The organism is Arthrobacter sp. 05N425, assembly GCF_056397125.1.
In genome coordinates this window covers 455,987-571,329 of sequence record NZ_JBFTMU010000001.1, presented here as the reverse complement: position 1 = coordinate 571,329, position 115,343 = coordinate 455,987, and the positions used below count along the sequence as shown (strand labels likewise).

The 115,343-nt window shown below is 67.6% G+C and carries 97 protein-coding genes, 3 tRNA genes, 3 pseudogenes and 2 riboswitches (2 of these 105 running past the window's edge); of the genes and pseudogenes, 64 read left to right on the top strand and 39 right to left on the bottom strand.

From position 1 onward, the window contains the following. A protein-coding gene (gene valS / locus AC1DGE_RS02595; RefSeq protein WP_476916826.1) for a valine--tRNA ligase crosses the window boundary here: on the bottom strand, positions 1–477 show its 5' portion. It extends 2,142 nt beyond the left edge of the window; the window shows 477 of its 2,619 coding nt (coding positions 1–477); it begins with the start codon at positions 475–477; the stop codon falls past the left edge of the window. Between the two features lie 83 nt (positions 478–560). Here valS and AC1DGE_RS02590 point away from each other — a divergent pair, with 83 nt between their 5' ends. The 7 genes from AC1DGE_RS02590 to ndk all read left to right on the top strand — a co-directional run bounded on the left by AC1DGE_RS02590 (position 561) and on the right by ndk (position 8,900). Then, positions 561–929: a DUF488 domain-containing protein gene (locus tag AC1DGE_RS02590; RefSeq protein ID WP_476908707.1), complete on the top strand. Its 369-nt coding sequence runs from the start codon at positions 561–563 to the stop codon at positions 927–929. Positions 930–955: 26 nt separating this feature from the next. Then, a complete protein-coding gene (locus tag AC1DGE_RS02585) occupies positions 956–1,735 on the top strand; it encodes an SDR family oxidoreductase (RefSeq protein WP_441417567.1) in 780 nt (259 codons plus the stop codon). A 165-nt stretch (positions 1,736–1,900) separates the two neighbouring features. Beyond that, on the top strand, positions 1,901–2,980 hold the full coding sequence (locus tag AC1DGE_RS02580) for a glycerophosphodiester phosphodiesterase (protein ID WP_476916825.1): 1,080 nt from the start codon (positions 1,901–1,903) through the stop codon (positions 2,978–2,980). Between the two features lie 311 nt (positions 2,981–3,291). After that, a complete protein-coding gene (gene ileS / locus AC1DGE_RS02575; RefSeq protein WP_476908710.1) occupies positions 3,292–6,639 on the top strand; it encodes an isoleucine--tRNA ligase in 3,348 nt (1,115 codons plus the stop codon). Positions 6,640–6,642: 3 nt separating this feature from the next. Continuing rightward, positions 6,643–8,001, top strand: coding sequence for a bifunctional folylpolyglutamate synthase/dihydrofolate synthase (locus AC1DGE_RS02570; RefSeq protein WP_476892382.1), 1,359 nt, complete (start codon positions 6,643–6,645; stop codon positions 7,999–8,001). Positions 8,002–8,004: 3 nt separating this feature from the next. Next, positions 8,005–8,448 carry a DUF4233 domain-containing protein gene (locus tag AC1DGE_RS02565; RefSeq protein WP_441417571.1) on the top strand — a complete coding sequence of 148 codons (444 nt, stop codon included), beginning with the start codon at positions 8,005–8,007 and terminating at the stop codon, positions 8,446–8,448. Positions 8,449–8,486: 38 nt separating this feature from the next. Next, a complete protein-coding gene (gene ndk / locus AC1DGE_RS02560; RefSeq protein ID WP_441417572.1) occupies positions 8,487–8,900 on the top strand; it encodes a nucleoside-diphosphate kinase in 414 nt (137 codons plus the stop codon). Positions 8,901–8,992: 92 nt separating this feature from the next. Here ndk and AC1DGE_RS02555 read toward each other — a convergent pair whose 3' ends face one another. Continuing rightward, on the bottom strand, positions 8,993–9,664 hold the full coding sequence (locus AC1DGE_RS02555) for a vitamin K epoxide reductase family protein (RefSeq protein ID WP_441417573.1): 672 nt from the start codon (positions 9,662–9,664) through the stop codon (positions 8,993–8,995). Positions 9,665–10,138: 474 nt separating this feature from the next. Between AC1DGE_RS02555 and AC1DGE_RS02550 the strand changes: the two genes are divergently transcribed. From AC1DGE_RS02550 to AC1DGE_RS02470, 17 genes and pseudogenes are all read left to right on the top strand, one after another. Continuing rightward, positions 10,139–13,489: an Rne/Rng family ribonuclease gene (locus AC1DGE_RS02550; protein ID WP_476916824.1), complete on the top strand. Its 3,351-nt coding sequence runs from the start codon at positions 10,139–10,141 to the stop codon at positions 13,487–13,489. A 130-nt stretch (positions 13,490–13,619) separates the two neighbouring features. Continuing rightward, positions 13,620–13,717: riboswitch (TPP riboswitch) on the top strand. Positions 13,718–13,763: 46 nt separating this feature from the next. Further along, positions 13,764–15,316: pseudogene (locus AC1DGE_RS02545) on the top strand (bifunctional hydroxymethylpyrimidine kinase/phosphomethylpyrimidine kinase). Positions 15,317–15,683: 367 nt separating this feature from the next. Continuing rightward, positions 15,684–15,992: a 50S ribosomal protein L21 gene (rplU, locus tag AC1DGE_RS02540; protein ID WP_175321083.1), complete on the top strand. Its 309-nt coding sequence runs from the start codon at positions 15,684–15,686 to the stop codon at positions 15,990–15,992. 60 nt (positions 15,993–16,052) lie between these two features. Next, positions 16,053–16,316, top strand: a complete 264-nt coding sequence (gene rpmA / locus AC1DGE_RS02535) for a 50S ribosomal protein L27 (protein ID WP_009372867.1) — start codon at positions 16,053–16,055, stop codon at positions 16,314–16,316. A gap of 116 nt (positions 16,317–16,432) precedes the next feature. Then, entirely contained in the window at positions 16,433–18,022 is a 1,590-nt protein-coding gene (obgE, locus tag AC1DGE_RS02530) for a GTPase ObgE (protein WP_441417575.1), read from the top strand. Beyond that, positions 18,012–19,163 (top strand): glutamate 5-kinase, encoded by a 1,152-nt coding sequence (gene proB, locus AC1DGE_RS02525; protein WP_476908714.1) that lies wholly within the window; start codon positions 18,012–18,014, stop codon positions 19,161–19,163. The genes obgE and proB overlap by 11 nt, the downstream gene beginning before the upstream one ends. Positions 19,164–19,189: 26 nt before the next feature. Next, complete coding sequence (locus AC1DGE_RS02520; RefSeq protein WP_476908715.1) at positions 19,190–20,524, top strand: glutamate-5-semialdehyde dehydrogenase; 1,335 nt, start codon at positions 19,190–19,192, stop codon at positions 20,522–20,524. A gap of 91 nt (positions 20,525–20,615) precedes the next feature. Further along, positions 20,616–20,849 (top strand): hypothetical protein, encoded by a 234-nt coding sequence (locus AC1DGE_RS02515; protein WP_175320924.1) that lies wholly within the window; start codon positions 20,616–20,618, stop codon positions 20,847–20,849. A gap of 13 nt (positions 20,850–20,862) precedes the next feature. Next, positions 20,863–21,534 (top strand): nicotinate-nucleotide adenylyltransferase, encoded by a 672-nt coding sequence (gene nadD, locus AC1DGE_RS02510; protein WP_441417578.1) that lies wholly within the window; start codon positions 20,863–20,865, stop codon positions 21,532–21,534. A gap of 7 nt (positions 21,535–21,541) precedes the next feature. Next, on the top strand, positions 21,542–22,885 hold the full coding sequence (locus AC1DGE_RS02505; protein WP_476908716.1) for a hypothetical protein: 1,344 nt from the start codon (positions 21,542–21,544) through the stop codon (positions 22,883–22,885). Between the two features lie 125 nt (positions 22,886–23,010). Then, on the top strand, positions 23,011–23,412 hold the full coding sequence (rsfS, locus tag AC1DGE_RS02500) for a ribosome silencing factor (protein WP_441417580.1): 402 nt from the start codon (positions 23,011–23,013) through the stop codon (positions 23,410–23,412). Positions 23,413–23,530: 118 nt separating this feature from the next. Then, positions 23,531–23,603: transfer RNA gene (locus AC1DGE_RS02495), tRNA-Ala, on the top strand. 187 nt (positions 23,604–23,790) lie between these two features. Beyond that, a tRNA-Ala gene (locus AC1DGE_RS02490) sits at positions 23,791–23,863 on the top strand. 64 nt (positions 23,864–23,927) lie between these two features. Beyond that, the gene (locus AC1DGE_RS02485) at positions 23,928–24,290 is read left to right on the top strand and encodes a zinc ribbon domain-containing protein YjdM (RefSeq protein ID WP_441417581.1); all 363 of its coding nucleotides are present in this window, start codon (positions 23,928–23,930) and stop codon (positions 24,288–24,290) included. Between the two features lie 68 nt (positions 24,291–24,358). Further along, a complete protein-coding gene (locus tag AC1DGE_RS02480) occupies positions 24,359–25,447 on the top strand; it encodes an NAD(P)-binding domain-containing protein (protein ID WP_476916823.1) in 1,089 nt (362 codons plus the stop codon). 9 nt (positions 25,448–25,456) lie between these two features. Further along, positions 25,457–26,617, top strand: coding sequence for a class I SAM-dependent methyltransferase (locus tag AC1DGE_RS02475; RefSeq protein WP_441417583.1), 1,161 nt, complete (start codon positions 25,457–25,459; stop codon positions 26,615–26,617). Between the two features lie 187 nt (positions 26,618–26,804). Next, positions 26,805–28,007: an ROK family transcriptional regulator gene (locus AC1DGE_RS02470; protein ID WP_476916822.1), complete on the top strand. Its 1,203-nt coding sequence runs from the start codon at positions 26,805–26,807 to the stop codon at positions 28,005–28,007. Positions 28,008–28,044: 37 nt separating this feature from the next. Here AC1DGE_RS02470 and AC1DGE_RS02465 read toward each other — a convergent pair whose 3' ends face one another. Next, positions 28,045–28,242 carry a hypothetical protein gene (locus AC1DGE_RS02465; protein ID WP_249777074.1) on the bottom strand — a complete coding sequence of 66 codons (198 nt, stop codon included), beginning with the start codon at positions 28,240–28,242 and terminating at the stop codon, positions 28,045–28,047. Between the two features lie 459 nt (positions 28,243–28,701). On the opposite strand from AC1DGE_RS02465, the gene AC1DGE_RS02460 reads away from it, so the two are divergent. After that, entirely contained in the window at positions 28,702–29,676 is a 975-nt protein-coding gene (locus AC1DGE_RS02460; protein ID WP_476916821.1) for a methylenetetrahydrofolate reductase, read from the top strand. Positions 29,677–29,733: 57 nt separating this feature from the next. Then, positions 29,734–32,076, top strand: a complete 2,343-nt coding sequence (gene metE / locus AC1DGE_RS02455; protein ID WP_441417586.1) for a 5-methyltetrahydropteroyltriglutamate--homocysteine S-methyltransferase — start codon at positions 29,734–29,736, stop codon at positions 32,074–32,076. Positions 32,077–32,259: 183 nt separating this feature from the next. Here metE and AC1DGE_RS02450 read toward each other — a convergent pair whose 3' ends face one another. Beyond that, on the bottom strand, positions 32,260–32,766 hold the full coding sequence (locus tag AC1DGE_RS02450; protein WP_441417587.1) for a DUF2004 domain-containing protein: 507 nt from the start codon (positions 32,764–32,766) through the stop codon (positions 32,260–32,262). 99 nt (positions 32,767–32,865) lie between these two features. On the opposite strand from AC1DGE_RS02450, the gene AC1DGE_RS02445 reads away from it, so the two are divergent. Next, positions 32,866–34,299, top strand: a complete 1,434-nt coding sequence (locus AC1DGE_RS02445; protein ID WP_476908717.1) for an aldehyde dehydrogenase family protein — start codon at positions 32,866–32,868, stop codon at positions 34,297–34,299. A gap of 3 nt (positions 34,300–34,302) precedes the next feature. Here AC1DGE_RS02445 and AC1DGE_RS02440 read toward each other — a convergent pair whose 3' ends face one another. Further along, positions 34,303–35,223 carry a LysR family transcriptional regulator gene (locus tag AC1DGE_RS02440; RefSeq protein ID WP_441417589.1) on the bottom strand — a complete coding sequence of 307 codons (921 nt, stop codon included), beginning with the start codon at positions 35,221–35,223 and terminating at the stop codon, positions 34,303–34,305. Positions 35,224–35,395: 172 nt separating this feature from the next. On the opposite strand from AC1DGE_RS02440, the gene AC1DGE_RS02435 reads away from it, so the two are divergent. Genes AC1DGE_RS02435 through AC1DGE_RS02420 form a run of 4 tightly spaced genes read left to right on the top strand, consistent with a single transcriptional unit; the run spans position 35,396 to position 40,177 of the window. Beyond that, positions 35,396–36,766 (top strand): NAD(P)/FAD-dependent oxidoreductase, encoded by a 1,371-nt coding sequence (locus AC1DGE_RS02435; protein WP_476916820.1) that lies wholly within the window; start codon positions 35,396–35,398, stop codon positions 36,764–36,766. Then, a complete protein-coding gene (locus tag AC1DGE_RS02430; RefSeq protein ID WP_476908719.1) occupies positions 36,763–37,494 on the top strand; it encodes a DUF1365 domain-containing protein in 732 nt (243 codons plus the stop codon). The genes AC1DGE_RS02435 and AC1DGE_RS02430 overlap by 4 nt, the downstream gene beginning before the upstream one ends. Next, complete coding sequence (locus AC1DGE_RS02425) at positions 37,491–38,939, top strand: class I SAM-dependent methyltransferase (protein WP_476908720.1); 1,449 nt, start codon at positions 37,491–37,493, stop codon at positions 38,937–38,939. Before AC1DGE_RS02430 ends, AC1DGE_RS02425 begins: the two co-directional genes overlap by 4 nt. Continuing rightward, complete coding sequence (locus tag AC1DGE_RS02420; RefSeq protein ID WP_476908721.1) at positions 38,936–40,177, top strand: class I SAM-dependent methyltransferase; 1,242 nt, start codon at positions 38,936–38,938, stop codon at positions 40,175–40,177. The genes AC1DGE_RS02425 and AC1DGE_RS02420 overlap by 4 nt, the downstream gene beginning before the upstream one ends. Positions 40,178–40,196: 19 nt before the next feature. On the opposite strand, the gene AC1DGE_RS02415 is transcribed toward AC1DGE_RS02420, so the two are convergent. Continuing rightward, positions 40,197–41,285, bottom strand: coding sequence for a chitinase (locus tag AC1DGE_RS02415; protein ID WP_476908722.1), 1,089 nt, complete (start codon positions 41,283–41,285; stop codon positions 40,197–40,199). Between the two features lie 68 nt (positions 41,286–41,353). Then, a complete protein-coding gene (locus AC1DGE_RS02410; protein ID WP_441417595.1) occupies positions 41,354–43,690 on the bottom strand; it encodes a bifunctional polysaccharide deacetylase/glycosyltransferase family 2 protein in 2,337 nt (778 codons plus the stop codon). A gap of 430 nt (positions 43,691–44,120) precedes the next feature. Here AC1DGE_RS02410 and AC1DGE_RS02405 point away from each other — a divergent pair, with 430 nt between their 5' ends. The 8 genes from AC1DGE_RS02405 to AC1DGE_RS02370 all read left to right on the top strand — a co-directional run bounded on the left by AC1DGE_RS02405 (position 44,121) and on the right by AC1DGE_RS02370 (position 52,773). After that, the gene (locus tag AC1DGE_RS02405; protein WP_476892398.1) at positions 44,121–44,753 is read left to right on the top strand and encodes a hypothetical protein; all 633 of its coding nucleotides are present in this window, start codon (positions 44,121–44,123) and stop codon (positions 44,751–44,753) included. A gap of 243 nt (positions 44,754–44,996) precedes the next feature. After that, a complete protein-coding gene (locus AC1DGE_RS02400) occupies positions 44,997–45,896 on the top strand; it encodes a hypothetical protein (RefSeq protein WP_476916819.1) in 900 nt (299 codons plus the stop codon). Positions 45,897–46,324: 428 nt separating this feature from the next. Continuing rightward, complete coding sequence (locus AC1DGE_RS02395; protein ID WP_441417598.1) at positions 46,325–46,822, top strand: hypothetical protein; 498 nt, start codon at positions 46,325–46,327, stop codon at positions 46,820–46,822. A gap of 478 nt (positions 46,823–47,300) precedes the next feature. Next, positions 47,301–47,546 (top strand): glutaredoxin-like protein NrdH, encoded by a 246-nt coding sequence (nrdH, locus tag AC1DGE_RS02390; RefSeq protein WP_018773329.1) that lies wholly within the window; start codon positions 47,301–47,303, stop codon positions 47,544–47,546. 42 nt (positions 47,547–47,588) lie between these two features. After that, positions 47,589–48,083, top strand: coding sequence for a class Ib ribonucleoside-diphosphate reductase assembly flavoprotein NrdI (nrdI, locus tag AC1DGE_RS02385; protein ID WP_476916818.1), 495 nt, complete (start codon positions 47,589–47,591; stop codon positions 48,081–48,083). 80 nt (positions 48,084–48,163) lie between these two features. Next, complete coding sequence (gene nrdE, locus AC1DGE_RS02380) at positions 48,164–50,284, top strand: class 1b ribonucleoside-diphosphate reductase subunit alpha (RefSeq protein ID WP_441417869.1); 2,121 nt, start codon at positions 48,164–48,166, stop codon at positions 50,282–50,284. Positions 50,285–50,374: 90 nt separating this feature from the next. After that, positions 50,375–51,349 (top strand): class 1b ribonucleoside-diphosphate reductase subunit beta, encoded by a 975-nt coding sequence (nrdF, locus tag AC1DGE_RS02375; protein ID WP_018773326.1) that lies wholly within the window; start codon positions 50,375–50,377, stop codon positions 51,347–51,349. Positions 51,350–51,726: 377 nt separating this feature from the next. Then, positions 51,727–52,773, top strand: a complete 1,047-nt coding sequence (locus AC1DGE_RS02370; RefSeq protein ID WP_476916817.1) for an MsnO8 family LLM class oxidoreductase — start codon at positions 51,727–51,729, stop codon at positions 52,771–52,773. 92 nt (positions 52,774–52,865) lie between these two features. Here AC1DGE_RS02370 and AC1DGE_RS02365 read toward each other — a convergent pair whose 3' ends face one another. Together AC1DGE_RS02365 and AC1DGE_RS02360 are read right to left on the bottom strand one after the other, a co-directional pair. Continuing rightward, positions 52,866–53,090, bottom strand: a complete 225-nt coding sequence (locus AC1DGE_RS02365) for a hypothetical protein (protein ID WP_476916816.1) — start codon at positions 53,088–53,090, stop codon at positions 52,866–52,868. A 689-nt stretch (positions 53,091–53,779) separates the two neighbouring features. After that, on the bottom strand, positions 53,780–54,736 hold the full coding sequence (locus AC1DGE_RS02360) for an FUSC family protein (RefSeq protein ID WP_476916815.1): 957 nt from the start codon (positions 54,734–54,736) through the stop codon (positions 53,780–53,782). A gap of 221 nt (positions 54,737–54,957) precedes the next feature. On the opposite strand from AC1DGE_RS02360, the gene AC1DGE_RS02355 reads away from it, so the two are divergent. Next, positions 54,958–55,533 carry a MarR family winged helix-turn-helix transcriptional regulator gene (locus AC1DGE_RS02355; RefSeq protein ID WP_476908738.1) on the top strand — a complete coding sequence of 192 codons (576 nt, stop codon included), beginning with the start codon at positions 54,958–54,960 and terminating at the stop codon, positions 55,531–55,533. Between the two features lie 167 nt (positions 55,534–55,700). On the opposite strand, the gene AC1DGE_RS02350 is transcribed toward AC1DGE_RS02355, so the two are convergent. Next, positions 55,701–55,988, bottom strand: a complete 288-nt coding sequence (locus tag AC1DGE_RS02350; protein WP_476916892.1) for a rhodanese-like domain-containing protein — start codon at positions 55,986–55,988, stop codon at positions 55,701–55,703. 384 nt (positions 55,989–56,372) lie between these two features. Here AC1DGE_RS02350 and AC1DGE_RS02345 point away from each other — a divergent pair, with 384 nt between their 5' ends. Then, positions 56,373–57,395: an LLM class flavin-dependent oxidoreductase gene (locus tag AC1DGE_RS02345; RefSeq protein WP_476908740.1), complete on the top strand. Its 1,023-nt coding sequence runs from the start codon at positions 56,373–56,375 to the stop codon at positions 57,393–57,395. Here the strand turns inward: AC1DGE_RS02345 and AC1DGE_RS02340 are convergent. From AC1DGE_RS02340 to AC1DGE_RS02325, 4 genes are all read right to left on the bottom strand, one after another. Continuing rightward, entirely contained in the window at positions 57,346–58,521 is a 1,176-nt protein-coding gene (locus AC1DGE_RS02340) for a hypothetical protein (RefSeq protein WP_476908741.1), read from the bottom strand. The genes AC1DGE_RS02345 and AC1DGE_RS02340 overlap by 50 nt on opposite strands. 54 nt (positions 58,522–58,575) lie before the next feature. Further along, a complete protein-coding gene (gene selB, locus AC1DGE_RS02335; RefSeq protein WP_476908742.1) occupies positions 58,576–60,366 on the bottom strand; it encodes a selenocysteine-specific translation elongation factor in 1,791 nt (596 codons plus the stop codon). A 3-nt stretch (positions 60,367–60,369) separates the two neighbouring features. Then, complete coding sequence (gene selA, locus AC1DGE_RS02330) at positions 60,370–61,701, bottom strand: L-seryl-tRNA(Sec) selenium transferase (protein ID WP_476908743.1); 1,332 nt, start codon at positions 61,699–61,701, stop codon at positions 60,370–60,372. Positions 61,702–61,740: 39 nt separating this feature from the next. After that, positions 61,741–61,835 (bottom strand) — tRNA-Sec (locus AC1DGE_RS02325). 42 nt (positions 61,836–61,877) lie between these two features. Here AC1DGE_RS02325 and selD point away from each other — a divergent pair. Further along, complete coding sequence (gene selD, locus AC1DGE_RS02320; protein ID WP_441417623.1) at positions 61,878–62,903, top strand: selenide, water dikinase SelD; 1,026 nt, start codon at positions 61,878–61,880, stop codon at positions 62,901–62,903. 62 nt (positions 62,904–62,965) lie between these two features. Here selD and nrfD read toward each other — a convergent pair whose 3' ends face one another. From nrfD to fdh, 3 genes are read right to left on the bottom strand one after another with little or no spacing between them, the layout of a single operon-like run. Then, entirely contained in the window at positions 62,966–64,054 is a 1,089-nt protein-coding gene (gene nrfD, locus AC1DGE_RS02315) for an NrfD/PsrC family molybdoenzyme membrane anchor subunit (RefSeq protein WP_441417624.1), read from the bottom strand. Beyond that, positions 64,051–65,061, bottom strand: a complete 1,011-nt coding sequence (locus AC1DGE_RS02310; RefSeq protein WP_476908744.1) for a 4Fe-4S dicluster domain-containing protein — start codon at positions 65,059–65,061, stop codon at positions 64,051–64,053. Before AC1DGE_RS02310 ends, nrfD begins: the two co-directional genes overlap by 4 nt. Further along, entirely contained in the window at positions 65,062–68,376 is a 3,315-nt protein-coding gene (gene fdh / locus AC1DGE_RS02305) for a formate dehydrogenase (protein WP_441417626.1), read from the bottom strand. Between the two features lie 321 nt (positions 68,377–68,697). Between fdh and AC1DGE_RS02300 the strand changes: the two genes are divergently transcribed. Then, a complete protein-coding gene (locus tag AC1DGE_RS02300) occupies positions 68,698–69,459 on the top strand; it encodes a GAF and ANTAR domain-containing protein (protein ID WP_441417627.1) in 762 nt (253 codons plus the stop codon). Between the two features lie 756 nt (positions 69,460–70,215). On the opposite strand, the gene AC1DGE_RS02295 is transcribed toward AC1DGE_RS02300, so the two are convergent. Then, positions 70,216–71,289, bottom strand: coding sequence for a DNA polymerase IV (locus AC1DGE_RS02295; RefSeq protein WP_476916814.1), 1,074 nt, complete (start codon positions 71,287–71,289; stop codon positions 70,216–70,218). A gap of 138 nt (positions 71,290–71,427) precedes the next feature. Between AC1DGE_RS02295 and AC1DGE_RS02290 the strand changes: the two genes are divergently transcribed. Both AC1DGE_RS02290 and AC1DGE_RS02285 read left to right on the top strand, forming a co-directional pair. Beyond that, entirely contained in the window at positions 71,428–72,225 is a 798-nt protein-coding gene (locus AC1DGE_RS02290) for a dioxygenase family protein (protein ID WP_441417629.1), read from the top strand. A 183-nt stretch (positions 72,226–72,408) separates the two neighbouring features. Further along, on the top strand, positions 72,409–73,863 hold the full coding sequence (locus AC1DGE_RS02285) for an FAD-dependent monooxygenase (RefSeq protein ID WP_476916891.1): 1,455 nt from the start codon (positions 72,409–72,411) through the stop codon (positions 73,861–73,863). On the opposite strand, the gene AC1DGE_RS02280 is transcribed toward AC1DGE_RS02285, so the two are convergent. Further along, on the bottom strand, positions 73,864–74,451 hold the full coding sequence (locus tag AC1DGE_RS02280; protein WP_476908746.1) for a TMEM175 family protein: 588 nt from the start codon (positions 74,449–74,451) through the stop codon (positions 73,864–73,866). A gap of 78 nt (positions 74,452–74,529) precedes the next feature. After that, the gene (locus tag AC1DGE_RS02275) at positions 74,530–76,935 is read right to left on the bottom strand and encodes an alpha/beta fold hydrolase (RefSeq protein ID WP_476916813.1); all 2,406 of its coding nucleotides are present in this window, start codon (positions 76,933–76,935) and stop codon (positions 74,530–74,532) included. Positions 76,936–77,005: 70 nt separating this feature from the next. On the opposite strand from AC1DGE_RS02275, the gene AC1DGE_RS02270 reads away from it, so the two are divergent. Further along, positions 77,006–77,638 carry a TetR/AcrR family transcriptional regulator gene (locus AC1DGE_RS02270; RefSeq protein ID WP_441417632.1) on the top strand — a complete coding sequence of 211 codons (633 nt, stop codon included), beginning with the start codon at positions 77,006–77,008 and terminating at the stop codon, positions 77,636–77,638. A gap of 26 nt (positions 77,639–77,664) precedes the next feature. Continuing rightward, positions 77,665–78,522, top strand: a complete 858-nt coding sequence (locus tag AC1DGE_RS02265; protein ID WP_441417633.1) for a 3-hydroxyacyl-CoA dehydrogenase — start codon at positions 77,665–77,667, stop codon at positions 78,520–78,522. Between the two features lie 30 nt (positions 78,523–78,552). Here the strand turns inward: AC1DGE_RS02265 and AC1DGE_RS02260 are convergent, their stop codons facing one another. Both AC1DGE_RS02260 and AC1DGE_RS02255 read right to left on the bottom strand, forming a co-directional pair. Beyond that, positions 78,553–79,401 carry an SDR family oxidoreductase gene (locus AC1DGE_RS02260; protein ID WP_441417634.1) on the bottom strand — a complete coding sequence of 283 codons (849 nt, stop codon included), beginning with the start codon at positions 79,399–79,401 and terminating at the stop codon, positions 78,553–78,555. Positions 79,402–79,474: 73 nt separating this feature from the next. Beyond that, positions 79,475–81,622 carry a transglycosylase domain-containing protein gene (locus tag AC1DGE_RS02255; RefSeq protein ID WP_441417873.1) on the bottom strand — a complete coding sequence of 716 codons (2,148 nt, stop codon included), beginning with the start codon at positions 81,620–81,622 and terminating at the stop codon, positions 79,475–79,477. Between the two features lie 84 nt (positions 81,623–81,706). On the opposite strand from AC1DGE_RS02255, the pseudogene AC1DGE_RS02250 reads away from it, so the two are divergent. The 3 genes and pseudogenes from AC1DGE_RS02250 to AC1DGE_RS02240 form a co-directional block, all read left to right on the top strand. Then, positions 81,707–81,953, top strand: a pseudogene (locus AC1DGE_RS02250) (LLM class flavin-dependent oxidoreductase); the annotation flags it as partial. Between the two features lie 168 nt (positions 81,954–82,121). Next, positions 82,122–82,844, top strand: a complete 723-nt coding sequence (locus AC1DGE_RS02245) for a dienelactone hydrolase family protein (RefSeq protein ID WP_476892421.1) — start codon at positions 82,122–82,124, stop codon at positions 82,842–82,844. Then, positions 82,841–83,509, top strand: coding sequence for a hypothetical protein (locus AC1DGE_RS02240; protein WP_476916812.1), 669 nt, complete (start codon positions 82,841–82,843; stop codon positions 83,507–83,509). Before AC1DGE_RS02245 ends, AC1DGE_RS02240 begins: the two co-directional genes overlap by 4 nt. Here AC1DGE_RS02240 and AC1DGE_RS02235 read toward each other — a convergent pair. Both AC1DGE_RS02235 and AC1DGE_RS02230 read right to left on the bottom strand, forming a co-directional pair. Then, positions 83,495–84,928 (bottom strand): ATP-binding protein, encoded by a 1,434-nt coding sequence (locus tag AC1DGE_RS02235; RefSeq protein WP_476916811.1) that lies wholly within the window; start codon positions 84,926–84,928, stop codon positions 83,495–83,497. The two genes, AC1DGE_RS02240 and AC1DGE_RS02235, sit on opposite strands and share 15 nt — an antisense overlap. Before the next feature lie 52 nt (positions 84,929–84,980). After that, on the bottom strand, positions 84,981–86,393 hold the full coding sequence (locus AC1DGE_RS02230) for an aminotransferase-like domain-containing protein (protein ID WP_476916810.1): 1,413 nt from the start codon (positions 86,391–86,393) through the stop codon (positions 84,981–84,983). Between AC1DGE_RS02230 and AC1DGE_RS02225 the strand changes: the two genes are divergently transcribed. After that, positions 86,392–87,345, top strand: coding sequence for a DMT family transporter (locus tag AC1DGE_RS02225; RefSeq protein WP_476916809.1), 954 nt, complete (start codon positions 86,392–86,394; stop codon positions 87,343–87,345). The genes AC1DGE_RS02230 and AC1DGE_RS02225 overlap by 2 nt on opposite strands. 38 nt (positions 87,346–87,383) lie before the next feature. Beyond that, positions 87,384–88,028 carry an FMN-binding negative transcriptional regulator gene (locus AC1DGE_RS02220; RefSeq protein ID WP_476916808.1) on the top strand — a complete coding sequence of 215 codons (645 nt, stop codon included), beginning with the start codon at positions 87,384–87,386 and terminating at the stop codon, positions 88,026–88,028. Between the two features lie 27 nt (positions 88,029–88,055). Here AC1DGE_RS02220 and AC1DGE_RS02215 read toward each other — a convergent pair whose 3' ends face one another. Together AC1DGE_RS02215 and trxA are read right to left on the bottom strand one after the other, a co-directional pair. Further along, positions 88,056–89,087 carry a Gfo/Idh/MocA family protein gene (locus tag AC1DGE_RS02215; RefSeq protein WP_476916807.1) on the bottom strand — a complete coding sequence of 344 codons (1,032 nt, stop codon included), beginning with the start codon at positions 89,085–89,087 and terminating at the stop codon, positions 88,056–88,058. A gap of 285 nt (positions 89,088–89,372) precedes the next feature. Continuing rightward, complete coding sequence (gene trxA / locus AC1DGE_RS02210) at positions 89,373–89,738, bottom strand: thioredoxin (RefSeq protein WP_441417641.1); 366 nt, start codon at positions 89,736–89,738, stop codon at positions 89,373–89,375. A gap of 292 nt (positions 89,739–90,030) precedes the next feature. Between trxA and AC1DGE_RS02205 the strand changes: the two genes are divergently transcribed. The 4 genes and pseudogenes from AC1DGE_RS02205 to AC1DGE_RS02190 all read left to right on the top strand — a co-directional run. Beyond that, on the top strand, positions 90,031–90,333 hold the full coding sequence (locus AC1DGE_RS02205; RefSeq protein ID WP_476916806.1) for a rhodanese-like domain-containing protein: 303 nt from the start codon (positions 90,031–90,033) through the stop codon (positions 90,331–90,333). Between the two features lie 155 nt (positions 90,334–90,488). Further along, the gene (locus tag AC1DGE_RS02200; RefSeq protein ID WP_476916805.1) at positions 90,489–91,097 is read left to right on the top strand and encodes a rhodanese-like domain-containing protein; all 609 of its coding nucleotides are present in this window, start codon (positions 90,489–90,491) and stop codon (positions 91,095–91,097) included. Further along, positions 91,094–91,858, top strand: coding sequence for a sulfite exporter TauE/SafE family protein (locus AC1DGE_RS02195; protein ID WP_441417644.1), 765 nt, complete (start codon positions 91,094–91,096; stop codon positions 91,856–91,858). Before AC1DGE_RS02200 ends, AC1DGE_RS02195 begins: the two co-directional genes overlap by 4 nt. 128 nt (positions 91,859–91,986) lie before the next feature. Next, positions 91,987–92,331 (top strand): annotated as a pseudogene (locus AC1DGE_RS02190) (DUF7793 family protein); the annotation flags it as partial. Between the two features lie 60 nt (positions 92,332–92,391). On the opposite strand, the gene AC1DGE_RS02185 reads toward AC1DGE_RS02190, so the two are convergent. Both AC1DGE_RS02185 and AC1DGE_RS02180 read right to left on the bottom strand, forming a co-directional pair. Continuing rightward, positions 92,392–93,816 carry an MBL fold metallo-hydrolase gene (locus AC1DGE_RS02185; RefSeq protein ID WP_476916804.1) on the bottom strand — a complete coding sequence of 475 codons (1,425 nt, stop codon included), beginning with the start codon at positions 93,814–93,816 and terminating at the stop codon, positions 92,392–92,394. A gap of 134 nt (positions 93,817–93,950) precedes the next feature. Then, complete coding sequence (locus AC1DGE_RS02180; RefSeq protein WP_476916803.1) at positions 93,951–95,207, bottom strand: hypothetical protein; 1,257 nt, start codon at positions 95,205–95,207, stop codon at positions 93,951–93,953. A gap of 656 nt (positions 95,208–95,863) precedes the next feature. Between AC1DGE_RS02180 and AC1DGE_RS02175 the strand changes: the two genes are divergently transcribed. Then, positions 95,864–99,163 (top strand): Ig-like domain-containing protein, encoded by a 3,300-nt coding sequence (locus AC1DGE_RS02175; RefSeq protein ID WP_476916802.1) that lies wholly within the window; start codon positions 95,864–95,866, stop codon positions 99,161–99,163. 118 nt (positions 99,164–99,281) lie between these two features. Next, positions 99,282–99,893 carry a DNA alkylation repair protein gene (locus AC1DGE_RS02170; protein WP_476916801.1) on the top strand — a complete coding sequence of 204 codons (612 nt, stop codon included), beginning with the start codon at positions 99,282–99,284 and terminating at the stop codon, positions 99,891–99,893. A 2-nt stretch (positions 99,894–99,895) separates the two neighbouring features. Here AC1DGE_RS02170 and AC1DGE_RS02165 read toward each other — a convergent pair whose 3' ends face one another. Further along, positions 99,896–100,150 carry a hypothetical protein gene (locus tag AC1DGE_RS02165; protein WP_441417650.1) on the bottom strand — a complete coding sequence of 85 codons (255 nt, stop codon included), beginning with the start codon at positions 100,148–100,150 and terminating at the stop codon, positions 99,896–99,898. Positions 100,151–100,351: 201 nt separating this feature from the next. Further along, positions 100,352–100,517, top strand: a riboswitch (cyclic di-AMP (ydaO/yuaA leader). Positions 100,518–100,521: 4 nt separating this feature from the next. On the opposite strand from AC1DGE_RS02165, the gene AC1DGE_RS02160 reads away from it, so the two are divergent. Beyond that, positions 100,522–101,283, top strand: a complete 762-nt coding sequence (locus tag AC1DGE_RS02160) for a hypothetical protein (RefSeq protein ID WP_441417651.1) — start codon at positions 100,522–100,524, stop codon at positions 101,281–101,283. 95 nt (positions 101,284–101,378) lie between these two features. Here AC1DGE_RS02160 and AC1DGE_RS02155 read toward each other — a convergent pair whose 3' ends face one another. Then, a complete protein-coding gene (locus AC1DGE_RS02155; protein WP_476892434.1) occupies positions 101,379–101,936 on the bottom strand; it encodes a dihydrofolate reductase family protein in 558 nt (185 codons plus the stop codon). A 258-nt stretch (positions 101,937–102,194) separates the two neighbouring features. On the opposite strand from AC1DGE_RS02155, the gene AC1DGE_RS02150 reads away from it, so the two are divergent. Continuing rightward, positions 102,195–102,392 (top strand): helix-turn-helix transcriptional regulator, encoded by a 198-nt coding sequence (locus AC1DGE_RS02150; protein WP_349627135.1) that lies wholly within the window; start codon positions 102,195–102,197, stop codon positions 102,390–102,392. Further along, positions 102,392–103,585, top strand: coding sequence for a type II toxin-antitoxin system HipA family toxin (locus AC1DGE_RS02145; protein WP_476916800.1), 1,194 nt, complete (start codon positions 102,392–102,394; stop codon positions 103,583–103,585). Before AC1DGE_RS02150 ends, AC1DGE_RS02145 begins: the two co-directional genes overlap by 1 nt. 34 nt (positions 103,586–103,619) lie before the next feature. On the opposite strand, the gene AC1DGE_RS02140 is transcribed toward AC1DGE_RS02145, so the two are convergent. Both AC1DGE_RS02140 and AC1DGE_RS02135 read right to left on the bottom strand, forming a co-directional pair. Next, positions 103,620–103,997: a cupin domain-containing protein gene (locus AC1DGE_RS02140; RefSeq protein WP_441417654.1), complete on the bottom strand. Its 378-nt coding sequence runs from the start codon at positions 103,995–103,997 to the stop codon at positions 103,620–103,622. An 85-nt stretch (positions 103,998–104,082) separates the two neighbouring features. Then, a complete protein-coding gene (locus AC1DGE_RS02135) occupies positions 104,083–105,558 on the bottom strand; it encodes a DUF5129 domain-containing protein (protein WP_476892436.1) in 1,476 nt (491 codons plus the stop codon). A gap of 103 nt (positions 105,559–105,661) precedes the next feature. Here AC1DGE_RS02135 and AC1DGE_RS02130 point away from each other — a divergent pair, with 103 nt between their 5' ends. The 3 genes from AC1DGE_RS02130 (at position 105,662) to AC1DGE_RS02120 (ending at position 108,285) form a co-directional block, all read left to right on the top strand. Then, on the top strand, positions 105,662–106,222 hold the full coding sequence (locus tag AC1DGE_RS02130) for an LpqB family beta-propeller domain-containing protein (RefSeq protein ID WP_476916799.1): 561 nt from the start codon (positions 105,662–105,664) through the stop codon (positions 106,220–106,222). After that, complete coding sequence (locus AC1DGE_RS02125; protein WP_441417657.1) at positions 106,219–107,949, top strand: DUF5671 domain-containing protein; 1,731 nt, start codon at positions 106,219–106,221, stop codon at positions 107,947–107,949. The genes AC1DGE_RS02130 and AC1DGE_RS02125 overlap by 4 nt, the downstream gene beginning before the upstream one ends. 123 nt (positions 107,950–108,072) lie before the next feature. Further along, the gene (locus AC1DGE_RS02120; RefSeq protein ID WP_441417658.1) at positions 108,073–108,285 is read left to right on the top strand and encodes a YegP family protein; all 213 of its coding nucleotides are present in this window, start codon (positions 108,073–108,075) and stop codon (positions 108,283–108,285) included. 21 nt (positions 108,286–108,306) lie between these two features. On the opposite strand, the gene AC1DGE_RS02115 is transcribed toward AC1DGE_RS02120, so the two are convergent. From AC1DGE_RS02115 to AC1DGE_RS02085, 7 genes are all read right to left on the bottom strand, one after another. After that, entirely contained in the window at positions 108,307–109,977 is a 1,671-nt protein-coding gene (locus AC1DGE_RS02115; RefSeq protein WP_476916798.1) for a SulP family inorganic anion transporter, read from the bottom strand. 106 nt (positions 109,978–110,083) lie between these two features. Then, complete coding sequence (locus AC1DGE_RS02110; protein WP_441417874.1) at positions 110,084–110,926, bottom strand: esterase/lipase family protein; 843 nt, start codon at positions 110,924–110,926, stop codon at positions 110,084–110,086. A gap of 314 nt (positions 110,927–111,240) precedes the next feature. After that, the gene (locus tag AC1DGE_RS02105; RefSeq protein ID WP_476892437.1) at positions 111,241–112,389 is read right to left on the bottom strand and encodes a cation:proton antiporter; all 1,149 of its coding nucleotides are present in this window, start codon (positions 112,387–112,389) and stop codon (positions 111,241–111,243) included. 194 nt (positions 112,390–112,583) lie between these two features. Beyond that, on the bottom strand, positions 112,584–113,579 hold the full coding sequence (locus AC1DGE_RS02100) for a sensor histidine kinase (RefSeq protein ID WP_476892438.1): 996 nt from the start codon (positions 113,577–113,579) through the stop codon (positions 112,584–112,586). A 7-nt stretch (positions 113,580–113,586) separates the two neighbouring features. Continuing rightward, complete coding sequence (locus tag AC1DGE_RS02095) at positions 113,587–114,261, bottom strand: response regulator transcription factor (protein WP_476892439.1); 675 nt, start codon at positions 114,259–114,261, stop codon at positions 113,587–113,589. A 5-nt stretch (positions 114,262–114,266) separates the two neighbouring features. Continuing rightward, positions 114,267–115,025 (bottom strand): DedA family protein, encoded by a 759-nt coding sequence (locus AC1DGE_RS02090; RefSeq protein WP_476892440.1) that lies wholly within the window; start codon positions 115,023–115,025, stop codon positions 114,267–114,269. Positions 115,026–115,035: 10 nt separating this feature from the next. Next, positions 115,036–115,343, bottom strand: the 3' portion of a protein-coding gene (locus tag AC1DGE_RS02085) for a phosphatase PAP2 family protein (RefSeq protein WP_476892441.1). 454 nt of this gene lie beyond the right edge of the window; only the last 308 of its 762 coding nucleotides appear in the window; the start codon falls outside the window, past its right edge; it ends in the stop codon at positions 115,036–115,038.

Below are 115,343 nucleotides of genomic sequence, written 5' to 3'. Positions count from 1 at the left end.
TTCGTCCTCGACGGCGAGTTCCTCGCAGAGTTCGATGAAGTTCCGGCGCGAGACGACGTCGAAGTCGCGCTGGTTCTTGGCGGGCTCCGCCGGCGGCCGGTACCCGGCGTCGTAGGGGATGGCCGGATCGCAGCGCACGCCGTAGTAGTTCTGCACCCGGCGCTCGGTGGGCAGGCCGTTGTCGTCCCAGCCCATCGGGTAGAAGACGTTCTTGCCGGTCATCCGCTGGTAGCGGGCCAGGACGTCGGTCTGGGTGTAGGAGAACATGTGCCCCACGTGCAGGGACCCCGACGCGGTGGGCGGGGGAGTGTCGATCGAGTAGACCTGCTCCCGGGTGGTCTCCCGGTCGAACTTGTAGGTCCCTTCGTCAAGCCAGCGCCGGGTGAGGGCGACTTCGAGCCCCTCGAGGGCGGGCTTGTCCGGAACGTTGATGGGGGCAGTGGTGGGCGTGTCTGTACCCTGAGTGTCTTCAGCCATGGGTCAATTCTTGCAGTTCTTTACACTTCGCTTCACCGCCCTTCGCTAGTTTCGCGAATCTAAGTGCAATAACCTGCACCACTATGGAAGAAAACACCGGAAGTTTCGCGATCAAGCGCATCTACGACGAGACCGCCGACGACGACGGTTGCCGGGTTTTGGTGGACCGGCTCTGGCCGCGCGGAGTCAGCAAAGAACGGGCGCAACTGGACTTGTGGCTCAAGGAAGTGGCGCCCTCGCCGCCGCTGCGCACCGAATTTGCGCACATGCAGGAACGCTTCGCGGACTTCCGCGCCGCCTACGAGGCGGAGCTCGAATCCAACCCCGCCGTTGGCACCCTGCGGGAACTGGCCGCCGAACACGGGAAGGTGACCCTGCTGTTCGGCGCCCGGGACCCGGAGACCAACCACGCCCGGGTGCTGCTGGAGTTCCTCGGGCGGGGCAGGAAATGAGCCGCCGATTCCCATAGGGTGGTGCCATGACTGAGGGAATCCACAACGCAGGAACTGCAACTACAGCAAAAGCCGCCGTCGTCACCGGCGCCAGCACCGGTATCGGGCAGGCCACCGTGCGCGCGCTCCGGCAGGAAGGCTGGACCGTCTTCGCCGTCGCCCGCCGTGCCGAACGGCTGGAGGCGCTCGCCGCCGAGACCGGCGCCGTCGCGGTCCCCGCCGATGTGACAGACGACGCCGACGTCGCGCGGCTGGTGGATGAGGTGACCCGCGCCGGCGGCATCGACACCCTGATCAACATCGCCGGCGGTGCCCGCGGCGCGGACAAGGTGGCCGAGGCCAAGACCGAGGACTGGGCGTGGATGTACGAGGTCAACGTGCTCGGCACCATGAAGCTCACCCGCGCGTTCCTGCCGATGCTGCGTGCCTGCGGCGAAGGCACCGTCCTGAACCTGACCTCGACGGCGGGGCTGTCCGCCTACGAGGGCGGCGGCGGCTACAACGCCGCGAAGTTTGCCCAGCACGCCCTCACCGGCGCCCTGCGCTTGGAAGAGGCCGAGCACAACCTGCGGGTGATCGAGGTGGCCCCGGGCATGGTGCAGACCGAGGAGTTCTCACTCAACCGGCTCGGTGACCAGGGCGCCGCGGAAAAGGTCTACGCCGGCGTCGAGAAGCCGCTGACGGCCGCCGACGTCGCCGACGTCGTCCGCTTTGCGGTCGCCGCGCCGCACCACGTCAACCTGGACCAGATCGTGATCCGCCCGGTGGCGCAGGCCTCCAACTTCAAGGTGATCCGCAAGGGCTAGCGGCAACCGCCGGGGCGCACCGGGCTCCGTCGTCGGGCCCAGCGGGCCGCCCCCGGACGTTCACCCATGCGTTGCACGGTAGTCGGACAGGGGTGGCTGGGAGTTGGACGGCGGAGGACACCGTGGGTGGGCAACTGCACACCACCAGAGTGGAGACTCCTTCCCATGCGCACCCCCACGAAGCCCGCTGGTTCGATTGTCGGCGCCGCCGCACTCGGCGCGGCCCTGCTCCTTGCCACTTCCGTCCAGGCCCATGCTGCCGACACCAACCCGAACGGCGGCCACAACCACTTCGACCTCCAGGCCCACCGCGGCGGCATCGGCCTGACCGTCGAGTCCACCCTGGCGTCCTTTGCCAAGGGCATCGAGACCGGCGTCTCCACCCTCGAGCTGGATCTCCAGATCACCAAGGACGGCCGTGAAGTCATCACCCATGACCGGAAGATCAGCGGCAAGAAATGCCTGGACACCGCGCCGGTCACGCCGAACGACCCTCAGTACCCGTACGTGGGCAAGTACATCAAGGACCTGACCTTCGCGCAGGTCCGCAGCCTGGACTGCGGCTCACTCACCCAGCCCGAGTTCCCCGGCCAGCAGGCCGCCCCGGGCGCCAAAATGCCGACCCTTGCCGAGGTGTTCGCCATGACGAACGCGCACCGGGCCAGCCAGGTGAAGTTCAATATCGAGACCAAGGTCGAAGCCGGTGCTCCCCAGGAAACCGCCCCGCGCGAGCAGTTCGTTGACGTGGCCCTGCGTGAGATCAGCAAGGCCCACATGCAGCACCGCGTCTCGATCGAGAGCTTCGACTGGGGTGCACTGCGGCTGGTGCAGCAGCGCGCGCCGCAGATCCCGACCGTGGCACTGACCAACAAGGACTTCCTGCAGGCAGGCCAGCCGGGGAAGTCCCCTTGGCTTGGCGGCATCGACGCCGACGACTTTGGCGGCGACCTGGTCGCTTCGGCCGCGTCGCTCGGCTTCAGTGCCATCTCGCCGGTGCACGGCACGCCGCAGAACGGCAAGGTCACCGACCCGGACTACGTCCCCTACGTCACCCCGGACATGGTCCGGCGCGCCCACGCGGCGGGCATGCAGGTCATTCCATGGACTGTCGACGACAAGCCCACCATGCGCGCCCTGATCGGCGCCGGCGTCGACGGCCTCATCACCGACTACCCGAACCTGTTGCGCGACGTCATGGCCGAGTCCGGCATGAAACTGCCCAAGCCCGCGCCGTCCGTCGGGTAGCCGCTGGGAGTTTCCGGTAACATCGACGTATCAGCTTTGACCCGGCCATCACCGGTGAGCTTCCGGAAGAACGCCCCGGCGCAGCAGCATTGTGCGCCGGGGCCGGTAGAACCGGACGGGTAAGCCCGTCACAGCAGTCAACGAGCGGCCGCCGCCGGTGCAGCGCTTTCCTTGGATTCTTAGGGAAAGGGCGGGACCGGTGCCGGTAAGTGAGGTGGTACCGCGGTGCCGGTGTTGTTCCGACAACACACGGGCCGTCCTCGCATCCTGAATGAATCCCGTTGTTCACCAGCTCAACCCAGGATGTCGAGATGACCCATTACCCCAAGGCCTCAGCCGCACCGTCAGGCGCCAGCACCTCCGCTTCCAGCACCTCAGGCGTGTCTGCTTCCGTGAAGTTCCCGGAGATCGAAGAGCGCATCCTCAAGTACTGGGACCAGGACGGCACCTTCCAGGCCAGCATCGACCAGCGGGATGCGGGTAAAGACGGGTCCAACGAATTCGTCTTCTATGACGGCCCGCCCTTCGCCAACGGCCTGCCGCACTACGGCCACCTGCTGACCGGCTACGCCAAGGACCTCGTGGGCCGCTACCAGACCCAGCGCGGCCGCCGCGTCGAGCGCCGCTTCGGCTGGGACACCCACGGCCTGCCCGCCGAACTGGAAGCCATGAAGCAGCTCGGCATGACGGACAAGACCCAGATCGAGGCCATGGGCATCGACAAGTTCAACGACGCCTGCCGCGCCTCGGTGATGAAGTACGCCGACGAGTGGAAGAGCTACGTCACCCGCCAGGCGCGCTGGGTGGACTTCGAGAACGACTATAAGACGCTCAACGTCGAGTACATGGAGTCCGTGCTCTGGGCTTTCAAGCAGCTGCACGAAAAGGGCCTGACCTACAACGGCTACCGCGTGCTGCCGTACTGCTGGAAGGACGAGACGCCGCTGTCCAACCATGAACTGCGCATGGATGACGATGTCTACAAGAACCGCCAGGACCAGACCGTCACCGTCACCTTCCCGATCACCGCGGGGGAGTCGGAGCTGTCCCGGCAGCTGGCCGGGGTGCAGGCGCTCGCCTGGACCACCACGCCCTGGACGCTGCCCACCAACCTGGCGCTCGCCGTCGGGCCCGCGATCAACTACGTCGTGCTGCCGGCCGGCCCGCACGGGATCAAGGCCGCCTCGGCCGAGGCCCCCGTCACGGGCAGCTTCCTGCTCGCCGCGGACCTGCTGGGCGCCTACGCCAAGGACCTCGGCTACGGCGACGGCGCCGAGGGTGCCGCAGCGGCCGAGGCCGCCGTCACGTCCCGCCACACCGGCGCCGAGTTGGAAGGCCTGAGCTACGAACCGCTCTGGGACTACTTCCACGACGCCGAGAAGTACGGCACTGAGAACGCCTGGCGCGTCCTCGTGGCGGATTATGTCACCACCACCGACGGCACCGGCATTGTCCACCAGGCGCCGGCCTACGGTGAAGACGACCAGAAGGTCTGTGAAGAGGCCGGGATCCCGGTGGTCCTCTCGGTCGACGAGGGCGCGAAGTTCCTGCCACTTTTCGGCCACGGCGACCTCGCCGAAATCGCCGGACTCCAGGTCTTCGAGGCCAACAAGCCCATCACCCAGGTGCTCCGCGCCCAGGGCCGCCTGGTCCGCCAGGCCAGCTACGAGCACTCCTACCCGCACTGCTGGCGCTGCCGCAACCCGCTGATCTACCGCGCGGTGTCCTCCTGGTACGTCGAGGTCACCAAGTTCAAGGACCGCATGTCCGAGCTGAACCAGGAGATCAACTGGATCCCGGGCAACGTCAAGGACGGCCAGTTCGGCAAGTGGCTCGCCAACGCCCGCGACTGGTCCATCAGCCGCAACCGCTACTGGGGCAGCCCCATCCCGGTCTGGCAGTCCACCGACCCGGACTACCCGCGCACCGACGTCTACGGCTCACTCGCCGAGATCGAAGCCGACTTTGGCCGGCTGCCGCTGAACAACGACGGCCAGGTGGACCTGCACCGGCCGTTCATCGACGAGCTCACCCGCCCGAACCCGGACGACCCCCGCACCCCGGAACAGGGCCAGTCCGTGATGCGCCGCGTCGAGGACGTCCTGGACGTCTGGTTCGATTCCGGCTCCATGCCGTACGGCCAGGTCCACTACCCGTTCCAGAACGAGGAGTGGTTCGACACCCACAACCCGGCGGACTTCATCGTCGAGTACATCGGACAGACCCGCGGCTGGTTCTACATGCTGCATATCCTCTCCACCGCGCTGTTCGACCGGCCGGCCTTCCGCAACGTCATCAGCCACGGCATCGTGCTCGGCTCCGACGGGCAGAAGATGTCCAAGAGCCTGCGCAACTACCCGGACGTCTCCGAGGTCCTGGACCGTGACGGCTCCGACGCGATGCGCTGGTTCCTGATGTCCAGCCCGATCCTGCGCGGCGGCAACCTCGTGGTCACCGAGCAGGGCATCCGGGACGGCGTCCGCCAGGTCATCCTGCCGCTGTGGAACGTCTACAGCTTCTTCACGCTCTACACGAACGCCGCGAACGGCGGGGACGGGTACGACGCGAAGCTGCGCTACGACGGTTACGCCGACACCCTGGATCAGTACCTGATGGCCAACACCGGGGACCTGGTCCGGAACATGACCGCGCAGCTGGACAGCTACGACATCTCCGGGGCCTGCGACGAACTGCGCGGCTACCTGGACATGCTCACCAACTGGTACGTCCGCCGCAGCCGCCAGCGCTTCTTCGACGAGAACGTCGACGCCTTCGACGCGCTCTACACCGCGCTGGAGACCGTCTGCCGGGTCGCGGCATCGCTGCTGCCGCTGGTCTCCGAGGAAATCTGGCGCGGCCTCACCGGCGGGCGCTCCGTGCACCTGGCCGACTGGCCGGACGCGGACCTGTTCCCGGCCAACGCCGGCCTGGTTGAGGCGATGGACCGGGTCCAGCAGATCTGCTCCACCGGCTCCTCGCTGCGCAAGGCCGCCAACCTCCGCGTGCGACTGCCGCTGCAGGAACTCACGGTCGTGGCACCCGGCGCGGACGCGCTGGCAGGCTTCGCCGCCGTCGTCGCCGATGAACTGAACCTGCGCTCGGTGCGCCTGCTCGACGCCGAGAGCGCCTCCCCGGAGGAGTTCGGCATCGAGCAGAAGCTCGTGGTCAACGCCCGCGCGGCCGGCCCGCGGCTGGGCAAAAACGTCCAGCAGGCGATCAAGGGGTCCAAGTCCGGCGACTGGTCCGTGGACGACGCCGGTGTGGTCACCGCCGGTGGCCTCGCCCTCGAGCCGCAGGAATACACCCTGGAAACCGTGGTGGCAGAAGCAGCCGAAGGCGAGGGCTCCCGCGCAGCGGCAGTGCTGCCGGGCGGCGGCTTCGTGGTGCTCAACACCGAGGTCACCCCGGAGCTGGAAGCCGAAGGGACCGCCCGCGACCTGGTCCGCGCCATCCAGCAGGCCCGCAAGGACGCCGGGCTGAACGTCAGCGACCGGATCCGCACCACCGTCACCGCGGCGCAGGACACCGTCGAGGCGCTGCTGGCCCACGCCGCGCTGGTCAAGACCGAGACCCTGACCGTGGAGTTGGACACCGTTCCCGCCGAGGTCAAGGAACCTCAGGTCAGCGTCGAAAAAGTAACCGTTGAAGCAGGGGCATAATTCATGAGCGACGAATTTTCCGTAGAGAGCGTCTACGCCGAGCTGCTGGGCCGGGCGCCGGAAAACAAGATGGAGCCGAGGCTGGCTCCGCTGCACCGGGCCATGGACATCCTGGGGGAGCCGAACAAGGCGTTCCCGATCATCCACGTCACCGGCACCAACGGCAAGACCTCCACGGCCCGGATGATCGAGGCCGGCCTGCGCGCCTACGGGCTGAGCACCGGCCGGTACACGAGCCCGCACCTGTCCAAGGTCACCGAGCGGATCAGCATCGACGGCGAACCGGTGCCGGATGAGACGTTCGTCCGGATCTGGGACGAGATCCGCCCGTACCTGGAAATCGTGGACAGCGAGCTCGTCGCCGAGGGCCAACCGCGGCTGACCTACTTCGAATGCCTGACCATCCTCGGCTTCGCGGTGTTCGCGGACCAGCCGGTCAATGTCGCCGTGATCGAGGTGGGACTCGGCGGCATCACAGACGCGACCAACGTCGGCGACGGCCAGGTTGCCGTGGTCACCCCGATTTCGCTGGACCACACGGAGCTGCTCGGCGAGACCACCGAGGAGATCGCCTACGAAAAGGCCGGCATCATCAAGCCCGGCGGGTTCCTCATCAGCGCCGCGCAGCCCGTCGACGCGGCCCAGGTGCTGCTGGAAAAGGCCAAGGAAGCAAACGTGCCGTTCCGCTTCGAGGGCGTGGAGTTCGGCGTCGAGTCCCGCACCGTCGCCGTCGGCGGCCAGATGGTGAACATCCAAGGCATCGCGGGTCGCTACGAAGACCTGCTGCTGCCCCTGCACGGCGCACACCAGGCGGAGAACGCCGCCGTCGCCGTCGCCGCGCTGGAAGCCTTCTTCGGCGCCGAAAAGCCGCTCGACTCCGAGGTGCTGCAGGAGGCCTTCGCCTCTGTCACCTCCCCGGGCCGGCTGGAGGTGCTCCGCACCGCGCCGACCATCATCGTGGACGCCGCGCACAACCCGGAGGGCATCCGGGTCTCCGCCGAGGCGATCCACGAGGCCTTCAGCTTTAGCAAGCTCGTGGTGGTGGTGGGCGTCCTGAAGGAGAAGGATTCCGAGGAAATCCTCCGCCAGCTCAAGGAATCCCTGGGCGACCTCGCCTCGGACTACTGCTTCACCCAGTCCAACTCGCCCCGCGCCGTACCGGCCGAGGACCTCGCGGAGCTGGCGCTGGACCTGGGCTTCGGCGAGGACCACGTCCACGTGGCCGAGAAGCTCGACGACGCCCTGGAATGGGCCGTGGAGCGGGCCGAGTCCAACGACGACCTTGCCGCCGGGATCCTGGTCACGGGGTCCATCACGCTCGTTGCCGAGGCCCGGATCCTGCTCGGAAAGACCGAGGCGTAACCCATGGCCAGACTCACCAAAGCCCAGCGCGAATGGCGTCCGGGCATGCCCAAGAAACGCCGTTCCACCAAGGTCATGTTCGCCTCCACGGTGCTCCTGCTGGAGGCCTTCGTGGCGCTCTTCGGCACCCTGGCGGTCTTCGGCCTCCGGCGCGGCGAGTTCCCGCCGCTGCTGGTCTTCGGGGTCGGGATCGGACTCAGTGCGGTGCTTGTGCTGACCTGCGCAGTGCTTTCCAAGCCGTGGGGCGTGGCCTTGGGCTGGATCCTGCAGCTGGTGCTGGTCCTCACCGGGATTGTGGAGCCCACGATGTTCGTGGTGGGCGGCCTCTTCGCGATCACGTGGTGGTACGGCATCCGCACCGGCATCCGGATCGACCGCGAAGCCGCCGAACGCGAACGCGAGCAGGCGGCCTGGGAGGCCGCGAACCCCGAGGGCCAAAGCAACTAGACTTGTCCCGAACCCCACCCCAACACATTGGAGCAGCTGTGAGCACTGAGCGCACCCTAGTCCTGATCAAGCCCGACGGCGTCGCCCGCAACCTGACCGGCAGCATCATCGCCCGGATCGAAGCCAAGGGCTACACCCTGGCCGAACTCAAGAAGGTCAACGCCAGCCGCGAACTCCTCGAACAGCACTACGAGGAGCACGTCGGCAAGCCGTTCTACGAGCCCCTCGTCGAGTTCATGCTCAGCGGGCCCGTCGTTGCCGCGATCTTCGAAGGCCACCGCGTGATTGAGGGCTTCCGCTCGCTCGCCGGCACCACGGACCCGACGACGGCGGCGCCCGGCACCATCCGCGGCGACTTCGGCCGCGACTGGGGCCTCAAGGTCCAGCAGAACCTGGTCCACGGCTCAGACTCGGCGGAGTCCGCCGAACGCGAGATCAAGATCTGGTTCTAAGAACCCGCGGCACCACACCGAGGTGACAGATAAGGCCAATGTTCGCGTTGAACATTGGCCTTATCTGTCACCTCGCGGCGTTTGCGGAACGCTCAGTAGCCGGAGGTTCCGATGAACACCTGAATGAAGGCGAAGAAGATCGTGGCGACGACGGCGACGTAGAGCAGGGCCGTGAGGATCCAGCCGGAGTCCGCCAGGATGCGGGCGGCAGCGGCGGGCACCCGGATGACGCCGTGGCTCACGTTGCGGACCGTCACCCAGACGAACAGCGGAATCATCGCGGCCCAGACGATCATGCAGAACGGGCAGAGAATGTGGATCGAGTACAGCGCCTGGGACCACAGCCACACCACGAAGGCGAAGCCCAGCGTCACACCGGCCTGCAGCCCGATCCAGTACCAGCGGGCAAACGTGGCCCCGGCGAGGATTCCCATGGCCGTGGTGATGATGACCGCGAACGCGACAATGCCGATGAACATGTTCGGGAAACCGAAGACCGAACTCTGCCAGGTCTGCATTACCTGGCCGCAGGAGATCCACGGGTTCACGTCGCACACCGTTGCGTGGTTGGGGTCCTTGAGGACAGCCAGTTTCTCCAGCACCAGCGTGCCGGACGCGAGCCAGCCGACGACGCCGGTGATCAGCAGGAGCCAGGCGAAGGGCCGGTCACGCGTCATCGGGGGCAGCGGGCGCTCCGCAGCTGCCGCGCCGGTGCCGCGCTCGTGGGCGGTCACGTCGCCGGGGGCGTGGGAGATGCTGGGCATGGGATTTCAGTCCTTTGCGTCGGGTGCTCTTGGGCCGATTCTATCGCCGGAGGCTGGATGTAACCGGGTAGGAGTCGTGCCCTCACCGGTGATTCGGTCCACGGCGCGGACTGGATGTCCCGCTTAGCCCTGCTTTGGCGGCTCCTGTGAGACAATGAACCTGGCTGGGGCCCGATCCACATTCGGGTTTCGGTCCGGCGACTTTGCTTTCAAGACCGCCAATGATGAGCAGGGCATACTTCGGATCCCTCGATCCGGCCTATCCCGCAATGCCATTGGACGGCACCTGGTTGTGACAGAGAGATCAACGGGTTCAGAGCAATCTTGCCGGCCTTCCAGGGCTGCCGCACCCCACTGCCGGTGCGAACCTGGAGGTATCCAATTGACTTCTGTCAATGCCTGCGGGTGTTGACAAATATTTGCCCCACGGGTGCCGGATGTGGCGGTACATCAGGGGCAGGAGTGTCGCCACATATGGATAATGACCAGCTTGTAGCCGGTAACGACGAAGCCGCTGTTGCCGAAGTAGCACCGGAAGCCGCCGCCGCGGAGGCGCCCAAGAAGGCCACCCGGTCCCGCCGCAAGGCGGCCCCAAAGGCGGAGGCTGCCGAAGCAGCCGTCGCGTCCGACGTCGTTGCTGACGCCCCCGCCGTCGACAATCCCGAAGCGGCCCCGGAAGCGAAGGCCCCGGCCCGCCGGAGCCGGTCGCGGAAGAAGGTCGAACCCGAGGTGCTGCCCGCCTTCGCTGACTCAGCCGCCAGCACGGAAACTGCGGTTCCCGCCGATGAAGCGCCTGCCGAGCTGCCGGCCGCCGAGGCGGCACCGGAGAAGCCGGTCCGCCGCCGCGCCTCCCGCGCGAAGACAGCCGTGACGCCTGCAGCGACGGAAGAAGCCCCGGCCCCGGCCGAGGCTCCCGCCGCCGTGGCTTCCGACGCGCCGGCCCCTGAGGCCGCGCCCGTCGAGGCCCCGGCCGACGCTGCACCCGCTGCCGAGGCGTCTGTAGAAACATCCGGAGCCCCCTCGCTCTTCCTCGCACCGGGCGCCGTCACCTCGATGATCTTCCAGGCCCCGGATCTGAGCACCGTCATCCGCCCGGCCCCGGCCCCCGCTGCTGTTGCCGAGGAAGCCGAAGAAGAAGAAGACGAAGAAGCCGAGGGCGAGGATGCCGGCAGCCGCCGTCGCCGCCGCAGCCGTGGACGCCGTGGCCGCAGCCGGACCGGCGAAGCCGACACCGACGCAGACGGCGCAGCCGAAGATGCAGCGGAGACCGGCGAGGACTCCGAGAGCACCCTCGAAGACGGCGTGACCTCGCGCCGCCGTCGCCGTCGCCGCCGCGGCGACCAGGATCTCGAACTGACCGGCGGCGGGGACGACGATCCGCCCAACACGGTAACCCGCGTCCGGGCGCCGCGCTCGGTCAGCGAGGCCCCGGTCAACAACCGCGTCACCTCCGTCAAGGGCTCCACCCGCCTGGAGGCCAAGAAGCAGCGCCGACGCGAGTCCCGCGACACCGGCCGCCGCCGCACCGTCATCACCGAGGCCGAGTTCCTGGCCCGCCGCGAATCCGTGGACCGCCAGATGATCGTCCGCCAGCGTGACGACAGAATCCAGATCGGCGTCCTGGAAGACGGCGTGCTGGCCGAGCACTTCGTCTCCAAGACCCAGCAGGATTCCTTGATCGGCAACGTCTACCTGGGCAAGGTCCAGAACGTGCTGCCGTCCATGGAAGCCGCGTTCGTCGATATCGGACGCGGCCGCAACGCCGTGCTGTACGCCGGCGAAGTCAACTGGGACTCCGTCAACCTCGAAGGCAAGCAGCGGCGGATCGAAAATGCGCTCAAGTCCGGCGACTCCGTGCTCGTCCAGGTCACCAAGGACCCGGTCGGCCACAAGGGTGCCCGCCTGACCAGCCAGATCTCGCTGCCCGGCCGTTACCTGGTGTACGTGCCCGGCGGTTCCATGACCGGCATCTCCCGCAAGCTGCCCGACGTCGAACGCAACCGGCTCAAGCGGATCCTCAAGGACCGCCTGCCGGAAGACGCCGGTGTCATTGTCCGCACCGCGGCCGAGGGCGCTTCGGAAGAAGAGCTGACGCATGACATCAACCGGTTGCGAGCCCAGTGGGAGGGCATCGAAAGCCAGTCCACGTCCACCAAGATCCTCGCCCCCGAGCTGCTCTACGGCGAACCTGACCTGACCATCAAGGTGGTCCGCGACGTTTTCAACGAGGACTTCTCCAAGCTGATCGTCTCCGGCGAGGAAGCCTGGGACACCATCGAGGCCTACGTCACCTACGTGGCACCGGACCTGGTGGGCCGGCTTGAGAAGTGGACCAAGGACACAGACATCTTCGCTGCGTGGCGCATCGACGAGCAGATCCACAAAGCACTGGACCGCAAGGTCTTCCTGCCCTCCGGCGGCTCGCTCGTGATCGACCGCACCGAAGCCATGACCGTGGTGGACGTCAACACCGGCAAGTTCACCGGCAGCGGCGRCAACCTCGAGGAAACCGTCACCAAGAACAACCTCGAAGCGGCCGAGGAAGTCGTCCGGCAGCTGAGGCTGCGTGACATCGGCGGCATCATCGTGATCGACTTCATCGACATGGTGCTGGAATCCAACCGCGACCTCGTGCTGCGACGCATGGTGGAGTGCCTGGGCCGGGACCGGACCAAGCACCAGGTTGCCGAGGTGACCTCGCTGGGCCTCGTGCAGATGACCCGCAAGCGGATGGGCACCGGGCTGCTCGAAGTCTTCGGCGAACAGTGCGAGGCCTGCGCCGGCCGCGGCATCGTCACCCACGACGAGCCCGTGGAACACCGCCGTGCCAACACCGTCGCCGCAGAACACCACGTCCCGCGGACCGAGCACCAGCCCGCCGCACGCAGTGAGCGCAAGCGTCGCCGCGGCAAGGGCGGCCAGGGCGGCGAAGCCATGCCGTCCGCACCCGTCGCCGTGCACGCCGAGCCCACCGAGGCGGAGCGCCACGCCAAGGCAGAGGCGACGCGCGCCGCGCTGGCCAACATCGCCGCCGCGGCGCACGCTGCCCACCTGCACGACGGTGAAGCGACAGCAGCTCCCGACGCCGAAACCCGCCAGGCCGCGCTCGACGCCGCCGTGGAACTCGCTTCGTCGGAGGAGGCGGCGGGTCGTCCCGCGGCCGTGCTGACCTTCGGCGGCGAACAGGTTGCCTTGCCCTTCGTCGAGCACGCCGAGGAAACCCCGCAGCCCGCGCTGACCCTGGACCTGCTGACCGAAGCGTTCGCCCACCTGGGCGACGCCGAGACCGGCAAGCCAGCCGCCGCGGCTCCGGTTGCCGAGTCGCCCGCAGCCGAGGTTCCCACGGCCGAGCACGCGGCGGAGCACGCTGCGCCTGCAGCTGCAGCGCCGTCCCGCGCCACCCGGGGCCGCGGCCGCGCCAGGACGGCGCGGATCCAGCCGCCGAGTGTACGTACCGCCGAGGCCGAGGCCCCGGCCCGCCAGGAAGCCCGCAAGGCTCCTGCGGCCCAGGCCCCGGCCCGCCAGGAAGCCCGCAAGGCTCCTGCGGCCCAGGCCCCGGTACGCCAGGAAGCCCGCAAGGCCCCTGCGGCCCAGGCCCAGGCCCCGGACACCACCGGACCCCGACGGGTGCGCCGGAACCGGAGCGCCAGCCGAGCCCAGGGCGCCGCCAACGAGACGTCCGTGCAGCAGCGCGAGACCGCTCCGTCGGTTGAGGCCGTCTCGGTCCATGAGGCCAAGGCCCCGGAGCCGGCGAAGGTGACCGCCAAGCCCGCCGCCAACGAGCCGATCATCCTCGGCGTCGGCGTCCCGGCGTCGGAGCTCTAGGACCAAGCAGGCACCACCACTCGCGGGTTCCGTCCACGTAACATCACGTCGACCCCGGACGGAACCCGCGAGGGCGTTAAGGGGACAGGCTGAAATTTAGCGGGGTTGCCGGCGAGGAACGCTAGGCTGGGGGACTGACACGGGGTGCCGCGCATCGAGCCGGCTGAGATCCAGACCCGTTGAACCTGTCCGGTTAGCACCGGCGAAGGGATGTCTCTTGTCTTCAACAACCCAGCCTGCATCGGCGCAGCCTGCATCTAGCCGAACCTCAGCCATCCTGCAGTCCGTCTTCCCGGAGCCCGACGGCGGGGCCCCAACGCCGCCGCGGATTCCGCGGGTGCTGGCCATCGCGGGCTCGGACCCCTCCGGCGGCGCCGGCATCCAGGCCGACCTGAAGAGCATTGCCGCGAACGGCGGCTACGGGATGGCTGCCATCACGGCACTGACCGCCCAGAACACCCAGGGCGTCCGGTCGGTGCATGTACCGCCGGCAGCGTTCCTGACCGCCCAGCTGGAGGCCATCAGCGACGACATCACCATCGACGCCGTCAAGATCGGTATGCTCGGCGACGACTCGGTGATCGACGCCGTCCGGGCCTGGCTCGAAAAGGTGCGCCCCGGCGTCGTGGTCCTGGACCCGGTGATGGTGGCGACGAGCGGCGACCGGCTGCTCCAGGAATCGGCCGAGACCGCGCTGCGGGCCCTCTTGCCACTGGCGGACCTCATCACACCGAACCTGGCCGAGCTGGGCATGCTGCTGGGAGCGCCGCCCGCCGCGGACTGGGCCAGTGCGCTGGAACAGGGCAAGCGGCTCGCGGCCCTGGCCGGCACCACGGTGCTGGTCAAGGGCGGCCACCTGCCGGTCGACGGCGCCCAGAACGACGGCGGTTGCCCGGACGCGCTCGTCAACACCGGGGGACTGCTCGGCCAGGAGACGGTGGTGGTGCCGGGCGAGCGGATCGACACCCGCAACAGCCACGGCACCGGCTGCTCCTTGTCCTCGGCGCTGGCCACAGTCCAGGCCCGGACGGGGGACTGGGAGGCGGCGCTGCGGGAGGTCAAGCCGTGGCTGCTGGGTGCGTTGCGGGATGCCAGCCGCCTGGAGGTCGGATCCGGCAACGGACCCGTGCACCACTTCCACCACCTGCAGCACGCTGCGGCACCCCAGCTTCCTGCCGAGGGCGAGTTCGCCACGCTGCTGGCAGGGCACGCGGCGGACGGGCTGGACGCGATCTACGGCCTGGACTTCATTCGGGGGCTCGCGGACGGTACCTTGCCGGAACCCGAGTTCGCCTACTACCTCGGCCAGGACGCCCTGTACCTCAACGGCTACTCCCGGGTGCTGTCCCGCGCGGCGGCCCTGGCGCCGTCGGAAGCCGAACAACTCTTCTGGTCCCGCTCGGCGCAGCAGTGCCTCGAAGTCGAATCCGAACTGCACCGGAACTGGCTGGCCGGCCGCGCCGTCGAGACCCAGCTGGGACCGGTGACCAAGGCGTACGTGGACCATCTGCACGCGGCATCGCTCGCCGGCAGCTACGGCGTGCTCGTGGCCGCGGCGCTGCCGTGCTTCTGGCTCTACGCGGAGGTCGGCGCCACGCTGCATCGCGAGTTCCTCGCTGCCGGCGCACCGGCAACGCATCCCTACGCGGAGTGGCTGCGCACCTATGCGGACGAGGCCTTCGCGGAGGCGACGCGGCAGGCGATCAGGTACACGGACGCGGCGGCCGGTAGAGGCTCCGAGGCGGAACGCAGCGCCAGGCGGTGGCGTTCAGGCAGTCCTCCCGCTACGAGGCGGAGTTCTTCGACGCGCCGAGGCTGCACGCCTGAGCCGCGCTACGCGAAGCAGCCGGTAGGATAGTTGGGCGCGGTTCCGGAAGTCGCTGCGGCACCATAACTTTGGCCCCCGGGCGCAGGGTGTGGCGTCCGTCACGCACTACCTGCCGGGACCAGCCTCGTTTGCGGCCGAAGGCAAAATTAGCGTAGTCTAGATCTTCGGTGCTTACGCCAACACTTGGGTTATGACCTTGAGGAACAGTTCACCCGTATTACGGGCAGGACTTTTCCGCAGGATAGCTCATGGGTTCCCCCGGGGAATCCACCGGCGTTGAGGCACAGCGTGAGCCGGTCCAAGCATTTGGGCCCCAGGTTCCGCACGCAAATCTAGTAATAAACGTCGAGAGAAGTGAGTTCCCCAGTGGTGTACGCGATTGTCCGCGCAGGCGGCCGCCAAGAGAAGGTTTCCGTTGGAGACTTCGTTACCCTGAACCGCGTCCCCGGTGGAGCCGGCAGCACCTTTGAGTTGCCCGCACTGCTCCTGGTGGACGGTGACAAGGTCACGTCTGCAGCCAAGGACCTGGCCAAGGTAACGGTTACGGCTGAGATCCTCGAAGACCTCCGTGGTCCGAAGATCGTCATCCAGAAGTTCAAGAACAAGACCGGTTACAAGAAGCGCCAGGGTCACCGTCAGGAACTGACCAAGGTCAAGATCACCGGTATCAAGTAACTAACGTTACTGTTCAGGTTTTCAGCAGATTCCCCAGAATTTTAAAGGCAGGCATTTCAAATGGCACATAAAAAAGGCGCGAGCTCCACTCGCAACGGTCGTGACTCCAACGCCCAGTACCTCGGCGTCAAGCGCTTCGGCGGCCAGGTAGTTTCCGCAGGCGAGATCATCGTCCGCCAGCGTGGCACCCACTTCCACCCGGGCGCCGGCGTTGGCCGCGGCGGCGACGACACCCTGTTCGCACTGACCCCCGGCGCTGTCGAGTTCGGCACCCGCCGTGGTCGTCGCGTTGTGAACATCGTGGCTGCTGCAGCTGCAGAGTAACAACAAGTTCTAAATCGGTGGGGCGGACCAGTAGGTCCGCTCCACCGGTGTTTTAACCGCATTACAATCATCTTGGGCCCCTTGCGGGCCCGAGGAACAGCACTGAGGAGATCCACGTGGCGAGCTTTGTAGACCGGGTAGTACTGCACGTATCCGGCGGTACCGGCGGCCATGGCTGTGTCTCCGTCCACCGCGAGAAGTTCAAGCCCCTCGGCGGTCCCGACGGCGGCAACGGCGGCAACGGCGGCGATGTCATCCTGCGCGTGGATCCCCAGACCACCACCCTGCTCGACTACCACCACGCCCCGCACCGGCACGCCACCAACGGCGGCCCCGGCATGGGTGACTGGCGCGGCGGCAAGAACGGCGAGACCCTGGTCCTGCCCGTACCCGAGGGCACGGTCGTCAAGAGCAAGGACGGCACCGTCCTGGCCGACATGGTGGGCGAAGGCACCGAGTACGTCGCCGCTGCCGGCGGCATCGGCGGCCTCGGCAACGCCTCGCTGTCCTCGCAGAAGCGCCGGGCCCCCGGCTTTGCGCTGCTGGGCATCGAGGGCGAATCCAGCGACATCGTCCTGGAGCTGAAGTCCATCGCGGACATCGCCCTGGTCGGCTTCCCGTCCGCCGGCAAGTCCAGCCTGATCGCCGCGATGTCCGCCGCGCGGCCCAAGATTGCCGACTACCCGTTCACCACCCTGATCCCCAACCTCGGCGTCGTCCAGGCCGGCGACGTGCGCTTCACCATCGCCGACGTCCCGGGCCTGATCGAAGGCGCCAGCGAAGGCAAGGGCCTGGGCCATCACTTCCTGCGCCACGTCGAACGCTGCGCCGCGCTCGTGCACGTGCTGGACTGCGGCACGCTGGAATCGGACCGTGACCCGCTCTCGGACCTCGCCGTGATCGAAGCCGAGCTCGAAAAGTACGCCGTGGACATGAGCTACGCCGGCACCGACGGTGAAGTCGTGCCGCTGAACCACCGCCCCCGCCTGATCGCCCTGAACAAGGTCGACCTGCCGGACGGCAAGGACATGGCCGAGTTCGTCCGCCCGGAACTCGAAAAGCGCGGCTACAAGGTCTTCGAAATCTCCGCCACGAGCCACGAGGGACTCCGCCAGCTGGGCTTCGCCATGGCCGAGATCGTCAAGGCCGCCCGCGACGCCGTGGCCGCCACGCCGCCGAAGGTCCAGGCCCCCGTGCTGCGCCCGCGCGCCGTCAACGAGAGCGGGTTCACGATCCGCCGCGAGGAAAAGAACCTGGAGCCGCTGTTCCGCGTGCTCGGCGAGAAGCCCGTGCGCTGGGTCAAGCAGACCGACTTCACCAACGAGGAAGCCATCGGCTACCTCGCTGACCGCCTCGCTAAGCTCGGCGTCGAGAACGAACTGTTCAAGCAGGGCGCCAAGCCCGGCGACATGGTGGTCATCGGCGAGGACGACGGCGTCGTCTTCGACTGGGAGCCGACCATGATGGCCGGCGCCGAACTGCTGGCCTCCCCGCGCGGCACCGACGTGCGCTTCGCGGACATCGGCGACCGCCCCACCCGTGGCCAGAAGCGCGACGAGCAGCAGGAACGCCGCGACGCGAAGGCCGCCGCCCGGGCCGAGCTGGAGGCCGAGCGCAAGGCCGGCATCTGGACCGAATCGGTCAGTGCCCGCCGCGCCCCGCAGCCGCTCAAGGAGAGTGGACTCGGCGAAGCCGATGACGAGTAACGCCGTCGCCGTGCCCGGAGCGGCGGCGGTCCCCAGCCGCACCCTGCTCTCCGGCGCCCGCCGAATCGTGGTCAAGGTCGGGTCTTCCTCGCTGACGTCCATCAAGGGCGGCATCGCCGAGGAAGCCCTGAGCGACCTAGCCGACGCCCTCGCGCACAAGCGCAACGCGGGCACCGAGATCATCCTGGTCTCCTCCGGGGCGATCGCCGCCGGGCTGGCACCGCTGGGGCTCGAAAAGCGCCCACGCGACCTCGCCACCCAGCAGGCCGCCGCGAGCGTGGGCCAGGGCCTGTTGATGGCCCGCTACACCCACGCCTTCGGCGCACACGGCGTCACGGTGAGCCAGGTGCTGCTGACCGCGGACGATTTCATGCGCCGCAGCCAGCACACCAACGCCTTCCGCGCCCTGGACCGGCTGCTGAACCTTGGCGTCGTCCCCGTGGTCAACGAAAACGACACTGTCGCGACCCACGAGATCCGCTTCGGCGACAACGACCGGCTCGCGGCCCTCGTGGCGCACCTGGTCCGTGCCGACGCCCTCGTGCTCCTCTCCGACGTCGATTCGCTCTACGACGGGCCGCCCTCGCACGGCGCCAAGCGGATTGCCCACGTCTCCGGCCCGCACGACCTCGAAGGCATTTCGATCGGCAGCACCGGCAAGGCCGGAGTCGGCACCGGCGGAATGGTCACCAAGGTCGAGGCCGCATCCATCGCCGCCGGCTCCGGGATCAGCGCCCTCGTGACCTCCACCGCGAACGCCGCTGCCGCGCTGGCGGGGGAGGACGTGGGAACCTGGTTCTCCGTCAACGGCGCCCGCAAGCCGATCCGGCTGCTCTGGCTTGCCCACCTGGCATCCGTGCAAGGCACTTTGGTACTCGACGACGGCGCCGTCCGCGCCGTGCGCGACCGCCACACCTCGCTGCTGCCCGCCGGGATTACCGCCGTGCACGGGGACTTCGAAGCCGGCGACGCCGTGGAGATGGTCGGCACCGACGGGACCGTGATCGCCCGCGGCCTGGTGAACTACGGGGCCGCCGAGCTGCCCCAGATGCTCGGCCGCTCCACCCGTGAACTCGGCAAGACGCTGGGCCGCGGCTATGACCGTGAAGTTGTTCATGTTGACGACTTGGTGCTGGTCTGAGCTGCCGCCTCGCCTAAACTTGGAGCATGACTGAGGCCCTGACTTCGCACCCCGACCTGCCGGTTCACGACGCGCACTCCGGGGGCCTGCCGCCGGCCGCAACGGACGTCGAAGCCGCCGTGCACGCCGTCGCAGACCGCTCCCGGACCGCCTCCCGCCGGATGGCCCGCGCCAACCGGGCCTGGAAGGACCGGGGGCTGCGCGCCATCGGCGCCGCACTGCTGGAGCACAAGGACCGGATCCTGGCCGCCAACGCCACGGACGTCGCCGCCGGCCGGGCCAATGGCACCTCCGCGGCGCTGCTGGACCGCCTCACCCTCAACGAAACCCGGGTGCAGGGCCTGGCCGCCGCACTGGAAAACCTCGCCAACCTGCCCGACCCGGTGGGCAACGTGGTGCGCGGCCAAACCCTCCCGAACGGGTTGCGCCTGCGCCAGGTCAACGTGCCGATGGGCGTGGTTGCCGCGATCTACGAGGCGCGTCCCAACGTCACGGTGGACATTGCCGGACTGGCCCTCAAGAGCGGCAACGCCGTAATCCTGCGGGGCGGAAGTGCCGCAGCCGCCACCAACGAGGCCCTTGTCGGCATCCTCCGCGAGGCGCTGGAGTCCGTGGGCCTGCCGGCGGACGCCGTCCAGAGCGTTGACCAGTACGGCCGCGACGGCGCAAACGTCCTGATGCGTGCCCGCGGCCGTGTCGACGTGCTCATTCCCCGCGGCGGACGCGAGCTGATCCAGACCGTGGTGACGAACTCCTCGGTGCCGGTCATCGAAACCGGCGAAGGCAACGTGCACATCTTCCTCGACGCCTCCGCGGACGAGGAGATGGCCGTCGAGATCCTGCTCAACGCCAAGACCCAGCGGCCCAGCGTGTGCAACACCGTGGAGACGCTGCTGGTCCATTCCGCTTCCACCGTGCTGCCCGCCGTCGCCGCCGCCCTGCGCGCCGCCGGCGTGACTCTGCACACAGACGACCGGATCCGCGCCGCGCTCCCGGCCGCAGTGGAGTCCGTGCCGGCCACCGAGGTGGATTGGGCTACCGAATACATGGACCTGGACCTGGCGGTGGCCATGGTGGACAGCCTCGACGAGGCCGTGGAACACATCCGCACCTGGTCCACCGGGCATACCGAGGCGATCCTCACAAACGACCTCGCCAATGCCGAGCGCTTCATCGCGGAAGTGGACTCGGCTGCGGTAATCGTGAACGCCTCAACGCGGTTCACCGACGGCGGGGAGCTGGGCCTCGGCGCCGAAGTGGGCATTTCGACGCAAAAGCTGCATGCCCGCGGTCCGATGGGGCTGACCGAGCTCACCACCACGAAGTGGATCGTGCAGGGCGAAGGCCAGGTCCGGGCCTAGCAACGCGGTAACATGGAACAGAAGCCAGGAACGGCGGGGACCTCCGTCGTCGCAAAACCGCAATTAATTTGTGAAGTCACTAGGGGAGAACATGCTGTTGCAGCAGATCACCACGTCCATCGCCGCAGCCGTTGAACATGAGGAGCTCGCGCCGCTCATTGCGCCGCCGTTCGTCATTGGCGGCTCCATGTTCGTGATCCTGCTGGTCCTGATGTTCATCACGCTGTCCTACGGCAACCTCGGCAAGCGCCACGAAGCCGTCGAGGAGCACGCGGATCCGCACCGCCAGCACCCGAACAAGCACGACCACGGCCAGGGCCACTAATATTTCCGCCAAAGTGAAGCAGCACGGCGCGAAGCGCCGCCTGCGGCTGGGTGTGATGGGTGGCACGTTTGATCCGATCCATCATGGTCACCTCGTCGCGGCCAGTGAGGTCGCGGCGAAGTTCGGCCTCGACGAGGTGGTGTTCGTTCCCACCGGCCAGCCTTGGCAGAAGAGCAGCAAGAAGGTCAGCGAGGCCGAGCACCGGTACCTGATGACGGTCATCGCCACGGCCTCGAACCCCCGGTTCACGGTGAGCCGGGTCGACGTCGACCGCCCGGGTCCCACCTACACCATTGACACCCTGCGCGACCTGCGCACGCTGCGGCCGGACGCCGATCTGTTCTTCATCACCGGCGCGGACGCGCTGGCCCAGATCCTGTCCTGGAAAGACATTGACGAACTGTGGTCCTTGGCGCACTTCGTCGGTGTGACCCGCCCCGGGCACGTGCTGGACGGCATGGGCCGCGATGATGTCAGCCTGCTCGAGGTCCCGGCCATGGCGATCTCCTCCACGGACTGCCGGGCACGCGTCGCCGCGGGAAACCCTGTCTGGTACCTCGTGCCGGACGGCGTGGTCCAGTACATCGCCAAGTACGACCTGTACGACGGCCAGCCCGATCCCGGGCCGGATTTCCGGGAATCCCGGGCTGCCCTCGAAATAAACCAAACCGCCAGCACCGAATGAGCCTTCAATGAGTCAGGAACAGCCTCCCATCCGCAGCCGCCGCGAATTGCGCCAGGCCAGGGATGAACGCCAGGAAGTGAACCCCGGCGCCGGTACCGCGGGTGCTGGCGCGGATCAGGCTGCCCGGAATCAGGACGGCGGGGGTTCCGGCTCCCGGCAGGCCGGCGCGGGTCCCTCCTTCTCCGGACGTCCCGAGGAACCGACAGAGGCCGAGACCACCGGCCGCCGCCGCGTCCCAGGCCCGGTGGATTCCGTCCGGACTACTTCCGCCGCCGAACGGTCCTCCCAGATCCGCGCCCGCGACCGTGCCGCGCTGCGGACCATCAAGGAACTTGCGGAAAAAGAGGGGCAGCTTTCGCCCGGCGGTGCGCCCACGCGCCGCCAGCTCCGGCTCCAGCAGCTTGCCGAGGAGACCGCACCTGCCACCTCGGCCAATCCGATCGTGCCGATGCCCAGCCCGCGAACCCGCTCGCACCCGGCAGTGGGAGCGGCTGCCAAGCCGCCGGCCGGCGCGGAAACGTCCGCTGACGCGGTCCCGACGCCGGCGGAGGCTGCCGCCGCCCCGAACCAGGGCGACGGCGAGCCCGGTCCCGGCCGCGGCGGAAAGCCGCCGGAGGGAATGAGCGTCGAGCAGGCCCTCGCCGCGCGCGAACTGCTCGCCGAGCAGGCCCGCAACCAGATGGCGAAGATGGAGCACATTGCCGCCACCGATCCGGACGCCGTCGATCCGGAGATTCTGGCCGAGCAGATTGCCCTCGCCGAGCGGGCGGCGGTGCTCAACCGCCGCGCGGCCGCGAAGCAAAAGCTGGCCGAGCAGAACAACCGGCCCGCCCAGCCGCGCAGCGAACAGCCTAAGAACGATCCCTCGACCGCCAGCAACCTCGCCATGGTGACGCCGCTGGAATTTGTCGAGGTCCCCGGCGTGGAGCGGCCAGTAATGAAGCGCCCTGCCACGTCGTATGTCCCGCTGGTCACCAACTCCAGCCCGAAGGTCCAGCCTCCACGCACCTCGCGCCGTCCCGGCCAGGCCCGCAAGCGGGATGCCGCTCCGGTCAACGGCCGCTCCGGTGTCCTGGCACGCGCGGAGGCGGCCGCGCAGGCCGCACAGGTCCGCCGCCCGGCTGCGGCAGCCGCCCCCGAAAATCCCAGTGCCCCGGCGGTGGAGGAAGATTTTGCGGCACGTCCGCCGGTCGCTGCCAACGCCGCCTACGGCCTCGATCCGCTCGACGCGGCCACGGCCGGATTGGGCCGGGCGCGGCGTCTGCGAGCCCTTCAGCTCGGCGTTCTGGCCCTCGGCGTGCTGGCGCTGATTGCCGGCATCATCCTGATCGTCACCGGACTGGCGCACTAGCCGCTCCGCCGCGGCGGCGCCGGGCTGCTTCGGTAGCCTTCCGGTCCCAGCAGCGGTTCCAGCACACAGCTTTTCATTCCAACAGCTTTCGACATTCAATGCTTTTACATTCAACAAGGAGTCCCGTGACTGCAACCGATTCATCCATCGCCACAGCCCGCCACGCAGCCCGTGCTGCCGCGGAAAAATTGGCCGAGGACATTGTGGCCCTCGACGTCAGCGAGCGGCTTGCCCTCGCCGACGTCTTCCTGATCGCCTCGGCACCGTCGGAGCGACAGGTCAACGCGATCGTCGACGGCATCGAGGATGAACTGTCCAAGTTCGACCTCAAGCCCGTGCGCCGCGAAGGACGCTCCGGCGGACGCTGGGTGCTGCTGGACTACGCCGACGTCGTCATCCACGTCCAGCACGAGGAAGACCGCGTGTTCTACGCCCTGGAGCGCCTCTGGAAGGACTGCCCCGTCGTGGACCTCCAGCTCGGTGACGACGCCTCGGCGAAGGCCACTGCCGCCACCGAATCCGAGTAGGCGGCGCGGCAGCCAGCAGCGCAAAACCCTGAATATGCCCGATTTGGAATTTTCAGAAGTGCTGATCTAAGATATTTGAGTTGCTTCGGAGAGAACGAAGTCGGAGCAGCGAAAATTCGGGGCTGTGGCGCAGCTGGTAGCGCACCTGCATGGCATGCAGGGGGTCAGGGGTTCGAGTCCCCTCAGCTCCACCGGATAATCCGCCGGAATCGAAAGATTCCGGCGGATTTTTTTGTGCCCTCCCCGCCCGGAGGCGTGCGTACAGCGGTCCGGCCCGACACGCCGCACGCCGATTAGCGTCGGCGGCAAATGTAGATTAAGCTAATCAGGTTGCTTGATCGAACCGGCTCTTTGAAGGTCCCGGTCAGCGGCAGTTTCGGGGCTGTGGCGCAGCTGGTAGCGCACCTGCATGGCATGCAGGGGGTCAGGGGTTCGAGTCCCCTCAGCTCCACCGAACGAGGTCCCGCTCTCTGAGCGGGGCCTCGCTTAGTTAACGCTCAATTAGGATGGGGACCGTGAACGACTCCCTGCCGCCGTGCCCCGAATGCTCCAGTACATACAGCTACGAGCTGGGTGCCCTGCTGGTCTGCCCCGAATGCGGCCATGAGTGGTCCGCTGCTGCCGATGCGGCGGAGGCCGAAGCCGGTGCCCGGGCCGCGCGAGTCATCAAGGACGCGGTGGGCAACGTGCTGGCCGATGGTGACACCGTAACGGTCATCAAGGACCTGAAAATCAAGGGCAGCTCCACTGTCATCAAGGTCGGGACCAAAGTACGCGGAATCCGCCTCATGGACGGCGTTGGAGACCATGACATCGACTGCAAGGTCGACGGCGTCGGACCCATGCAACTCAAGTCCAGCGTCGTCAAGAAGAGCTAAGCGGGGGACCCGCCATTCCTGAACCGCGTCCGGGCCAACCGGAAGCGCCCGTAATCTCCGCCGACGTCGTGGTCATCGGTGCCGGCCAAGCGGGGCTGTCCGCCGCCTACCATCTGCAGCGCCGCGGCTTCGTCCCGGCCGGCGTCTCCGGCAACGCCGGTGCGGACAGCGCCGCCGACCCGCTGAGCTATGTGGTGCTCGACGCCGAGGACGGCCCCGGCGGCGCCTGGCGGCACCGTTGGAAAAGCCTGCTGATGGACACCGTCAACGGCATCAGCGACCTCCCCGGCATCGCGCAGCCGCAGGTGGACCCGCAGGAGCCCAGTTCGAGTTTCCTGAGCCGCTACTTCGGCGGCTACGAATCCCGGCTGGGCCTGGCCATCGAACGGCCCGTGAAGGTCCACGCCGTCACCCGCGAGGACAGCAACCCGGCCGGACGCCTGCGCATCACGACCTCCCGCGGCACCTGGTCCGCCCGGGCCCTGATCAACGCCACCGGCACCTGGACGCGCCCGTTCTGGCCCATCTATCCGGGCCAGGCCAGTTTCCGCGGCAGGCAGCTGCACGTCGCGGACTACGTGTCCGCGGAGGAATTCCGCGGCCAGCACGTGATCGTGGTGGGCGGCGGCATTTCCGCCGTCGGACTGCTCGACGAGATCTCCAAGGTCACCGGCACCACCTGGTTCACCCGGCGGGAGCCGGTCTGGCGCGACGCCGCTCTCGACCGGCAGGCAGGCCACGACGCCGTCGCCCTGGTCGAGGAGAGGGTCCGGCAGGGGCTGCCGCCGCAGAGCGTCGTCGCCGCGACCGGACTGATCTGGACACCGGCCCTGCGCGCCGCCGCGGACCGCGGCGTGCTCAAGCGACACCCCATGTTCACCGGCATTGAACCAGGGGGAGTGCGGATGGCGGACGGCAGCTTCCGGTCCGCCGACGTCATCCTCTGGGCAACGGGCTTCCGCGCCGAGCTGGAACATCTCGCGCCCCTGCACCTGCGCGGACCCGGCGGCGGCATCGCGATGGACGGCACCCGGGTCGCCGCGGAGCCCCGGGTGCACCTCGTCGGCTACGGGCCGTCGTCCTCCACCATCGGGGCCAACCGCGCCGGCCGGGCCGCCGTGGCAGGGATCGTCAAACTGCTGGCCGGTTCGGGATAACGTAAAGCGGTGCCCGTTACCAACAATCTTGAATCCCTCTTCCCCCGGCTCCGGAGGTTCCCCGACGTCGAGGCCGCCAACCTGCAGGCCTGGGACGCCACCGACCGTTTGTTGCTGGACACCGCCGCCGAACTGCGGGCCGCCGGCCAGGTGGCATCCGGCGGCAGGATCGCCGTCGTGGGGGACCGCTACGGTGCACTGACCCTCGGTGTGCTCGCGCTGGGGTGGCACGACGCCGGCCCGGTCCGGGTGCACGAAGACCTGATCACGGGCGAACGCGCGCTGCGGCATAACGCCGCCGCCACGGGGCTCACCGAGGGGTTCGAGCAGCTCCCGCTGGCCGACGCCGTGGAGGGCGCCGCCCTGGTCCTGCTCCAGCTGCCGCGGTCCCTGGCCGAGCTGGAGGAGATCGCCGACGCCGTCGCGCGGTACGCCGCACCCGGGGTGGTGCTGCTCGCCGGCGGCCGGGTCAAGCACATGAGCCTGGGCATGAACGCTGTGCTGGAGCGCTACTTCGGGGAGGTGCAGCCGCAGCTGGCGCGGCAAAAATCACGGATCCTGCTGGCCCGGGCCGCGAAAGCAATGGACGGGCCACCGCCGTTCCCCGTCTCTGAGCGGAACACCGGGCTGGAGCTCACGGTCTGCGCCCGCGGCGCCGTGTTCGCCGGCACCGGGCTGGACATCGGAACCCGCTTCCTGCTGGATTTCCTGCCGGAGATCCCCGGCGTCCGGCACGCCGTCGACCTCGGCTGCGGCACCGGCATCCTGGCCGCACTGTACGCCCGCAGCCATCCGGAGGCCCGGGTCACCGCCACCGACCGGTCCGCGGCGGCCGTCGATTCCGCCCGGGCGACGGCCCGCGCCAACGGCCTGGACCGCCGGATCGAGGTCCTGCAGGACGACGCCATGAGCACCCTGCCGGACGGATGCGCCGAGCTGGTCCTGCTCAACCCGCCCTTCCATCTCGGCGCCGCGGTGCACGCCGGAGCCGGGATCAAACTGATCGAAGCCGCGGCCCGGGTCCTGGCCCCCGGCGGTGAACTCTGGACGGTGTTCAACAGCCATCTTCACTACCAGCCCGCGCTGGAACGGCTGGTCGGCCGCACCCGGGAGGTGGGCCGCAATCCGAAATTTACCGTCACCGCGAGTGTCCGCAGGCCACGGCCGTAGGAGCCCGCGCCGGTAATGGTAGGCCGTTCGGGCGAAATCTGACCGACTGTGACGGCCGAAGGTGGGGGCGTGGGGCCGCGGGTAACGTACGATTCTGACATCAGCAGTGCTTGGCCGAAGACGTTTAGAGGTATCAGTGACTGAGATCCGAACACCCTCGCCGCGGCGCGGAACGAACCTCCCACGGATGGGGGATTTCAACCTCACGGTTATCCTGGATGCGATCCGGCGCGCCCCGGGCGGCCTTAGCCGGGTGGAACTCGCGCAGCTCGTCGGACTCTCGCCGCAGACCATCTCCAACATCTCCCGCCGGCTGCTGGACCAGAACCTGATCGTCGAGGCGGGCAAGGAGGGTACCGGTCCCGGAAAGCCGCGGACCATGCTTCGCCTGGACGCCGCTGGCATGTATGCCGTCGGCGTCCATCTGGATCCCGCCGTGACGACGTTCGTGGTGCTCGACCTCGTGGGGGCCGTGGTCAAGCACTCCCGGATCAAAACCCCGTCCGGCGCCGATCCCGGTGCCGTCATTGACACCATCGCCGCCGAAATCAAGCAGCTGATCTCGGATTCCGGTGTCGACCCCGCCAAGATCGCCGGCCTCGGCGTCGCGTCGCCCGGCCCCATCGACCTCAACGAGGGCACGGTGGTGGACCCGCCGCTCCTGCTCGGCTGGGACCGCGTCCCGTTGCGGGATGCCCTCGTAGAAGCCACGGGACTGTCCACCCTTGTGGACAAGGACGTCACCAGCGCGGCGGTTGCGGAAACGTGGGCCGGGGGTCCCAGCGGGGCCGGGAGTTTCATCTTTATGTACATGGGCACCGGGATCGGCTGCGGAATCGTCCTCAACGACGAGGTGGTGCGTGGGACGTCCGGAAACGCCGGCGAAATCGGGCACATTGTGGTGGACCCGGACGGCGCCCTGTGCGACTGCGGGCTGCGCGGCTGCGTGAAGTCCACGGCCATACCCCAGGTGCTCGTGGCCCGGGCCGAAGAAGCCGGGGTGCTCGATGGACCGCGCGGGAGTAACAGCGGTCCTGCCGTCCAGGAACGGTTCGCCCAGCTCTGTGCCCAGGCGTACGGGGGCGACAAAAAGGCCGCAGAGATTATCGACAGCTCCGCCGTGCTTGTGGCCCGGGCAGTGTCCGTGATCACCAACACCCTGGACGTGGACCGGGTCGTCTTCGGGGGACCGTTCTGGAGCTGTCTCTCGGAGACGTACCTGAACCTGGTCCCTGACCTTGTGGCGGAAAACAGCGCCACCCGCAAAATCCACGGGATCGAAGTGGTGGGCACGGGCGTGGGCGAGGATGTGGGTGCCATCGGTGCCGCCTGCCTGGTTCTTGAGCACACCCTGGCGCCGCGCTCGCAGCGCCTCCTGCTGGAGCGCTAGCCGGGAGCTTCCTCTCCAGTGCCGGGAACGGAATCCGTCAGTCGATGTCCTCGATGACGGTCCCGAACGGGATGGTGTCATCAAGATGCGCCTGGTGGTCGTGCGGGTGCACCACCACCCGGACCCCGTGCAACTTGTCAGCCGCCGACTGCATCAGGATCGGGCGGACGGTGTTGATGACGCTCTCGCTCTTGCCGGCGAGATACTCCTGGTAACTGGCTGGAAGCTGGATCATGCCCTCAGGATAGACCTGCGCCGCGGACATGGGGAGGGCCGATAGGGCCCCGGTTCCGGGACAACGTCAGCCCACATAATCGGCCTGATAGGCGAAGAATCTTCCGTGGAAGGCTTCGCGAAGGCGTAAAGTCGCGTCTTAATTCGGCGGAGAACTTGAATGCCCTTCCCAGGCGCCTTAGAGTCGTAGACAAGTTACCGCGGTAACGTGTCAGCGATCCTCCGCTGCGGGCCGGCTCTTGGAAGAATTCCATGCGAATTATTCACGGGCGGCCTAGGAGGGTGTGGGTGCCCCCATGTGGGCCTGACATTTGCTCACGGACAACTTCGTATCAGGCGTAACAGTCGCGGCTGCGTCCTGCTGAAGTTTCCTCCGTGTTCCCCAAACTCAACTCATTGGCGGCAGCGCCGGCCGGACTCCGGCCCAGCTGGCACCAATGGCCCACAGCCAAGGACGCAAATGTCTCCACCAAGCCTTATTGACGCACATCCAAATCTCGCCGGTGCGGCCCCCGTCGCCCTGTCCTACGAACTCTTCCCGCCACGTTCGCCAGCGGCTGCTGAGTCGCTCTGGACCACCATCGGGGAACTGGAAGCCACCAGCCCCGACTACGTGTCCGTCACCTACGGCGCGAGCGGCTCAAACCGGAACACCGCCGTCGAACTCATCAACCGCCTGGTGCAGGAAACCACGCTGCGCCCGCTGGCGCACCTGACCTGCGTAGGCAACACCCCCCAGGAGCTGGCCGAAATCATCGGCGAACTGCTCGACGTCGGCGTGCGCGGCATTCTCGCCCTGCGCGGCGACCAGCCCAGGGACGGCGGCGCCCCGGCCGATGGCTCGCTGCGCTACGCCCAGGACCTGATCGAGCTCATCCGCCGCGTCGAGCAGCGACGCTCGGCTCTGCTCTGCGCCGGCAAGGTGGCGGTCGGCGTCGCGGCCTACCCCACGCGGCACCCCGAATCCCCGAGTGAGGCGCACGACGTCGAGGTGCTGCTGGCCAAGCAGCGCTCCGGCGCGGACTTCGCCATCACCCAGGTCTTCTTCCACACCGAGCAGTACGCCCAGCTGCTGTCCCGGGCACGCCGGGCCGGCGTCACCATCCMGATCGTCCCCGGGGTCATGCCGCTGACCAGCATCCGGCGGCTCACCCGGCTGGGCGAACTGACCGGCGTCGAACCGGCGCCGGAGCTGATTGAGCGGCTGGCAGCCGCCGATACCGACGCCGAACGCAACCGGATCGGGGTCAGCGCCACCGTGGACCTGGCCAACGCGGCCCTGGACGCCGGGGCCCCGGGCCTGCACCTGTACACGTTCAACGAGCACGCCAGCGCCCTCGAGGTGCTGGACAAGCTCGCGCTTCCCCGCCCTCGAAGCGGCAACCGGCACAGCAGCCACCAGCGCCCGGCCGGCCGCCGCCAGCTCGCCAGCTGACGGCGCCGGTAGACACAACTTTCCTCTGCACAGCACCACCAACTCTTAGGACTTCCCATGACTGACCACAACACCACTGCCCCCACCCCGTTCCCGGCCGCCTCGATCCTGGGCTACCCGCGCATCGGCCGCCGCCGCGAGCTCAAGAAGGCCGTCGAGGCCTACTGGGCCGGCAAGATCGACGCCGCCGCCCTGGACGCCGCCGCCAAGGAGATCCAGCTGGGCACCGCCAAGCGCCTCCAGGGCCTCGGCCTGACCGAAGCCGCCGCCGTCCCCGGCACTTTCTCCTACTATGACCAGGTGCTTGACGCCGCCGCCCACCTCGGCGCCGTGCCGTCCCGCTTCGGAAACCTCCTCGACGCCGAGGGCCAGCTGGACATCGACGGCTACTTCACCCTGGCCCGCGGCACCAAGGACCAGCAGCCGCTGGAAATGACCAAGTGGTTCGACACCAATTACCACTACCTCGTCCCGGAAATCGGCCCCGAGACCAGCTTCGCGCTGACGTCCAACCGGATCGTCGAAGAATTCGAATACGCCCTGGCCAACGGGGTGGAGACCCGCCCGTACATCGTCGGCCCGGTCACCTTCCTGCTGCTGAGCAAGGCCTCCGACGACGCCCCGGCCGGGTTCAACCCGCTGTCCCGCCTCGAGGACGTCCTCCCCGTCTACACCGCACTGCTGGAAAAGCTCGCCGCGGCCGGCGCCAGCTGGGTCCAGCTCGACGAGCCCGCCCTCGTGGTGGACCAGGACACCCCCGCCGACGAGATCCAGGCCGCCGTCGCCCGCTCCTACGAGGTGCTCGCCGGCGCCGCGGACCGTCCGCAGCTGTTCGTCTCCACCCCCTACGGTGCGCTCAACGGCCAGCTCGGCACCCTCGCGGCGACCGGCATCGATGCCCTGCACCTGGACGTCTTCAAGGGCGACGTCCCGTCCGCCGCCGCCCTCGCCGCGCTGGGCGACAAGACCCTCGTGGCCGGCGTCGTGGACGGCCACAATATCTGGCGCAATGACCTGTCGGCCTCGGCCGCGAAGATCGCCGAGCTGCAGAAGTCGGTGGCGAAGCTCGCCATCAGCACCTCCACGTCCACCCAGCACGTCCCGCACGACGTCGACGAGGAAGTCCAGCTCTCCGCGCAGCTGCGCAGCTGGCTGGCCTTCGCCGACCAGAAGGCCACCGAGGTCGTCACCCTCGCCGGGCTGCTGAGCGATGCCGACGCCGTCCGCCCGGCCATCGAGGAGGCCACCCGCATCATCGCCTCCCGCGCCGAGGCCGAGGGTGTCCGCCGTGCCGAGGTCCGTGCCCGCACCGCTGCCCTGACCGACGCGGACTTCAGCCGCTCCGCCTACGCGGTCCGCGAAGAAGCGCAGACCGAGGCGCTGCACCTGCCGCCGCTGCCCACCACGACCATCGGCTCCTTCCCGCAGACCTCCGAGATCCGCACCGCCCGGGCCCGCGCCAACAAGGGCGAGCTCAGCACCGAACAGTACGAGCAGCTCATGAAGGATGAGATCAAGCGCGTCGTGGAGCTGCAGGAGGGGCTCGGCTTCGACGTCCTGGTCCACGGCGAGCCCGAGCGCAACGACATGGTGCAGTACTTCGCGGAGAACCTCGAAGGCTTCGACGTCACCGTGCACGGCTGGGTGCAGTCCTACGGCTCGCGCTGCACCCGCCCGTCCATCCTCTGGGGCGACGTCACCCGCAGCGCCCCGATCACGGTGGAATGGGCCCGCTACGCGCAGTCGCTGACCAGCAAGCCGATGAAGGGCATGCTCACCGGGCCGGTCACCATCCTCGCCTGGTCCTTCGTCCGCGACGACCAGCCCCTCGGCGAGACCGCCAACCAGGTGGCCCTCGCGCTCCGCGACGAGATCGCGGACCTGGAGGCGGCCGGTATCAAGGTCATCCAGGTCGACGAGCCGGCCCTGCGCGAGCTCCTGCCGCTGCGCAAGGCGGACCAGGCCGCCTACCTGGACTGGTCCGTGAAGTCCTTCCGCCTCGCCACCGCCGGCGCCGCGGACGCCACCCAGGTCCACACGCACCTGTGCTACTCCGAGTTCGGCGCCATCATCGACGCGATCGACGGCCTGGACGCCGACGTGACCTCGATCGAGGCCGCCCGCTCCCGCATGGAGGTTGTGCACGACCTCGAATCGCACGGCTTCGGCCGCGGCGTGGGCCCGGGCGTCTACGACATCCACTCGCCGCGCGTCCCGGGCGAGCAGGAAGTCACCGAACTGCTCAGCACCGCGGTCAAGCACGTCCCGTCCCGCCAGCTCTGGGTCAACCCGGACTGCGGCCTGAAGACCCGCGGCTACGCCGAGACCGAGGAGTCGCTGCGCAACCTGGTCACGGCCACCAGGACGGTCCGCGCGGAACTGCTCGAAGCGGCCAAGTAGCACGCAGCCGACCCGGCGGTTCGCTGAAGGGTCGGCAGCCTTAACCGACGACGGCGGCCGGCCACCGTCCTAGGTGGGCCGCCCCCCTTCCTAGGTGGCCGGCCGCCGTCGTACGTTTGTCCCATCGGCTGCTGAGCAGGGGCCCCTGTCAGCGCTCAGAAGGGCCGCTGCGGAACAACAGATTCAGGATTCCCAGAGGATCTCGTCGTCAACCACGCCGTCCTCGTCCGCGGAGGCCACCAGGACCTCGTCGGAGAAGTGCGCGCCCAGGGTGAAGTCGAGGACGAAGTAGCGCTCCGGCTGGCCCGGGTAGATGCCGACGTGGCCGAGCTTCAGGGCCTTGAGGAAGACCTGGTTGGTCAGCTGTGACTTGTCCGTGACGCCGAAGACCTGCTGCAGGTGCTCGGGCTTGATGGCGTTGCAGTGGAAGCGGAGGTATTCCTGCGGGCTGGTGCCTTCCTGCTCCAACTCCTCGGCGATCATTTCGCGGACCTGGTCCACAAGCTCGGGCAGGAAGCGCAGCCGGTAGTCAACCTTGTGCATGGCCGCCTCGTCGAAATGGTCATGCGCGTTGACATTCAGGTCAAGCTCCAGGGGCTGGCCGGCAAGTTCGTGCTTCGCAGCGAAATTATGGTCACGCCCGTGGTTGAGCTCGATCTCTCCAAAGTGCTGGCTCGCTACCTTGCTCATGTCTTCAACATAGTCCTGAATACGGGTCCGTTCCAGCATTGGCCGGCATTTATCCGATACCGCCCCTGAACACCGGCAGGGGAACGGTACATTGATCGGATGCAAACAGTTGCCGCCACCGTTGCCCGCGCCCGAGATTTTTTTGACAGCGGAACCACCCGCCCGCTGGCGTGGCGGCTGGAGCAGCTCGGCAACCTGCGGCGGATGCTCATCGAGCGGCGCCGGGAGTTTGCCGCCGCACTGGCCCGCGACCTGGGCAAACACGAAACCGAGGCGCAGCTAACGGAAATCGGGTTTGTCACGGCGGAAGCCGCGTACCTGGAGAAGCACCTCGAAACCTGGCTGCGGCGGCGGCCGGTGTCCGTACCGCTGGCGGTCCAGCCGGCGAAGGCCTGGACCGAACCCACCCCGCTGGGCGTGGTCCTGGTGATCGGCCCGTGGAACTACCCGCTGCAGCTGCTGCTCGCCCCGCTGGCCGGCGCCCTGGCCGCGGGCAACGCCGTGGTGCTCAAGCCCAGTGAGCACGCCCCCGCCACCTCCGCCGCCCTGGCCCGCTGGATTCCGGAATACCTGCCCGGCGCGGCCCAGGTGGTCGAGGGCGGCATCCCCGAGACCACGGCGCTGCTGGCGGAGCGCTTCGACCACATCTTCTTCACCGGGGGCGAGGCCGCGGCCAAGGTGGTGCTCCGCGCCGCAGCCGAGCACCTGACGCCGGTGACCCTGGAACTGGGCGGCAAGTCCCCGGTGTATGTGGATGCCTCCACGGACCTGGCCGGTGCCGCCAAACGGATCGCCTGGGGCAGGTTCATGAATGCCGGGCAGACGTGTGTCGCTCCCGACTACATTCTGGCCACGGAGGACGTCTTGGTGCCGCTGGAACGCGAGCTGGTCAAGGCCATCAATGCGCTGTTCGGCACGGATTCCGCGCGGAGCCAGTCCTACGGCCGGATCGTCAATGACCGGCACTTCGCCCGGCTCGCCGCGCTCGCGGACAGCAGCACGGTGGTCCACGGCGGTGAGCGCGACGCCGGCAGCCGGCACTTCGCTCCGACGCTGCTGCGCCCGGCGCCCGGGGATGCCGTGATGGGGGAGGAGATCTTCGGCCCGTTGTTGCCGCTGGTGCCGGTCAGCGGCCGGGACGAGGCGATTCGGACGATCAACGCCGGAGCCAAGCCGCTGGCCCTGTATGTGTTCAGCAACGACGCCGACACGCGCCGGGCGTTCGCCGAACAGACCTCCTCGGGGGCGCTGTGCTTCGACGTGCCGGCCGCGCACCTGACCGTTCCCGGGCTGCCCTTCGGCGGGGTGGGCGGCAGCGGCATGGGCGCCTACCACGGCGAACACTCGCTGCGGACGTTCTCGCACGAGCGCTCCACGCTCTCCAAACCGCTCTGGCCGGACACCCTGGCGCTGATCTATCCGCCGTACACAAGGGCGAAGCACCGGATCATCAGCACGCTCGTGGCGCCGGCCGGGAAGACCGGAAAGTCCCGGAAGTCCCGGAAGCCGGCGGAGAAGCCCGGCCGGTCCTAGCGCTCAGTCCCGGCGCGTGGTTCCGAGTTTGTGGAGCGTGTCGGCCAGCAGTTCCACGAACAGCTGGACCTGAGCCGTCTGCTTCTCCTTGGGCAGCAGCGCGAAGACGTTGCGGGCCAGCCGGATCTCGGGGACATCCAGCACCACCACGCCGGCCGGCCGGTGCAGCAAGGCCAGCTCGGGGACCAAGGCCGCGCCCAGGCCGGCAGCGGCCATTTCCAGGCTGGCGTGGAAATCGTCGCTGTAGGCCACTACGCGCGGGTGCAGGTTGCAGCTGGCGAAGAGCCGTTCGATCACCGTGGCGTCGGAGGTGCCGGGGTGGTGCATGATCCAGGGCATGTCGGAAAGGTGGTCGGCCGCCACCTTGGATTCGGGGCCGATGCCCCAGGCCGCGGGCAGCACCACCCGGAAGTCGTCGTCGCCGATCCACTGCCGGTTCACCGTATGCGGCCAGGCGAGGCCGGACTGGCCCACCTGGTAGACCAGCGCGACGTCGAGCTCGCCGCCGGTGCGCAGCCCCTGGATGGTCTGGCCCGGCTCGGCCACGGAGACCCGCAGTTCGATGCCCAGCTTCTTCCACGCCGGATTCTGCAGGATCCGGGGGAGGACGTACGTGGCCAGGCTGGGGAAGATGCCGAGCCGGAGTTCCTGGCTGGCACTGTCGTGGGTCCGGGCCGCCGCCGCCATCAGCGCGTCGATGTCGGTGAGGACCTTGGCCGCATGCCGGGTCATCACGACAGCGGCCTCCGTCGGGTTGATGCTGCGGGCCGAGCGCTGAAACAGGGCCACCCCGGTGTCCCGCTCCAGGGCTGACATCTGCTGCGACACCGCCGAGGCGGTGTAGCCCAGCCGCGTGGCGGCCGCCGCGAACGAGCCCAGCCGGACCACTTCCACGAGCGTTCGGAGGTGCACGGGGTTGATCAAGGGCGGCCCTTCGGTGGTTACGGTGAGGCGGGAGCGAAATCCCGCTTCATTCTGGCACATTGGTGTGCAGGCAGCCGCTGGGAAATCGGACTCATCCGGCCGCCCCGCGGTTACGAATTGCCCATAAGACGGTCCACCAGGACGATTCAGGCGAAGCAACAGGAGCAGACCAGTGCAGCAAGCATCAAGAATCCCGGACGGACGGCGCGTCGCCGTGATCGGAAGCGGGGTTGCCGGACTGACCGCCGCCTACGTCCTGAACCGGCGCGACCACGTGACGGTGTTCGAAGCGGATGCACGGCTTGGGGGCCACGCCCACACGCACGACGTCGGCCAGGCCGACGGCTCCGTCCTGGGGATCGACACCGGCTTCATCGTCCACAACAACCGGACCTACCCCACCCTGCTGCGGCTGTTCAAGGAACTGGGCGTGCAGACCCAGGAATCGGAAATGAGCATGTCCATCCGCTGCGACGGCTGCGGACTGGAATACGCGGGCGCCCGGGGCGGCGCGCGGGGCATCATCCCGAGGCCCTCCACCCTGATGCGCGGCCGCTACCTGCTGATGCTGCTGGAGGTCACCCGCTTCTACCGCCGGGCCCGGGCCCTGCTGGCCGAGGCCGACGCCGCCACCGGCACGGCTGCGCCCGAGCTGACCCTCGGCGAGTTCCTGGACCGGGAGAAGTTCAGCAGCTACTTCGTCGTCCACTTCATGACCCCCGTGGTCAGCGCAGTGTGGTCCTGCGACCCCACCACCGCCCTGGCCTACCCGGCCCGCTACCTCTTCACCTTCCTCGGCCACCACGGGCTGCTCGGCGTGAAGGGCTCCCCGCAATGGCGCACGGTCACCGGCGGCTCGCGCAGCTACGTGGATAAAGTCGCCGCGACACTGCCGGACATCCGCCTCTCCAGCCCGGTCACACGGGTCCGCCGCCACGCCGGCGGGGTGGAAGTCACCACCGGGGAGAGCACCGAGCAGTTCGACGCCGTCGTGATCGCCACCCATCCGGCGCAGGCGCTGCGGATGCTCGAGGACGCCACTGCCGCCGAGCGCGAAGCCCTGGCCGGCATGCCCTACTCGGTCAACCACACGGTCTTCCACCGCGACGACGCCGTGCTGCCCGCCAGCGACAATGCCAAGGCGTCCTGGAACTACCGGCTGCCCTCGTGCGACGCCCGCCCCGACCGGGTCCTGGTCAGCTACGACATGACCCGCCTGCAGCGTCTGGAACCGGCGGACGGTAAGCGTTACATCGTCAGCCTGGGCGAGTCGGAGCTGATTGGAGACGGCACCGTCCTTGAGCGGATGGTCTACGAACACCCGCAGTACACGCCTGATTCACTGCGCGCCCAGCAGCAGATCCTGGGCCTTGGCGACGGCAGCCTGGCGTTCGCCGGCGCCTACCACGGCTGGGGCTTCCATGAGGACGGCGCCCTCTCCGGCGTCCGCGCCGCAGGGAAGCTGGGACGCGAGTGGGAACCCGCCGGTGTTGCCGAAGTGAAGGCGGCTTCCTTGCAGGCGGCTGCCCAGGAGGGTGCATGAGCAGTCAGGCAGCCATTTACCGCACGTCGATCGCGCACGTGCGCCGCACCCCGCTGCACAATGCCTTCACTTACCGCAGCTACAGCTGGTATGTCGACGTCGATTCCCTCCCCAGCCTGCCGCGCTGGCTCGCCCCGCTGGCCGGCTTCTGCGTGGCGGACCACCTCGGTGACCCGGACGGAACGCTGCGCGGCAACGTGGAAAGTTATCTCGCCACCCAGAACATTGAGCTCGACGGCGGGCGGATCACCATGCTGGCCAGCGCGCGCGTCTTCGGCCACGTCTTCAACCCGCTCAGCCTGTTCTGGTGCCACGACGCCGCGGGGGAGCTGCGCTGCGTCGTCGCCGAGGTCCACAACACGTACGGGGAACGGCACTGCTACCTGCTGGAGACCGACGACGCCGGACGGGCCACCGTACCCAAGGCGTTCTACGTCTCGCCGTTCAACGACGTCGACGGCCAGTACCGGATGAAGCTGCCGGAACCCGCCGAGCGGCTCGCCGTCTCGATTGTCCTGGAGCGGGACGGGCAGAAGCCGTTCGTCGCGACTGTGGACGGCAGCCGCCGCGACGCCACCGTGCCGAACATCCTGGCCGCGGCGCTCGCCGTCCCGCTGGCGCCGCTGCGGGTGGCCGCGCAGATCCGCTGGCAGGGAATCAAGCTTTGGGCACGTAGGTTGCCCATCATCAAAAGACCACACCACCCCTCACAGGAGGCAGTCCAGTGACCATGACCGAAGCGACCGGGTCCCAGCCTGCGCAGACGAACACTACGCAGGCGAACACGGCGCAGACGAACACATCCGCGAACCCGTCGGTGCCCTACACGGTTCCGCAGCCGCCGGCGGCTATCGACGCCACGATCTGGCCCAGCATCGCGGCCGTGCCCTCCAGCCTCAAGGCCCGGCTGGCGGGGAAGGCCGCCGATGCGATCTTCCGTGCCGCGGTGCGCCGCCTCCCGCTGGAGGTGCGCTACCCCGACGGCTCCGTCCTCGGGAGGGCGGCATCCGGCCAGGCCGGGCCGGGCCAGTCCTTCCCGGTGATGACGATGAACCGTCCGGAGGCATTCGCTGCCCGGCTCGGCGACGGCGGACTGATCGGCCTTGGTGAGTCCTACATGGCCGGGGACTGGGACGCGGACGACCTGACCGCCGTGATGGAGGTCTTCGCGGCCCGGGCTGGAACACTCGTACCTGAGCCGTTGCAGAAGCTCCGCGGCCTGTACCTGCCCCGGACGCCGCGCACCGAGCGGAACACGGAGCAGAACACCCGCTCCAACATCTCCCGGCACTACGACCTGTCCAACGAGCTCTTTGCCACGTTCCTGGACAGCACCATGACCTACTCCAGCGCCCTCTTCCCGGAGAGCGGCGACGCGTTGCGGAATGTTGCCTGGGACGGCCTGGCCGCCGCGCAGCAGGCGAAGATCGACCGGCTGCTGGACAAGGCCGGTGTCACGGAGGGAACCCGCGTGCTGGAAATCGGCACCGGCTGGGGTGAACTTGCCCTCCGGGCCGCGGCCCGCGGGGCGACGGTCTACTCCGTGACCCTCTCCAGCGAGCAGCAGGAACTGGCGCGACAGCGCGTGGCCGAAGCAGGCTACGCCGACGCCGTCACGATCGAGCTCAAGGATTACCGCGCCGTGGAAGGCGAGTACGACGCCGTCGTCTCCGTGGAGATGATCGAGGCGGTCGGCTACGAGTACTGGGCCACCTACTTCCAGACGATCGAGCGCGTCCTGGCCCCCGGCGGCAAGGTCGCCATCCAGGCCATCACTATCGGCCACGACCGGTTGATCGCCACCCGGACCAGCTACACCTGGGTGCACAAGTACATCTTCCCGGGCGGCGTCATCCCCTCGGTCCGGGCGATCGAGGAGATCACCGAGAAGCAGACCGGGCTCCGGGTCCGCGAACGCCTCGCCATGGGCGAACACTACGCCCAGACCCTGCGGCTCTGGGAGGAACGCTTCATGGCCCGCGCGGAGGAGGTCCGCGCCCTCGGGTTCGACGAAATCTTCCAGCGGATGTGGCTGTTCTACCTGTGCTACTCCCGCGCCGGCTTTGAGACCGGTTACCTGGACGTGCAGCAGATCGTGCTGGACAAGGTTTCCAGCAAGACTGCCGCCGGTAAGGCAGCGGCCAAGGTTTCCAGCGAGCGGACCGCAGGATGACGGCGGCGCTTGCAACCATGATCGCTGACGTCCTTCGCCCGGTGGTCGGCGGTGAACTCCCCGTCCGGCTCGTCGTGTGGGACGGCAGCGAGGCTGGTCCGGCCGGGGCTCCGGTGGTGCGGCTCAACTCCCCGGATGCCATCCGCCGGCTGCTCTGGGCGCCGGGGGAGCTGGGTGCCGCGCAGGCTTACGTCACCGGGGAACTCGACGTCGACGGCGACCTGAACTCGGCGCTTGAGCACCTCTGGAAGGTGGTCCGGGACCGCGGCCTGTCCGGCGTCCGGCCCACCCCGTCCATTCTGGCCGGCGTCGGCCGGATCGCTAAGGCTGCCGGCGCCTTGGGCGCGCCGCCCGAACCGCCGGCCAGCCAGGCCCGGGTGAAGGGCCGGCTGCACAGCCTGATCCGTGACCGCGCCGCCATCAGCCACCACTACGACCTCAGCAACGACTTTTACGCGCTGATCCTGGACCCGCAGATGGCGTATTCCAGCGGCTACTGGATGGATTCCCGCGGGAACGCCGCCCCAGGGTATGGGCTCGAGGACGCCCAGCGGGACAAGCTGGATCTGGTCTGCCGCAAGATCGGGCTGAAGCCGGGGATGCGGCTGCTCGATATCGGCTGCGGCTGGGGATCGCTGAGCCTGCATGCGGCGCAGCACTACGGCGTCGACGTCGTCGGTGTCACCCTGTCGGTCGAGCAGAAGGCGTTCATCGACGCGCGGATCAAGGAGCGAGGGCTGGAGGGCCGGGCAGACATCCGGGTGCAGGACTACCGCGAGATCCCGGACGGCCCGTTCGACGCCGTGGCATCGCTCGAGATGGGTGAGCACGTGGGGCAGCGTAACTACCCCATCTACGCCGCCGCATTGTTCAACAACGTGGTCCCCGGCGGCCGCGTCCTGGTGCAGCAGATGTCCCGTCGCGGCAAGCATCCCGGGGGAGGGCCGTTCATCGAGTCGTTCATCGCCCCGGACATGCACATGCGCCCGGTCGGGGAGACGCTGGGGTTCCTGGAGGGCGCCGGTCTTGAGGTCGAGGCCGTTGAGGCGATGCGCCGCGACTACGTCCGCACTCTTGAGGCCTGGCACGCGCGGTTCGAGCAGAACTACGACGCCGCCGTCGCGATGATGGGTGAGGAGATTGCCCGGGTATGGCGGCTGTACTTGGTGGGCGCACTGCGCAGCTTCGCGGAGGGCCGGATGGGCGTGGAACAGATCCTCTGCAGCCGGCCGGAGTAACAGTTCCGGAAGCTCCACCCTAGAAGGACTTGGCCAGCAGCTTCGCGAACATCCCGGGCGCCTGCTGCACGCCGCTGCAGTTGCTGGAGGCGCTGCTGCCTTCTTCGGGCCGGCTGGCGGAAGTGCAGGCGATGTCCCGGTTCAGCGACCACATGGACATCCGCCCGATGCCGCGTTCCGCGGCGAAGCTGTTCAGGCCTTCGGCGTCCGCGAGGGTGAAGACCTGGCCTTTCACATCGTTCACCCCGATCATCGGGGTGAGCCCGATCCGCTGCCACAACGCCGCATCGTCGAGCGGCTTGCCGGCTTGCTTGTACAGTGCACCCAGAGTCTGGTGGGTAGCCTCGGCAGCGCTTTTTGCCGCGGCGAGCATCGTCTGGCCAGGGGCGAGCGGTTCAAAGTCCATCACCATGATGTTGACGCCGGCGAGTTCGACTCCGGCGTCCAGCATGGCTGTCACGGACTTTTCGCCATCCGTCGTCAGGCCCTGCATCGACACGGGAAGGGTCAGCCAGACCTTCAACGGGTTGACGGCAGGACTGTCGGCCTGAAGCTTCGCGGCGGCCGCGGCACGTCGTGTTGCCGCGGCCTGATCGCTCAAGCCCGCGCCTTCTATGTCGAAGTCCAGGGTGTCGAGTCCGTACTTGGTGATGACCGCCGCGTAGGCCTTCACCAGCGCGGCGAGGTCGGTGCAGGTTTCGGCGAGCTCCTTGCCGAGCTGTCCTCCGAAAGAGACAGCTATGTCATTGCCGGCCTTGCGGAATGATTTGATCTGGTCGTCCACGCTCAGCTTGGCGCCGGCCTGGTCAAGCGTGTGTACGCCGTCCCAGGAGGGTTGGCAGGTATTTTTCGGATGTGCGCCAACAAAGGACAGGACCGTGGTGGCGGCTCCGTGAAGTGCCGTGTCCTGTAGGCGCAGGCTCGGGAGGAGCGTGACGTCGAGGTAGCCGCCGAACCACTGAGGGGCCGGCGCGGACTGGCTCCTGCGCGGCTCCTGTCCGTAGTTGGTCGGCGGTGCCGGAGAACAAGCGGCAACCGCCAACACTACGGCGGAGGTGGCGAGGACCCCGCTCCGGTTGCGGGAGCGGGGCCTATTCCGTCTTTGCATGAATGCTTCCTCCGTCCGCCACGAGGGCCGTCCCTTTCTTCGCCACGGATCCCGCCAACGGCCCTAGGCTACAACGGGGCCAGCTGGTCCGCATGCGCCGGGGCGAGGGCACCCAGTTTTGCCTGGCCCGTCGGCATCAGGACGCTGTTGGTGCGTTCGGGCCTGTACCAGCCGACGGCGGTGCCCCGCAGGGCCAGAATCGCGGACCCGAACACCACGTAGGCGCGGAGGGGTTCGTAGATGAGCCGGTAGATGGGGACCATGAGGAGGTGCATCGGGCTCTCATGGACCATCAGCACGGCCACTATCGAGATGATCATGTGGGTTGCGGCGACGAACACCGAGAACGCGGCGACGGCCTGCCATTCGCCGCGGGCCAGGCTGGTCACAGCCACAATGACCGTCAGGGGCATGAAGACCAGCGGAACCAGCACCGAGATCAGGGCGTAGGGCATGGTCAGCATGCCGAGGGCGCCGAACCGGGGATTGAAGAGCATCGAGCGGTGCTTGTAGAGCGTCTGGATGTTGCCATAAGTCCAGCGGAGCCGCTGCTTGAACAATCCCCGCAGGGTCATGGGCGCTTCCGTCCATGCCACGGCGGAGTTCTCCTGCACGATGCTGTAGCCGAGCCGCTGCAGGGAGAGGGTGAGGTCAGCATCCTCTGCGAGCGTGTCGTGGGAGTAGCCGCCTGCCTGGATGAGTGCCTCCCGCCGCCAGGCTGCGCAGGCGCCCGGGACAATCGAGATCGCTCCCATCAGGCCCTCCGCCATTCGGGTGACGCAGATGCCGGAGAGATATTCAAGGCTTTGCCAGGCAGTCAGGAGATTGCGGCGGTTTCCGACTTTCACGTGCCCGGCGACTGCTCCGACGATCTTGCCGTTGCGCGGCGCCAGGAAATGGCGGGCAAACATCTTGATGGTCTGGGGTTCAAACAGCGTGTCACCGTCGAGGGTGACCACAATTTCTCCGCGGGACTGGGCTATTCCGTGGTTACTGGCGGCGGACTTTCCGCCGTTGGGCTGGTCGATGACGCGCAGTTGCGGCCAGGTCTGGGCGTATTCGGAAAGAACCGCCAAAGTGCCGTCGGTAGAGCCGTCATTAATGGCGACGACTTCCATCCGGGGGTAGTCGCTGGCTCTAAGGGCATCCAATGTTTTGGCCACGACAAGTTCTTCGTTGAACACCGGCAGGACGACGCTGACGAACGGCCACTCTTCCTCCTTGACGTCCGCCCAAAGACGTTTCTTCTGCCGCTGATTGTTGATGACGGCGAGGACCACGTAGAGGAACGTCAGGACGGTCAGCGAGCCGATTCCGAACCAGAAAAGCCAGGTGAGGACCACGTTCGGAGTCACTAGATACGTCGTCATCGCGGCCAGGGTCGCATCGTCCTCCACGGCGGCCTTGGCGTCCGACTGGGGAATGTATTCGGGCGGAAGCAGCGGCTCGACCGTGGTGAAGGTGTAACCCATCGCTTTTGCCTGCGGGATGAAAGTCTTCAGCATTTCGATCGTTGCGCTGCGATCACCGCCGCCGTCGTGAACTAGGACAATGTGCCCTTGTCCGTCCAGTTTCTGCGCCTTGATCGGAACGCCGGGGGCGTAGGACCAGTCACGCGTATCAAAGTCCATGTTGATGTGGAGGAACCCCAACTGCTGGGATTGCAGGAGGGCCAATGTGTTGTTTTCCGGGTCTCCGGTGGGGATCCGGAACAGCCGTGTTCCATAGTTGTCTGCGGCGCGCATAACCCGGTCCGCCCCGATAATTTGCTGGCGGTTAAACAGGTCGTCGTGAGCCCAGAAATCGATGTGGGACATCGTGTGGTTTCCGACCATATGACCTTCCTGGGTCATGCGGCGGAAGATATCCGGGTACTTCACGATGTTGTCGCCAACCGTGAAGAACGTCGCCGGCACGCCTTCTTTGGACAGCAAATCCAGAATTTGCGGCGTATTCCGCGGGTCCGGCCCATCATCGAAGGTCAACATCAATGTGTGGTCCGCCGGCTTCCCAAAAGTTTCCATGGCGTAGGGGCTGTTGCCGATCAGCTCAATTTCCTCGGCGGTGGCCTCCCTCCAGATGGTGTTGCTGAAGGGATCCTTGAGGAAGACTTTGCCGCCTCGCCGCTCGATGAGCGCTATCCGGTCGAAGGCGAAGCCCCCTTCGGGGCCGATTCGGGGAATGTTGCGCAGATCCTGGGTGGACAGCAATTTCCGGGGATACTCCACGGACTGGTTCTCCGCCGCTTTCCATACCGGTGCGCTGGCAGCGGGCAGGATCCACACGACCGACAGGACGATCAACAGCACGCTCGCCACCAGGGCGACGAGGATGCGTCGCCACCGTTTTCCACTGGGATCGAAGAAGACCGGTGCAGTGCCGGAAACTGGGGATATTTTCTTCATGGATTGCCTCGACAGGGAATCTGGTGTGATGAAGTCCCGACCGGAGTCAGGGCGTGAGCGCCAGCGCTCGTGCCCGGGGGTCAAACCCGGAATTGGCGACCAATTCGCGGAGGGAAAAATCGGCGCTCATCTGATCTCTCCCTTGAAGCCGCGGGAGCCGCCGGTTCGCGGCGTCCCCTATGCCTTCGAGGTTAGGAGCGCCCGATGGGGTCACACACGCGTAGGAAACACCCGCGTTTTAAGAGTGGTTCTACTTGGTTTGAGGGGCCGACTACCGCGATTGGTGGCGACGAGTCGAGTAAGCGCGGCGGGGCACAACTGGGGTGCCGCCGGACTCTGAGAGACGGGTGAAGCTTGCGTCTATCGCCGCAGCCGGGCCGACGGGTAGCGTTCTAGGTACGTGGTCCGAATTAGTGGAGGCAGATGCCGAATGCGCAGAGAGATCGGACTGGCCGCGGGCTTGCTGTCGGTTGTCCTGGCTGCCGCCGCGTGCGAGGGCGCGCCGCCTTCGCCACCGCCTTCTCCTTCGTCATCGGGGCTCTCGGCCGTCCCGGACACGTACATCACGGCCTATACCTGGTTCGACAACACGCCCGAGGGCTCCCCGGACATCAGCCACCCGGTGCTGCACAAGAAGGCGGGCGGGGCAGGGACCTACGCGGATCCGGTGACGATCGCCGTCGGGCACTCCCTGGAGACAGGCCAGGATGTCCTTGATTTCCCTGCCGGCACCCGGATCTACTTACCCGACGTCCGCCGGTACTTCATCGTGGAGGACACCTGCGGGGACGGCCCCACCCCGGAGGACGGGCCCTGCCACGCACTGGCGGCCAGGCACGGGGGTGCATCCAGCTGGCTTGATGTCTGGATTGGCGGCGAGGGGGAGAGCGAGTCGTTTGCCAGGCGCTGCGCGGACCAGGTAACCGGTGTCCGGGCCGCCGTCTTCCACCCTGCGGACAACTACGTCGTGGCTTCCGGGGTGGGTGTGATCCACGACGGCAAGTGCGATAGCGGCTACGGCAATCAGCTCGTCACCACGTCACCGTCCCCGAAGGCCCGCTGATTTCCTGCGCCGAGTTTGAAAACAGGTCAAAGGACCCTGTCGATTGGCCTCTCCGCGCTTGCCAAGGTAACGTTTGGGTTACCGGTTGGTACACACGCCCGACAGAACATCCAGAATGCTCTCGCGTGTGGTAATCCCCTCGGCGAGGCGTCTTAGCGCTCCGCATGCCGTGACCAACTCCGGGCAGGAACCATCCCCAGGGACTGCCCGTTTTCCGCACCCCATGAAAAGGCTTTATTTTCCATGCGCAGAAATACTCTGCTGGCCGCCGGCATGCTCTCGGTCCTCCTCGCCACCTCGGCGTGTGGCGCCGAAACCGGCGCCTCCAATTCATCCGCCCAGTCTTCCGGAGCGGCAAACGCCGGTGTTGAGGTTTCGGCCGCTGCCGATAAGCCGTCCGCCGAGGTCGGCGCCTCGCAGCGGGCCGCTGCCGAGAAGGCCAAGGTTGCAGCTGTAGCCGCCAAGAAGGCCAAGGCGGCAGCAGCGCAGAAGGCCGCGGCTCAGAAAGCCGCAGCCGCTGCAGCAGCCAAAACTGCAGCCGCAGTAAAGACGCCGGTAACTGTTCCCGCCGCACCCGCCGTGCCGGCCGTGGCTCCGAAGCCGGCCCCGGCACCCGTTGTGCCGGCGTCGTCCTCCGAGCGGGTTGTCCACACCACGTACACGACGGCGTACACCTGGTACGACAACACACCGGTGGGCTCAGCCACGATCAGCCACCCCATTCTGCACAGCACGGCCGGGGGCACCGGCACCTACAACGACCCGATCACCATCGCCGTGGGTCATTCCACTGCCACCGGTAAGGACGTGCTGGACTTCCCGGCCGGCACCCGGATCTATCTTCCGGACGTGCGCCGCTACTTTGTCGTCGAGGACAGCTGCGGCGACGGCGACGACCCCCAAGGCGGCCCCTGCCACCAGGGCACCAACGTGGAGGGGACCAACTCCACCATCTGGATCGACATGTGGATCGGCGGCCAGAGCATGAGCGCTGACGGTGCCGACAACTGCGCCAGCCGGGTGACGAACGTCCGTACGGCCGTCTTCAACCCTGCCAGCAACTACGCGGTTGCCCCGGGCACGGGCGTGATCCACGACGGCAAGTGCGACGCCGGCTATGGCAACACGCTCCTGAAGCGGTAGCTTTCGGGAGATTGACCTCCGGCTGCGGCCGGAGGCCCTGCGGGGGCTGGCGAGACTTCGCCGGCCCCCGTTTTCTGTTGGCGGGGCCGGTGTTGGGCCGCCCCGTTCCGCTCCGGAGGCCCAAAGACCCTTGTTCCTGGCCTGGGACAACGCAGACTTGGATGGAGTAGTCGCACCCAAAAGGGGAGGGCGCCATGCGTCGGTCCGCACAGTCCGTCAGGGCAGTTTCAGTAGGGTTTTGCGTCGCTTTTCTGCTGGCGTCCTGTTCTTCCCCCAGTGGCCCGCCAACGGGTACCGGGACAGCTGCACCGTCGCCGGCCGCCTCGTCCGCAAGCTCGAAGCCGGGCCTGAAACCGTTGGCCCAGGCTTCACCCCGGCCGACAGGGCAGGCCGACTGGAAGACCTACACGACGCCGGATGGCACGCTTATGTTCGACTACCCGCCGGACTGGACCGTCAAGGACCGGGCCCGCGAGGCAGCGCCCGGGGGAGTCTTCATCGAAGTCCTCACCGGCGCCCGCAAGTCGATCGCCACCCTGCGGACCAACATTGTGACCAAGGCGAACTGCACCCGGAAGTTGCCCTATGCCCTGATGGACTCACAGGAGTTGCCGGCGCTTGCCCGGAACGGTGTGAAGCCGCGCTTTGTGTTCGAGGGCCGGGACGACCATGAGTCCTACCCCTCAAGGCCGGCCCCGTTGTCCTACGGGATCACCTCCGCACCGCTGCCGGCCGGCCCCAGCGCCTGCCCGATTTTCCAGTTCTTCAACTGGCCGCCGGGCGTGGCGGCCTTCAGCGGCGTCTACGATCCGCTCCTTACGACACCGGGGGACACGCCCGACGTCGACACCCCGGAGTCCTATACGGGAACCGAGGAGTACGACTCGCTACGGCAGATGATCACCTCGCTGCGTCCGGCGGACTAGACCCGGCCGGGCGCCGCCTGCCGAGGGCAGCGCGCCGCCGCCTCGGGTCCAAACCCGTCCATCCCGGTCCGGACACTCGGGGTGGCTCTTGCTGTGCCTTCGCCCACTGGATGTGGTGCTTCGTGCCACTCCGCGGCCTGCTGCGACGCACCTGCGACACGCCGTCCAAAATGCGACACGCGGGGCGGTTAATTGTGGCTAAGTACTCCACAGGGTGTGGATTTCGTCCTCGAAAACGGCTGAAATCCGGACATTTTGAAGGCCCTGGGCTGTGGATTAAAAGTGGGTTAAATGACATACTTGTAATACATCATCTTGGGGTCCGCGCGGGACTCTTGCACTACATGTAGTATCGACATACAGTTCGAGCGGAGCGGTTGCAGACCGCCAGGCGAGGCCAGTAACGGATAAGGATTCCTGTTCCGGTCAGGCCCCACCGGACACGAACCACAGATTTCAACAAAGGGGACTGAAGGACATGACCGTTACGGTTTACACGAAGCCGGCTTGCGTGCAGTGCAACGCCACCTACCGCGCTCTCGACAAGAAGGGCATCGCCTACCAGAGCGTCGACATCTCCCAGGATGCCGAGGCCCTTGAGCGCCTCAAGTCCCTGGGCTACATGCAGGCCCCGGTCGTCGTCACCGACCAGGACCACTGGTCCGGATTCCGCCCGGACAAGATCGAAGAACTGGCACAGGCTGCCGCCGTCGCGGTCGCCTGAAAGCCAGCACACGGCACAAGCACGTCAGATGAGGTGACTCCGATGGCACCGGTTACAGCGGCAACAGCTGACACGCCGCTGGCAGCAGGCGCCGGAAATCCGGACCCGGTCCGAACCACCAGCAGCCACCTCATCTACTTTTCCTCCACCTCCGAGAACACCAAACGCTTCGTTGCGAAGCTGGGTGTCGACGCCGCCCGCATCCCCCTCCACGCGAGGGAACCGGGGCTGGTGGCGACCGAGCCCTACGTGCTGGTGCTTCCCACCTACGGGGGGACCGGGGGAGAAGGATCGGTTCCGAAGCAGGTCATCCGCTTTCTGAACGATCCGAGGAACCGGCAACAGCTCCGTGGAGTGATCGGGGCGGGCAACACGAACTTTGGGGACAACTACTGCATGGCCGGGGACATCGTCGCCGCCAAGTGCCAGGTCCCGCACCTATATCGTTTCGAACTCATGGGGACGCCGGAAGACGTCAGCCGAGTACAACAAGGATTGGAAGAATTTTGGACACGACTGTCGCAGACACCGAAGTGACCGGGGACTCCCACGGCACCGCCGGTAAGGCCAGCAATACCGCCGTCGAGAAGCACACCGTAGCTGGCGAGAAGCCGGCCATGCCGGCCGCCTACCAGGGCCTGGGCTACCACGAGCTCAACGCCATGCTGAACCTCTACGGCCCCAACGGCGAGATCCAGTTCGAGGCCGACCGCGAGGCTGCCCACCAGTACTTCCTGCAGCACGTGAACAACAACACCGTGTTCTTCCACGACCTCGAGGAAAAGCTCGACTACCTCGTCAAGAACGAGTACTACGAGCGGGAAACCCTCGACCAGTACACGATGAACTTCATCCGCGAGCTGTTCAACCGCGCCTACAAGAAGAAGTTCCGCTTCGAGACCTTCCTTGGCGCGTTCAAGTTCTATACCTCCTACACGCTCAAGACGTTCGATGGAAAGCGCTTCCTGGAGCGCTACGAGGACCGCGTCTGCATGGTGGCCCTGCACCTGGCCCGCGGCGACGAGAAGCTTGCCCTGCAGATGGTGGACGAGATCATCGAAGGCCGCTTCCAGCCGGCCACCCCCACGTTCCTGAACGCGGGCAAGAAGCAGCGCGGCGAGCTGGTCTCCTGCTTCCTGCTCCGCATCGAAGACAACATGGAGTCGATCGGCCGGTCCATCAACTCCGCGCTGCAGCTCTCCAAGCGCGGCGGCGGCGTCGCGTTCGCACTGACCAACATCCGCGAGGTCGGCGCGCCGATCAAGCAGATCGAGAACCAGTCCTCCGGCGTCATCCCCGTGATGAAGCTCCTCGAGGACAGCTTCTCCTACGCCAACCAGCTCGGTGCCCGCCAGGGTGCCGGCGCGGTGTACCTGCACGCCCACCACCCGGACATCTACCGCTTCCTGGACACCAAGCGCGAGAACGCGGACGAGAAGATCCGCATCAAGACCCTCTCCCTGGGTGTCGTCATCCCGGACATCACCTTCGAGCTGGCCAAGAAGGACGAGGACATGTACCTGTTCTCGCCGTACGACGTCGAAAAGGTGTACGGCATGCCGTTCTCCGACGTCTCGGTCACCGAGAAGTACTACGAGATGGTGGACGATTCCCGGATCAAGAAGACCAAGATCAAGGCCCGCGAGTTCTTCCAGACCCTCGCCGAGATCCAGTTCGAATCCGGCTACCCGTACATCATGTTCGAGGACACCGTGAACCGGGAAAACCCGATCGACGGCAAGATCATCATGTCCAACCTGTGCTCGGAGATCCTCCAGGTCTCCCAGCCGACGACGTACCACGATGACCTGTCCTACGACCAGACCGGCAAGGACATCTCCTGCAACCTGGGTTCGATGAACATCGCCAAGGCGATGGACTCGCCGGACTTCGGCCTGACCATCGAGACGGCCATCCGCTCGCTCTCGGCAGTCTCGGACATGTCCAACATCACCTCGGTGCCCTCGATTGCCCGCGGCAACGACCAGAGCCACGCGATCGGCCTCGGCCAGATGAACCTGCACGGCTACCTGGCCCGCGAGCGGGTCCACTACGGGTCCGAAGAGGGCCTGGACTTCACCAACATCTACTTCTACTCGGTGGTCTACCACGCTGTCCGGGCCTCGAACCTGCTGGCCATCCAGACCGGCCAGACCTTCGGCGGCTTCGAGAAGTCCAAGTACGCGTCCGGGGAGTTCTTCGACAAGTACACGGACCGGGAATGGGTCCCGCAGACGGCGAAGGTCGCCGAGCTGTTCGCGCACATCCACATCCCCACCCAGGATGACTGGCGCGAGCTGAAGGCTTCCGTCATGGAGCACGGCATCTACAACCAGAACCTGCAGGCCGTCCCGCCGACCGGCTCGATCTCCTACATCAACAACTCCACCTCCTCGATCCACCCGGTGGCGTCCAAGATCGAAATCCGCAAGGAAGGCAAGCTGGGCCGCGTGTACTACCCGGCGCCGTACCTGACCAACGACAACCTCGAGTACTACCAGGACGCGTACGAGATCGGCTACGAGAAGGTCATCGACACCTACGCCGCCGCCACGCAGCACGTGGACCAGGGCCTGTCCCTGACGCTGTTCTTCAAGGACACCGCCACCACGCGCGACATTAACAAGGCCCAGATCTACGCCTGGAAGAAGGGCATCAAGACCATCTACTACATCCGTCTACGCCAGCTCGCGCTGGAAGGGACCGAGGTAGAGGGCTGCGTCAGCTGCATGCTGTAACCAGCCGCTGAAGGCGTGAGTACGACGGCGGGCGCCCGCCCGCCGTCGTACGCTTTAACTTAGAGAACAACCCAACATTGAGGGGATGACATGACCGAGAAGGTCAAGCTGCTTAGCCACGTCGAGGCGATCAACTGGAACCGGATCCAGGACGACAAGGACGTTGACGTCTGGAACCGCCTGGTCAACAACTTCTGGCTGCCGGAGAAGGTGCCGCTGTCCAACGACGTGCAGTCGTGGGCGACGCTGACCCCGGACGAGCAGCAGCTCACCATGCGCGTGTTCACCGGCCTGACCCTGCTGGACACCATCCAGGGCACCGTCGGCGCCGTCTCGCTCATTCCGGACGCCCTCACCCCGCACGAAGAGGCTGTCTACACGAACATCGCGTTCATGGAGTCCGTGCACGCCAAGAGCTACTCCTCCATCTTCTCCACGCTGGCCTCCACCAAGGAGATCGACGAGGCGTTCCGCTGGTCCACCGAGAACGAGAACCTTCAGAAGAAGGCCCAGATCGTCATGGACTACTACCAGGGCGACGACCCGCTGAAGCGCAAGGTGGCTTCGACGCTGCTGGAGAGCTTCCTGTTCTACTCCGGCTTCTACCTTCCGATGTACTGGTCCTCACGGGCCAAGCTCACGAACACGGCCGACCTGATCCGCCTGATCATCCGCGACGAAGCCGTGCACGGCTACTACATCGGCTACAAGTTCCAGAAGGGCCTGGAAGGTCTCTCCGAGGAGCGCAAGCAGGAGATCAAGGACTACACCTTCGAGCTCCTCTTCGAGCTGTACGAGAACGAAGTCCAGTACACGCACGACCTTTACGACTCCGTCGGCCTGGCCGAGGACGTCAAGAAGTTCCTGCACTACAACGCCAACAAGGCGCTGATGAACCTGGGCTACGAGGCCATGTTCCCGGCCTCCGTCACCGACGTGAACCCGGCGATCCTGTCGGCCCTGTCACCCAACGCGGACGAGAACCACGACTTCTTCTCCGGGTCGGGGTCGTCGTATGTGATCGGCAAGGCTGTTAACACTGAGGATGATGACTGGGACTTCTAGTCCTCTGTGGGATCGGAAGCTAGTTGGCATTCCTCCAAGTAGGTGTCACTGAAGCGAGCCCTGCGCGATGAATCGTGCAGGGCTCGCTTCGTGAGCTTCGTCCATGGTTTGTAGCAGTGGCGCGGTCGTCTTTCACCACGAGATTGACCACGGACACGCCCACGCGCTGACTGGGCTGGCCCGGGGGACGAGACATCCACACGCGCTCCGCCCCCTCGGCCGTGGGTACCGCAGCTTCGACTTAGAACACGAGAACGAGGCACCCGGGGACCTGCCCTCGGCCGTCCGCACACATGAGGTTGGACAGTGCCGGGACCCGGACTCCGAACCCGCGTCCCGGAGCGGAATTCTTCCTCGCCCGGAGTGGTTCCAAGAGTATGGCCCTTCCCCTTCCCCGGATTTCCATTCTCGACCGTGCCAACGCACGGGACGGGTTTCCTGCTGCGGACGCCCTGAACCGGGTGCTGGAACGGGCCCAGCGGGCCGAGGAATGGGGTTACCACCGCTTCTGGGTTGCAGAGCACCACGCGGTGCCAGGCATTGCCGGTTCCGTTCCGGCCGTGCTGATGGCCGCCGTTGCTGCCCGGACGCATTCCATCCGGGTCGGTTCAGGAGGCATCATGCTCCCCAACCACCAACCACTCGTGGTGGCCGAACAGGCGGCCACGCTGGAGGCTCTGCATCCCGCACGGATCGACCTGGGCGTCGGCCGGTCTGTCGGTTTCACCCCGGCAGTCCGGAATGCGCTGGGCGCCGGGAAACAGGACGCGGAGCGGTTTGAAGAGCAGCTGGCCCAACTGCTGGCTTACCTGTCCGGAGCCGCGCCCATCACTGCCCGGCCGCGAAACGATTCGGCTACACCGGTATTCGTGCTGGCCACTGGTTCGGGAATCGATATTGCAGCCCGTGCGGGCCTGGCTGTGGTGCTGGGCGGGCCGGCCGTGTTCCGGACGGATCAGAACGGCACACTCCCGGCGCTGGAAAGGTACCGCTCACAGTTCCGTCCATCACGCTGGTTCGAGCGGCCCTATATCCTGGTTTCCGCCAACGTAGCAGTGGCCGCCACCCGCCAGGCAGCGAGGGAACTGCTTCTGCCCGAAGCCGTCGCGCAGGCCCGCTCCAGGACCACCGGCGAATTCGCTGCCTTGGCGCCCGTGGGTCCGACCGAGTGGGCCGGGCTGACTCCCCGGGAAAAGGAAGCGGTCGAAAGGAGCCTGTCCACATCGCTCTACGGCACGGCCTCCGAGGTGCGGACCCAAGTCCAGCACCTGCTCGCGACCTCCGGAGCCAACGAGTTGCTGATCACAGGCGGAGCCTTCGATGTCGCGGCACAGGCGGAATCCGACCGGATCCTGGCCGGGCTCTTCCCCCAAGACGAGCACCGCAGCATGGAAGACCGCCGTGGATTCGCCGCATCGCATTGACGCCCGCCTGACTTGACGCCTCCTAGCGCCCTCCCAGCGGGAGCAGCCATTCCGGCCTGGCCCGGTCCTATAAACGCGCTGTGGTGGAGGAGCTACTGCTCGGCACCGCCGTGCAGGGGATCGTCGCTGGCGTCGCTGTCTGGTGTTGCGCCGAGGTCCTCCGGGGGCAGGTCGATGTTCCCGATCGCCTCGGACATATTGGGCATTCCGGGGACGCGGTAAGCATCCGGAAAGATGCCGTGGGCTTGTTCCTCGATCAGGGCTTCCTCTTCGCTGAAGCGGATCTCGTTCGCTTCGTCGCCGACGTCGCCCGGCACGTCGTCGCTGAACTTGGCGGGTTCGGAACTATAAAGCCGTTGAAGCTGTCTTCGCTGCTCCCGGTCGTTGGTTCATCCTTTCGTAAAGCCTCAATCACCTCAGCGTATGCCCGGCAGCTCAGGTATGACCCGGACGCGGCCGGGCGACTTTAAGGAGCGCTGGAGAGGGATAGGGTCAATGCGCACCCCGGCAGTGTGTATTGGGCTGTCCGGGCGAGGGTGCGCATGAAGCTGTTTGCCAAGATCCGCAGAGACGCCGGCGTTGAGGGTTTGTCCATCCGGGGCTGGCAAAGCGGTATCAGAGCGGCAGGGAGACCGTCCGGCAGGCATCGTCGGATCCTCTCCCGCCGGCGCGTGAGGTCGTCTTGCGTTCTCATTCGGAACCGCACCCGCACGTGGTGCCGTCGCGGGCGGCCTTACGGGGGGCTCATCATCATCTGGCCATACCTAGCGGGCCAGGGGACAGCATCCAAGATTGGGAGCTAAGCAGGGTGGAACAGCCGTGCACCCGACTCCCTCCAGAAGTAGCTGTCCCATCCGTAAAGAGCCAGTTCGCTTCGCAGTCTTACTGGGTGTGTCCCTATTCGGGTTGTGAGTGCACTCATCTGCCGTTGATCGAGCCTCTACTGAACACGCCCGCGACAAGGAGCCCCGCGGCTGTGGGCAGGTTCGCCTCCACGCGGCCGCCTTTACACGTGGTCGAGCACATGATCGCGCGGTGGGGTCTGGCTCGTACGAGTGCGCCTTTCGTGGGTGATGACAGTGGCGGCTAAGGCGATGCTGAGGCCAACGACGGTCTCGAGGGCCCGCTGAGTCAGGAGGGTGCCGATCGAGGCGGGCAGCATGAGATCGCCGAGCAGAAGGGCCATCGGGGTGAAGAAGACCAGGCCGAGGCTGTAGTTGCGCCCGGTTGTCAGCTCGGTGCACGCCTGGAGCACGGCGATCACGATGATCGCGGCATAGCTGCTGGGGTGGGCGGCCAGGACGAGGGCTGCGACGCCGAGGCCGGCGGCGGTGCCGATCACCCGCTGGGCAGCGCGCGTGAGGCTGGCGTGCAGGTCGGGTGCCGACATGGGGACGGATGCCGTGACGAAGGTCCAGTAGGGGTGGCCGATGCCGCTGGTCGCGACGGCGAGGGCGGCGGCGGCGATACCGAGCAGATAGCGGGCGGCGTGGCGGCCCACCGGGTCGGACGGGCGTAGGCCGCGCCACGACAGCCGATACCGCACCGGGAGGCCGCCGTCGCGGGCGGTGCGACCCGGGAGGGCGAGCAGCAGCGCAAAGACGGCCGCGCCAGCCGCAGCGAGGGCGGCTGCGGGCACCGCGCTCAGCGCGATCGGGACCGTGGCCGAGGCTGTGAGAGCGAAGACCGGGTTGAGAGCTCCGGCCGGATGCCATCGGCCTAGCTCGGCTAGCACTACCGCGACGCAGGCCCAGGCGGCCGCGACCGGGACGAGCAGCCAGAGCCGGAACGGGACGGTCGCGACTAGGGCGCCGACGACGACGCCGACCACCAGCACCACGCCCGCCTGCGCCTGCATGGCTAGGCGTACCCGAGCCGGCTCGTGTCGGCCGTACAGTGCGGTGAAGGCACCGATCGCCGCATACAGCAGCAGGTCGCCGCCACCGGACGCCAAGCAAGCCACCAGCGGTACGAAAATCGTCAGGCTAGCGCGCAGGGCGGTCCAATGGGCGCCGGCATGCGGGCCCAGATCGAAGACTGCCGCCCACCAGGACCGCGTGGGGGTGGCCTGCGTCATTTTAACCTTCCGAGGTGGTACAGGAATGAAGTACCTCAAGGTTACTACACGTATGAACTACTATTGAGTTGACCGAGGCGACCGCCACGGAGGCGCGGAGGAGCCGGATGGACCTGGACGCAGACAGCCTGCCCGCGCATGGCGACGTCGTAGACCGGATGCAGCGTGAGTGGGCCCTGCTGCGCCCGGACCTGAGCTTCACCAGCCTCGGGGTGATCCACCGCGTGCTGCGCGCTTCCCGCCTCATCCTCGAAGCCAGTGACGCCTTCCTCGCCGACTACGGGCTCACCCGCGGCGAGCTGGACGTGCTTTCCGCGCTGCGCCGTACGGGCGAACCTCTGAGCCCAACGACGCTGGCCCAGACGCTGCTTGCCCCGCGCTCGGCGATCACCATGCGGCTGAACGCCCTCCAGGCTCGGGGACTGCTGAGCCGGACGGCCAACCCGGCCGACGGCCGCTCGTCCCTGCTCGTCCTCACCGACACTGGCGCCGCGCTCGTGGACGAGGTGATTCCCGCCCAGCTCGCCCTCGAAGATGCCCTACTCGCTGAAGCCCCGGCCTGGGCCATCGAGGGCTTGGCCGGTCCCCTGCGGGCACTGACCTCGGTGTGGGAGCAAGGACGAGGCCACCAAGCCGGGTCCAGCAAGGACCGGCGGAACGGCGCGCTCGAGCCGTCCGGATGAGCCGCAACAGCGCGCGCTTCGGGTGAGCATCAGCCGACGCGCTACCGGGCTCCGCGTGGTAGACCACCAACGGCGCGCTGCTCCAACCTGAGGACGAAGAGCTACCGCGCGATGCGCGGTAGTCATCAGCCCTGCCGACTCCCGACGCCGGCAGCTTGTTTAGGGGACTATTTGCGCAACGCTGCCCAGGCTTGGAAACCGCCGATAAGGTCGGTCGCGCGGGTCAGTCCCAGCCGTCGCAGGGTGTGTGCAGCGAGACTGGAGCTGTAACCTTCATTGCAGACCACCACGATCCGCCGTGCGGGGTTGTCAGCGATCGGGAGCCGGTGGGGGCCGGAAGGGTCCAGCCGCCACTCGAGAACGTTTCGGTCAATAACGACCGCTCCCGGAAGATCACCGTCGCGGTCTCGCTGATCGACCGGCCGCGTGTCGACAACGAGGGCGCCCGCTGCCATCTCTCGCTCAAGATCCGAAGCGTGAACACGCTCGAGCCCCATGCGGCTCTCAAGTAGTAATTCGTTGATCGTAAGCGTTGCAGGGGAAGCGCTCGGATCTAGGACCCGTTGGCAGATCGGAACGCCGTCATCGGAGATTTCACACTGCGTCACGGTTTTCCTCGCTCTGCCTGCTGATCCGTCTGTCGTTCCACCCCCAAGCGGAACCATGAGCTATTTTGGTCATCAATCCAAGGGCATGGAGGGAATCATGTCAATACACGTCAGTCACGCACTACGGCCATGCCCGGCCTCTCGCGGCGGAGTCGGCCCGTGCCGCGGGATGAGGTGCGAGGCTGGGGCCCCGCGGGAATAAGAACCCCGAACAAGAGGTTGGACCGTGGTGTGAAAAACATCGGATTCCTGTCCTTTGGCCATTGGACCGACCACCCGGAGTCCGGCACGCGCAGCGCGTCGGACGCGCTGTTGCAGGCGATCGATCTTGCGGTCGCGGCCGAGGAGCTGGGGGCGGACGGCGCGTACTTCCGCGTCCACCACTTCGCGCGGCAGTACGCCTCCCCATTCCCGTTGCTCGCCGCCATCGGGGCACGGACCAGCCGCATCGAGATTGGTACCGGCGTGATCGACATGCGCTACGAGAACCCGCTCTACATGGCGGAGGACGCCGGTGCGGCCGATCTGATCTCGGGCGGCCGGCTGCAGCTGGGCATAAGTAGGGGTTCACCCGAGCAGGTCATCGACGGGTGGCGTCACTTCGGCTTCGCCCCCGCCGAGGGCGAGTCGGACGCCGATATGGGCCGCAGGCACACCGAGCGCCTGCTCGAGGTGCTCACTGGCGAGGGCTTCGCGGCGCCGAGCCCCCGCCCGATGTTCCCGAACCCTCCGGGCCTGCTGCGCGTGGAGCCGCATTCGGAGGGCCTGCGTGAGCGCATCTGGTGGGGTTCCGGCTCGAACGCCACGGCTATCTGGGCGGCGAAGCTCGGCATGAACCTGCAGAGCTCCACACTCAAGGATGACGAGAGCGGCAAGCCCTTCCACGTCCAGCAGGCCGAGCAGATCGAGCGCTACCGGCAGGCCTGGAAGGAGGCGGGGCACGAGCGGGAGCCGCGCGTTTCGGTCAGCCGTAGCATCTTCGCCCTGACGGACGAGCGCGACTGGCAATACTTCGGCCGCGACCGCCGCAGCTCGGACCAGGTGGGCAACATCGACGAGAATACGCGCGCGGTATTTGGCCGCTCCTACGCGGGTGCCCCGGATGAGCTGGCCGCGAAGCTGGCGGAGGACGAGGCGGTCGCCACGGCAGACACCCTACTGCTCACGGTCCCGAACCAGCTCGGTGTCGACTACAACGCCCACGTCATCGAGTCGATTCTGAAGTATGTGGCGCCGCAGCTCGGCTGGCGCTGACCCCGCGTGGCAGCTTCCCCCCGGGAGACTGCTGAATTAGTGGCGTGGTTGGCTGGTGCTGTACGCGTGCCGGAGCGCCCCCTTTGAGCGCGAGCAAGGCCAGCCCCAGCATCTCGAGCCCAGTCCAGGCGAGCGTCCCGCCCCAAATCTCGGCGGAGAAGCTGAGGGCCCCATCGTGGAGTGCCACACCGGCGAAGTAGGCGGCCCAGAACACGACGGGCGAGAGCGCCGCCGCGGTCATGAGCCTTGCCTGGTGGCCCGGGGCCGGGCGGACCACCGCCCACACCACTCCCACGAGCACGGAACCGACGATGGCCACCGGCACGAGCCAGGCGTCCCGCATCGCGACCATAAGCTGCATCGCTACGGAGGGTACGAGTGCCATGGCCGCGGGCACCGCTGCGTTCAGGCGCCAGCGCAGCGACAGCAACAGGACGGGCACGAAGAGCACGGCCGTTGAGACGAAGAACGATCCCAAGGCGACCAGGATGGCCGACGACGTCGGAGCCGTCACCGCGGGCTGGGCTGCGGAGCCGGTGTACGTCTGGACGAGGCCATGGCGCGCGAAGACAGCGAATTCCTGCAGGATGAACGCCGCAACCATGCCCGAAAGCATCGCGCTCACGACGGCCGGCACCAGCTGTGGCCGTGACCGCTCTGGCGCGTGCCATGCGGCGGAAAACGGCGCGCTGAGGATCAGGAATGCGCCCGCAGCAAGTCCCAGATGGGACGGGCTGAACAGCGCCTTGAGGTTCTGCTCAATTCCGAAGACCGAATGCCAGGCGAAGTCGGCCACCCCGGAGGCAAGGAAGAGGAAGACGCCTGCAGCGGCGGGTCCGTAGCCGGCCGGGATCGCTTCCGTCCACCGCATGCCCGGTGCGTGCCGGCGCCACGTCAGGGCGGCGAGCCAGAGGGCGCAGGCAGCAAAGCCCGAGTAGAGGACCGCGTGCCAAGGCGTGAAGAAGGTCTCAAGGTCGTGGAGGTTGTTGTGGGCCCAGCCGTCCACGTACGTCCCGCCGAGGAGCCAGACCCCGGCGGCGAGGGTGATGGTGTCTTCAGCGACCGTAGTGGGACGGTGCACTGAGACCTGCGGAATGGCCAAGGCGTTGGCGGCTGCGGCGTCCATGGTTCCACAGTAGGACTCGCGGCCTTTGGGGGCGAGAGGCTAAAAGCCCGGGGGTCACCGCATCACGGTGCGGTGACCGGCATCCAGACGCCGGGTCCAGCCGCGCGAGTCCAGATATTCAAGCAAGGGGACCGCGACCCGTCGAGTTGTGCCGAGGGCCTGGCGTGCCTGACTGGTGGTGAAGGGCTGCTCCAAGCGGGCCAGTTCGCGCATCGCCAGGGCCGGGGCCGTAGGCAGCAGCACCACCCCGTCGCGCAACCGCAAGAGCCGCCCGGTGCGCTCGCCGGCAGCGAGCTCCCGGGCGCCCAGGCCCAGTGCGGCCAGCTCATCGGTTTCCGGGGCATGGAAGGCGTTTGCAGTGAGCCTGCGCTCCAGCTCGGCGACCGCCGGCCCGGCGGCGCCCAGGTTGCCTTGGGTCCCTGGCAGCCGGACGTGGCCGCCCTCCCGTTCGAGACTTGCTTCGCGGATGACCGGGTCAAGAAGCCGCTCATCGGGCAGTTGGAGAAGGTCCCGGGCCGCGCCCCGGGAAAGGCCCGGGGCGAGAGGATCGCGCTCCTGCAGTTCCCCGAGCGCCGTACGCAGCCGACGCTGCCATGCCTCGAAGAGGGGAGCGTGCACCCACCAGTCGCCGAGAACCCGGACGCCGGGTGGCGCCGCCTCGTGCGCAGACAATAGCCCGAGCCGACGCAGGTGCTCTTCCTGCACGGCCCCGCGGCCTGCCACTTCCCCAAGCACGTCTCCGGCGGCGTCCATGCCTGCGAGCCGCTCAGCCCAGTGGACGCCGTCCCCGCGCCGCCGCAAGGCCGGCGGATCGGCGTCGAGCACCTGCGCGCCGCCCAGCACCGAGCGGGTCCCGGGGTCCCGCAGCACCAGACGGTCTCCGAGAACGAGCGGCAGGCGCCGGTCCAGGACAAGCCGGGCGTGGTCGGCACCGAAGGGACGCAGCCGGGCCGGCACGGCAGCGGTTCCGGCATGCACCATGAGCTGCTCCGGTACGTCCGTGTAGGCCACGCCGGTTGTGCGCTGGATGCCCAGGACGCCCGTGACGGGCCACGCGTCGGGGGTCAGCAACGCGTCTCCCCGTCGGACGTCGGCGGCGGAAACATCGCGCAGGTTCAGTGCCACCCGGTTGACCGGCCCCAGCGAGGAGTACGACGTGTCGCGGCTTTGCAGGCCGCGGACCACGACGGACCGCGAGCCATCGTGGCCAAGCAGCTCCAGCCGGTCACCTTTAGCAAGGGTTCCCGCTGCCAAAGTTCCGGTCACCACGGTTCCGGCACCCTTGATGGTAAACGAGCGGTCCACCCACAGCCGGAGCCGGCCCGTGGTGGCGGGGGCGGGCACCCCGGCCAGAACGCCGTCGAGCGTGGCACGCAGTTCGGTCAGCCCGGTGCCCTCGATGGCAGACACAGCCACTGCGGGCGCATCCGCCAGGCCTGTCCCGGCCAGCTCTCTGCGCGTCCGGGCAAGCACTTCACCAACCTGACCGGGTGCCCGGTCGGTGCGGCTGATGACTACGACGCCGTACTCGATGCCCAGCGCCGCGACGGCGTCCCGGTGGTCGCTTGACTGCGCCTGCCAGCCTTCATCGGCAGCGACGACGAAGCAGACGACGGGAGCAGGTCCGATTCCGGCGAGCATGTTCCCGAGGAATCGTTCGTGGCCCGGTACGTCCACGAAGGCAACATCCTGCCCGGAAGGCAACGTGGTCCAGGCGTAGCCCAGGTCAATGGTCAGTCCACGGCGCCGCTCTTCCTCCCAGCGATCCGGTTCCATGCCGGTAAGCGCGCGCACCAGCGTACTCTTGCCGCAATCGACGTGTCCGGCCGTGGCAACGACATGCACGGTTCAGCCCGCCCTGCCTGCATCCGAATCCGTGAGGGTCGCCAGCGCCTGGCGCACCGCGTCGAGTATCCGGTCATCGTCCTCTTCGGGCACGCAGCGCAGATCGAGCAGGCAGGAGCCGTCATGGACGCGCGGGAGCACGGCCGGGTCGCCGGTTCGCAGGGGCGCCGCGAGCGCTTCGGGTAGCCGGAGCGCCCACCCCTGCAGTGCCACGCCGGGCGCTCCGCCGCCGCCGACCCGGCCGTCGTGCGCGACGACCGGTACCCCGAGTGCCGCGGCAAGCCGGGCGGTACGGTTCCGCAACCACTCCGGGTCCGCGTGCAGGGCCCGGACAACCGGCGGTGCTTCACCCGCGACCGTCGCCTCCAGCGCCGCGAGGGCCAGTTTATCGGCCCGCACTGCTCGGGCCAGCGGGTGGCGTGCCAGCCGGGAGATGATCTCCGTCCGGCCGAGCAGCAGACCGGCCTGGGGTCCGCCCAGGAGTTTGTCGCCGCTGGCGATCACGACGTCGGCCCCGCTTGCCAGCGCGGTGGCAGCGTCCGGTTCTGCGGGAAGAAGCGGATCGGGCGCCAGCAGTCCACTGCCGAGATCGGCCACGAGGGCGACCCCGTGCGCCGCGGCGAGCCTGCTCAGTTCGTCCAATGGAACAGCGGAGGTGAATCCGTCCACCCGGAAGTTGCTCGGGTGGACCTTGAGGAGGCAGCCGGTGGCTGGTCCGATGGCGTCGGCGTAGTCCCGCAGGTGCGTGCGGTTGGTCGTGCCCACCTCGTGCAGTGTCGCGCCCGTTGATTCGATCAGGTCGGGAAGCCGGAAGCCGGCACCGATCTCAACCAGTTCGCCGCGGCTCAGCACCACCTCCCGGCCGGCGGCGAGGGCCGTGGTGGCCAGCACCAGCGCCGCAGCCCCGTTGTTGACCACCAGAGCGTCCTCGGCAGCGGGACAGGCGGCGAGCAATGCGGCCCGGGCACCGGCGCCGCGGCGGGCGCGGCTGCCGGTTGCCAGGTCGAGCTCCACGTCGACGTAGCCGCTGGCTGCGACAAGTGCTTCGACCGCGGACGCGGACAGCGGGGCGCGGCCGAGGTTGGTGTGGACGACTACGCCGGTTGCGTTGAGCACCGGGCGCAGGGTGGTCGCCCTGCGTGCGGCGACGGCGGAGAGCAGGGCCGGTTCCACCTGGCCGGGAGCGAGTTCACCGCGCCGCGCCCGCTCCTGGGTTTGCCGGACGAGTTCACCGATGAGTTGTGCACTCAGACGACTCCGGGCCGCGCGGACGGCCGGCAATGCCAGCAGATCGTCGGTGCGCGGAATCAGGCGGCGGGGATCGACCTGGTCCACACAGTCCCTCTTCCTTCCGCGGCATTGCGTGACGGTGGTTGGCGGAGGCGGACGGGAATCGAACCCGCCAGGCCGAGATACTCAGCCTCACCGGTTTTGAAGACCGGGGGGCCCACCAGGACCCGGACGCCACCGCGTTCAATGTAGCAGATTGCCCCCGGGGGTAGCCTAGGGGTGTGAAAGAGACCGAGACGTCTATTCCGCAGCTCAAAAACGACGGCGTCGGAGCAGTCCGGCTCACCGGCTATGCCCACGGTGGGGGCTGCGCGTGCAAGATTCCGCCCGGCGAACTCGAAGAAGCGGTGCGCGGCCTTACCGGCCAGCCAGGAGCGGACGTGCTGGTGGGTCTTGACAGCGGCGACGACGCAGCCGCCGTCCTGGTGCGCGGCGACCTGGCGGTATTGTCCACCGCCGACTTCTTCACTCCCGTGGTCGACGACGCCTTTGACTGGGGCCGGATTGCTGCCGCCAACGCGCTCTCTGACATTTACGCCATGGGCGGCCGCCCGATCATGGCAATCAACCTCGTCGGTTGGCCGCGCGGCGTGCTGCCGCTCGAGTTGATGACTGAAGTGCTCCGCGGCGGCCTGAGCGTCGCCTCCGAGGCGGGGTGCCCGGTGATTGGCGGGCATTCGATTGACGATCCCGAGCCGAAATACGGCATGGCGGTCACCGGCGTCGCCCATCCGGACCGGTTGCTGCGCAACGACGCCGCCCGGCCCGGGCTGCCGCTCACCCTCACGAAGCCGATCGGCGTCGGACTGCTCAATAACCGGCACAAGCAGACCGGTGAAGTGTTCGCGGAAGCCGTGGCGACGATGACGCGCCTCAACCGCGACGCCGCCGAGTCCGCGGTGGCGGCCGGCGTGCGGGCGGCCACGGACGTGACGGGTTTCGGGCTGCTTGGACATTTGTACAAGATGTGCCGCGCCTCCGGAGTGGGTGCAGTGATCGACCGGGCGGCCGTGCCACTCGTCGAGGGCGCCCGGGAGGCGTTGCGGGACGGCTTTGTCTCCGGCGGGACGCGGCGCAACCTCGATTGGGTTCGACCCCACCTGCGGGCCGAGGCGGGCGTCACTGAAGACGATCTGCTGCTGCTTGCCGATGCGCAGACTTCCGGCGGCTTGCTCGTGGTCGGCGAGGTGCCAGGCTATCCAGTGATCGGGCATACCTTCGTCGGTCAGGGCATCGAAATCCGCTGAACCCGGGATCTCCTGAACCCACGGTCCTCTAGATCAGCATCCCCTAGAGCACAGCGGACTCGTCAGCCGGCAGTGGTGATCGAGTCTCCGGTGATGCCGGCGGCGCGGCGGGCGGCGAGACGGTTCTTCTGCGGTTCGATCGTGTACCGCGGGTCCCGAGCCGAGGCAAGGCCGGCCTCGAACACCCCGAACCGGGTCAGCCCCGAGGCGGCCAGCAGTGCCAGTCCCGAGGCCGCGGCCACCGCCCGGTTGCGTCCGCCCAACAGTGCCCCCAGTCCGCCCGCAGCGGCTAGCCGCTCGCTCCATTTCAGCATGACACCGGCCTTGCCCTGATGCAGGGGCTCGGCGACCACCGGGTCCATCCGGTGCTCCATCACCCGCATGGCCACCACGTCACCCATCACGCCCAGCACCGCAAGTTTCCGGGCCGGGCCCGCCTCCTGTACCGGAGTCGTGATCATCGCGAGCCCGGCAGAAGCGAGGGCCGCGGAACTCACGAAAACGAAGGGCAGTTCCTCGTGCGCGGCGTTCCAGGTGGGGGTGGCCGTGTCACCGAGCAGGACCGCCGTGTACGCCGCCAGCGGTCCGGCGAAAAACGCGGCCTCGAAGCCGGCCGGTCCCTCGACCGCGTACAGCAGGTTCCGCAACGGACCCAGCGGCAACCGCGCTCCGGTCATCCGATCGACCTCCGCTGCCGCCGAGACCGCCGCGCCCACGCTGAATGCGCTGAGAATCCACGAGCCCACGCTCATCGGCGAGGTCAGTTTGATGGTCCGCAGCATGTTCAGGAAGCGCTCCGGCCTGCCCAGATCCTTCAACAGCGCAACGGTGCCCATGCTTGCTGCCGTCAGGGCACTCAGCCGGGCATTCCGGCGCAGCGTCGGCCGCCCGGTCAGCTGGCCGCCGAGACCGAGCAGTGCAGAGCCGGCCGCCACGCCGCCAAGGAACAGGTAGGCGGCCACATCTTCGGTCCAGGGTGCCGGTTTGACCACGGGACGGCCGTAGTACGAGGTGAATTCCGGCTCCGGGACCATAGGCATTTCTCGGGAACCGTCACCGCCGTCGCGGCGGCCGGTGCCGCGCTTGCCGCCAGCCCGACGCCGGCGGGCAGGCTCGGGCGGCCGAAAGCTGTCGAACTCAGAGTGGGTCACGCGCGCCCTCCCAGGAAAGCCAGCGCCGCAGCGGCGGCCATGCCGGCGACGGCCATACCGGCCCGCCGGTACATCTGCGGCAGATCGGCGGTTGGCACCCTCGGATCCGGCGGAAGCCCGTACACTTCCGGTTCGTCGAGCAGGAGGAAGACCGCTCCGGTTCCGCCGATGCCGTCGAGTTCGTTCGCACCATAGAGCCTGGCTTCCGTGAGTCCCTGCTGGTGCAGGGCGGCGACCCGTTCCCGGGCCGTCTCCACCATGTCGTCATGGTTGCCGTACTTGATGGACGTCGTCGGGCAGGCTTTAGCGCAAGCGGGCGTCTCATCGTCGACCAGCCGGTCGTAGCACAGCGTGCACTTCTGGGCGACGCCGACGTTGGGGACGGCGGACTGCTTGGCGTGCGGCTCCTCCCGCTGGGCGGCCACCGCCACCATGCCGTCGCTGCGGCGCTCAATCACGCCGAAGGGACACCCGGCCACGCAGGTTCCGCAGCCGTTGCACACATCGTCCTGGACCACCACCGTGCCGAACTCCGTGCGGAACAGCGCTCCGGTCGGGCAGACATCAAGGCACCCGGCGTGCGTGCAGTGCTTGCAGACATCGGAGGACATCAACCAACGGAAGTCTGCCGTGTCCGGCGGCGTCGTATCCACATTCGCCAGGTCCGCCCCGGCGGACGCCGCCGTCGGGGGAGGCCCGATGCGGGGCATGCCGAGGTTGACCAGCGCGCGCCCGGATTCCCGCGCCTCGGTAATGCGTTCCTGGCCCTGTTCAACGAAGGCGACATGCCGCCAGGTGCTGGCGCCGAGTCCTCCGGTGTTGTCATAGGAGGATCCCAGCAGCTCCAGGTTCCCGTCGTGGGGGTTGTGGTTCCACTCCTTGCAGGCCACTTCGCAGGCCTTGCAGCCGATGCAGATGGAGGTGTCTGTGAAGAACCCCTTGCGCGGCTGCTGGTCCTCCCACCGGGCATCGGCGGCGGGGTCGGTCGGTCCGGACAGCTGGCCCATCTAATCCTCCAACATCGAGTCGGCATCCGGAACGGTGCCGCGCGGATCGGTAACGAGTCGGTTCCCGGTCTCGGTCGTCGCTCCGGCCCGGGCCTGGTACTCAGCAACCAGGGCAAGCAGCTCCGCCCCGCGGGGCCGGCGGCCCGGACGGATGTCACAGGAGGCGGCCTTGGATTCCTGGATCTGGACGTTGGGGTCCAGCGTCACGCCCAACAGGTCATTGGCCGCGTCACCGCTGACCACAGCATCCGCTCCGACGCCCCAGTGGTACGGCAACCCGATCTGATGGACGGTGTGGCCGCCGACGGCCAGCGGTTTCATCCGCTCGGTGACGAGCACCTTCGCCTCGATGGCGGAGCGGGCCGAAATGATGGTGGCCCACCCGTACGGCTCAAGCCCGCGCTCAGCGGCCAGCTCGGGAGAGACCTCGCAGAACATTTCCGGCTGCAGCTCCGAGAGGTACGGCAACCAGCGGCTCATTCCGCCGGCCGTGTGGTGCTCGGTCAGCCGGTACGTGGTGAAGACGTAGGGGTAGACGCCCGCGCCACTGGTACCGGCGCTTGGTGCACTGAGGTTGTCTGCGCGGGGGTACACCAGCCGGGCCGGATTTTGCTGCTGCGGGTAAAGGCCATTGGCCACCGGCGATTCCTGCGGTTCGTAGTGGGTGGGAAGGGGGCCGTCGACGACGCCCTTCGGCGCGAACAACCATCCCTTGCCGTCTGACTGCATGATGAAGGGATCATCTCCTGTCAGGGCGGCCGGACCACCGAGATCGGGGTCGGGTTGGCTGCCCGGTGCAAGGTCAATCGGGAAGTCGGGAACGTCGTCTCCGACCCAACGTCCCTGCTCCTGGTCCCACCAGATGTATTTCTTCCGCTCGCTCCACGGTTTACCGGCCGGGTCGGCCGACGCCCGGTTGTAGAGGATCCGGCGGTTGGCCGGCCAGGCCCAGCCCCATTCCGAGGCGGCAGGCCCTTGCTCATGGCCCGGTTTCCGGTTGGCGGCATGGTTGATGCCGTCGGCGTAGACGCCGGTGTAGATCCAGCAGCCCGCCGACGTGGAACCGTCGGCGCGCAGCTCTGTATACGCGGAGAGCGGTTTGCCTGCGTCCGGGCCGTTGAGGTGGCGGCCGTTGATCTCGGCCAGCACCGCCTCGCCGTCGGGCTCGCCGTGTTCGTCGGTGGGGTAATCCCAGGTGAGGTCGAGCAGCGGACGGTCGCGTTCATCCTCCGAACCCGCCAGTTTTTCGCGGATCCGCTGGCCCAGCTCAAAGAAAAACTGCAATTCACTTTGACACGCACCAGGCGGTGCCACCGCCTGGTGCCGCCACTGCAGCAGCCGCTGGGTCTGCGTGAACGAGCCGGCCTTTTCGACGTGGCTTGCTGCAGGCAGGAAGAACACTTCGGTCTCGATGTCTTCGGTGCGCAGTTCGCCCGATTCGATCTCCGGGCCGTCCTTCCACCAGGTCGCCGACTCGATGAGGTTCAGGTCGCGCACCACCAGCCACTTCAAGTGCGACATGCCAAGGCGTTGCATCCGGCCGTTGGACGAACCTACGGCGGGGTTCTGTCCGAGCAGGAAGTAGCCCTCCACCTTGTCCTCGAGCATGTCCATCACCGTCTGGTACGTGCCGTGCGCTCCTGTCAGTCTGGGAAGGTAGTCGTAGGCCCAGTCGTTCTCCGCGGTCGCGGCGTCGCCCCACCAGGCCTTCAGCAGGCTGATGACGTAGGAGTCGGCGTCCGCCCAGAAGCCCTTCTGCTTCTTCGACGCGATCGCATCCAGGTATTCGCTGAAGGTGTCGTGGCGTCCGGCGCTGGGCATCGGCAGGTAACCGGGCAGCAGGTTGAACAGGGTTGGAATATCCGTGGAGCCTTGGATGCTTGCATGCCCGCGCAGGGCCATAATTCCGCTGCCCGGGCGGCCCACGTTGCCGAGCAGAAGCTGCAGGATAGCGGCGGCCCGGATGAACTGCGCTCCGAGCGTGTGCTGGGTCCAGCCGACGGCGTAGGCAAAGCACGTTGTCCGTTCGCGCCCCGAGTTTTCCGTGATGGCGTGGGCCAGATACTCGAAGTCCTTGGCGTTGATGCCACACATGTCCTGGACCATCTCCGGGGTGTAACGGGCGTAATGGCGCTTCAGGATCTGGAAGACGGTCCGGGGGTCCTGCAGGGTATCGTCACGTTGCACTTGGGCGTGTTCCAGGGCGGGGCCGCCGCTGCCGAACTGGTCTCCCGCGGCCCGATCCGACGCGTGGGAGCCGTGCTCGGTGCCCGCCCCAGCGTCCCCGATGGTGCCTCCGCCCTGTTCCGCGTACGACCATGACGCCATGTCGTATGCTCCGGTTTCGGGATCATAGCCGGAGAACAGGCCGCCAAGGTCCTCGGCGTCGCGGTAATCGGCGTGAACCAGCGTGGCCGCGTTCGTATAGGCGCTGACGTACTCCTTGAACCACAGGTCGTTGGTGATCACGTAGTTAATCAGCGCGCCCAGGAGGACAACGTCAGAGCCGGCCCGGATGGGGATGTGCTTATCCGCGACGGCCGAGGTGCGCGTGAACCTGGGGTCGACGTGGATGACCTTCGCTCCGCGGGCCTTGGCCTCCGCAACCCACTGGTATCCCACAGGATGGCATTCGGCCATATTGGAACCCTGAATGATGATGCAGTCGGCGTTGGCCATGTCTTGCAGTGATTGCGTCGCACCACCGCGTCCAAACGAGGCTCCCAAACTGGGAACCGTGGAGGAGTGTCAAATGCGGGCTTGGTTCTCGATTTGCACTGCTCCGGCAGCCGTGAAGAGTTTCTTGATCAGGTAGTTCTCTTCGTTGTCCAGAGTTGCCCCGCCCAGCGAGGCTATGCCCATGGTGCGTCGAAGCAGCCGGCCTCTTGCGTCTTCCTGCTGCCAGGTCCGGCGGCGGGAATCGACGAAGCGGTCCGCCACCATGTCGATGGCCGTTTCCAGATCCAAATGCTGCCACTGGGTGGAGCGTGGCGCACGGTAGAGCACTTCGGTCTGCCGGCCCGGCGAGTTGACCAACTGCTCGCTCGCCGAGCCCTTGGGGCACAACCGGCCACGGGAAATCGGCGAATCGGGATCGCCTTCGATCTGAACGACCTTTTCGTCCTTGACGTAGACCCGCTGTCCACAGCCCACGGCACAATACGGGCACACGCTCTGCACGACGCGGTCTGCGGTGGCCGTGCGCGGGGTGATGTCCCTCGTCCGCGGGGAGGTTACCGCCGGGCCGCGTCCCAGCAGATCGCCCGTGCTGAACTGCCGGACGACCGGCCACTGAAGAAAACTGCGCCGAGCCATGGCAGGAGCCTACACAATCCGGGGCCCCAACGACAGGGTGTCGATGAAGCGTTCCGTGCTGCCCATCGCCTTCGACGTTTCGGCGGGCCGTTGGAGTGCACGGCCGCCGTTATCCAGGCGAGCCGTCGAACAAATCCGGAGAAGTCCTCGGTAAGTACGGCTTGTCCGCATCGCGGCGCCGGGACCCGCGAGCCGGACATTGTGGGCCGAAGTCCGAGCTAATGCTTGGCCGTCCGGTGCCGAAGAAAACCCCTGCCGAGAGGGTCCGGCAGGGGATTCCGGACGTAGTATCAGCGCATACGGAAGAACTGAGGTGAGCAGATGAACACCGACGCATCACAGACGGACGGCCCTTCCGGGCAGCCAGAACAGGGCGGGAGTGGCAGCGGCGGACTGGCCACACAGCTCAGCGACCTGGCCAGGGAGCTGCAGCACGAACATGATCCCGACAGGGTGCTTGCCGGGATAGTGCAGGCCGCCGTCCAGCTCATCCCCGGCGCCGCCGATGCGTCCATCAGCGTGGTCACTGGCCGGAAGAAGATCGATTCACCGGTCGCTTCGGGAGACCTTCCCCGCAGGGTTGACGCTCTGCAAAGCACATCCGGACAGGGGCCGTGCCTGGACGCGGCCTACGAGGACCGGATTGTGCGGGTGCCCGACCTCAGCAGTGAGACCCGTTGGCCGGCCTTCTCCCGCGGCGCCGTTGAGCTTGGGGCGCGCAGCATGCTTTCAATCCAGTTGTTCGTCGAAGGCGACCGGCTGGGTGCGTTGAACCTGTATGGAGCCAGTCCGAACGCTTTCGACCTAGAGTCGGAGCAAATTGGGCTGCTCGTCGCTGCCCACGCAGCGGTGGCCTTCGCCGACTCCCAGAAAATCAGCCAGCTCAATGAGGCGCTGGTCTCCCGCCAGCTCATCGGCCAGGCCGAAGGCATCCTCATGGAGCGTTACAAACTAACCGCCCAGCAGGCCTTTCTGGTCCTCTCCCGCGCCAGCACCACTTCCAACACGAAACTGCGTGAGGTGGCAGAAAACCTGACCAGTAGCGGAGAAATGTCGACCGAAATACCTCCGCGTCCAAAGTAGGGCAGTGCCGCGGCAGATCGTCAGTTCGCGCCTGCCCCGTCCCCGGAGGGCTCATCGTCGCGCGGTGCGCCGCCCCGGCGCCTGTCTACTTCCTCATCGACAAGGAGAAGGAGCTCGCTGGCGCCGGTCCGGCCGCCGAGGCTCTGTGCCTGACGCAGTGATTGGCGCAACTTCAACAGGTCTTCAGCGGGCACGAACGGCCATCTCCCGAAATGGTGGAATATCCGCTCGTGGTAGCCGGAGCTGCTTAGTTCCATCACGCGGCCGTCCGCGTTGGGGCACTGGGGCGGCACCCGGCGCGTGCGTGATGGCTGCGAATGGTCCGGCCCCGGCCTGGCTAAGGGCGGGGAGCGTTTCAGGGCAATCCACGAGGAGCTGGTCAAGATCAAGCAGGACGTCAAAGCCGGGCAGGACGCGCGTCGCGCGTCGCACCACCGCGAGGAGGCCTTGAACGTTTTTGGGGGTCAACCGGCCGGTGGGCCGAAGGGTAACTGCGGCGGCGTCCATGTCGACGGCGACAGTTACGGAGAGTTTCGCGAGCATACAGTGTGTCCTCTGGAAAAGAACGGAGGCCACTGCCTGACCTCTTCCAGAGTATCGGAGTATGGCTGGAACGGACCTGTTGTGACGACACTATTCCCGGCGGCGTCAGCGCGCCGACGGTCGGTCGCCGGGCTACGACCAGGGCGTGCGACGGTCCGACGAGTTGATCCGCCCGCGGATCTGCCCGCTAGCTGCGGCCGCCGCACGACGGCGTCACCAGCCGCCGCGCGTTGGGGTGTGACCCTTCCGGGCGTCGTCGGGCATCGGCATTTCGGCCCGCAGGCCCAGGAGCCGGATGGGCCGGCCCGCTTCGATGGCGGCCGCAAGGTCCAACGCCTGCGCGAGGATCTCGTCCCGGTCGAACGTCTCGGGAATCTTCCTTGCGCGGGTCTTGGTGACGAACGGCGCGTACCGAACCTTCAAGGTCAGCCCAATGACGGGTCGTCCTTCGGCCGCAACATCCTCGAGGACGCGCGCTGTCAGCTCCCTGACAGCGCCGGCCACCTGGGCTGCCTCGGTCAGGTCGTGCTGGAAGGTGGTCTCCCTGCTGTGACCGCGGGCAACCCACGGGGTGGCGTCCACCACGCTGGTGCCGTCGCCACGTGCCAGCTCCGCGTACCAGGGACCCATTCTGGGGCCGAACTCCGGGACCAGGTCCTGAGGGTCGGCGGCGGCGAGCTCGGCGACAGTGTTGATGCCGAGCTTGGCCAGCCGGCCGGACACCTTGGTTCCGACGCCCCACAGCTCCTTGGTGGGCAGGCTGCCCATGACCTCGAGCCAGTTCTCGGAAGTGAGGCGGAAGACGCCGGCCGGCTTGCCGAAACCGGTGGCCACCTTGGCACGGACCAGGGTGTCGCCGATGCCCACGCTGCAATGCAGCTGCGTTTGCTCCAGGACGGCGGCCTGCACCTGCCGGGCGTAAGCTTCCGGATCCTCTGACTCGATGCCGACAAAGGCTTCATCCCAACCCAGCACCTGGACGGTGGCGCCCGGCTGCGCGCGCAGGGTAGCCATCACCGTTTCAGACGCCGCGAGGTATGCCTCGTGATCGACGGGCAGGATCACGGCGTCGGGCACTTTCCGGGCCGCAATGCGCAAGGGCATTCCGGATCCCACCCCGAACGCCCTGGCTTCGTAGGACGCGGTGGAGACCACCGCCCGTTCCGTGGGATCGCCGCGGCCGCCGACGATGATCGGCTTGCCCGCAAGCTCCGGCCGCCGGAGCACTTCGACGGCGGCGATGAACTGGTCGAGATCGACGTGCAGCACCCACCGGATTCCGTCCACGCCACCAGTCTGCCCTAAACATCACCGGCAGGCATCGGCCGCAGCAGTCGAGTTTGCGGCGCCGGTCCGGGGAAGCTAGCCCTCACTATGTGATTCACGAAGCTTGAACCTTCAAGTAAAGCCGACTAAGCTGAAGGCATGACTTCGACACTCGACCGCCCTCCGGTTCTTTTCCTCAGCCATGGCGCGCCGCCGCTGGCCGACGACGCGACGTGGACGGGTGAACTCAAGAATTGGTCCGCCACCTTCGACAAGCCCAAAGACATCCTGATGGTGTCCGCCCACTGGGAGAACGCCCCGGTCACCCTCAGTGCCACCGGGCGCAACCCGGGACTGGTCTACGACTTCGGCGGGTTCGCCCAGAAGTACTACGACGTCACGTACGACGCCCCGCAGGCTCCCGGGCTGGCCGCCGAGGTGGAGAAGCTTGTGGTCGGCCATGGCCACCACGTCGAGCGGGACGAGAGCCGCGGCCTGGACCACGGCGCCTACGTCCCGCTCAAGGAAATGTTCCCGGATGCGGATGTACCGGTGGTGCAGATGTCGATGCCCACCCTTGATCCGCAGGGCCTGTTCGATCTGGGCAAGTCGCTGGCGCCGTTGCGGGACCGCGGCACGCTGATCGTCGGATCCGGCTTCACCACACACAACCTGCGCTGGTTCAACCCCGCCGGGGGACCCGACAGCACCCCGCCGTCGGTCTCCCGTGAGTTCGACCAGTGGGCCGAGGAAGCGATGGCGCGCGGCGACGTCGACTCTATCCTGGACTTCCTGCACAAGGCCCCGGCAGCCCGCGAGGCGCACCCCCGCAGCGAGCACTGGGCACCGCTGTATGTGGCGCTCGGCGCTGCCTACGAGTCCGGTGACCTGCAGGCCAAGACCGCCATCGACGGGTTCTGGTTCGGCCTGTCGAAGCGCTCCTGGACCCTGACCTAAGCCAAGAAACCTGCTGCGGGACTTCCTCCGGTCCGGTCTGCGGATGCCCCGCTCTTCTTCCAATCTACCGCGCCCTAAGGGGCTTGCGGCAAGGCCCCCTTCATGCTTCAAACTGGCTCGGTGGTGCCGGAAGCGGTGCCGGGGAAGCCAGCCTGGAGAAGGCGCGGAGAGGCGGGGGTATTGGTGGTTGATGTGATCGTTGCGGGCGGCGGTCCGACGGGGTTGATGCTGGCCGGCGAGCTCGCCTTGGCCGGGATAGATGTGGCAATTGTGGAACGCCGACCGACGCCGGGACTGGTGGGCTCGAGAGCGGGCGGGTTCCACTCGCGGACAATCGAACTCCTCGACCAGCGCGGGATTGCAGACCGGTTCCTCGCCGAGGGCAAGGCCGTCCAGGCGGCATTCTTCGGCACGACGGCCTTGGACCTGGGTGACTTTCCTACCCGGTATCCGTACACGCTCGGCTTGTGGCAGAACCACATCGAGCGGATCCTGGCAGGCTGGGTGGAAGAGCTGGGTGTGCCGGTCCATCGGGGGCTCGACGTTGCCGGCTTTGCGCAGGACAGCGGCGGTGTCACCGTCCATCTCGCCGACGGCGGTGCGAGGCGCGCGCTGTACCTTATAGGCGCCGACGGCGGCCGGAGTGCCGTCCGGAAGGCGGCCGGCATCGAGTTCCCCGGCTGGGATGCGACGAGGAGCAGCCTGATCGCCGAGGTGGAGGTGACGGAGGAGACGCCAACGGGCATGCGCATCGACGAGGTGGGGGTCCACGGGCTGCACCCGATGGAGGACGGGCGAACCATGCGGGTGGTCGTGACCGAGAAGCATCTCGGACCGGCCACGGAGCCGACCCTGGCTGACCTCGCCAGGGCGCTGGTCGAGGTCTACGGCACGGACTTCGGGGTCCATACTCCGACCTGGATCTCGCGGTTCACCGACGCCACACGCCAGGCCGCGGCCTACCGCAGCGGCCGTGTGCTGCTCGCCGGGGACGCCGCGCATATCCACTCTCCGTCGGGTGGCCAGGGGATCGGCCTTGGGATCCAGGACGCCGTGAACCTCGGCTGGAAACTCGCCCAGGTGGTCAAGGGACAGGCGCCGGAGGGCCTGCTGGACAGCTATCACGCCGAGCGGCACCCCGCCGGGGCACGCGCGCTACAGCACACGATGGCACAGTCCGTTATGCAGCGGTCCGACCCGCGCATCGGCGCATTGGCCGACACTGTGGCCGGCCTGCTGACGATCGATGAGGCCCGGAAACGGCTTGGCGGCCTCATCTCCGGCCTCGACGTCCGCTACGACCTGGGGGAGGGGCATCCGCTGCTCGGGCGTCGGATGCCCGATCTCGACGTCGTCACCGCCAGCGGTCCGCTGCGCGTGTTCAGCTTCCTGCACAACGCCCGCGCGGTGCTGCTCAACCTCGGGGCGCCGGGCAGAGTCGACCCGGGGCCGTGGGCGGACCGGGTGCAGCCGGTGGACGCCATGTACGACGGCGGATGGGAGCTTCCGGTGATCGGTCCGGTGAGCGCCCCGGCTGCCGTGTTGATCCGTCCGGACGGGTATGTGGCGTGGACGGGAGACGGAACCTCGCGGGGGCTGGCCGAGGCGCTGGCCAGGTGGTTCGGGCCTCAGGGCTGACTAGCCACGGCCCGCCTGGGTGACAAAGTGCTCAACCCGGCGGTCCGGCACCAGCCAGATCAGGGCCACCACGGTGTACACGGCAAGCCCGAGCAGCGGTTGTACGACGCCCACGGCAATCCCGGTGAGGTAAATCAGCGGCGACGCCTTGCCCTTCCAGTCCCGGCCGACAGCGCGTGCCAGGGCGCCGTCCCTGCCCTGCTGGCGGATCAGTGCCTGCTGCAAAATGAAGTAGGCGATGGCTGCACAGAATAAGTTCATCCCGTAGACCAGCACCGGTACACGGACGAAGCCGGTTTCATCCATCCAGCGGGTCGTGAAGGGGAACAGCGAAAGCCAGAACAACAGGTGCAGGTTCGCCCAGAGGATTGTCCCGTTGACGTGGTCGGCCAGGTGGATCATGTGGTGGTGGTTGTTCCAGTAGATTCCAACGTAAACGAAGCTGAGCAGGTAGCTGAGGAAGGTTGGCAGGACATCGGCCAGGCCATGCCAGGTCGGTTCCTCCGGCACCCTCAGCTCCAGGACCATGATCGTGATGATGATGGCCAGCACGCCGTCGCTGAACGCCTCCAGGCGGTTCTTGTTCACACCGTTTCCTCCATCAAGTCATCATGCTCGCGGCAGACTGCAACGGCAACGGCAACGGCAACGGCAACGCCGGTCGGATCAGATGTTGGCAGCCTCGCTCCCCGCCACGCGCCGGGAAAGGAACTCCTCCACCACTGCGGCGAACTCGTCAGGCCGCTCGATCTGCGGCATGTGCCCCGTCTTCGCGAAGACATGTGACTCGGCCTGCGGCAGTGCCGCCGTCGCCGCCGCCAGATGGCTAAACGGCAGGATGTGGTCGTGGGAGCCCCACAACACCAGGGCGGGTATCTCCGACGTCGCCAGAGCACCAAGCAGGGACGTCCGCCATTCGGCCCGAACGCCGGAGACTGTGCCAAGGTCGCGGGCGACGTCCAGCAGCGACTTGCGGTGCGTGGCCCGTCGCGACAGGGCGAAAGCGTGGCCAACCCGGGCGTCGGTCACCAGCCTCTTGTCATAGAAGATCGACTCGACCGTGCGGCGGGAGGCCGCCGCAGCGGGACGCGTGAGCAGGGCCGCGAGCGGCCGAATGGTAAGCAGGCGCAGGACCAGCGCAACCTCCTTGCCGAATCCGGCGCTGTTGGCAAGAACCAGGGCGGAGACGCGGTCCGGATGGTCGGCCGCCAGTTTCATGGCGACGGCCCCGCCGAGCGAGTTGCCGATCACGGGCAGCGGCTCGTGCACCCCGACGGCGTCGAGGAAGGCCGGCAGGGCGTCGGCAAGCTTTGCCAACGTCGCCGGCCCGGAGAGGCGGGCAGAGTACGCGAACCCGGGCAGGTCCACGCTGATGACCGTGTGCCGTGCCGCGAGACGATCGTGCTGCTCGTTCCAATCCTCCAGGCTCTGGCCGATGCCGTGCAGGAGCAGCACGGGATCCCCGCTGCCGGTCTTCCGGAAGCGCAGCCGCGCACCGCCGACGTCGACGTATCCCGTTCCCGGAAGCTCAAGAGGGCCAAGCGCCGCCGTCGTACGTCCGAACGCGCGCACCTGCTGCCCGCGCCGGCCGAAACGGACGTGGTCCGTGACCCGGCCGGCCCTGAGCAGGGCGAAGTCGCGCAGATAATTCTGGTGCAGCCGCCAGGGTGAGCTGGCGCCCTGCCGGGGGAGCTTGTCCGCGCCGCGCAGGATGTACCCGGCTTTCAGGTCGATCAGCGAAATCAGCCCCGCGTCCGCAACGTCGCCGGGCGCCGCGGGTGCAACCCACTGCAGGTTCCGGCGGTCGAGGTGCTTGAGCAGCCGGCAGATATAACCCGCGACCAGATCGGCCTTGAGCGTCCATGACGCGTTCGTGTAGCCGATGGTGAGCGCAAAGTTGGGTACGCCGTCGAGCATCATGCCCTTGTAGGTCAAGGTCTTGCCGACGTCCACGGGCTCGCCGTCCACGGTGAGGGTCATTCCGCCAATCACCAGCAGGTTCAGCCCGGTCGCCGTGACGATCACGTCGGCAGGAATTGATCCGCCGGAAACCAGGTCAATCCCGTCCGGGGTGATCCGGGAGATCTCGTCGGTCACGATGTCGGCAGTGCCGGCGCTGATCGCCCGGTAAAGGTCCCCATTGGGGATGGCGCAGACCCGCTGGTCCCAGGGCTGATACGACGGGGCCAGGTGCGTGTTGACCGGAAAGCCGGCCGGCAGTTTGGCGACGGCTGATTTCCGGAGGATCGCCTTCATCGTTTCCGGCCGCCGCCGGCTGAGCTGGTACGTGAACATCGAAAAGAGAACGTTCTTGGCCCGGACGACGTCGTAAGCCAGTTGGGCGGGCATCTTGCCTCGGAGGCGGTCGGCCAGGTGGTCCCGGGAGGGCACGGGGGCGATGTAGGTGGGGGAGCGCTGCAGCATGGTGACCCTGGCGGCCGTCTTCGCCATCGACGGCACGAGCGTCACCGCGGTGGCGCCGCTGCCGATGACCACCACCTGCTTGCCCTCGTAATCGAGGTCGGCCGGCCAGTGCTGCGGGTGGACGATCGATCCGGTGAAGGTGTCGGCGCCCTCGATGGCCGGGGTGAAGCCCTCGTCATAGCGGTAGTAACCCGAGCAGACGGACAGGAACGAGCAGGTAAAGGTGGCGGGCTTGCCGGGACGGGATGCCGCAGCGTCCTGGCGGTACTCGCCGCCCGACGTCGGGACCGCCGTCACCGTCCACAGCGCGGTTTCGCTTGACCACTCGGCCGAGACGACCCGGTAATTCAGCCGGATCCGCGATTCGAGACCCTCGTCCGCGACCGTCGCCTGGATGTACTCGCGAATCGAATCGCCGTCGGCGATGGCCTTGGCGCCGGCCCAGGGCCGGAAGGAGTAGCCGAGCGTGTACATGTCGCTGTCGGAGCGGATGCCGGGGTACCGGAAGAGGTCCCAGGTGCCTCCGACGGCGCTGCGGGATTCCAGGATCGCGAACGACTTCCCGGGCATCTCGCGTTTCAGCCGGCTGGCGAAGCCTATGCCGCTCAGCCCGGCGCCGACAATCAACACATCCACGTGTTCGCTCATACCGCCAAGTTATCGACTTAGTGTTGAGAGAGTCAACACGGCGTCGGAAAGTTGGATTAGGATGGGCGGCATGGTTCAGCGAGGAAGACGCTCCGCAAAGGTCTCGGGTGATGAGCGCCAGGACACAATCCTGATTACCGCCGAGGCCCTCCTGGCCGAGCGGGCCTTCGACGATATTTCGATTGAGGAGCTGGCCCGCGGCGCCGGCATTTCACGCCCTACCTTCTATTTCTACTTCGGGTCCAAGGACGAGGTGCTGCTGGCCCTGCTGGACCGTGTCATCACCGAGGTTGAGCACCGGGTCGGTGACCTGCCGCGCGATTTCGAGAGCGACCCCGCGGCAGCCTGGACCCGTTCCATTGGCATGTTCGTCGAGGTGTTCGCGGCCCACCGGGGTGTTTCCACGGCGGCGATCGCGGCGCGCGCCCGCAACGAGGAGGTGCGTGCGCTCTGGTCCAAGTCGATGCAGTCATGGGTCGACTTCTCCAGCGACGTGATCCGGTCCGAGCAGGCACGAGGCGCTGCGCCGGAGGGCGTCGACGCCCACGACCTGGCCGTAAGCCTCAACCTGATGAACGAACGGGTGATCACCGCGGTCCTCAACCAGGAGAGTCCCGCCATCCCGGAGTCCAGCGCCCTGCACGTGTTATCGACCATCTGGATCCGCAGCATCTACGGCTCCGACAACCCCGGCCGACGGTAACGTCCGCGCCGAAAGGAAGAACGCAAATGGCAGAAATCAAGACCCTCACCGTGCTTGGCACCGGAGTACTCGGCTCCCAAATCGCCTACCAGGCCGCGTTCCACGGGTTCGCCGTCACCGCCTACGACCTCGACGATGAGGCCCTCGACAAGGCCCGCTCCCGCTTCGCGCAGCTCGCCGGCATCTACCGGGCGGCGAACATTGCCGGCGCCGGGGAGGGCAAGGCCGAGGCGGCTCTCGGCAACCTTCGCCTCACCGCCGACCTCCGGGGCGCCGTCTCCGAGGCGGACCTCGTGATCGAGGCCGTACCCGAACTGCTCGAGCTCAAGCGGGACGTGTACCGCAAACTCGCGGAGCTGGCCCCCGCCAGGACCATCTTCGCCACCAACTCCTCAACCCTGCTGCCCAGCGACCTCAAGGAGTCCACCGGCCGCCCCGACCGCTTCCTCGCCATCCATTACGCCAACAACATTTGGGCGCAAAACATCGCCGAGGTGATGGGCACCGCCGACACCGACCCGGAAGTGTTCGACGCCGTCGTCGAGTTCGCGCGGAACGGCGGCCTGGAGCCGATCGAGATCAAGAAGGAGAAGGCCGGCTACGTGCTGAACTCGCTGCTGGTTCCGTTGCTGAACGCGGCCGCCGGCCTGCTGCTGCAGGGCATCGCCAGCCCGGAGACAATCGACAAGACCTGGCGCATTGCCACCGGGGCGCCGAGCGGACCGTTCCAGATTTTCGACGTCGTCGGCCTGGGCACCGCGTACAACATCGCCGCCTCCTCGCCGGACGCCGGGTCTCAGGCATTCGCTAAGTATCTGAAGGACAATTACATCGACATGGGCAAGCTCGGTGTCGCGACGGGCGAGGGCTTTTACCGGTACTGAGCCATGCCGGCGCCACGTGCTTCCCGGGTGTCAGCCCCGGCCGTTCGCGTCCAGGACCGTGACGCTCAGTGGCATCCGGTTGGCCCGGCGGAGCCGTCCGGCCAGCACGTTGCGCACCCCACGGGTCACCATGGTGGTCTTCGTCAGATACCGGAACTCGGCCGCGTCCGACGTTACGAGATCCAGGAGGGGGCGCGCGGCGTCGTCGGGGGTCTGCCCCCACAATCCGACGACGAGCTGCAACGCGCCCAGCCGATGGTCGTACCCCGGCTGGGACGTGATGTGCCCCAGCAGGTCCGTCACCACCAGCCCCGGGTTCATGCCATGCACCCGGACGCCGGTGCCTCGGGTCTCCAGCCGCAACGTCTCGGTGAACTGCCGGACCCAGCGCTTGCTTGACGCGTAGGCATTCTGCAGCGCGACGGGCCCCCGGTCGCCTTGGCCGTAGACGTTGACGAGGTCGCCGCGGCCCTGGCCGAGGAACACGGGCAACGCGACTCTCGATCCGTGGAACGTGCCGAGGATGTTTGTGCGCACCACCCGCGTGAAGTCGTCGACCGGTGTGGACGCCGTGGGCCCGAAGACGCCGGAGACTCCGGCGTTGTTGACCCAGATGTCGAGCGTCCCGCGGCTTAGCGCCTCGTCGCGAAGGGCCTCCACGTCGGCGAGCTCCCCGGTGTCGCAGCGACGTCCGGACGCCGCGATCCCTTCCGTTCTCAGCCGCTCCACGGCGGCGGCGACGTCGGCGTCGGATCTTGACGCCAGCACCACGGTCGCCCCCTGGTGCCCCAGCAGCCGCGCCATGGCAAAACCCAAACCGCGTGTCGAGCCGGTCACGACCGCCACGCGTCCGTGGAGGACGTCCCGTTGCGAACTCATGCTTCTCTCATACGCGCAGCGGCCGTGGAGAGCAAGAGTTGTCATCGGACTCGGTACCGGGGCGGAGCGAGGCTCAGGGCTTGGTCATCGACTTGGGCGGCGGCGGGAAGGGTGCGGCGGGGTAGAGCGGGGCCACCTGCTGCATGTAGTTGGCCCACTGCGGGCCGGCGAGCATGTAACCGTCAATGTTCCGGTAGAACTTGCCGTTGATGGTGACGTTCTGGCCTGGCCGTTTCTGGCCCGCCAGGGTGTCGCCGAAGAACGATGCGGTGGCGAGGCCGGTGGTGTAGCCGACCACCCAGGTCGCGCCATTGTTGTTGGAGGTGCCGGTCTTGGCAGCCACCGGAACTCGGGCCTGGACCTTGGGTTCAATGTAGATTCCCGACCCCCGTTTCAGCACGTCCTGCAGCACGGCATTCACGCCGCGGGCCACCTCGGGCCTGACCGCGCTCCGGCAGTCGCTGGCCTGGGCCGGAAGCTCCCGTCCGGCGGCATCGGTCACCGCGGTGATCGCGATGGGGGCGCAGTACTTGCCATCGGCGGCGAAGGTGGCAAAGGCATTCGCCAGATGGAGCGGCGCCACGCCGATGGCCCCGAGCAAGTTGCCCAGCTGGTGCATGTTCACCCGGGCGTTGTCCACGCCGCTGTGGAGGCCCACCGTGTCCACCATTTTCTGGATGCCGCAGAAGTCCAGCTGGGCGGCCTCGGCGAAGGTTGCCGTGTTGATGGAGTTGTAGAGCCCGTAATTGACGGGCATCTTGCGGTAGTAGCCCTCATCATTGTTCTTCAAGTCGTCGGCGGCACCGAGGGCCCTCTGCGCTGTGTTGTAGGCGCCGAGGACCTTGCCACAGCTGGACCTCCAGGGGAAGTCCAGCGGATAGACCCGCCGGGAAGCATCCACCTTGGTGAGCATGGATTTGCCTTCATTGAGCCACTCCGCGAAAGTGAACGGTTTCATTGTGGACCCGGGCTGGAATCCGCCGGCGCCGTTCAGGTCCTTGCCGTTGGCGTCCTTGGAATCGACGTTGAAGTTCAGCTGGGTGTCGAACTTTCCGGGGGCGGGCAGAAACACGGTGTTTTGCGCCATGGCGAGGATCTTGCCGGTGCCCGGCTGGATAGAGACCAGGGACGCGCCCCATTTGTCCGGGTTGGCCCCGGCTGTGGCGTCGACCTGCACCTGGGCGGCCGCCTGCAGCCTGCTGTCCAGCGTGGTGGTGATGGTCAGGCCGCCGCGGTACAGCCTCCTTTCGCGTTCCGTGGTGTCGGCGCCGTAGGCCGGGTTGTTGAGGATCAGGTGGGAGACATAGTCGCAGAAGTACGGGGCCATGTCCGCCGCGGAGCAGCCCTGCTTTGCGGCGGCGATTTTCAGCCTGACACCGCTGGCGACGGCGGCGTCATGGGCAGCCTGGGTAATTTTTTCCTCGCTGAGCATCTTGTCCAGGACCTGGTTGCGCCGCTTGATGGAGTTTTCCGGATGGACGGCGGGGTCGTAGAAGCTGGGACTGTTGACCAGGCCGGCCAGCAGGGCAGCCTGGGGCAGGGTGAGAGCCTTGGCGGTGGTGCTGAAGAAATGCCTGGCTGCGGCCTCAATGCCGTATGCGTCGCGGCTGAAGAACACGATATTGAGATAGCCCTCCAGGATCTGTGCCTTGGTGTACTTCTTTTCCAGCTCGATGGCGAGCTTCATCTCGCGTACCTTGTCGCCGATGTTTTTCTGCCCGCTGAGGATGACCTGATCGCTCCGGTCCGCCGACAGCAGGGACTCGTTGATTACGTTCGTGACGTACTGCTGGGTGAGCGTGGATGCTCCCTGCCTCGCGCCGCCGGTCAGGTTGGAGGTGAGCGCCCGGAGAATGCCCTGCGGGTCGACGCCGCCGTGTTCGTAGAAGCGGCTGTCCTCGATGGCGACAATCGCATCCTTGATGTACGGGGACATCTGGTCCAGCCTCACCTTCACACGGTTCTCCGCGAAGAAGGTGGCAATCGGTTTCCCGTCCGCGCTCAGGACTTTGGTTGACTGCGACGGCGCAGTCACGGCCAGCTCGGAGGGAAGGTTATTAAAGAACGTGATTGATCTGCTGACGGCGACGCCGGCCGCCGCCACACCGGGGACCACCAGGCTGGCGGCCAGAACACCGCAGAACGCGCTCACTATCAAGAACCCGAGGACCCTCCTAAAGGCCGCGGCCAGCCGAGCTCCGAATCGCTTTTTCTGCGCCATTTTCTGTCCAGCTATCACGCTCAAAATCTGTGCCCAGATTAGGCCGGGCCGCCCCCGAAGGACCAGTGCCGGAAGGCCTTCCCGCTGCCGGCATCCGTGAGGCGCGACACCCGTCCGCTTCCGGGAGCCCGAGTCCCTGTGAGAGTTCACCATTTTTTGCGGAACAGCAGGCCTCGCCGTTTCCGCTGCTCGCCGCAATCGCCGCCGCACCTCGCGCATCGAACTCGGCACCGGCGTGATTGACATGCGCTACGAGAACCCGCTCTATATGGCCGAGGAGGACTCCCGGGCCCAGGCGGATGCCCGGGACCAGATGGGGTACCTCGACGGCGGACTTGACCGCTTCGGGCGCAGCTACGCCGGCGAACCCGAGCCCTCGTGCAGGAGCTCTCCCGTGTGCCGGCGCCCCGGTCGGTGGCCAATGACTCTTCCCGCGAGGGGCGTGTCGCTGGTAGGCCGGTAATCAGGTCCTGATTGTTCCAGTCGTCCGGGAGGCCCCATGGCCGAGGTAATCATTGGCACTTCCCGCGGCGAAATGCCGGCCTACGTGGCCACGCCGTCCGGCGAAGGTCCCTGGCCCGGCGTCGTGGTTATCCATGACGCGCTGGGCCTGAGTCGAGACACCCGGGGGCAGGCCGACTGGCTGGCCCGCGAGGGGTTCCTCGCAGTGGCACCGGACCTGTTCTACTGGGACACCAGGGCAGCCTGCCTCTGGTCACTTATCCGCGGCTGGCGGCCCCTCGGCGACCTGGACCTCACCCGCGCCTGGCTGGTGGCACGCGGCGACTGCACAGGCCGCGTCGGGGTGATCGGCTTCTGCATGGGTGGTGGCTTCGCCCTCATGCTCGCACCGGATCACGACTTTGCCGCGGCCAGCGTGAACTACGGCGGACTCGACGACGCCACGGCCCGGGCCATGCCGCGGGCCTGCCCAATCGTGGCGAGCTACGGAGCAAGAGACCGCTGGCCGGGGGTGCGCCGGGTGCCCGCCCGGCTGGAACCGCTGCTGGCTGACGCGGGGATAGACCACGACATCAAGGTCTATCCCGGCGCGGGCCACGGCTTCCTCAACCGGCATGGCCCGTCAGACCTGACGTTCGGCGACAAGTTGCTGGCGAAACTGGTGGCCGCCGGTTACCACGAGCCCTCGGCCGAAGACGCCCGACGGCGGATCCTGGCGTTCTTCCGGACGCATCTGAAACCTGAGGGGGTGCCACGATGACCTCGCACCGGATGGGGGGAATGGCCGGCGGAGTTGCCGCGTTTCTCACCGCCGCTTATCTGATGGTTGTGCGCCCGCGCCTGCTACGCGCCGGTGCGACCGACGGTGAAGTTCACGGACCCTACCCGGGTGCCGGGCTTATCCCGGACGGGACCCGAAGCGCCACGATGGCCGTGACCGTTGACGCGCCCCGTTCGCGCGTGTGGCCCTGGCTGGTGCAGATGGGAACCAGGCAGGGCGGCTGGTACAGCTGGGACCGCCTGGATAACTTCGGGCGCCGCAGTGCCGGGACAATCCATCCTGAGTGGCAGGATGTCGCCGTTGGGGACCGGCTGGCGGCCACGCCGGACGGCAGCCAGTGGTGGGAGGTCGCGGCGCTGGAACCCGAGAAGTTTCTGGGTCTGCGCATGTCGATCGATTTGCGCGGGCGTCCGTTCGACCCAGCGGGAGAGCGGCCCCGTCACTTCACCGACTCGCTGTGGGGGTTCGAGCTGAAGGACGCGGCAGGCGGCCGCACCAGGCTGGTGGTCAGCGGCTATTGGTCGTTCCGGCCCCAATGGCTTCAACCCGCGCTGAGTATCTTGGTGTTGGAGCCCTCGCACTGGGTCATGCAGACCCGCCAGGTCTCAAATCTGAAACGTCTCGTTGAGTCAGAAAGCAGCTGAACCCCGGAATCCGCCTCCGGCAGGGCCACCACCAGCGCCCTCTCCGACCCCGCTGCCCAGCAAACTGCGGGTGAGCGCCTCGCCGTCGGCCATCAGCTGGCCCACGGACGTCTGAAGGTGGCCGTCCGCGACCGGGACGCCGGCCAGGGCGGCCGCCACGACGGCACGGCGGATCAGTTCGCGGGCAAAGGAGGCCGTGGTTCCTTCGGTGCGGGCAGCCGCCTCATCAAGGGCGGCCGCACTGAAGGGGATCCCGCGTGAATACAGCTTGAGCAACGCCACGCGCTCGGGCTGCGCGGGCAGGGGAATCTCCACGGCCAGATCCACCCGCCCGGGGCGTTGCGCGAGGGCGCGTTCCAGCATGTCCACCCGGTTGGTGGTGAGGACGAACGCCACGTCGGCGTCGCTGGCCAGGCCATCCATCGCGTCGAGCACCTCGAATAGCAGCGGCTGGGGTCCATGTCCGAAGCTGCGGTCCTCGGCAATGAGGTCACAGTCCTCGAGCACCACGATGGAGGGCTGCAGCGCCCTGGCCATGGAGGCCGCCTCGGAAATCCGGGCAAGCGATCCGCCGGACAACAGGATGGCAGTGGCACCTTGGCTCCGGCTCAGCAGATACCGCACCGTGTGGGTCTTTCCGGTGCCCGGCCGCCCGTAGAGCAGGATGCCCCGCTTCAGGTGCTGCCCGTACTGGTTGAGGGTGTCCCGGTGCTCGGCGATGCCGAGGGCATGGTCAGACACTTTCTGCAGCAGACCGTCCGGCAGGATGACCTCGGACGCGGCCAGATCCGGCCGGGCGTGGAAGGTCACGCCTGCCGCGCTGGGTCCGTACTCGCCCATGACAAGGGAGATGACCTGTCCCTTCAAGATGCTGTGGCGCTGCATCCGACGTCGGAACTCCGCGAGGAAGCTTGCGGCAGTATCGGTAGCGCCGGCCAGGACTTCCAGGGACGCCGTTTGCCGACCGTACCGGGGGTTGGCATCCCGTTGCAGCACCACGATCGGATGTCCGCCGTGACTGAACAGCCAGAGCCCCAGCGCCACGGCCTGCCGCTGCTCGTCAGGGCCCACCGCGAGGTTGGCGTAGTCCGGCTGGGAGAGCGGGAATTGGGGAAAGACCTGCGCCTGCTGCAGCATGTCGCTCAAGGAATGATGGTGTCGCTGGTCGCCGCCACCGATGCCGACCAGCCGGGACTTCGGATCCTCGCGCGCCAGCTCGGCCATTTGGATGTCTGCGTCGACGAACCGGTGCGGCGGAATCTCCTCCACCACGACAGAAACCGACCCGGCCGGCGCGCCCAAATGTTCGGTAAGCGTCGACAGCAACTGTGGTCCCGCCGGCGCCCGGTGCTGGCCGGACTGCGCAAGTTGCACAAGCTGCGCAAAATCGTCGATGAACTTCCCCAAATTTTCATCCATGCGCAGACCCTACCAGCGGCCGCCAGCGTAGCGTCCGCTGCCGCACCATCCGCTACTGCCCGTTCCGCTCGATCGCCTGGCCCAGGACCCGGGCGCCCTCCGGGAAGTCACCCGGGTTCGGCCCGGCGTAGTTGAGCCGGATGAAGGGACCCGCGGGTTCGGCAGGGAACCATTCCGTGCCGGCGGCGATCAGCACCCCGGCGCGCTCGCAGTCGGCGCTGAGCCGGTCGACGTCGGTCCCGTCAGGCAGGCGGGCCCAGAGGTTCAGGCCTCCCTTGGGGACCAGCGTCAGATGGGCCTGCGGGGCATGCTCGCGAAGGCTTGTGACCAGCAGGTCGCGGCGTGACTGGAGCTGGTGGCGGACGCTGCGCAGGTGCGTCTGCCAGGCCGGCTGGGTGACGACGTCGAGGGCAGCGGCCTGGAGGACGCCGCTGACGTACATCGACTCGGCCCCGCGGTCCGCGAGGATGCGGTCCCGAGCCGGGCCGCGCGCGATCACGGCCCCCACCCGCATGGCAGGCGAGACACTCTTCGTCAGGGACCGCAGGTATACGACGTGGCCGGAATCGTCACGCGCGGCGACGGGGGAGGGGGCCGATGTGATGCCGAAGTCGTGGGCCCAGTCATCCTCCACCAGGAACGCTCCGTGCCGGCGCACGACCTCCAGGACCTCTTCGCCGCGCCGGCCCGTCCACTGCGCCCCGGTGGGGTTGGCGTAGTTGGCCTGTGCGTAGAACAGGCGGGCGCCGGTCTCCTGAAACGCGCGGTCCAACCCGTCCGGCTCCGGGCCGTCGGGTCCGCTCGGAACGGGAACGACGCGCACGCCGGCCTGGGCGGCAGCGAGAATCGCGCCCCAGTAGCTTGGGGATTCCATGAGCAGCGGCTGCGCGCTGCCCACCAGCGACCTGAAGATAGAGCTGAGTCCGCTTTGGGTTCCGGGCAGTACGACAACGTCGCTCGCAGCCGGCGGGGTGACGCCGGCCTGCATCGAGGCACCCAGTTCGTGCGCGAACCAGGACTGCAACTCCGGGAGCCCCGCTGCCGGTGCGCGGGACAGTGCCGCGTCGCCCCTGGCCGCCCTGGTCAGGGCTGCCCGGACCAGCCGTTCGGGCAGCAGTTCGCGGGCCGGGTAGCCGGAGTGCAGGGCGATGACATCGTTCGCCGCGCTGCGCATCGCGGTGGATGCTGAACGAAGCGGCGCGTGCGGCGTCCGCAGCGCCGCGGTCTGCCAGCCGTAGTCGGAGGGGCGCGCCGTCCGGATCTCCCGGACGAAGGTCCCGACGCCGGGCCGGCTCTCGATGAGCCCCTGGGCGGCGAGGACCTGCAGCGCCTTCTGCACCGTGACGGGACTGGCCCGGTGTTCGGCCACCAGCGACCGCGTGGACGGCAGCCGGTCTCCGGGGGCGGCACGTGCGATCCACTCTTTGAGCTGCGTCACAATCCGTGAACTGTTATCGTGGTTCATGAGATACAATAGTAGCGCTACTGTACTTTTTCGCCCAGTGATACCGACTCCTCGGTCCGGCCGTTCCGGCGGCGGCCTCGGGTGGGGACTGCTCGGAGTTGCGGCGTTCTCCTTCACCGTTCCCTTCACCCGGGTGGCCGTGGCGGGACTGTCGCCCTTGTTCATCGGCTCCGGCCGGGCGGTCGTTGCCGCGGCCCTGGCTGCCACCGCCCTGGTCCTGACCCGTCAGCGGTTTCCGCTGGGCCTTCAGTGGGCCCGTCTCGCGGTGGTTGGCGGCGGGATCGTCGTCGGCTTCCCGCTGCTCACCTCGTTCGCGCTGACCAGTGTGCCCGCCAGCCACGGCGCAGTCGTTATCGCCCTGCTCCCGGCCGCTACCGCCACCGCCGTCGTCCTCCGCGGCCACGAACGTCCGCGCGCGGCTTTCTGGTTCGCTACGGCTGCCGGCGCCGCGGCGGCCCTCGGCTTCGCCTTCGCGCAGCCCGGGGGCTTCGGGCAACTGCACTGGTCGGACCTGCTGCTCCTCGGCGCGGTCGTCGCCGCAGCCATCGGCTACGCCGAAGGGGGCCTCCTCGCCCGGGAGCTCGGTGCGTGGCAGACCGTCTCGTGGGCGCTCGTGCTCGCCGCGCCGTTGATGCTGTTTCTGGCCGCGTGGACGATGATCCAGCAGCCCCCGTCGGGTACTCCGGCGCAGTGGGCCGCCTTCGCCTACCTCGGCGTCGTCAGCATGTTTCTCGGCTTCTTCGCCTGGTACCGCGGCCTCGCCATCGGCCCCATGACCCAAGTCAGCCAGATCCAGCTGATCCAGCCGGTGCTGAGCATCGCCTGGGCCGCGCTGCTCCTTGGCGAAACCTTGACGCCGACCACCCTGGTCGGCGGGGCCGCGGTAATCGCCTGCGCGGGCATCGCCGTCCGCGTCCGGCTGAGGCCAACACCGCCGCCACCGCGGCCCTGACTCTTCCGGCACCCCACCCAACGGCAAAGGACAATCCCATGTACATCCCAGCGCACTTCGCGGCGGGCCCCGGCGCCGTCCGTGACCTGCTCACCACCCCGGCGGCCGCCAACCTGGTCACGACGACCGCGCACGGCATGCTCGCAACCTTGCTGCCCTTGGTTTACGATCCCTCAATCGGCGAGCACGGGGCCCTGCACGGCCATCTGGCCCGGAATAACCCGCAGTGGTCCGAGCCGGCTCTCGGCGAGGCCCTGGTCATCATGCAGGGCGCCGACGCCTATATTTCACCGGGCTGGTATGCATCAAAGGCCGAACACGGGCGCGTGGTCCCGACCTGGAACTACTCCACGGCCCACGTCTACGGCACCCTGGTCATCCACGATGATCCGGCCTGGCTCGCCGTCCACGTCAGGCGGCTTACCGACCTCAACGAAGCCGGTTCAGCCCGGCCCTGGTCCGTCGACGATGCGCCGGAGCGGTACATTGCCGGCCAACTGCGCGCCATTGTCGGCGTCGAACTGCTGATCGGCAGGATCGAGGCGAAGACCAAGCTCAGCCAAAACCGCTCCGATCAAGACGTCGACGGCGTCGTGGCCGGACTCGCGGGGTGCGGGCACGCAGCCAGTGCCCGCGACGTCGAACGCGCACGCCGGGAGCGGCGCCCGGACCTGGGAGGGTAGGCCGGCTGGGTCCGAACTGCCGCGCCCCTACCGTTCGTCGCTGGCGTAGCTGAGCCCGATCTGGCTTCGGACAGTGTCCAGCGCGGCCATGACCTGGACCGTCTCGCTGGGTGACAGCACGTCGTTGGACACCGCGCCGTCGGCAATGAGCCGCTCGACTTCCCACGCCTGGTACTGCATGCCGCGGCCGGTGACCGGCTGGTCAAAGCGCTCAACGACGTTGCCGCCGTCGTCGTACCGGGTGAAACCGGTGGGCGTGTACCAGACCGGGTCCATCTCGATGCTGCCTTCGGTGCCGATCACCGCGGCCCGGTTGGGCCCAGCGGTGTCCAGTGCGCAGTGCAGCACCGCCTGCTGTCCGTCCGCGTATTCGAAGATCATCGCGGTCTGGCGGTCGACGCCGGTGGCCGTCATGCTGGCGGCTGCCTGGATCCGGGCTGGCTCGCCGAACACGTCGAAGGCGAAGGAGACCGGGTAGATCCCCAGGTCAAGGAGGGCTCCGCCGCCCAGGGCGGGGTCGTTGAGCCGGTGCGCCGGATCCTTGGGCAGGTTCTGGTTGTGGTCCGCAATGACGGTCCGGACCTCCCCCAGGGCACCCGAGCGGATCAGTTCCCGCACCCGGACCATGTGCGGGAGGTAGCGCGTCCACATCGCCTCGAGGGCCACGAGGCCCTTCGATGCGGCGAGGTCCACGATTTCCTGCGCCTGCCACTCGTTCATGGCGAACGGCTTCTCCACCAGCACATGCTTGCCGGCGTTGAGGGCCAGCAGTGCGTTCTCGTAATGGAACGGGTGCGGCGAGGAGATATAGACGACGTCCACCTCGGGGTCGTTCACCAGCGCTTCGTAGCCGCCATGGGCCGCGGGCAGCCGGAACCTGCCGGCGAACTCGCGGGCCGTCGCGAGGTTCCGGGAGCCCACCGCCTGGACGTTGAAGCCGTGTTCCACCAGGTCCGAAGTCTGCAGCCCGGCGATTAATCCGGTGCCGAGGATTCCCCAGCGGACGCCGCCGGGGGAGTCGGAGCTTTTGGGGGCGCGCGTCGCAGCGGTGTCTGACATGGCTTCGGTTCTCCTTGGGCTGGCGGTCAGGTCGGCGTCGCTGCGTACGGATCGCAACGACGTCGTCTGAGCATGCTAGCCCAGCGCCGGAGCCGGCCGGGGACGAGTCACTTGCAGGTGCAGCGCTGTTCGGTGGGCACCTCGGCCATGACGGAGTCGACGTGCTCGCCGCAGCCGGCCCAGGTGATCTTTCCACAGCTATTGCAACGGACGGGACTGCACATTGTTTTCTCCTTAAGTGGGTGCTGCTGGTTGGGTGCTGCGTTGGTTTGGTATTGCTGGCGGTTAGGACGCGGGCGCGGCGGCCATCTTGGCCCGGATTTCTTCCATGTCCAGCCCCTTGACGGCGGTGATGAGTCCGTCGAGCCCGCTGGCGTTCATGGCGCCGGGCTGCGAGAAGACGAGGATACCCTCTCGGAAGGCCATCAGAGTGGGGATCGAGGTGATGCGTGCTGCCGCGGAGAGCCCCGGCTCAGCCTCCGTGTCCACCTTCGCGAAGACGACGTCGGGGTGGGCTTCGGAAGCTTTGCGGAATGTGGGGGCAAACATGCGACACGGACCGCACCAGGCTGCCCAGAAGTCCACCAGGACGATGTCGTTGCCGGAAATGGTGTCGTTGAAGGTCTTTTCAGAAATGTCGATGGTTGCCATACTCCAAATGTATACCCCCGGGGGTATTGGTGCAAGCGTGCTCCGCGGAGGAGGTGGATGGCGCGGGGTCTTGATCAAATACCCCCAGGCGCCGAGGTGCAGAGGCTAACTCTCGACGAAATCCGTGCCCTCTTCCTGCGCCTGACCTGACGCCCCGCGGCTTGAGCGGCGCCCCCGGCGACTCCGGGCGAACAGCGGCAGATTTTGAACCTCGATACCCCTGGGGGTATATTTATGAGTGGCTGGATCGGCCACATGCCCCTGCCGAACGCCTCCCGAAAGGTGCACATCAATGGACATTACCGCCCAGCAACTCAACGAACAGCTCAAGAGCGGCAGCGACGCCCAGGTCGTGGACGTTCGCGAATCCGACGAGATTGCTTCCGGCATGATTGCCGGCGCCCGCCACATCCCGCTGGCGCAGCTCCCGGCCCGCTTGGGGGAACTGGACAAGACCCGTCCCGTCGTCGCCGTCTGCCGCAGCGGCCGCCGCAGCGCCGCAGCCGCCGACCAGCTCGCCGCCGCCGGCTTCACCGCCTACACGATGACCGGCGGGATGCTCGACTGGTCCGACGCCGGGCTGCCCGCCGGCTGACACTCCCCATGGACTGCCCGGGCGGCGCCTCCCCCCATGCGCCGCCCGGGCCTCCACCTGTCCTGACTGCGCCCTAACGGGCTTCAGGCCGGTGGACGGCGGCCCGCATCCGCAGGGGTGCCGCCAGAACCACCCAAGCTAGACCGAAAGAGACTATGACTACCTCAAACAAGACCACTACGACCGAGTCCGCACCCCAGTCCATTGACGCCGCCACGCTCAAGGCCTGGGAGGACAACCACGATGACCTGATGGTGATCGACGTACGCAGCGGTGCCGAGTTTGATTCGATGCACATCAAGGGCTCGTACCATGTCCCGCTCCCCATGCTGAGCGAACACACCGAGGAATTCGCCGCCAAAATGGGCACCCGCGTTGTCCTCGTATGCCAGTCCGGGAATCGGGCCGAGCAGGCCCGCAAGCACCTGGACGCAGTCGGCCTGGGCAGCGCGAGCGTGCTGGCCGGCGGCGTTCCTGCCTATGCTGCCGCCGGCGGCAACGTGGTGAAGGGCCGCAACACCTGGGCCTTGGAACGCCAGGTCCGCATGACGGCCGGCTCCCTGGTCCTGGCCAGCATCGTGGGCAGCAAGCTGCTCTCGCCGAAGCTCGGCCTGCTTGCCGGCGGCATCGGCGCCGGCCTGACCTTCTCCGCGGCGACGAACAGCTGCGCCATGGGCCAGATGCTCTCCAAGATGCCGTGGAACCGTTCCGCCAACGAGCCCACCGCCCACCAGGCGCTGCAGAACCTGGGCTCCAAGGCATGATCCTCACCGCGGCGGCGTTCGGGCTGGTCGTCGGCGGCCTGCTGGGCCTGGTTGGAGGCGGCGGGTCCATTCTCGCCGTCCCCGCCCTCGTCTACGGCGTGGGGCTTCCGCTGGCTGCGGCGATCCCGACGTCGCTGGTCGTTGTCGGCGCGTCCTCCGCCGTCGCGGTGCTGCCCCGCCTGTGGGGTGGTGTGAACTGGCGGCTGGCCCTCATTATCGGTGCGGCCGGCACGGCAACTGCCTACCTGGGCGCTTACGTGAACCGGTTGCTCGACCCGAAGGTGCTGCTGCTGGCTTTCGCCGCCATCATGGTGTTCGCCGGCATCCGGATGATGCTTCCGGCCAAGGCCTCCGGCGGCTCCTGCGCCCTGCCTAGCGGCGGCGTGAACTGGCGCAGCTGCCTGCCCAAGGCCATCGCGACGGGTGCCGTCGTGGGTTTCCTCACCGGGCTGCTCGGCGTCGGCGGCGGCTTCCTGATCGTCCCGGCCCTGACCCTGGTCCTGGGCCTGCCGATGGCGGTGACCGTCGGTACCTCGCTGGTCATTATTGTGATCAACTCGATTGCCGGCTTCGCGGCGCACCTCGGTGACCTGCAGATCGACTGGGCCGTGACGGCAGCGTTCGCGGGGGCAGCAATGGTTGCCTCCCTGATCGCGGGCCGGCTCGGAACCAGGATTCCGGACAGGGTGCTCAAACGCGGTTTCGGCGTCCTGGTCCTGCTGGTCGCGGCCTACGTGAGCGTGCAGGCACTGCTCTCCTAAGCCGGACAGCCCGAGGGAAAACAGCACGGCGATAAAGCGCCGGAGGACATGTCCTCCGGCGCTTTTTCGTTGCCCGGGTTCTGCTCAAGTCGGTTGGTGGAGGGTACCTTTGGTGCTTAGGGGGATGAATGGAAGAGATCTTGATCGCAGGCGGGAAAGGACGGCTCGGAATCTGCGGGCCTCATTTTCACCTGGTTTGGGCGCCGGGGACGCTTGTCGACGCCCGGGACGCGGCCGCTTCGATTGAAGCGATGCGGGCCCTTGGCGGCGGCCGGGAGTTGCCCTTACTCGTGGAAATATCCGGTGTAACGATGCGCTCGACGGCAAGACATACCTACGAACGTGCCAAGGCAGTGACCGCGGTGGCCCTGCTGGGTTCCAGCGTGGTGGACACCGTCGTTGCGGCGGCACTTGGTCGCCACAGCTTTTGCCCGCACGCGTATTTCACCTCACGCACGGAGGCGCTGGAGTGGCTGGAGGGTTACCCGGGCCGCCGCCACGCTGTCACTGTGTTGCCTTACTGGTTGTCCCGCTTAGCTGGCCGGAACGGTTTCCGGTGCCTGCCGGCGGGCGGCCTGTTCCATTGCGTTCCACGCGGCGTAGCTGCCGTCGAGTTCGACGACGTCGTAGCCGGCGCGGCGCAGCGCGCTGGCCGCGACGGAGTTCCGGACGCCGCTCTGGCAGTAGGACACGATGGTGCCTTCGGTGGGGAGTTCATCCAGGTGCCACATCACGCGGCCGCCGCTGAGCTGGTAGGAGCCGGGGATGTGGCCGGCTGCATGTTCGGTGCGGTTGCGGACGTCCAGGACCATGGCGGCGTCAAAGCCGTCGAGTTCCTCGGGCTGGATCAGCTTCGGGACGCTGACCGGCAGGCCCTCGAGGCTGGTGACGTAGCCGGCGACTTTGTCGATGCCGACCCGGACGAGGTGGTCCCACATTTCCTGCGCGTCCGCCTGGCTGGAAGCGAGGAGGACCAGCGGGTTGGTGTCGGTTTCCGGGTTTACGACCCAGGCGCCGAAGCTGGCGGTGGACTTACCGGCCGGGACGTTGACGGAGCCGGTGACGGTGCCTTCGTGGACCTCGTTGTTCGGGCGGGTGTCAACGAAAATGACCTTGTCCGCGGCGAGGTCGCGGGCGACATCGGCGGTGCCCAGCTCGGGGAGCGGGGCGCGTTCGCCCATGACGGCGGGGCCTTCACGGTTTTCGCGTTTCATCCGGGCGAAGTAGGCGTGCGCGTCCGGCTGGCCGTCGAGGAGTTCATCAATGAAGCCCTGCTCGTCGTTTGCGGCCAGGTAGGGGCCCCACCAGGCGTAGAGCCGTTCGTAGCCGACGGTCGAGGACGGGATCGCGCCCAGGGCCTTGCCGCAGGCGCTGCCGGCGCCGTGGCCCGGGTGGACCTGGACGTGGTCCGGCAGGGTCAGGAACTTGTCCCGCAGGCTGGCGAACAGCTGCTTGGCGCCTGCGAAGCGGGTGTCGACGCCGCCGGCGGCCTCATCCAGCAGGTCCGGCCGGCCCAGGTCGCCGGAGAACACGAAGTCACCCGAGAGCAGGTAGCCCGGCTTGTCTGCGAATGCGCCGTCGGTGATCAAAAAGGACAGGTGCTCCGGGGTGTGCCCGGGGGTGTGGAGGGCCTTGACCGTGATGTTGCCCAGCACGATCTCATCGTTGTCGTTGAGCCGCTCGGCCTCAAAACCGTACTGCCAGTCCGCGCCGCCCTCGCCCGAGACATAGGCGGTGGCGCCGGTCGCGGCGGCCAGTTCCCGGGTGCCGGAGAGGAAGTCCGCGTGGATGTGCGTCTCGGTAACGGCCACGATCTTCATGCCGTTCGCGGCAGCGAGGTCCCGGTACACGGCGATATCACGCCGGGGATCAACCACAAGGGCCTCGCCCTTGGCCTGGCAGCCGATGAAATAGCTCGCCTGGGCAAGGTCTTCGTCGTAGATGCGCTCGATAAGCATTCGGGAGAACTCCTTCTTGAGGTGGACGGGGAAGGGATTCCTTCCTCCTCTACATTCAACAGTAATACCCCCGGGGGTATCGCGCAAGCGGCGCCGGACCGGTCCTGCGGTGCCGCCGACGTCGCCCGGAGGCTTCAGTTGCCGATCCTGGCCAGCACCTTGTTGATGGTCGCCGCGAGCCCGCGCGCGGCCTGAAGGACGCCGGCGTCGGACAGGGCTTTCGTTTCCGTTTCCACGCACAGCCTGCCCTTCCGGGCACCCACCTGGATGTGCCGGACTCCGGTCCCGTCGGGAAGCACATAAACCACGGCGTAGCCCGCTTCGCCGCCGGTGTTGACGATCGGGTGTTTGATGGCGGTCCAGGTGCGCGAGCCGCCGCCCGGCAGGCGCTCCCGGATCGAACTGCAGCGGCTGAGGTCGGCTGCCCGGCTGTCAAAAGGGGACGGCCCGGCCGGCGGGGGCGGCAAGCTGACGAGCCGCAAGCTGATCTGGTCCAGCACCTGCGGCCCACCGGCGATCTCAGCGACCACGGTGGCCGCCCCGGAGAACGAGGCAAGATAGGCGGCGTCGTCGTAAATGCATCCGGAAACGGCCGGCGCCGTGGCAGGGCCGCTCCGGGTGTAGCGTCCCTCCAGCACCTGGGCCGGCCTTCCAGTGGGGCCGGTAACGCCCTGCAGCAGCCTGGCCAGTTGCTGCGGCGTCCGTTGTTCGGGGGGCTGTGGGGTAGCGGGCGGACCAGACGGCGGTGCGGCTGACGGTGCCGTGCCGGAGTCGGTCTGCCCGACCAGTTTTTGGGCCAGCCGGACCAGCGGCTCGAGGGCGGTCCTGAGTTCCGCGTCGGACCTGGCGGTGGGTGCCTGCCGGCTCAGCCCGATCGTCAGGGTTCCCTTGAGTACCTGCAGTGCAACGGTGGCGCCGCCCGGGGGAGTGCCGGCGGTTGCCGGTGTCCTCAAAACCGTGGCGTAGGCCTTCTCGCCCACGGCCGGCGTCCTAAGCAGCCTGACCGTGGACGTTGGATCATTCCCCACCGTCTGCCGGAACGTTGAACACCTTTGGGCCAGGTCGTCGGTGTAGGCGAAATCCGCAGCGAGCACGTCGCTGCGCGGTGCGCTTCGGGCAAAGACAAACGCCAGGGCCTCGCGTGACCACACGCCGGTCAGCGTCAGGACGCCCGCGGCGAAGTGCATTGCCAGGTCCGCTCCGCTGGTCGGCGAACTGTGCGGCCGGAACACGCTGCACTCGCCGGGCTCGACGGACGGCTTATCGGCGGGCTCCGGTCGTCCCTGCAGGCGGGTGCGCAGGTCCGAGCTTCTGGAGACCCGCCCGGTGCCTTCCTGGCCGCTGTTGATCGCCCTGTCCACGAGGACCATCAGTTCCTCATCGGAAAGCACCTTCTCCGCCGTCGCCGACGGGAGAGTCCCGGTTGCGGGAGACGATCCGCTGCCCGCGGGCGGTGAGGGTGAGCCCGGCGTGCAGCCGGTCACCGCCAGAACAGCGGCAGCGCAGGCCAGGAGCCAGCGCTGGGTCCGCGAGCGGGGACCGCTGGTGTTCCGTGTTGTTGCAGCACCTGGACACACGACTGGACTCCCTGCCGTCGAAAGATGTGCTGAGCCCATGATCCGGCGCAGGGGCCGGGGGCACCAGAGGATTTATGCCCCCGGGCCGCGCCGGAGGTTACTCAATGCCGGGGACCAAGTCCGGCGGATGACCGGAAGCAAGTAGGCGACCAAGTGTCCCTAACAACCAACCAAGTAGGACCGGCCGGAAAGCAAGAAGCCCCTTCCAGAAGACGGGTAGGCGCCACTCGCGCGCTGCTCTTTCGGCGCTTCTAGGCTCCGGAGTACTGGGTGGAGTTAGTCAATTGAATGTTCAGAAACGGGTCTCAGCCATGCGTGAACAAGCGGCACTTCGTGCTTTGTCCGGACATTTTCCTGGTCGCTGTGGGGGCGCGGCCGGGGCATCCCATTTCAAGCGGAAGCGGGCTGCCGGATGGTCCCAGGCTCCCTCCCGGCGACGGTCGCGGACCCGACGCGCGTGGGCGCTCATCGTGGCATCATCGCTCGCCCTGGCCGGGCTATCCGTCAGCGGTCCGGCCTCTGCCGACGTCGGCACGATCGCGCACGATTTGTTACGGACAGGGTGGGACAGCAACGAGACTGCGCTTTCGCCGACGTCGGTCGCGTCATCAAATTTCGGCAAGCTTTTTTCCACCGCCGTGGACGGCCAGGTGTACGCCCAGCCGCTCGTGGTGGGCGGCACCGTCATAGCCGCGACGGAGAACAACAACGTCTACGGCCTGGACGGCGGCACCGGAGCGGTGAAGTGGCAGCGCAACCTCGGTCCGGCCTGGCCGGCAGCGACCGTAAGCTGCGGTGACCTCACCCCCAACATCGGAGTCACGTCCACTCCGGTCTTCGACGCCGCGACCAACAGCGTCTTCCTGATGGCGAAGACGAACGACGGAGCGACGCCGCAGCTCCCGCACTGGTACATGCATTCGCTGGACAGGGTCACGGGGGCCGAGAGGCCAGGGTTCCCGGTGCTCATCAACGGCGCGCCCACTAACGACCCGACACGGCCGTTCAACGCGATGACTGCGATGCAGCGGCCCGGGCTTCTCCTGCTGGATGGCGTGGTCTACGCCGGTTTCGCCAGCCACTGCGACTGGGCACCGTTTGTCGGCTACGTCGTCGGGGTGTCGACCGCAGGCCGGCAGACCACGATGTGGGCCACCGAGTCCGGCAACAGCAGTGCGGAGGGCGGAATCTGGCAATCCGGCGGCGGCCTGGTCTCCGACGGCACCGGCCAGATCCTGTTTTCCACCGGGAACGGGATTTCCCCTAAGCCGGGACCGGGCAAGACCCCTCCGGCGACCCTCGCAGAGTCAGTCGTTCGGGTCAGCGTCGGAGCCGACGGAAACCTCAAGGCCACGGACTTCTTCAGCCCGGCCAACAACGCCAAGTTGGATCAGAACGATGCCGACCTGGGTTCCGGTGCCCCGATCGCCATCCCCACCGGCTACGGCACCACGGCCCACCCTCGCCTGATGGTCCAGGTCGGCAAGGACGGCCGGGTCTACCTGCTGGACCGGGACAACCTGGGCGGTATGGGGCAGGGGAGCGGCGGAACGGACGCCGTCCTCGACGGCGCCGGGCCGTACAGTGGCGTCTGGGGCAGGCCCGCGTTCCTCGGGACCACAAACGGCGGGTACATCTACACCGTGGAGAACAAGGGCTACCTGCGTGCGCACAAGCTGTTGGCCAGCAGCACCGGCGGCATCCAGCTGGCCTCCGTCGGTACGTCCATTGGTACCTTCGGGTACACCTCCGGGGCGCCCACGGTGACCTCCAACGGTACAAACGCCTCCACCGCCCTGGTCTGGGCCGTGTACGTAACGGGACCCACCGGTACCGGCGCGGAACTCCGTGCCTACCGCGCAATGCCGGACAGCACCGGTAAGCTTCAGCAGGTTTTCGCGGCCCCGCTGGGCACCGCCGCCAAGTTTTCCACGGTTGCCACTGACAACGGGCGCGTCTACGTGGGAACCCGGGACGGGCACGTGATCGGCTTCGGTGCCCCGACGACCTCAGCGGTTGGGGCGACAAACACGGACCTGGGAACCGCCGCGGTAGGCACCACCGTGAAAGGGAACCTGATCATCACCGCCAGCAGGGCTGTTACGGTCAGTTCCGTCGCAGCACCTGCGCCGTTCGGGATCGAGGCCCTCACACTGCCCCGGACGCTTGCCAAAGGCGGAACCATGACGGTCCCGGCCACCTTCTCGCCGACCGTAGCCGGACAGGTCGACGGGACGTTGACCGTCAAAACCTCCGACGGCGAGACGGACCTTCTGGGGGTTCACGGCGTCGGCACCAAGGACGGCCTGGGGGCAACGCCGCCCACCCTGGTATTCACCGACGTGCCGACCCAGACCAGCAGTCGCCAGACCGTAAACGTGGTCAACACCGGCACGAGCGTCGCCACGATCACCGGCGTCACCTTGCCGGGCAACGCCCAGCTTGCGGTCGACCCGGCCACGCTGCCGGCCGTGGGACAGAAGATTCAACCCCTTACTTCCGTTCCGGTGTCCGTCACCTTCAGTCCGACGACGGCAACCCCGGTGGCTGATCAGCTCCTCATCACGAGCGACCGAGGATCACTCACGGTACCGGTGACGGCGACCGCCGTGTCGGGCGTAGCGCATCTGCAGCTGCCGGCATCCCTGGACTTTGGTGATGTGCCTGCCGGCGCTGCGGCCACCCGGGATTTCACCATTACTAACACTGGCAACATCCCCCTGACGATCACCAAGGCCAAGGCGCCGGAGGGTGTATTCTCCACCACCGTTCCAATCTCGGAAGGCCTGGTGATCCCGCCTGGAGAGTCCGCACATCAGAGCGTGACGTTCAAGCCGACGGTGGTCGGTCAGGCCGGAACCGCCGACACCTACTATCTGCTGACCGCGGACGACGGCCAAGGAGCACAGAAAGTAATGCTCACCGGAATGGGCGTCGACGATCCCATCGGCCTGAAGGCGTACCAGACCAATGCCGGTGACCCGCGGTCTGTCCTCGGCAGGTCGCTGACCTTGGAGTACCCGGTGGGGGCAGGGAAATGCCAGGACTACACCAAGGGCGTGATCTGCTGGTCCCCGTCCACCGGGGCCCATTGGGTCGCAGGCGCGATCTATGCCCGCTACAAGGCCGCGGGCGGCGCTGCCGGCGTCCTGGGGTTCCCCACCACCGACCAGCTGACAACCCCGGACACGATCGGGCGGTATGAACACTTCGCCGGCTCCGGCGGGGCATCCATTTACTGGACGCCAAGCACCGGGGCGCACCTCATCACGGGCGCGGTCCGTGCCAAGTGGTCGGCCCTGGGCAGGGAACGGGGGCTGCTGGGCTATCCGACGTCGGACGAGGCGCGCACCCCTGATGGCGTGGGACGTTACAGCCACTTCACAGGTTCGGGCGGTTCATCGATCTACTGGACGCCAAGCACCGGGGCGCACTTCATCACGGGCGCGGTCCGTGCCAAGTGGTCGGCCCTGGGCAGGGAACGGGGGCTGCTGGGCTATCCGACGTCAGACGAGACGCGCACCCCTGATGGCGTGGGACGTTACAGCCACTTCACAGGCTCGGGCGGTGCATCGATCTACTGGTCGGCGAAGACCGGGTCGCACTATGTCCTCGGTGCGATCCGTGCCAAGTGGACGGCCCTCGGCAGGGAAAGGGGACGTCTGGGATATCCGACCCGGGACGAGTACGCAGTGTCCGTGGGCCGGGCGTCGGACTTCCAGCACGGGCGGTTGACCTGGAATAGCTCAACCAGACTGGTGACCGGCTAGCGCGTGCGGGCCCCCCGGGCCCCAGCGGTCCGCGTAGGACACTGCGCTCGCCGACGGTTTCCCGCGGGAGGACGCAGCTGCTTAGGCCTAGCCGGCCCCCGCACGACAGAATGGATCCATGAGCGAGGCCGGTGACTTCATTGACGCGGCGCTGCTGCGTGAGAGCTCGTGGCAGCGGGCCGAGGAAGCGCAGGCGCGATACGGCCCGGGCCTGGGGAGCTATGGCTCCTCGGTTGGCGCCGTCCGCGGCACTGTCCGCGACGCGCTGCGCCGGTACCGGTCACTCGGCCGCGACGATGTCACCGCCCTCAGCTCGGAGTTGTGGGAGGTGCCCGTCTTCGAACGCCGCCTTGCCGCCGTCGTCCTGCTGCAGTCCAGCCTGGCCCTGCTGGACAATTCGGACCTGACCCGGATCGAGGGTTTCCTGCGGACTGCGCGCCTGCGCGAGCTGGCCGATCCGCTGGCGACCGATGTCGTCGGGCCGCTGATTGCGGGACTGGACGGCCAAAACCGTTCCCGCGCGGAAACCGTGCTGGGCCGCTGGCTGCAGGACCCGGACGATTGGCTGCGGCGGGCGGCCCTGATGGCGCCGCTCCGCGAGCTACGGGCCGGTGGAGGGGATTGGGACCGTTACCGGCGCCAGGCCGCACTGGCGGAGTCGGGCACCCCGGACGACGCCGGTCTGGTGAGGGAGGCGATCGCTGCCGTCACCTCCGGGACGGCGAAGTAGCGCTACGTGCCGGGCCGGCGCTCCACGACGGCATACGCCTTTCCGTCGAGGAACTGCCAGTCGGTCACCACCATAAAACCGAGCGCGTCCACACGGTCATTCAGGACGTGGATATCGAAGCCGCCGTCGCGCGGTTCCGCGTCCCACGTGGCTACGTGGATTTCCTTTCCCTCGAGAACCAGCAGCTCTGTGTTGACGTCGAAATCCTCCTGCGGCTGATCGCTGAGCTGGCAAATTGCGACACAGTGGCTGTTCATAACGGGGCCTCCACTCGGGGAATGCTGGGTGCCCTCATCCTATGGCTGGCAGCTAGCAGCGTCCTAGGCTTTCTTCCGCGCCAGGACACGGCTCCGTTATCTGAATGTGACATTCCCGCCCGGGCCCGTTACCGTAGATGGGTGCCTGTTTGTTTCCGATACGGGCGCTCCCGAGCCGATTGCCTAACTCTGCCGCGGCCTGGGATCCGAATGCAACCTTTCTGGCAGAGACGGGGAAACCACTTTTGACCTGCAGTTTTAGCAGGTCTTGGGGTGAAGCCGCACAGCGCCCGCATTGACGGGCCCGCGGCCGGGTGCCTCCCATCCGAATCCGACAGCTCACCTCGCAGGCATTGGGAGAGGCTACAAACATGACTTCAAGCATTACTTCTGCGCGCCATCGTTCCGACGCATCCGCCGGACGGGCCTCAGCATTCTCGGGCAAATCAGGCACCATCGGTCGTCAGGCCGCAGTAATCTTCGCAGCCTCCGGCCTCGTCCTCACGAGCGGAATGGCAGCCAATGCAGCCGTTGCCCCGGCCGAAAACAAGACCGCCCCCGCTTCGTCGGTTGACGTCGGCAGCAAGGTCTCCGCGCCGGTTACCGCTGATTCCGCAGTTCAGATCAGCTTCGCCCGCCCGGCAGTCGCTACCACGCCGGCGCCCGTGATCGAGCAGCCTAAGCCCGTCACCGCCCCTGCGGTTGCCGCCGCTCCGGCTGTCGCGCCTGCCCCTGCTCCGGTGCTCGCGCCGGCAGCGCCGCAGGTCAGCGTTCAGGCGAAGGCGGCCGTGGCACCTGCCTCGGCAGCCGGCGGAGCCAACGCCGCGATGCTTTCGGCCGCCTACAGCCAGATCGGCATCACCCAGGACTGCACCGCCATGGTGGAGAAGGCCCTCGGTGCGGCCGGTATCCACGTGGGCGACCTCGGTCCCCAGCAGTTCATGGGCTACGGCAAGGTTGTGGGTGCCCCGCAGCCCGGCGACATGATCGTCCAGTCCGGCCACGTCGCCATCTACGCCGGTGACGGCATGGCCATCAGCGGTGGCATGAACGGCAGCAACCAGACGATCAAGCACCCGCTGTCCTGGCTGACCGCCACGGGTGGCGTGACCTTCGTCCGCGCCAGCGCATAGCAAAAAGCTTAAGAACCTCTTTCCAGGGCCGGTGGTCGGCTGCTAAACGGCAGCTGGCCACCGGCTTTTGCGCACGTTTACGCCGGCCGGTGAGCTCAGCCGGCGTACCGCAGCAGGACGACGCCGTTGCCAAACGCGCGGGTGCCGGCGAGCGTGAGCGCGGTCCTGTCGTCTGCTGACTTGAACAAGGGATTCCCCCGCCCGATCAGCACCGGGTGGACATAAATCCAGTACTCGTCAATGAGCCCGAGCCGGCGGAAGGTATCGGCGAGGTCAGCCCCGCCCAGTGCCAAGTCGCCGCCGGGCTGCGCCTTCAGTGCCAGCACGTCATCGGCGACGACGTCGCGCACCACCGTGGTGTTCCAGTCGGCCCGTTCCAGCGTCCTGGAGTAGACAATCTTCGGCATGTCCCGCCAAATTTTGGCGAACTCGACCATAGCCGGTGTACTGGACGGATCCTGGTCCGCCGTCGGCCAGAAGTCGGCCATCAGTTCGTAGGTCACGCGGCCGTCCAGGAAGGCGCCCATAGAGGCCAGTTGCTCGTTGAAGTGGCTGTGGAGCTCCTCGTCCACCATGTGCCAGTCAATCTCTCCGTTCGGCCCCTCGAAAAAACCGTCGAGGGAGACCTGGAGGGCCAGAATGATCTTTCGCATGGGCCAGAGCCTACGCCCGGACGAAGCGATGCGGGAAGGCGGCGCTCGTCCCCGGTGGACGGCAACATCCTGCCGTTTTGGGCTCCAAGCTCGTGCCGTAGGCTCGCGACAAACCAATTTCGGCAGTATGTTGCCGAATGGGCAATATTCGGGCACTATTAGGAGAGCCCTGCTGAGGGATCGGCAAAATGATGCCGATATGGCGAAGCCGGGACATCAGACCGCGGCATGGTGTGCGCGCAGCGAAGGGGAGTGCCAGTGAGCGACGTGGCGGCGATTGCCGAGGGGATCCGCCGGACCCGCAAGGAGGCCGGGCTGACCCAGGAGGACCTGGCGCACCTGGCCGGCACCTCGGAGCGTACCGTCCGCGCCATCGAGACCGGGAGCGGCAACCCGTCGCTGCAGGCTGTGGTGGCGGTGGCGAACGTGCTCGGCCTGAAACTCGCGGTGGGCTGATGCCGGCCGAACTCCAGGACCTGAGGTTCGTCAGGGCGGCCGACGTCTACAAGAACGGCCGCCTGGCCGGCCACCTCGCACGGACCGGCACCGGGGGAGTGCGGTTCTCCTACCGGCCCGACTACCTCGCAGGCGGCCACCCCGCCGTCGCCATCTCCCTTCCCCCGTCCGAGGTGGCAGTGGAAGCCCCCGCCGGGGCGCTGCCCGCCTTCTTTGCCGGACTCCTCCCCGAGGGCCACCGGCTCACCGTGCTGAAGAACGCCACCAAAACGAGTTTCGACGACGAGTTGACCCTGCTGCTCGCCGTCGGGGCGGACGTTCCCGGCGACGTGCAGGTGGTTCCGGCCGGAGAGCCCCCGGCGGAACCGGCGGCCCTGGCCGATACCTCACGGCCCGTGGAACTGGATTTCTCCTTCCTCGCCAACACCGTGGACCTGCACGGCATCCCGGGGGTACAGCGCAAGACCAGCGCCTCCATGCTGACCACTCCGCTGGCCCTGCGGGGACACCGCTACCTGCTTAAACTCGATCCGCCGGAACACCCGCACCTGGTGGAAAACGAGGCCGCCCACCTGAAAGGTGCGAAGGCGCTGAAGATCGCCGTCGCAAAAAGCTCCGTCATTGCCGACCGGAACGGCCTGCCCGGACTCCTCGTCGAAAGGTTCGACCGGGTCAAGACGGCCGACGGCGCATGGCACCGGCTGCCGCTCGAAGACGGCACCCAGGTGCTGGGCCTCCCGCCGGCGTCCAAGTACGGCGTGGCGTCGGAGGATGTTGCGGCCGCGCTGGCTCGGATGTGCAAGGCGCCGGTGGTTGCCAGCCGCAACCTGTACCTCCAGTTCCTCTTCGCGTGGCTGACCGGAAACGGCGACCTTCACGCCAAGAACCTGGCCATCCTGGGCGGTCCCGCCGGTTTCGCGATGGCCCCCGTCTACGACGTTCCCTGCACCCTGCTGTACGGGGACGAGACGCTGGCCCTCCCCGTCGCCGGCAAGACCCGGAACCTCAAGGCCAGGCACTGGGCCGAATTCGCGGTCACACTCGGGTTGCCGCGCCGGGCCGCGGAGAGCGCCAACCGCACTGCGCTTGCGGCGGCGGACGCCATCCGCCTCGAAGACTTGCCGTTCTCGGGTTCCCCGCTGCGCGGAGCGCAGCGGGAATTGCGGTTCAGGCGCCAGGAGATCAACGCCTGAACCAGGACATGGAAGGTCTAGGCCCGGCCGCGCCCTATTCCGTGCCTTTGGCGAAGGTGGCCGCGCTCAGGAACTCGACCCCGACAAACGGGTCTCCGCCTTCAACCCAGGCGTCGTGGCCCGGGGGAATGGTGTAGGAATCTCCCGCGGCGATGTCGATGCGGCCGCCGTCGGTGGTCTCGACGGTCAGCTTGCCGGACACGCAGAACCCCACGTGGCTGTTCTCGCACGTATCAGTGTGCACCACGGGTTTGATGCATTCGGACCAGCGCCATCCCGGCTCAAAGCTGAATCGGCCGATCGTGTAGTCGCCGACGGACACGATGTCGACCTCGGTCTTGTCCGGACGGCGCTTCTCATCGGGCGAGTTGTGGGACTTCACCTGCAGCTGGGTAACAACATTTGTGGTCATGGCACTCCCTCTTCCCTATCAGGGAATTTAACTGCTTACGGAGCCAAGCGTCCTCGCTTGGCCGCCCGTTGTCGATACACATTTCTTAGAAGCTGGACGAGCTCCCGGAGCCGGAAAAGCTGCCGCCGCTGCCGCCGTATCCTGTGGTGGAACCGCCCCTGGCGGAGCTGACGCTGCTGACGCCGGTGCTGAAACCACTGTTGAAAGTGGGGACCGAGAAGAAGTAATAAGAGGGATACACCGTGCCCAGGATGCTGGGCTCATAGCTGCGCCGTTGCTTCTTGCCGGTCCCCGCCTGGGCCTCCTCCATTTCCTTGCGCATGAGCTTGGCCTCGCGATCGTTCCGGGCGAAGCCGGCGATCACCGTGTCCGCGTGGCTCTTGAGCAGCTCTGAGAGCTCGGTCCTGGCGTCGCGCAGCCGGTCCAGCGCGGTTTCTGGGGTGATGCTGCCGTCGGAAAGTTCCGCGGTCCAGCGTTCTATGTCCCGCTGGCTGCGGTCGCGGAAGGAACGGAGTGCGGCGGCAGTGGCGGAATCGCCCTCACCGTGGCTCTTGGCGAGCATGCCCTCGATCCCCGCCAGGTCGCTGCGGAAGGGGGCGAGCTGCCGGTCCCACGCCGTCGCCCAGATGGACCCGCGGTTCAGCAGTGCGTTCGTGTCGGCGATGACGTCATCCAGGGCATCGAGTTCGGCGGCTGCATCGGCGTACTGCCGGGCCAGCGACAGGCTGGAACGGCGCCCCAGCTGCCGCGGCGTCAGGGCATGCACCTGGTTCGAGAGCCCGGTGGCCGTGTTGTAGCGGCTCAGGAAGGTGCGGTGCTTCTCCAGCACGGTGCTGCCGTACCGCGACGACTCGGGGATGGTGCTGGCATTGAGTTCCGTCACCTGCAGATCCATGCTCACGTTGGCATAGTTCGCGTCGCCGCGGGCGATCTCTTTGCGGCTGCCCACTCGGGTCCGCCAGCGGACCAGCAACCAGGTGCCCGCAGCGGCCACCGCGGCCCCCACAGCGCCCCAGGCCGTGACAAGGAAGGCGGTGGAGCGATACCACGGCTGGTTGATCAGCTCCGCGCCGCGCCGAATGCCCGCAATGGTCCCTTCCGTCCACTGGGCGTCGCGCAGCAGTTCCTTGGCGGCGTCCTGGATGTCAGCGCGCTGCTCGAGGGATACCTTCCGGTCCTCGCCCATGTACGTTCCGACGTGCCGGCCCACCGGATCCAGCGCAAAGATGAAGAGGCCGTCCGCCCATTTCTGCCCGTCCTTGCTGATCCAGTCCGGGTGCTCGGCGCGGGCGAAGCGCAGCACCTCCTCGTTGAGGTTGTCCGCCGCGCTGCCCTTGTACGTGTAGACGGCGACCTTGGTGGGCTCGTAGAACTCGATCTTCTGCACCGCAGGGATCAGCGTGTTGCGGTCCAGGACCCCCGCCCGGTCCTCCACGACGACGTCGGCCGGCGGGACGGCGAGCGCCGCCGGCGCGGCGCCCAGCAGGATGGCCAACGGGGCGATGAGCAGCAGCAGGGCGCCCGCCAGTTTCGGGCCAATGATTTTCCGCATGATCCCCATCGCCTGAGAGTAGTGTCTGCTGCCAGCGTCGTCGAGCCGTGGGGGCGCTGAAAGGGCCGAAAGACACCGTGACGGGGCATCGCGGCCCCTCCATACTGACGGCATGAGTCAGCCGCCGAACGGCCCCGAACGACCGGCCACAGCAAGCAGCGACGGCCCGCGCGGCAAGGATCAGGTCCCGGGACCCGCCGCGGTCCGGGCCCCGGTCCCGGAGCGGCACCGGCCCGACCGGGTGCTGCAGGGCATCGTTGCTGCGATCGCCGTGCTGGTGGTGGTCGCGCTGGCCGTGGTCTTTCTTCGCGGGGAGCCGCAGCCGCTGGATGAGTCGTCCCCGGCCGGAGTGGTGCAGCGCTACAGCAGGGCCGTCATCGACGCGGACACCGCCGCCGCGGACGCCTACCTCACCGACGCCGCCCGGTCCCGCTGCGCCAACTTCTACGGCAGTGCCCAGGCCAGCCGGGTGGTCCTGATCTCCACCTCGGAGCGGGGGGACACCGCCACGGTGAAGGTCTCGGTGGTGCACTCGGCGTCGGAGGGGCCGTTCGGCCCCTCCGAATACGCCGAGGAAGCCGTCATCGGCCTGGTGAAGGATGCCGGCAAGTGGATGATCAACGATCTGCCATACAGCCTCCAGACCTGCGCCGGCGGGGTGTTGAAAAAGTGAGCGCCACCAGGGTGCCCACCGGCCCAGCGGCGGGGTCGGCGCAGGCGAAGGTCCGCCGCCTGGTGGTCTTCGTGTTGCTCTTTGCCCTCGTGGTGATCGCCGCCAACGGGCTCAGCGGCCTGCTGGAACGGCTGCTGCGCTCCGGCCAGGTGCTGGCCGGAGAAGGGGTCGCGGGGCTGGCGTTGTCGCTGGCGTTCACGCTGATCGGCGGCCCGCTCGCCGCGCTGCTCTGGTGGTTCGTCTGGCGGCGGCTGGACGAGGAAGCGGAGCGGGCGGCCACGTCGTGGGGTCTTTACGTCGCCGCGGTTTACACGATTTCGCTGATCCTCTTTGTGACGTCCCTGCTGGCGATGGCGGCCTCGTTCATCGCCGACGCGAATCCGGAGTGGCGGTCGCCGCTCTCCGTCGGCCTGGTCTGGGCCTTAGTGTGGGTGTGGCACCGCTGGATGTGGCGGCATCGGGCGCGGAGCCCGCTCGAGCTTGCGAACGTGCCGGCCGTCATCGGCACGTATTTCGGGCTGGGCGTCGGAGTGGGCGCCGCGGTGACGGCCTTTGGCGGCCTGCTGGACGTCGCCATCCGCGGATCGATGGAGCTCACGTCGACCGTTGACCCGTGGTGGCAATCCACCCTGCAGGATCTGGTCTGGGCGGCCGGCGGGGGCCTGGTTTGGTGGTGGCACTGGGTCCGGGGTGGTGCGCGCCGGCTCCGGGGCGGGTTCGCCGATGTGGGGCTTGTCGTCGTCGGTGTGCTGGCGGCGGGCCTTCTCGCCCTGGGCGGGGCCGGGACCGTCCTTTTTGTCCTGCTGCGACTGGCGTTTGACCGGCAGGACGCCCTGATGGAATTGCTTGCGCCCCTCGGCGTCGCGATCGCGTCGGCCGCCGTCGGCTCGCTGGTCTGGCGCTATTACCGGACCATTGCGGTCAGCCGCGCCGAACGGACCCGTCAGGCAGGGGCGCTGGTGACCTCGGGTGTGGCCCTGGCGGCTGCCGCCACCGGCGTCGGCGTGATCGTGAACGCGGCCCTCTCCATCGCGGTGTCGCCGTTGGCCGGAGGCAACGCCCGCACCCTGCTGCTCGGCGGCATCAGTTCCCTCGCCGTGGGCGGCTGCGTCTGGTGGCTTGCGTGGCGGCCGGCGAGGCAGCACCGGCTTGAAGGCGCTGTCCCGCTCGGGCGGCGCGTCTATCTCATCGCGGTGTTTGGCCTCAGCGCCGTGGTGGCCCTGATTGCCCTCCTGGTGGTCGGTTACCGCGTCTTCGAATATTTTCTGGGCGACGTAACCGGCGGCAGCCTGGTGGACCGGATCCGCGCACCGCTGGGCCTGCTGGTGGCCACGGGCCTGGCCGCCGGCTACCACTTTGCCGTCTGGCGGCAGGACAGGTCCCGGCCGGCAGCCGCGGGGCTCGGCCGGAAACGGACGATTGGGCACGTGATCCTTGTGGCCGGCCCCGACCCGGAGCCGCTGCGCCGCGCCCTCGAGGAGCTCACGGGGGCCGCGGTTACTGTCTGGATCCGGGACGACATCGCCGTGCCCGTACCGGCGGCCGCCGTGCCTGCCGCCGGCGTGCCTGACGCCGGCGCGCCCGGCGTCGGCCTGTCCGAGGCCGGCGTGTCCGCGGGGGATCCCGGCGGCCGGCTGGCCGAGGCCCTCGCCGGGGTAAGCGCCAAGCGCGTGCTCGTGATCACGGGTCCCGGCGGCAGCGTGGACGTCATACCGCTGCGCGGCTGAGCCGGTTGCGGGCAGCCGGCGACACCGCCCGGCGGGTCTCTGGCCGGTCCTCCAGGGTTAGCAGTAGCCTGTCGATTAGCGGCCGCCCGGCCGTGGTTATCGACGAAGAAGTCGGGGTGCGACATGGCTGGAAAATTCGAAGTGTACAAGGACAAGTCCGGTGGGTTCCGGTTCCGGCTCAAGGCTGCCAACGGCGAGGTAGTGGCGTCTTCGCAGAGCTACAAGTCCAAGGCCAGCGCCATGGGCGGAGTCGAATCCGTCAAGAAGAACGCCGGGGCCGACGTCGTTGACCTCACCGAAGAGCCCGCAGGCAGCATCACCGGGGTAGCCGGCTAGGCCAGGACCCGCCGGCCCGGATCACGGAAGTCCGAATTCCCTGCGGTAGGAACGGACGGCGTTGTGCACCGTGGGAAAAAAGTGGTCCGGGCCGAACCGGCTGCTGACGCCGAAGCGGATGAGCCGGTCCTTGATCGGCCCCTTCATCTCGGCGAACACCAGGCTGATGCCTTTCCGGGCGAGTTCGTCGTCGAGTTCCACGAGGTCATCCAGGGCAGTCGTGTCGAGGTCCGTGATGGCCTCCGACGCCACCACCACCCACCGTACGGGTCCGGGGGCCTGCGCCACGAGCGTGCGGATGTGCTCGGCGAACACCGCGCCGTTGGCGAAAAACAGCGGGGCGTCGAAGCGGGCAATCACCAGCCCCGGCACCCGGTGGCCTTCCGGGTGCCGGCTGAGGTCGTGGTAGCCGGGCAGGTCCTCAACACTGGCCAGCTCCGTGCGGTAAGGGTCCCAGGCGCGCAGGACGAAAGCGATCAGGGACAGGCCGATTGCGACCAGGATGCCCTCGAGGACACCCACGAAGGCGACGCCGAGGAACGTCGTGACGAGCAGCGCCGTTTCGGTCCGGCTCATCCTGATCAGCCGCACGAGGGTCTTGACGTCAACGATCGAGGCCGCCGCAAGGATCACGACGGCGGCCAGGGTGCTGGAGGGCAGGAACGCCGTGATCCCGGGCGCGGAGATCATGAACAGCACCACAAGGGCTGCCGCGATGACGCCGCTGAGCGGACTGCGCGCCCCGGCCTCAAGCGCGATCGGGGTGCGGGACGCGCTGCCGGAAACCGGAAAACCGCCGAACAGTCCGCAGGCCGCATTGGCGAAGCCGAGTGCGCCCATTTCCTGGTTCCCATTCACGCGGGTGCCGCGCCGGCGCGCGAGGCTCGTCGAGAGCACTGAGGTGTCCGCGAAGGCGATCAGTGCGATGCCGGCCGCGGGCCCCAGCAGGGCAAGGACTTCCTCCGGCCGGACGCTGCCAAGCGCGGGCACCGAAGGCTCTGCCGGGAGGGCGCCAACCACCGGAACGGCCCCGCCCAGCCCGGCCGCGGCGGTGACAGCCATGGAAGCCAGCACCGCCAGCAGCACACCGGGGACTTTCCACGGTAGCCCCCGGCAGCCGAGGATGACCGCGATGGTGCCGGCGCCGAACAACAGTGCCAGCGGATTAGCGGCGCCCTGGAGCAGTGCCCGCCCCGTACCGCCAAGGCTGCCGGCGAGTGAACCGGCGTCGGCCGGGATGCCGAACAGCTTGGGCAGCTGGCTGGCGATTACGACGAGCGCTATGCCGTTCAGGTAGCCCACGCGGATGGGCTTGGACAGCAGGCCGGTGACAGAACCGAGTTTGAGGAACCGGCCAACGATCAGCATCGCCCCTATCAGCAGCGAAAGCACCCCGGCCAGGGCCACGGCGTGGCCGGACGCCCCGCCCGCCAGTGGGAGGATCGCCGCGGCGATCATCGGTGCGAGGGAGGAGTCCGGCCCGACGATCAACACCCGCGAGGGGCCGAACACGGCGTACGCGAGCAGGGGAACCACCGAGGCGTAGAGACCGGTGACGGCGGGCAGGCCCGAGGCCTCGGCGTAGGCCATGCCGGCCGGGATCAATGCCGCGCTCAGGGCCGCGCCCGAAGCCAGGTCGGACTTCAGCCAGGAGCGCCGGTAGCCGAGGACAATCTTGAGGCCGGGCGGCACACTTCCGATCCAGCGGCGGCGCACGGCGGCCGGCTCAGTTCCAGGCCGGTGACGAGCGGGCGCGCTTCATGCTCGATTCTACGTCGGCCGGCCGGCCGGACCCCCCCTAAACGCAGCTTGGCTGGTAGGCGGGGTCGGCCGGCTGACCGGCCGGGCGCCCGAGCGCGTTGGAGACGAGCCGCTGAACGACCGGATCGTTGGGCGTCTGGTCGTGCTCAATCACATCCGCCGGGCACTTGTCCTGGATGGTGATGTTGGTGACCTGCTGCGCTGACCCGGCCAGGAACTGGCTCTGATACGGAGTCACCACCTCATCGTGCGTCGTTGAGATGACCGTGTATGCCGGCCCCGCCACGGTATCCCCGATCGAGTTCAGCTTGGCCAGGAACGGCGAGCCCGCCTGCTGGTCAGCGCAGGCCTGGCAGTTGGAGCCGCCCAGGGAGGTAGCGGGCGGCACGGAGTCCGGCGCCGGAGCTATCAGCCCCTGGGTGCCGTGGTTGGACGGGGCGATGCCGACCAGGTGGTTGACCTTTTCCGCGCCGTCCAGGAATCCCATGTAGTAACGAGGCATCATGCCGCCCTGGCTGTGTCCCACCAGGTCGGCCTTCTTCGCCCCGGTCGAGGCCAGTACGGCGTCGACAAACGGGGCAAGCTGCGCCGCGGAGTCGGCGATCGGGCCGGTGGCGTCGATGCCGTTGGTCGAACCGTAGTTGAGCGCGTAGACGCAGTAGCCCTCACTCTTGAGGGCCGGCGCCATGGTCGCCCAGTTCTTTGCCATGCTTTCGAAGGTGCCGGGTACCAGAATCACCGGGTAGGGATGCGCCGTCGTGGGCTTGCACGACCAGTCGTTTGCACCGGGAGGGGAGACGTCGACGGTGTCGGCGTTAGCCGCGGGTGCAGCCGCCAGGGATCCGCAGAGGAGGGCGATTGCACCCACCGCGGCGGACATGGCCTTGGCGCGCTTGGTTCGGGCAGATGTGCTGGGCTGGGACACGGAAGTACCTCTTCGATTGGGCCCCTCGGCACTGAGGGGTCTGTGTAGATGGAGGTGAGTTAGGGACCGCCCCCCTTGTGATCCGGCTCACGTCCACCCCTTCACGCTAGATAGCTCTTCCCGACGTGCGGACTTTTCTGCACGTTTGTGCAGCGGTTTCTCGCCGCATGAGGGTACTTCCCGGTAACAGGACAGCGCGGCTGCACATATGCGCCTTTCCGGCCCTGGCCCAGTGCCGCTGGCTGCTACTGCTCTTGCCGTCTCCGGCTTCAGTCTCCGGTTTTCAAAGGTTGGGCGAAGGTCTTGGCCGCCTGCGATCCGGCCAGGCTGCTGGCGGCTATGGTCACCAAGGCGCCGAGGAGCAGGGCGGCGTCCTCGCCGGGCAGCAGCACGTTCAGCTGCGTGCCGATGCTGGCAGCTGCCACCGGCACCCCCAGCTGGGCCGCCGAGAGAACGCCCAGCGGAAGGGGAAGTCCGACCACTCTCAGGCCGGCATGGAGCAGCACCGTCCCGGTCCCCAGGGAGAGTCCCAGGACCACCATGTCCGGGTGGCCGGCGAGATCGCGCAGATTCAGGGACGCGCCCAGCCAGACAAAGAAAATCGGGCCGAGAAATCCGTCGCTGACGGCGAAAAGCTGGCGGGCCAGGCGCCTCGGTTCGCCGACGGCGGCCACCACCAGACCGAACGAGAAGCCTGCCAGCATCACGGAGACATGGCCGAAGTTGGCCACTCCGGCCAGCGCGAAAAGCAGGGTCAGCTGGATTCGCAGCTCCAGGGCAAATTTGCGCTCCTCGGAGAGCCGGTGCATGCGCTGCCGGGTGCCGCTCCGCTCCAGGGCGCGCAACGCGAAGAAGAGCGCCATGGCCGCGACCCCCACCGCGAGCGCCCCCAGCGCGGCGCGGCCGGCGTTCGGCGGATCCACGGCCAGTGGCAGCGCGACGATGCAGGCGATGTCGGCAATCGCAACCTGGGCCGTCATTGCCACCACCTTCGGTCCGCCCAGGCGCAGGGAGTCGACGATCGGGAGGACCAGTGCGGCTGACGATGACGCCAGGAGCACCACATAGAGCGGAGCATGGCCGGTACCGAAGGCCAGGCCCATGCCGGTTCCGATGACCACGGCCGCGCCGGCAGCCACCGCGGCCCTGCCCGATCCCTTTCCCAAGGCGGAGCGGATCTGTGGGTCCCTGACGGGCACATGCGTTCCGGCCACGAACATCATCAGCGCAAAGCCGATGTTTGCCAGCAGACTGAAGGTGGGATCACCCGGATCGACCAGCGAGAGCCCCGTTCGGCCGATCACGACGCCGGCCAGCAGCTCGCCCAGGACCACCGGCAGGCGCCAGCGGACCGGCAGTGCGAGCACGGGCCCGGCGAGGGCGACGACGGCGATCAGCGCCAGGGACAGGAACGTCACCGTGGACGCAACCCGGCGGGCGGCGCTGACGGCGCAAGCGCCCCCGGCACCTGTGCGGCGGGCGCCTGTGCCGCCGGTTCAGGCAGCCAGATGACGGAAGCCGCCGCGGCCCTCATTCTGGGGTGTTTCGCCATGGAATGAGACTAGTCCGTCGGGGGTCCGGCGCCCCCGAATGAGACGCCAGCGCCCCGGCGTCAGCGCCCGGCGGCGGGAAGGACGATCTTCATGACGGTTCCTTCGGCCCCGGTGCGGGCCACCTCAACCGTGCCGCCGGCGGCCATGGCAATCTCACGGACCAGGGACAAACCGATACCGAAGCTGCGCTGGCTTCGGGCACCGTCGGCGTTGGGGGTCCTGACGAAGCGCTCGAAGATCCGGTCCTGCTCGACGCCGCTGATCCCGGTCCCCGTGTCTGCGACGGTAATGACGGCCCGGTCCTGCTCCGCACCCGTTGAAATGGTGATGCGCCCGCCGGGCGGCGTGTGGGCGAGGGCGTTGTCCGCGAGCGCCAGTACCGCGCGTCGCAGGGCGTTCTGCTCAATCCTGGCCTGTGGCCGGCCGAGAGCGGCGAAGTCCAGTCGCACCCCGTTCGCCGACGCCAGCTGCTGGAGGCTCTCAGCGACGGAAGCGGCGACTTCGGCCAGTTCGACGGGCTCCGCGCCGGGATCGGGTGCCGCGGCCGTAGCGGCCAGCAGCAGTTCGTTGACGATTCCGGTCAGCGTGGCCGCGTCCTCGCGGATCCGGGCCAGGTTCCGGCCCTGCTGGGAGTCCGGCGCGGCATCGCGCTGCGCGAGCTGGATCCTAGTGTCCAGGATGGCCAGCGGCGTGCGCAGTTCGTGGCTGGCGTCCTGGACGAAGCGGCGCTGCAGGGCCAGCGCCTCGCCCAGCGGGCGGATGGCGCTGCGGGCACTGAGCCAGCCCACGAGGCCGGCGAGTGCGATTCCGGCCACCCCGGCGATGATCATCGCCTCCAGCAGGTCCCTGGAATCCAGGTAGGCGTAAGTCCCGGCAGCCGCGGCGGGCGGCAACTCCGGATGGGCCAGTTTGTTCATGAGATATACGGCGGCGACGGCGAGGAGGCAGACCACCATCACCGCGCAGGCGGCGCTGATCCGCACCGCCACCTTGAGCGAGGCCCTGCGAAGGGTGGACTGGTCCGGCGTTCCCCCCGGCACGGTTTCCTTGGTCATTGGCTTCCTAGTCATTGGCGTCGCCGATCTGGTAGCCGACGCCGTGGACGGTGCGGATGACGGTCTTGGCGATCTTCCGGCGCAGGTGGTGGACGTAGGTGTCGATCACGCCGGGCTGGTCGGTGGCGTGGAAGAAGCCTGCAAGCAGTTCGTCACGGGTGAAGACCCTGCCGGGCTCGGCGGCGAGTGCCCCGAGCACCTCGGCCTCCTTCGCGGTGAGGGACACCTGGCCTCCGTACACAGAGCGGACCGAGCGCGACGCCGGATCGAGTTCCCAGTCGCCGATGCTCACCGGGCCGGCGGGCCGGGCGAAGGTGCGCGTCAGCGCGCGCAGCCGTGCCGCCAGTTCGCCGGCGTCGAACGGCTTGGTGACGTAATCGTTGGCGCCGGCGTCGAGCCCCCGGACCTTTTCGTCCGGGTCGCCCAGCGCCGTCAGAATCAGGATCGGCGCGGCGATGCCCTTGGACCGCAAGGCAGCGATCACGCTGATCCCGTCCATCACGGGCAGTCCCCGGTCGATGACCATGACGTCCCAGGGCTCCGTCAGCCCCAGATGCAGGCCGTCCTGGCCGTTGGCGACCAGCCGGACCCGGTAGTCCGGTTCCAGCAGCTCGGCGATCATCGGGCCCAGGACGGGGTCATCCTCGACGAGCAGCAGGGACGGCCGGTCAGCGGTGGTCATGGAGCCTATTCTTCCGTGGCGGTCTTCCCGGCCAGCACGCCCCCGGCCGTGTCGTGTCCAGTTCCGTCTACACCGGCTGCTTCGTCCGGAGCGGCCGCAGCAGCGGTGCGGCGGTTGCTCCGCCGGCGCTTGAGGAACTGGATCACCCAGGGCACCACCGAGACGAGGACCATGACAACGGCGATGACGTCGATGTTCTTGGCGATGATCTCGTAGTGTCCCAGCCAGGTGCCCAGCAAAGTCACGGACGTGGCCCACGCGAGGGCTCCGACGATGTTCCAGAGGGTGAAGGACTTGTACCCATAGCGGCCGATGCCTGCGGTGAGCGGCGCGAAGGTCCTGACCATCGGCACGAAGCGGGCCAGCACGACGGCGGCGCCCCCGTGGCGGCGGAAGAAGTCCTCCGTGGTGGTCAGGTGGGCCGTCTTCAGCACCCTGGCGTCATCCTTGAACCATCTCCGGCCAAAGGTGCGTCCCAGCATGTAGCCAACCTGGTCACCGGCGATGGCGGCCCCGGTCACGACGCCGATCAGCGCCGGCAACGTCAGGTGCAGCTGCTGATGCAGCAGCCCCGCCGTGAAGAGCAGGGAATCGCCGGGCAGGAACGGGAACAGGACCCCGGACTCAACGAACACCATGGCGGCAATGACGCCCAGCGCGGCCGGTCCGAGCCCCGCGAGCAGGCTGGCCGGGTCCAGCAGGGAGGGGGTTCCGGCCGCGGCGGCCAGGGCAGGGGCCAGTCCCGAAGACAGGATGCTGTGCACGGTCACGTCCTTAGGGTCGGTGTGAAGGGAGGAATGGGGCGGCCGGCAGGCGCTCCACGATCCGGGGCGCGAACCGGTTCCACAGTCCGGTGAGCAGGACCACCGCGGCACTCGCGGCCAGGAAGCTGGCCGCGACGTCGGTGGGGTAGTGGACGCCGACATAGAGCCTCGACCAGGCCACGACCAGCGCCATGGCCGCACCCGCGACGGCGGCGGCCTTGGACCAGCGGGTTCCGCGGGCCAGGAAATACAGGGCGAAGGCGAGCGCGACGGCGAAGGAGACGTGGCCCGAGGGGAAGCTGTTGGAGCCCGTCTCCG

Coding starts and splice junctions, on each gene's coding strand:
- AC1DGE_RS02450 (WP_441417587.1), bottom strand. CDS start 32,766: ATGAGCAAGGTAGCGAGCCAGCACTTTGGAGAGATCGAGCTCAACCAC.
- AC1DGE_RS02240 (WP_476916812.1), top strand. CDS start 82,841: ATGACCTCGCACCGGATGGGGGGAATGGCCGGCGGAGTTGCCGCGTTT.
- rpmA (WP_009372867.1), top strand. CDS start 16,053: ATGGCACATAAAAAAGGCGCGAGCTCCACTCGCAACGGTCGTGACTCC.
- nrdE (WP_441417869.1), top strand. CDS start 48,164: ATGCCGGCCGCCTACCAGGGCCTGGGCTACCACGAGCTCAACGCCATG.
- AC1DGE_RS02165 (WP_441417650.1), bottom strand. CDS start 100,150: ATGAACAGCCACTGTGTCGCAATTTGCCAGCTCAGCGATCAGCCGCAG.
- nrdH (WP_018773329.1), top strand. CDS start 47,301: ATGACCGTTACGGTTTACACGAAGCCGGCTTGCGTGCAGTGCAACGCC.
- AC1DGE_RS02200 (WP_476916805.1), top strand. CDS start 90,489: ATGACTACCTCAAACAAGACCACTACGACCGAGTCCGCACCCCAGTCC.
- AC1DGE_RS02235 (WP_476916811.1), bottom strand. CDS start 84,928: ATGGATGAAAATTTGGGGAAGTTCATCGACGATTTTGCGCAGCTTGTG.
- AC1DGE_RS02420 (WP_476908721.1), top strand. CDS start 38,936: ATGACGGCGGCGCTTGCAACCATGATCGCTGACGTCCTTCGCCCGGTG.
- AC1DGE_RS02310 (WP_476908744.1), bottom strand. CDS start 65,061: ATGGGCCAGCTGTCCGGACCGACCGACCCCGCCGCCGATGCCCGGTGG.
- AC1DGE_RS02195 (WP_441417644.1), top strand. CDS start 91,094: ATGATCCTCACCGCGGCGGCGTTCGGGCTGGTCGTCGGCGGCCTGCTG.
- AC1DGE_RS02505 (WP_476908716.1), top strand. CDS start 21,542: ATGAGTCAGGAACAGCCTCCCATCCGCAGCCGCCGCGAATTGCGCCAG.
- AC1DGE_RS02445 (WP_476908717.1), top strand. CDS start 32,866: ATGCAAACAGTTGCCGCCACCGTTGCCCGCGCCCGAGATTTTTTTGAC.
- AC1DGE_RS02145 (WP_476916800.1), top strand. CDS start 102,392: ATGCCGGCCGAACTCCAGGACCTGAGGTTCGTCAGGGCGGCCGACGTC.
- AC1DGE_RS02160 (WP_441417651.1), top strand. CDS start 100,522: ATGACTTCAAGCATTACTTCTGCGCGCCATCGTTCCGACGCATCCGCC.
- AC1DGE_RS02100 (WP_476892438.1), bottom strand. CDS start 113,579: ATGACCAAGGAAACCGTGCCGGGGGGAACGCCGGACCAGTCCACCCTT.
- AC1DGE_RS02220 (WP_476916808.1), top strand. CDS start 87,384: ATGTACATCCCAGCGCACTTCGCGGCGGGCCCCGGCGCCGTCCGTGAC.
- AC1DGE_RS02185 (WP_476916804.1), bottom strand. CDS start 93,816: ATGCTTATCGAGCGCATCTACGACGAAGACCTTGCCCAGGCGAGCTAT.
- proB (WP_476908714.1), top strand. CDS start 18,012: ATGACGAGTAACGCCGTCGCCGTGCCCGGAGCGGCGGCGGTCCCCAGC.
- AC1DGE_RS02470 (WP_476916822.1), top strand. CDS start 26,805: ATGGGGGATTTCAACCTCACGGTTATCCTGGATGCGATCCGGCGCGCC.
- AC1DGE_RS02515 (WP_175320924.1), top strand. CDS start 20,616: ATGCTGTTGCAGCAGATCACCACGTCCATCGCCGCAGCCGTTGAACAT.
- AC1DGE_RS02110 (WP_441417874.1), bottom strand. CDS start 110,926: ATGTCCGCCGCGGTGGGTGCAATCGCCCTCCTCTGCGGATCCCTGGCG.
- AC1DGE_RS02585 (WP_441417567.1), top strand. CDS start 956: ATGACTGAGGGAATCCACAACGCAGGAACTGCAACTACAGCAAAAGCC.
- nrdI (WP_476916818.1), top strand. CDS start 47,589: ATGGCACCGGTTACAGCGGCAACAGCTGACACGCCGCTGGCAGCAGGC.
- AC1DGE_RS02120 (WP_441417658.1), top strand. CDS start 108,073: ATGGCTGGAAAATTCGAAGTGTACAAGGACAAGTCCGGTGGGTTCCGG.
- metE (WP_441417586.1), top strand. CDS start 29,734: ATGACTGACCACAACACCACTGCCCCCACCCCGTTCCCGGCCGCCTCG.
- AC1DGE_RS02265 (WP_441417633.1), top strand. CDS start 77,665: ATGGCAGAAATCAAGACCCTCACCGTGCTTGGCACCGGAGTACTCGGC.
- AC1DGE_RS02170 (WP_476916801.1), top strand. CDS start 99,282: ATGAGCGAGGCCGGTGACTTCATTGACGCGGCGCTGCTGCGTGAGAGC.
- AC1DGE_RS02270 (WP_441417632.1), top strand. CDS start 77,006: ATGGTTCAGCGAGGAAGACGCTCCGCAAAGGTCTCGGGTGATGAGCGC.
- AC1DGE_RS02570 (WP_476892382.1), top strand. CDS start 6,643: ATGAGCGACGAATTTTCCGTAGAGAGCGTCTACGCCGAGCTGCTGGGC.
- ileS (WP_476908710.1), top strand. CDS start 3,292: ATGACCCATTACCCCAAGGCCTCAGCCGCACCGTCAGGCGCCAGCACC.
- AC1DGE_RS02370 (WP_476916817.1), top strand. CDS start 51,727: ATGGCCCTTCCCCTTCCCCGGATTTCCATTCTCGACCGTGCCAACGCA.
- AC1DGE_RS02400 (WP_476916819.1), top strand. CDS start 44,997: ATGCGCAGAAATACTCTGCTGGCCGCCGGCATGCTCTCGGTCCTCCTC.
- AC1DGE_RS02465 (WP_249777074.1), bottom strand. CDS start 28,242: ATGATCCAGCTTCCAGCCAGTTACCAGGAGTATCTCGCCGGCAAGAGC.
- trxA (WP_441417641.1), bottom strand. CDS start 89,738: ATGGCAACCATCGACATTTCTGAAAAGACCTTCAACGACACCATTTCC.
- AC1DGE_RS02215 (WP_476916807.1), bottom strand. CDS start 89,087: ATGTCAGACACCGCTGCGACGCGCGCCCCCAAAAGCTCCGACTCCCCC.
- AC1DGE_RS02405 (WP_476892398.1), top strand. CDS start 44,121: ATGCGCAGAGAGATCGGACTGGCCGCGGGCTTGCTGTCGGTTGTCCTG.
- AC1DGE_RS02410 (WP_441417595.1), bottom strand. CDS start 43,690: ATGAAGAAAATATCCCCAGTTTCCGGCACTGCACCGGTCTTCTTCGAT.
- AC1DGE_RS02095 (WP_476892439.1), bottom strand. CDS start 114,261: ATGACCACCGCTGACCGGCCGTCCCTGCTGCTCGTCGAGGATGACCCC.
- nrdF (WP_018773326.1), top strand. CDS start 50,375: ATGACCGAGAAGGTCAAGCTGCTTAGCCACGTCGAGGCGATCAACTGG.
- AC1DGE_RS02275 (WP_476916813.1), bottom strand. CDS start 76,935: ATGAGCGAACACGTGGATGTGTTGATTGTCGGCGCCGGGCTGAGCGGC.
- AC1DGE_RS02415 (WP_476908722.1), bottom strand. CDS start 41,285: ATGCAAAGACGGAATAGGCCCCGCTCCCGCAACCGGAGCGGGGTCCTC.
- AC1DGE_RS02555 (WP_441417573.1), bottom strand. CDS start 9,664: ATGCCCAGCATCTCCCACGCCCCCGGCGACGTGACCGCCCACGAGCGC.
- AC1DGE_RS02205 (WP_476916806.1), top strand. CDS start 90,031: ATGGACATTACCGCCCAGCAACTCAACGAACAGCTCAAGAGCGGCAGC.
- AC1DGE_RS02140 (WP_441417654.1), bottom strand. CDS start 103,997: ATGACCACAAATGTTGTTACCCAGCTGCAGGTGAAGTCCCACAACTCG.
- AC1DGE_RS02245 (WP_476892421.1), top strand. CDS start 82,122: ATGGCCGAGGTAATCATTGGCACTTCCCGCGGCGAAATGCCGGCCTAC.
- AC1DGE_RS02350 (WP_476916892.1), bottom strand. CDS start 55,988: ATGGCAGCGGGCGCCCTCGTTGTCGACACGCGGCCGGTCGATCAGCGA.
- AC1DGE_RS02155 (WP_476892434.1), bottom strand. CDS start 101,936: ATGCGAAAGATCATTCTGGCCCTCCAGGTCTCCCTCGACGGTTTTTTC.
- AC1DGE_RS02355 (WP_476908738.1), top strand. CDS start 54,958: ATGGACCTGGACGCAGACAGCCTGCCCGCGCATGGCGACGTCGTAGAC.
- AC1DGE_RS02430 (WP_476908719.1), top strand. CDS start 36,763: ATGAGCAGTCAGGCAGCCATTTACCGCACGTCGATCGCGCACGTGCGC.
- AC1DGE_RS02520 (WP_476908715.1), top strand. CDS start 19,190: ATGACTGAGGCCCTGACTTCGCACCCCGACCTGCCGGTTCACGACGCG.
- AC1DGE_RS02565 (WP_441417571.1), top strand. CDS start 8,005: ATGGCCAGACTCACCAAAGCCCAGCGCGAATGGCGTCCGGGCATGCCC.
- AC1DGE_RS02580 (WP_476916825.1), top strand. CDS start 1,901: ATGCGCACCCCCACGAAGCCCGCTGGTTCGATTGTCGGCGCCGCCGCA.
- AC1DGE_RS02300 (WP_441417627.1), top strand. CDS start 68,698: ATGAACACCGACGCATCACAGACGGACGGCCCTTCCGGGCAGCCAGAA.
- AC1DGE_RS02395 (WP_441417598.1), top strand. CDS start 46,325: ATGTTCGACTACCCGCCGGACTGGACCGTCAAGGACCGGGCCCGCGAG.
- AC1DGE_RS02290 (WP_441417629.1), top strand. CDS start 71,428: ATGACTTCGACACTCGACCGCCCTCCGGTTCTTTTCCTCAGCCATGGC.
- AC1DGE_RS02230 (WP_476916810.1), bottom strand. CDS start 86,393: ATGAACCACGATAACAGTTCACGGATTGTGACGCAGCTCAAAGAGTGG.
- AC1DGE_RS02340 (WP_476908741.1), bottom strand. CDS start 58,521: ATGGACGCCGCAGCCGCCAACGCCTTGGCCATTCCGCAGGTCTCAGTG.
- AC1DGE_RS02225 (WP_476916809.1), top strand. CDS start 86,392: ATGAGATACAATAGTAGCGCTACTGTACTTTTTCGCCCAGTGATACCG.
- AC1DGE_RS02590 (WP_476908707.1), top strand. CDS start 561: ATGGAAGAAAACACCGGAAGTTTCGCGATCAAGCGCATCTACGACGAG.
- AC1DGE_RS02255 (WP_441417873.1), bottom strand. CDS start 81,622: ATGGCGCAGAAAAAGCGATTCGGAGCTCGGCTGGCCGCGGCCTTTAGG.
- AC1DGE_RS02260 (WP_441417634.1), bottom strand. CDS start 79,401: ATGAGTTCGCAACGGGACGTCCTCCACGGACGCGTGGCGGTCGTGACC.
- AC1DGE_RS02130 (WP_476916799.1), top strand. CDS start 105,662: ATGAGTCAGCCGCCGAACGGCCCCGAACGACCGGCCACAGCAAGCAGC.
- AC1DGE_RS02135 (WP_476892436.1), bottom strand. CDS start 105,558: ATGGGGATCATGCGGAAAATCATTGGCCCGAAACTGGCGGGCGCCCTG.